We start from the raw sequence: 115,343 nt of genomic DNA on the forward strand, positions 1-115,343 counted from the left end.
TATGAACGCCACATCTGACAGGAGCATGATGATGCAAGAGAGGGCGGCCCGGACGCGACAGAACCTGGTCAGCGCGGCCGCTGGCGAGTTCGACCGCGACGGATACGCGGGGGCGTCCCTGGCGCGGATCGCCAGGTCGGCCGGAATCACCACCGGAGCCCTGACGTTCCACTTCCAGAGCAAGGAGGAGATGGCCGCGGTGGTCAGGACGCAGGGCCACGCCGTGACCCAGGCCGTCGTGGGCCAGGTGACGGCGCGGAGCGAACCCCCGGTCCAGTCGGTCATCTCGCTGACCCTGGCGCTGGCCGATCTGCTGGAGCGGGAGGCCGTGGTGCGCGCCGCGGCCCGGCTCGCCCGGGAGCAACCCGGGGAGCCGGACTGGTCGACGACCTGGGCGCCGGTGATCCACGAGCGCCTACAGGCGACGCACGAAGCCGAGTTGGGCCCGTACGGGGACCGGAGCACCCTCGCCACCCTGGCCGGGTACCTGGTCACCGGAGCGGAGTCCTGCATCCGGCAGCGGGCCTGCCGGAAGGAACCCCTGGACGGGCAGTCCGTGGAGCACATCAGCCGCATCTGGGACCTCCTCAGTTGCGGCGAGCGGTGCCTGACTTGAGCCCACCGGCGAGAGTCACCCCGCCGGGCCCGACCCCCGGCTCCGCCGGCCCCGTCAGACGGCGCTGCAGCCGCCGTCGACGGGGACGGCACCACCGGTGACGAACGAGGCCTGGTCGCTCAGCAGCCAGGCCGCCGCGCGCGCCACCTCGACGGGTTCGGCGAGCCGGGGCTGGATGGATCTGCCCACCGCGACCTGCTCCAACTGCGGGACCTGGCGCATGGCGTCCTCGATCAGCTCGGTGCGGGTGGTCCCGACGACCAGCGCGTTGACCCGGATCCCGCGCGCCCCGTACTCGGCCGCCGCGGCCCGGCTCAGGCCGAGCACGGCGTGCTTGGCCGCGACGTAGGGGGAGACCGCTCCGGTGGCGAACAGGCTCGCGATGCTGGCGGTGTTGACGATCGAGCCGCCCGACTCCTGGCCGAGCATCACCGGCACCTGGTGCTTGAGGCAGTTCCACACACCGCGTACGTTGACGTCCATGATCCGGTCGTAGACCGCGTCGTCCGTCTCGTGCAGCTGTGAGCCGATCGCCCCCCAGCCGGCGTTGTTGAAGGCGCCGTCCAGGCCGCCGAAGGCCGCCACGGCGGTGGCGACGACCCGTTCGACGTCGGCCGTCGCCGTCACGTCCCCCGGGGCCACCTCGGCCCGGCCGCCCGCGGAGCGGATCTCCTCGGCGAGCCGGTCGAGCAGTTCCTTGCGCCGGGCCGTCAGCACCACGGCCGCGCCCTCGGCGGCGAACAGCCGGGCGGCGGCCGCGCCTATCCCGCTGGACGCCCCGGTGATCATGACGGTCCTGCCCTGCAACAGCCCCTGACGGTGCTCCATGTGCTTCGCCCCCCTGCCCGCGGCGCCGACCGGCCCGCGAGCCGGTCTCGGTGTCGTCGAACTCGGATGTCGATCATTGTCCCGGGCCCGCGGGGGGCGGCACCAGTCGGGACGGTCGACCGTCCGGGGAGCGGACCGGCACGGGGCGGTCCCCGGCCGTCGGCGCTACTCGGGCCGGCCGCGGCACTCCGAGAGCTCGATTCGCTTCGCGGTGGCGGGGGTTGCGACGGCCGGCAGCAGCAGCTGCCAGAACTCCACGACGCGCTCCGGGAGATCGGCGCGCCGGGTCTCGATGAACGAGTGCATCTGGGCCCCCGTACACGCGTAGACCACCAGGCGGGAGAGCGCCTGGACGTCGGTGCCGGCCCGCAGTTCCCGCCGGCGCTGGGCGACCAGGAGGTCGTCCATGATGATCTCGGCCCACTGGCGGTGGGAGTTCTCGTCCGGGGAGTTGAACTGCTCCTGCTCCCAGACCAGTCGGGCCCCGGCCTGGAGGATGGGGTTGTCGAGCAGCTGGCAGGCCCAGGTGAGGGACACGTCGACGACGCGCTGCAGCCCCTCCGAGGGGCGGGGGGTCACCACCCACTCGGGCTGGCGGAAGACGATCTCCCGGGCCAGCTCGCTCTTGTTGCGGAAGTGGAAGTACACCGCACCCAGGGTCAGGCCGGCCTCGTCGGCGATCTTGACGACGCTGGTTCCGGAGAAGCCCTGCTCCCCGAAGAGCTTCGCGGCGGCCTGGATCAGGGCGGCCCGCGTCCGCTCGGCCCGCTCCTGTTTCACTGGGCGTCCCACCATACGACTGCACCTCATGTTGCTTGATAAAGAAGAGTATTCTTCATTTTATAGGCTGGGGGGACGATTGCACCGCTCCCGTCCCCCGCCACACTGACTCCGGGGGGAGACGGCTCATCATGGAGTCGCGTCCAACGATCGTTCAGCACACGGCGGCCACGCGCACCCGGCCGACGGTCCCGCCGGAGATGCCGGCCCTGGTCGGCAAGTCCGTGGCGGGCGAAGCGCTCGTCACCGACTGGGGCGACGTCTCCGGCGCCACCCAGTGGGTCACCGTCCACTGGCCGCACGACCACCCCTTCTACACCGAGGGCGGCCGCTACAGCCCCCTGCTGTTCACCGAGAGCGCCCGCCAGGCGCTCACCGTGCTGAGCCACGCCGTCCACGGCGTCCCGCTCGGACACCGCTTCGGCATGGAGCGTATCCGAACCTCCGTCAACTCGGACGAGCTGTACACCACTTCCGGCCCGCCCGAGGTCGACCTGCTGATCACCCACACCTCGGTGACCAGGCGGCGGCTCGGCTCCGCCCACCTGGTCTCCCAGGTCGAGGCCCGGCGCGGGGGGCGCCACCTCGGCACCGCCGAACTCCACTACACCAGCCACCCGCCCGCCCTCTACGACCGCCTGCGCGGCCGCTACGCCGACGCGGCCCAGGCCTTCGCCCGGGCGCTCCCGCTCCCCCCGCCGGCCCCCACCGCCGTGGTCGGCCGCCTGCACGAGCGGGACGTCGTCATCTCACCGGCGGGCGCGCCGGACCACTGGCAGCTCCGTACGGACACCGGCCACCGCGTCCTCTTCGACCACCCGCACGACCACGTCCCCGGCATGGTCCTCCTGGAGGCCGCCGTCCAGGCGACCCGGGCCACCCTGCCCCACCCCGCCGTCCCGGTCGCCTTCGACAGCACCTTCCTGCGCTACGTCGAGTTCGACCAGCCCTGCCTCCTGACCACCACCCCCGCACCCCCCACCCCCGACGGCCACCCCCGCACCCACATCCGAGCCACCCAGTCCGGCACCCCCGTCTTCACCACCACCCTCACCACCGAGCCCCACCCGGCCTGACCCACCTGGCCGGGGCGGCGGGGGAGGGCGGCGGGCGGGCCCGGCTCCGGTGATGTCCGTCACGGGCTGGAGCGGGGGAGGAGGGCGCCGGTCGGTGGCAGCCGTGGTGCGCGAGCTGCTCGCGGCCCACGGCCGGGACGGGTGGACTCCGCGGAAGGTCGCGCACGACCGGCCGCCGTACGAGGGCCTGTTGCCCGCTCCGGCGCGAGGGTTCGATATGGCCATGACGATCACCGGGCTCGGACGAACGAGCGAGGCGTGCCCTTCGAAACCCCGGGCGGGGAAAGTGCTGTTCGGGTGGGTCCGGCTGAGAGGCCAAAATGGCTCAAAGCTAGCATGTGGGCATTCGCCTAGCTCGAAAGATGGACCTGTGACTGTCAACGAAGACGTGTTCACTAACTGGATGAACCGCGAGGAGATCGCGGAGTCGATGATCCCGATCATCGGGAGGCTGCAGCGTGAGCGGGACGTCACCGTTCTGCTGCACAGCCGTTCCCTGGTGAACAAGTCGGTGGTCAGCATTCTGAAGACTCACCGGTTCGCCCGCCAGATAGCCGGGGCGGAGCTCTCGGTCACCGAGACGCTGCCGTTCCTGCACGCGCTCACCGCGCTGGATCTCGGCCCCTCCCAGATCGACATCGGCATGCTCGCCGCGACGTACAAGGCCGATGACCGCGGTCTGTCGGTGGCGGAGTTCACCGCGGAGGCGGTGGCCGGTGCCACGGGTGCCAACAAGCTGGAGCGTCGCGGGTCGCGCGATGTCGTGCTGTACGGGTTCGGCCGGATCGGCCGGCTGCTGGCCCGCCTGCTGATCGAGAAGGCCGGGTCGGGCAACGGCCTGCGGCTGCGTGCCATCGTCGTCCGCAAGGGCGCGGGCGACGACCTGGTGAAGCGCGCCTCGCTGCTGCGGCGCGACTCGATCCACGGCCAGTTCAACGGCACGATCACCGTCGACGAGGCGAACAACAAGATCATCGCCAATGGTCACGAGATCACGGTGATCTACTCCGACGACCCGACCACGGTGGACTACACCGCGTACGGGATCAAGGACGCGATCCTGATCGACAACACCGGCCGGTGGCGGGACCGCGAGGGGCTCTCGAAGCACCTGCGCCCCGGGATCGAGAAGGTCGTCCTGACCGCGCCGGGCAAGGGCGACGTCCCGAACATCGTGCACGGCGTGAACCACGACATGATCAAGCCGGACGAGCAGATCCTGTCCTGCGCCTCCTGCACCACCAACGCGATCGTCCCGCCGCTGAAGGCGATGGCGGACGAGTACGGCGTGCTGCGCGGCCACGTGGAGACCGTCCACTCGTTCACCAACGACCAGAACCTGCTGGACAACTACCACAGCTCGGACCGCCGCGGCCGTTCGGCACCGCTGAACATGGTGATCACCGAGACCGGTGCCGCCTCCGCCGTCGCGAAGGCGCTGCCGGACCTCGACGCGAAGATCACCGGCAGCTCGATCCGGGTGCCGGTGCCGGACGTCTCGATCGCGATCCTCAGCCTGCGGCTCGGTCGCGAGACCACCCGCGAGGAGGTCCTCGACTACCTCCGGGAGGTGTCGCTGACCTCGCCGCTGAAGCGCCAGATCGACTTCGTCACCGCTCCCGACGCGGTGTCCAGCGACTTCATCGGCTCGCGCCACGCCTCGATCGTGGACGCCGGCCCCACCATGGTGGACGGGGACAACGCGATCCTCTACCTGTGGTACGACAACGAGTTCGGCTACTCCTGCCAGGTGATCCGGGTCGTCCAGTACGTCTCAGGCGTGGAGTACCCGACCTTCCCGGCCCCGGCGCTCTGAGCCGGATGCTCTGAGCCGGGTGCTCTGAGCCGGGTGCGCTGACCCCGGCCCGAAGGCCTGACGGCCGGGCGCCCGCCCATGCGGCACGGGGGCCCGCTCCACCACCGGTGGAGCGGGCCCCCGTCGCCGTACCGGGGCCCGGGCGAGGGTCAGGCGCGGCCGGCCGCCTTCTGGGTGCGGCGGGCCAGGGAGTCGACGACCACGGCGGCCAGCAGCACCGCACCGGTGATCATGAACTGGATGGCGTTGCTCAGGCCCTCGATGTTCATGCCGGACTGGATCGAGCCGATCACCAGGGCACCGAGCAGGGCCGACCAGGTCTTGCCGCGGCCGCCGAAGAGGCTGGTGCCGCCGATGACGGCCGCCGCGATGGCGTTCATCAGCAGGTTGCCGCCGCCGGAGGTCTGGCTGGCGGACTGGATCTGGGCGGCCAGGAAGAGACCGCCGATGCCCGCCATGGTGGAGCAGATGATGAAGACGCTGATCCGGATCCACGAGATGTTGATACCGGCGCGGCGCGCGCCCTCGATGTTGCCGCCGAGCGCGAAGATCTGCCGTCCGTAGGTGGTGCGGCGCAGGACGAAGTCCAGCACCACGATGAAGATCAGGAAGATCAGCAGGGCCAGCGGCAGCCCCTTGTACTGGTTCAGGGTGTACGCGGCGAGGAACGAGACGACGGCCAGGGCCACCGTGCGCAGGACCAGGTCGGCCATCGGCCGGTACGGCACGCCGGCCGCCCGGCGCCGTCTCGCGTCGGCCAGCGAGGCGCCGACGAACAGCAGGACGCCGATCGCGGCGGCGCCGTAGGCGGCGAGCTGCTGGCTGTAGATGGTGCTGTAGAGACGGGAGACGATGTCCTTGCCGGAGAGGTTGACGGTGCCGCTGGCGCCGAGGATCTGCAGCATCGCGCCGTTCCAGCCGAGGTTGCCCGCGAGGGTGACGACGAAGGCCGGCACGCCGACCTTGGCGAAGAACACGCCCTGGATCAGGCCGACGACCGCGCCGCCGAGGATGGCGGAGAGCAGTGCCACCCACTGGTTGACGCCGTGGGTGACATTGAGGACGGCGAAGATCGCCGCGCACAGGCCGCTGACCGAGCCCACCGACAGGTCGATCTCGCCGAGCAGCAGCACGAAGACCACACCGATGGCGATCATGCCGGTACCGACGATCTGCTGCGACAGGTTGGAGAGGTTCTGGGCGGAGAGGAAGGTGCTGTCCAGGCTGCCGAAGACGGCCCAGATCACGATCAGTGCCAGGACGACCGGCAGCGAGCCGAGTTCGCCGCTGCTCACCCGCCGGCGGAACTCCCCGAGGTAGCCCTTGATGCCCTCCTGGCGCACGATGAGCCGCGGGTCCACGACCGGAGTCGCCGAGGGCGCCACGGGGACCGGCGCGTTGACGCCGCCCTTGGGCATGCTGTCCTCGGGCAGGTGGTGGCGGCGGCCGTCGTCGCCGCCCGGGATGTGGTCGCTCATGGGGTGCCCTCCGTGCCGCGGGCCTGTCGGCGGGTCACCGCGTTGTCCGTGGCCCCGGTGATGGCCGAGATGATCTGTTCCTGGTTGGTGGAGCGCCGGTCGAAGACGCCGTTGTTGCGGCCGAGCCGCAGGACCGCCACGGTGTCCGCGACCGCCATCACGTCCGCCATGTTGTGGCTGATCAGGATCACACCGAGGCCTCGCTCGCGGAGGCGTTCGACGAGGTCGAGGACCTGGGCGGTCTGCTCGACGCCGAGGGCGGCGGTCGGCTCGTCCAGCATCACGACCCTGGGCGAGCCGATCAGCGCGCGGGCGATCGCGACCACCTGGCGCTGGCCGCCGGAGAGCGAGGCGATCGGGATCCGCACGCTGGGGATGCGGATGGACAGCGTGTCCAGCAGCTCGCGCGAGCGCTTCTCCATCTCGACCTCGTCGAGGACGGCGAAGCGCTTGATCTCGCGGCCCAGGAAGAGGTTCCCGACGACGTCGAGGTTGTCGCAGAGCGCGAGGTCCTGGTAGACGGTGGCCACGCCGAGGTGCTGGGCGTCCTGGGGGCGGTGGATGGAGACCGGACGGCCCTGCCACTCGATGACGCCCTCGTCCGGCTGGTGCACCCCGGCGATCGCCTTGACCAGGGTGGACTTGCCGGCGCCGTTGTCCCCGACCAGCGCCAGTACCTCGCCGGTGTGCACCTCCAGCTCGATGTCGGTGAGCGCCTGTACGGCGCCGAACCGTTTGGAGACCCCGCGCAGGGCCAGTACGGTCTCACCTGCCACAGTGACCAACTCCCTTGCCCCGCCTCCGGGGGGAGGCGGGGCGTCTTCGGCTTCGGGTGCTTCTTCGGGGTGCTGCCGGTCCGGTACTGCCGGTCCGGTGCCGCACGCGACCGGGGCCGGGCCGGGGCCGCTCCGGGGAGCGGAGCCCGGGGCCCGGCGCCGCTACGAGAGGCCGGCCTCGGCGCAGGCGGCGGCGTAGTCGGGCGTGCAGATCTGCGCGACGGTGTAGAGGCCGTCGGCGACCACGGTGGTCTTGATGTTGTCCTTGGTCAGCACCACCGGGGTGATCAGGTCGGCCGGGACCTTGTTGCCGCTGCCGTTGGTCACCGTGGTCGGCACCAGGTCGGGGGCCGGGCTCGAACCCTGGGCGAAGGCCACCGCCATCCGCGCGGCCGCGTCGGTCTCCGGCTTGAACGGCTTGTAGATCGACATGGTCTGGGTGTTGACCAGGATCCGCTGCACCGCGTCCAGCTGGGCGTCCTGGCCGGTCAGCGGCACGCTGAGGTTCGCCGCCTTCAGTGCGGTCGCGATACCGGCGGCCATGCCGTCGTTGGCCGAGTAGACGCCGACGACGTTGGGCGCGCCGATCGCGGTGATCGCGGCGGCGGCCTCCTGGTTGGCGTTGTTCGGGTCCCAGTTCGGCGTGTCGTACTCCTTGCCGATCTTGAGCTTCCCGTCGATCGCGCTGTGCGCGCCGGCCTTGAAGTCGGCCGCGTTGGGGTCGGTCGGCGAGCCGTTGATCATGATGATCGACCCGGCGTTCGCCTTGTCGCCGACGGCCGCCACCAGGGCCTGGCCCTGCAGCTCGCCGACCTTCTTGTTGTCGAAGGACACGTACGCGTCGACCGGACCCTGCGCCAGGCGGTCGTACGCGACGACCTTCACGCCCGCGTCGTGCGCCTTCTGGACGGAGGACTGGATCGACTTGGAGTCCACCGCGTCCAGGATCAGCACCTGGTCGCCCTTGGTCAGCGCGGTGTCCACCTGGGTCTGCTGGGTGGTCGCGTTCTCGTTGGCGTTGTAGTAGTCGATCTGCGCGTTCGGCGCGAGTTCCTTGATCTTCTGCTCGATCAGCGGGCGGTCGAACTGCTCGTACCGGGTCGTCTTGGTCTCCGGCAGCAGCAGCCCGATCTTGATCGCTCCTCCTGCGGTGCCGCTCGCGCTGCCCGAGGACGTGGTGCCGGTCGACTGCTTGGCGCTGCCGCACGACGCCAGGCCCATGCCGACGGTTACCACTGCGGTCACCGCGACGATGCGGCGAAGCCCGATGTACATGAGGATGCCTCTCCGGTTGAGTCCACCCCCGCCTCCGAGTCTGGGAACACCGGGGCGCCGGCACGATCCGGACTGCGCCGAACGAGTGCGACGCACCGCCGTTCGGGGGAGGGGGCGGCCGTCCGACCCGGGGGAGCGAGGGGGTCAGGAGGGGGAGGAGTGGCGCCCGAGGTGACGGGTGGGTGGCCGGCGGGAGGCGATCAGGGGTCGCGACGGGGGCGGCGCGCAGTCACGCAGGCGTCGGGGCGGGGGATCGGCGAGGGCCCGGAGGCGTCCTGGCGGGGAGCGGACGGCTGCGCCCGACGGGACCCCGGGGTGGGCGGGGCGCCGCCGTCACCGCTGTGACCTGCCGTTTTCCTCCGCATCCGGCCGCAGTGGCCGGGTGATCGCGGCCCGGGGCGGGTGCCACCGGCGGGCGTCCCAGCTCTCGGACGGCCGCCCGAATGGTCTATACCAATGAGGTACTGTGACCGCGGAGCTGTCAGAAACGCGGCTGTGGGGGCCTCATGACTGTCCAACACCTTCCTCAACCTCCTTCCGATCAGGAGCTGTACTGGTATTTCGGACCACAACGCCGCTGGGTGCTGGTGCTGACCTCGCTGGCCTTCGTCTTCACCGCGGCGACCATGTTCACCTTCTCGCTGCGGACCCCGGCCCTCTGGGGCTTCCTCGCCGTCCTCGCGCTCAACGTCGTCGCGCTCGGGCTCTCCTCGGTCAACAGCCTCCGCCAGCGGCGGCTGACCAGGCAGTCGCACGAAGTCCTGGTGCACGCCTGGAACCCCGGTGAGCTGCCGACCGTCGACCTCTACCTGCCGACCTGCGGCGAACCGCTCGACGTCCTGGATAACGCCTACCGCGCGGTGCGGCGGCTCGACTGGCCGGGTGCGCTGACCGTCTGGGTGCTCGACGACGCCGACCGCGCCGAGGTCGCCGACCTGGCGGCCGCGCACGGCTACGAGTACGTCGTGCGGCCCGACCGAGGGCACCTCAAGAAGGCGGGCAACCTCAACCACGCGCTCACCCTGAGCCGCGCCGAGTACATCGCCATCCTGGACGCCGACTTCGCGCCCAGGCCGGACTTCCTGCGCCACCTCGTGCCGTACTTCGCGGACGCCCGGATCGGCATCGTGCAGAGCCCGCAGTGCTTCGACACCGACGAGACGATGGACTGGATCCAGCGTGCCGCCGGCTCGGCGCAGGAGTGGTTCTTCCGCTGGATCCAGCCCTCCCGGGACGCCAGCGACGCGGCGATCTGCTGCGGCAGCAACGCGGTCTACCGGCGCACGGCGATCGACGCGGCCGGCGGCTTCGCCCGGCTCGACCACAGCGAGGACCTCTTCACCGGCCTCGGCCTGTACGAGCAGGGGTACCGGACGCTGTACGTCCCGGTGCTGGTCGCCAAGGGCACCTCGCCCGACAACCTCGCCTCCTACGTCAACCAGCAGTACCGCTGGGCGATGGGCAACCTGCACCTGCTCGGCTCGCCCGTGCTCAAGCGGATCCGGGCGCCCTGGCGGATGCGGCTCTGCTTCTACGAGGGCGTCGTCGGCTACCTGGCCGCCGCCGTGAACCTCTTCGTGGCACCGCTGCCGCCGCTGGTGATGATGTTCTGGTACCCGGACCAGATCCGGCCCTGGCACGTCCTGCCGCTGCTCGCGCCGCTCTGGCTCTGGCACGTCCTGCTGCCCCGGATCAGCCGGACCCGCTGGCGGATCGAGGTGATCCGCTCCAACGTGCTGATGAGCGTGGCCGCCGGCGCCGCCTTCTGGCACACCCTGCGCGGCCGCAGCGCGGCCTGGGTGCCCACCGGCGCCGGCCGGGCGAAGCCGGGCGGCCTGGCCCGCCAGGTGGTCCTGGTCTCGCTCGGGTGGCTCTGCGCCTCCGTCGGCGCGGCCGCCGCGGGCCTCTCGCTCGCGGTCGCCCGCAACGGCTGGGAGCCCAACTGGGGCCTCGGCCTCTACCTGGCCGTGCAGTGCCAGATCGGCCTCCCGCTGATCCGCGACCTGGTCGGCGAGCTGCGCCCGGCCGGCGGGCAGCGCGCGGCCGACCCGGACCGCCCCGGCGCCCCGCGCCGGCTGCTGTCCCGGCGCGCGGCCCGGACGGGCATGCTGCCGCGGCGCTGGCCCGAAGCGCTGGCCGCCACCGCCACCCTCGTGCTCACCGCCCTGCTCGCCTCCGGCTGGGTCCGCCCGATGCTGCCCTGGCTGGGTTGAAAGGTCGTCACACCGATGTCACCGACCACACCGATGTCACCGACCCCGACCACACCGACCACCTCAATGTCATCGAACACACCTGTGCCACCGATCGCGGATCCGGAGCTCCTGCCGGGTACCTACACCATCCCCGGGCCGCCGCGCGGCGGCTCCGGCTCCCGGGGCTCCGGCGCGCGGGCGTCCGGCAGCCCGGGACCTGCGCCCCGCCCGGCCGGCTTCCGCCCCGACATCGAGGGCCTGCGCGCGGTCGCGGTCCTCGCGGTGCTCGCCTTCCACGCCTCCGTACCCGGCCTGGCCGGCGGGTTCGTCGGCGTCGACGTCTTCCTCGTCGTCTCCGGCTACCTGATCACCGGACTGCTGGTGCGCGAGGCCGTCACCACCGGCCGGGTCCGGCTGGGGGAGTTCTTCTCCCGCCGGGCGCGCCGGCTGCTGCCCTCGGCCGCCGTGGTGCTCGGCGCGGTCGCGCTGGCGGGCGCCTGGCTGACCGTCCCGCTGCGCCGTGCCGACCTGGAGCACGACGTGCTGGCCGCGGCGCTCTCCGTCGCCAACTGGCGCTTCGTCTCCCAGCAGACCGACTACCTCGCGGCCGGGCGCGACCAGAGCCCGCTGCTGCACTTCTGGTCGCTCGCGGTGGAGGAGCAGTTCTACCTGTTCTGGGCGCCACTGGTCGCGCTGATCGTGTTCCTGGCGGCCCGGGCGGTCCGCCGCGGCCGGGCCGTCCGCACGGTGGCGGCCGCGGTCGCGGGGGCGCTGACACTGGGCTCCTTCGCGCTCTCGCTGCACTGGACGCAGAGCTCGGTCTCGCTCGCCTACCTCGGCACGCCCTCGCGGGTCTGGCAGTTCGGGGTCGGGGCGCTGCTCGCCCTGCTGCCCTGGCACCGGCTGCGCGGACCGCGCCCGCTGCGGCTGCTCACCGGCTGGGCCGGCCTGCTGGCCATCGGCTGGTGCGTCCTCGGCTACGACGCCGGCACCCCCTACCCGGGGTACGCCGCACTGGTCCCGACCCTCGCCACCGCCGCGATCATCCTGGCCGGGACGCCGGACCGGCGGGACGGCGGCGCCGTCGTCGCCACCCGGTACGGCGCGGACCGGCTGCTCGGCCTGCGGGCCCCGCGCGTGATCGGCCGGCTCTCCTACAACCTGTACCTGTGGCACTGGCCGGTCCTGGTGCTCACCGAGGCCCGGTTCGGGACGCTCGGCTGGCCGGTCAAGGTGGCGCTGAGCGCGGCGGCCGCGCTGCCCGCCGTGGCGGTGCTGCGCTGGATCGAACAGCCGCTGCGCCGCAACCGGACCGTGGCCGAACTCCCCAGGCGCGGGCTCTCCTTGGGGCTCACCGCAGTGATCGTCCCGGTGGTGCTGGCGCTGGTCGTCGGCACCGGGACGCTGCGGCTGCTCGGGCCGGCCGGGCCGGTGGACCTGCTCGGCCTGCCGCCCGGCTCGCCCGACGGCACCTCCCTGCTGGTGCGCACCGCCACGCCGCCGAAGACCGCGGCGGTCGTCCCGGCCGCCGCGCAGGCGCGCAAGGACTTCCCGCCGGACGGCGAGTGCGAGGTGGCGCCGAGCGCCGTCACCAGCCCCGCCTGCCTGTTCGGCGACACCACCGGTGCGGACCGGATCGTCCTGCTCGGCGACTCGCACGCCGGCCAGTGGTTCTCCTCGCTGCTCGCCATCGCGGCGGGGCGCCACTGGGCCCTGGAGGAACTGGTCAAGCAGGGCTGCCCGCTGCCCGAACTCGACGTCGTCAACCCGCAGTTGGGGCGGGCCTACTGGGAGTGCGACAGCTGGCGGACGGCCAGCCTGGAGCGGTTGCGCAGCGGGCCGAAGCCCAAGCTGATCGTGGTCTCCGCGCTCAACCGCTACACCGACGACCGACGGCTGCTGCTCGACGGCTGGGAGCGGACACTGGCGCCGCTGCGCGCGCTCGGAGTGCCGATCGTCTACATCCAGGACACCCCGGTCCCCGGGACGGACGTTCCGGCCTGCGTCTCCGGGCACACCGAGGATCCGGCCGCCTGCGAGTTCCCGCGCGCCCGTGCGCAGTGGCCCGACCCGCTCGCCGAGGAGATCGCGGCCGGCCGGGTGCCGGGCGTCCGGTCGGTCGAGCTGAACTCCGTCCTCTGCCCGGGTGCGGGGCGCAGCTGCCCCGCCGTCCTGGAGCGCATCCTGCTCTACCGGGACGACGCGCACCTGACCAACGTCGCGGCCGTCGTCCTGACGCCCCGGCTCGAACGGCTGCTGACCGAGGCCGGGCTGGTGCCCGCCGCCGGCGCTGCCGGGGTTGTCGCCACCGGACCGGGGAAGCCCGGCGCCGACGGCTGGACACCGGTGCTGCGGGACGACTTCGAGGGCCCGGCCGGCAGCCGCCCCTCCGCCGAGCACTGGCAGTACGACCTGGGGACCTGCTACCCGGGCTGCCCGGCTCCGCAGTGGGGCACCGGGGAGATCGAGACGATGACCGACTCGACCGCCAACGTCCGTCTCGACGGCCGGGGCGCGCTGGAGATCGTCCCCACCCTGGAGAACGGCCGGTGGAGTTCGGGCCGGATCGAGTCCCGCCGCTCCGACCTCGCCCCGCCGCCCGGCGGAGTGCTGCGGATCGAGGCCTCGATCGCGCTGCCCGACGTCACCGGACCGGCCGCCGCCGGGTACTGGCCGGCCTTCTGGACGCTCGGCGGTGAGCTGCGCAACGGCTTCACCGGCTGGCCCGCGATCGGTGAGCTCGATGTGATGGAGCAGGTCAACGGCCGCGGCTCGATCTTCGGCACGATGCACTGCGGCACCCTGGAGGGTGGCCCCTGCCAGGAGCCGAAGGGCCTCGGCTCGGGCGACCAGCCGTGCCCGGACTGCCGCACGGGCTTCCACAGCTACGCGGTGGAGGTCGACCTCACACCCGGGGCCGAGCAGGTCCGCTGGTACCTCGACGGGCGCGAGCACCACCGGGTCACGGCCGCGGGGATGGACCGTGCGACCTGGGACCGGGCCGTCGGCCACGGGCTCTTCCTGATCCTGAACGTCGCGGTCGGCGGCAACCTGCCCGCCGCGCTCGGCGGCGGGCCCGGCCCGGCCACCGAGCCCGGGCACCCGATGCGGGTGGACTACGTCGCCGTCTCGACCCGGGGAGGCGCCCGCCCCTGATCCGGACCGGCCGGGGGCCGTCCCCGCCCCGCCGGCGAGGACGGCCCCCGGAGCGTCCCGGGCCCCGGCACGGTCGGCCGGCGGGGCGGTTCGGTCGACCGGCGGCGGTGGCCGCCGCGCCGAGGTGGCAGTCTGGGTACAGGTGGCAGCCGGGTCCGACCCCGCACCGACCGCTTCTCCGGGAGGACGGCCATGACATACGCGCACGCCAGGCCCGCGCGGAGCCTCGACGAGGTCGTCGGGCGGATGCGGGCGGTGGAGGCCCGGCTGGACCCGCGGGACGGTGTGGCCTGCTTCAACCGGATGTACCTGAGGGTCGCCGAACTGATCGGCGGCCACCTGGCCGCCGGCTCCTTCCAGGACGGGGCGTTCACCGAGGGCCTGGAGGTGGTCCTCGCCGGTGCCTACCTCGACGCGGTCGAGGACGCCGAGGCGGGTCGCCCGGTCAACGAGGCCTGGCAGCCGCTGTTCGAGGCCCGGGGAGACCGGTCGGTCCGGCCGATCCAGTTCGCTTTCGCGGGGATGAGCGCGCACCTCAGCCACGACCTCCCGCTGGGCCTGGTGGAGACCTGCATCGAGCGCCGCACCACGCCGGACACGCCGCCCGTGCACGCCGACCACCTCCGGGCCGCCGCACTGCTGGGGCAGGCCGAGGCCGAGGCCCGGGCCTCCTTCGAGGCGCGGCTCGGCGCGCCGGACGCCCAGGCCGCCGAGTCCCTGCAGCACCTCGTCGCCAGCTTCTCCGTCGCCCGCGCGCTGGACGCCGCCTGGGCCACCACCCAGACGCTCTGGCACGAGCGCAACCTGCGCCCCTTCCACGACGCCACGCTGGCCGCCGTCACCGGTGGCGCGATACTGGCCGCCCGGCTGCTGGTCACCCCGGTCCTGCCGCCGGCCGGCCAGCCCACCGACGAGGCCTGACACCGCCGCCGCTCCCGCGCCGGGACGAGCCGCGCTCAGTGCCCGAGGGCGGCTTTGGCGGCCACGATGATCAGGCCCAGGACGAGGTTGACGAACCCCTCCAGCGCCGCCTGCCGCCGGCTCGCACCGGCCCGGACGGCTCCCACGAACGCCCACCCGACCTGCTGGGCGACGGCGACGCCCAGCGCCAGCCAGGCCGTCCCGGCGAGGCCCAGCCCGAGCAGCGGGCTGATCAGCACCGCCACCGCGGGGGCCACCGCCGCCTCCACGATGGGCCGCTCGTGGCGGGCGATCCGGCGGGCCTGCCGCCAGGTGAGCCGCTGTCCGACCTGGCGCTCACCGGCGAGCCGGGCGTACACGTGGGCGCCCCAGAACACCAGGCCGGTGACGATCAGCAGGACGCCGAGCTGGACGCGCGGGTAGTCGCCGACGGCACCCGCGGTCGCCACCACCGAGGCGGCGAGCATGGAGCCGTAGACCGCTCCCGAGTAGTCCGTGCGCTCGGCCGCCGGACGGTCGCTGCGTTGCCCGCCCTCGGGCCGGCTGACTGGGCTGCTCATCCTTCGCACCCTACGAGGGGGTGGGCGGACCGGCCCGGCGGCTACGCCGTGCGGCGGCGGCCGCACGGGCGCCGGGACGACCACGCCGCCTTCACCCGGGCGATCGCCGACGGCGTGCTGCCCGCGGCGCCCCGCTGAGCGGGCCGGGCCCGTTCCCGGACCGGCGTCCGTCCGGCGTCCGCGCGGTCGGCCCAGTCCGACGGGCGGCGGCCCGGCCGTGCGGCTGGACTGGTGGGCGAACGCCTCCTCCGGAAAGGGCCCGCCGATGTCCACCTCGCCCCGCGGCTACGACGACCTGCGCGCGCTGGTCCTCAACTGCACCCTCAAGCGCTCACCCGAGCGCAGCCACACCCAGGGCCTGATCGACCTCAGCACCGGCATCATGCAGCGCCAGGGCGTCCAGGTCGACGTGATCCGGGCGGTCGACCACGACATCGCCACCGGCGTCTGGCCGGACATGACCGAGCACGGCTGGGAGACCGACGACTGGCCGGTGCTCTACAGCCAGGTGATGGCCGCCGACATCCTCGTCCTGGCCGGCCCGGTCTGGCTGGGCGACAACTCCTCCGTGATGAAGCAGGTGATCGAGCGGCTCTACGCCTGCTCGTCGATCCTCAACTCCGAGGGCCAGTACGCCTACTACGGCCGGGTGGGCGGCTGTCTGATCACCGGGAACGAGGACGGCGCGAAGCACTGCGCGATGAACGTGCTCTACAGCCTGCAGCACCTGGGGTACGTGATCCCGCCGCAGGCCGACGCCGGCTGGGTGGGGGAGGCGGGGCCGGGGCCGTCCTACCTCGACCCGGGGTCGGGCGGGCCGGAGAACGACTTCACCAACCGCAACGCCACCTTCATGACCTGGAACCTGCTCCACCTCGCCCGGATGCTCAAGGACGCCGGCGGCGTCCCCGCCCACGGCAACCAGCGCTCCGAGTGGGATGCGGGGTGCCGGTTCGACTTCGAGAACCCCGAGCACCGCTGAACCCAGCAAGCCTTCCACGGCCCGTCGGGCACGGCGGAACGATCACGGAGCGTGAGCGTCCAGGATCGAGAATGCGGACGGTAGGAATCCAAGGAGCAAGACGGCGGATACGGCCTGGCGGAAAAATGCCGGTGCGGTGTTAGAAATGAGCATGGTCGAACACGCCGACCGATCGCGGATCGTATTCAGAAAGCCACTGATCGCGAGAAACCGACGGAGCGTAGCCGCTCAGGTCTTCGCTCTGGAACTCGTGGTCGTGGTGCTCCTCGTGCTCGGGGCGATCCTGGCGCAGGTCCTCGAGTCACGGCGGAGCAGCGATTCCGAGGCGAAGAACAGGTCGGTCGCGGTCGCGGAAACCTTCGCGCATTCCCCTGGTTTGCTCGCCGCGCTCAAGTCGCCCAATCCGTCAGCGATTCTCCAGCCGATCACCGAGGCAACCCGCAAGGTGTCCGGCGTCGACTTCATCGTCGTCATGAACGACCAGGGAATCCGCTACACACACCCGATGCCGGACCGGATCGGCCAGCGGTTCGTCGGCACCATCGGCCCCTCCCTGGCCGGCCAGATCTATACCGAGAGTGTGCACGGTCCGCTCGGCCACGAGGTCCAGGCGATCGTGCCGGTCACCGCTCCGGACGGATCGGTCGCAGGGCTGGTGTCGGCCGGGCTCAAGGTCCAGAACGTCACCGCCGCCGACAACCGGCAACTGCCGCTGATCCTCGGCACCGGGGCAGCCGCCGTCATGGTCGCCACTGCCGGTACCGCGCTGATCGCCCGCCGGGTGAGGCGCCAGACCCGCGGCATGGACCCGGGCGAGCTGGCCCGGATGTACGAGCACCACGACGCCGTCCTGCACGCGGTCCGGGAGGGCGTGGTCATCGTCGGACACGGCGGGCAGCTGCTGCTGGCCAACGACGAGGCGCGCGAACTGCTGGGCCTGCCCGACCACGTCGAGGGTCGGCACCTGGGCGACATCGAAGGCCTCACCCCGGAGACTGCCGACTTGCTGTTGTCAGGCCGGGCGGTTACCGACGAACTGCTCCGCGTCGGGGGCCGGCTCGTCGTGGTCAACCAGCGGCCGACCGACCCGCACAGCCTCGCCATGGGGACGGTCGCGACCATCCGGGACTCCACGGAGCTGCTCGCCCTCTCCGGCAAGGCCGAGATGGCCGGCCGGCGTCTGGCCCTGCTGTACGAGGCCGGCGTCGGCATCGGGACCACGCTCGACGTCGAGCGCACCGCCGAGGAGCTGGCCCGGGTCGCGGTGCCCGGCTTCGCGGACTTCGTCACCGTGGACCTCGCGGACCCGGTGCTGCAGGGCGACGAGCCCACCGGTGGCGCCGTCAACCTGCGCCGGACCGCCGTCCACGGCATCCGCGACGACCACCCGTTCTACCCGTGCGGCCGGCTGACCGCCTTCATCCCGTCCTCCCCGATGGCCCGCGGCTTCGACAGCGGCCGCTCGCAGGTCGTCCCCGATCTGGCGGTCGCGCACGGCTGGCAGGCCCAGGACCCGGAGTGGACCGGGCACATCCTGGACTACGGCGTGCACACGCTGATCACCACCCCGTTGAAGGCCCGCGGCATCATCCTGGGCGTCGTCAACTTCTGGCGGTCGCGGAAGCCCGAGCCGTTCGACGACGACGACCGCTCATTGGCCGAGGAACTGGTCGCGCGGGCCGCCGTCAGCATCGACAACGCCCGCCGTTACACGCGCGAGCACGCCATGGCCGTGACCCTGCAGCGCAGTTTGCTGCCGCGCGTCCTGCCCGGCCAGAGCGCGCTGGAGGTCGCCCACCGTTACCTGCCCGCGCAGTCCGGCGTGAGCGGCGACTGGTTCGACGTGATCCCGCTGCCCGGCAGCCGGGTGGCCATGGTGGTGGGCGACGTGGTCGGCCACGGGCTGCACGCCGCCGCCACCATGGGCCGGCTACGCACCGCCGTGCACAACTTCTCCGCCCTCGACCTGGCGCCCGACGAGTTGCTCGGCCACCTCGACGAGCTGGTCAACCGGATTGACCAGGAGGAGGCCGACGCTGGCACCGGCACCGGCACCGGCACCGGCACCGGCACCGGCACCGGCGTCACCGGTGCCACCTGCCTGTACGCGATCTACGACCCGACTTCCCGGCTCTGCACCATCGCGACCGCTGGCCATCTGCCGCCTGCGCTGGTCGATCCCGACGGCGAGGTCGTCTTCCCGGACCTGCCGACCGGACCGCCGCTCGGCGCGGGCGGGATGCCCTACGAGACCGCCCAGGTGCGGCTGGCCGAGGGCACCCAGATCGTGCTGTACACCGACGGCCTGATCGAGGAGCGCACCCGGGACCTCGACGTCGGCATGGACCTGCTGCGCCTGGCGCTGTCGCAGCGCGACCGGGGGCCGGAGGAGAACTGCCGGGCGGTGCTGGAAGCGCTGCTACCGGAGCACCCGCAGGACGACGTGGCACTGCTGATCGCCAGGACCGGGGTACTCGGCCCGGAGCGGGTCGTCGAGCGCGACGTGCCGTCCGATCCGGCCGCCGTTGCCGACATCCGGGAATGGAGCACGGCGACGCTGGAGGAATGGGGCCTGGGCGAGCTGTCCTTCGCCACCGAGCTCGCCCTGAGCGAGCTGGTCACCAACGCCATCCGCTACGGCTCGGAGCCGGTGCGGGTTCGACTGTTGCGCGACCGCAGCCTGATCCTGGAGGTCTCCGACGGGAGCAACACCTCTCCGCGCCTGACGTACGCGGCGAGCACCGACGAGGGCGGCCGGGGCCTGTTCCTGGTGGCCCAGCTCACCGAGCGCTGGGGTACCCGCTACACGCCTCACGGCAAGATCATCTGGGCCGAACAGGCCTTCCCCGCCTCCGTCCATGCCGTGACCCCGCAACGCCCCGACGAGACCCAGCACGTCGCCTCCAGAGCTTGACGGCGTGGCGGTCACACCCCGATGAACCGGGATCATGGCGTCGCCGGTGCGGGACCCCCGACCGCCTCCCGCGTGCGGTCACCCGCGTGGACGGTACGTCACACCGCCGCGGGTCCGGCTGCCGATCCTCGCTCCGGTTCTTGCTGACGAAAAGTCAGCACGTTCGGTGCAGTGCCTTGACGGTGCACGGACACCGCTCTACAACGTAGTCAGCTCCCCGAATCCCCCACCGACGGGGAGCCACGAAAGTTCACCTTCTCGATTCCCCCTCACCGAGGAAGAGGCTTTCCCATGCGCCTTCACCGTCCTGTCCCGCTCCTCGCCGCCGCCCTCGCCGCCACCGCGGCGTTCGCGCTGGGCGCCGTCCCCGCGTCGGCGGCGCCCGGCTCCGTCACCGCCACCGCGGTGCTGACCGCCGGCGGCGGCGCCGTCGCGGCGGGCGACACGCTCGCCGCGCCGCTCGCCGCGAACACCCGCGCCACCTTCTACTCGACCGCGACCAGCACGATCGGGGTCACCTGTGCCACCTCCCAGCTCGCCGCCAAGGTGCTGAGCAACCCGGCGGCCCCCGGTACGGCGACGGAGTCCCTCACCGGGCTGACCTTCGGCTCCTGCACCAGCAACGTCACCGGGGTCACCTCGGTCCGGAGCCTGACCGTCGGCAACTTCCCGCACGTCATCGCCGTCGACGACGGCCCGGGGCTGCCGATCACCCTCACCTCGGGGACCGCCGGGCCGATCCAGGCCACCGCCGTGCTCAACAGCTGGTTCGGCACCCTCACCTGCAGCTACCAGCTCAGCGGTGCGTTCACCGGCGCCGCGGACAACGCCGGCCACAGCATGGCGTTCCGCACCGAGCACTTCGCCAAGAGCGGCGGCTCCTCGCTCTGCCCGGCCGACGGCTACTTCTCGGCCACCTACGGCCCGGTCACCGACACCAGCCAGGCCGGCAGCCCGGCGGTCGTCGTCAACTGATCCGGCGCGAAGCGAGCGGCCCCGCGGGCGTGCCCGCGAGGCCGCTGCCCTGCCGGTCGGCGTCGTGGCTGGTGGGCGGGGTGAAGCCGCCCTGACGGGAGGTCAGGGGCGTTCCCCCGACCGCTGTCCGCTGGTCGGGAGGGGATTGACACTGGCGGGTAACAACGAGCAATCTGATCAGGCCCACCGGCGTGTGCGGGGGGTCGAGTGCGGTCTGTGCCGTTGCCGGACGCGGCGTGCGCGACGGATCGTGGCGTCGCGCGCTCGGCTCACATGCGGGGGGAATGCCAGTTCCGCGTGCCCGTACACGCTCCTGGGGTGTGCGGTGGGGGCGTGCCGGTGAGGCGCCCCCGTGGGGGAGAGACGCGGGCGGGGGCCGGCGGCTCGACGGCGGTGTGCGGACCGGTCCGGGAGGACGGGCCGCTGCGGCGCGGTGCCCCGACGGCGCACCGACCGCCCGATCCCGTCGCCCAGGAAGGACGCCCGCATGGCCGAATCGCCCGTCGCACCCGTCAAGGGCCCCGCCGTCGTGGCCGGCCCGGCCGCCGGGCCGCCGCTCGGGCCGGTGCTGCTCTGCTGCCTGGGAGCCTTCGTGGCCTTCCTGGACAGCACCATCGTGAACGTGGCGTTCCCCAACATCGCCAAGACCTTCTCCGGCTCCGACCTGCCGACCCTCTCCTGGGTGCTCAACGGCTACAACGTGGTGATCGCGGCCTTCCTGATGCCGGCCGGCCGGGCCGCCGACCGGCTCGGCTGCCGCCGGTCGTTCGCGGTCGGCCTCTCGCTCTTCACCCTGGCCTCGGTGGTCTGCGGGCTCGCCGGGTCGGCGACGGTGCTGATCGCGGCGCGGCTGGTGCAGGCGGTGGGCGCGGCGATCCTGGTGCCGACCTCGCTCGCGCTGCTGATGCCGATGTTCCCGATGGCCCGGCGGCTGATCGCGATCACCATCTGGGGCGCGGCGGCGGCGCTGGCCGCCGGCATCGGCCCCGGTCTCGGCGGGCTGCTGGCCGAGCACTGGTCGTGGCGGGCGGTCTTCCTGGTGAACATCCCGATCGGGGTGGCGGCCGTCTGGGCCTCCCGCTCGCTCACCGAGCAGCGCGAGCGCGGCGGTCCGACCCCGGACGTGCTGGGCGCGGCGCTGCTCGGCGGCGCGCTCGGCCTGCTCGCCCTGGGCCTGGTCAAGGGCCCGGACTGGGAGTGGACGAGCCCCGGCACCCTCGGAGCGCTGGCCGGTGGCGCGCTGCTGGCGGTGGCGGCGGTGCTGCGCAGCGCCCGCCACCCCGCCCCGGTCATCGCGCTGGACCTGCTCCGCTCGCGCAGCGCCATCGGCGGCAACCTCGGCTCGATGCTGTTCTCGGTGACCTTCTACATGGTCATCCTCAACAACATCCTGTTCCTGACCGGACACTGGCACTGGTCGCTGATCACGGCCGGACTCGCCACCACGCCGCCGCCGATCGCCACCGCGCTGGTCGCCCGCCCGGCGAGCCGGTTCGCGGAGCGGTTCGGGGACCGCCCGGTGGTGATCGCCGGTTGCCTGATCTACGCCTGCGGCACGCTGCTGCTGCTCTGGGGCGGCGGCCGGGGGCCCGACTTCCTCACCCACTGGCTGCCCGGGGCGGTGGTGATGGGCACCGGGGCCGGACTGGTCTGGCCGGTGCTGGGCGCGGTCGCGCTGGCCGGGGTCGAACCGGCCCGGCTGGCCACCGCGAGTGCGGCGAACGCGGCCTTCCGTCAGCTCGGCGCCGTCCTCGGGACGGCCCTCGCGGTCTCCGTGGTGACCGCCTCGGCGGCCGACGCGCTCGGCGCCGCGCGTGACACCTGGTACCTGGCGATCGGGTTCGCGCTCGCCGTCGCCCTGCTCGCCGCGGTGACGATCCGCCGGATCCCGGCGGTCGACGCGCCTGCCGATCTACCGGGCCTCCGGTGATTTCGGCCGAATTCCCCGACCAATACCGCGACTCGACCCCCGGTTCCGACCGGGGGTCCAGCGGTGTTTGTGCGAAGTAGATCTGACGATGGATCAACTTTCGTGTAACAGGCATCACTTGGCCTGCACAATCGCCAACTTGTATGATTCTGAGCCATGGTGACGCCCGAAGTTGAGTCCTACATCCGGCAGAAATTCGGCGAGCACGCCGGCCTCGCCGACGAGGAAGTCTTCGCCGACGACGTGACGCTGGCCGATGTGATCGGCCGGAGTCCCAAAATGACCAACAGCATTGACCTGATGGAAGCCTTCGCCCGGACCGCCAACGGTCTCCGCAAGGACTACGGCGTGCGGGTGCGGCTGCCCGCGCTGCCCCTCGACACCGCGACCCCGGTGGTGCTGAAGGTGTTCCTGGAGGAGTTCGAGAAGCAGAAGGCGAAGGAGGCGGCCGCATGAGCGTCATCGAGACGGAGCCGGTGATCCGGAAGGCGGTCGTCCCCGCCGAGCCGCCGGCCATCATCACCGACCTCTGGGACGCGGTGACGGTGCGCGGGATGTCCCTCGTCGACGTGACCTGGGAGCAGCAGCGGCTGCACGAGTCGCGCCGGTGGAGCGTCGTCGAGATGCTGTCCGCCGTCGACCTGGACAGCCTCACCCCGCTCGACCGCAACCTGGTGTGGAACGCCGGCCGGGCCGAGCTGACCACCAAGCCGGGCGCCGACCGCCTGGAGCGGCAGGCCGAGGCCGAGGTGCGCCGCTGGGAGAAGACCAACCCGGCGCTCGCGGCGGTCATGGAGGCGTGCGGCACCTGGAGCCGCTACTGGAACGAGGAGGAGGCCCACCACGAGACGGTCTTCAACCGGCTGGCGGACGTCAGCGGGATGGAGCCGATCGACGACGAGACCTTCCTCGCGTTCCGCAAGGTCTTCCCGGACGACGACATGCTGCGCACCCTGGTGCTGCTCGCGATCTCCGAGATCACCGCCGCCGTCAACTACGGCCAGTGCCAGCACGTGATCCAGGACGAGGGCCTGCGCCGGATCTTCAAGCAGGTCGCGGCCGACGAGATCCAGCACCGCAACTACTTCGTGTCGTTCGCGAAGGCCCTGGTGGACAGCGGCGAGTACCACGCCAAGGACGCCTTCGCGGTGGCCCACCTCTTCCTCCGCGAGGACGGCGAACTCCTGGGCAGCGCCCGGGACCAGAAGGAGGACCGGGGGACCCACGTCAACTGGTGGGACCACCTGGACACCGCCGAGACCGGCTACCGGCCCGAGGCGATGGAGAAGAAGGAGCAGCTGGTCTGCGGCGCTCTGAAGAAGATCACCGGGATCGAGGTGCACTCCCGGGAGGAGGTCGAGGACACCTGGATGGACCTCCTCGACAGCTGACGCCGGGCCCCGCGGCCCCGGCCGGCGCCCCGCGGTGAACGCGCGGGGCGCCGGCCCGGCGGCCGGGCACCCGGGGGCCCGGGCAGGACACCCCGCCCGGGCGACTCCCGGTACCACGGCTCCCGGTACCACGGCTCCCGCTGCTACGGCTCCCGGTACAGCGGCTCCCGGTACACCGGCTCCCGGCTCCTCGGCCGGGGCCCTTCGGCACGATCGAAAACGGACGGTCCGACGTGTTCTTCGGCGAATCACGCCTCATGCTCCCGGTGCGCCCCAACGACCTCGACGCGCTGGGGCACGTCAACAACGCGGTCGCGCTGGAGTACCTGGAGGCCGGGCGGTGGGACTGGCTCGGCCGGCAGGGGCTCGTGCACGGCGACCGGCTGATCGCGGTGGTCGCCCGCACCGAGATCGACTACCTGGCGGAGATCCCGCGCGGCCGGGTCGAGGTGCGGACCGAGCTCGTCTCCCCCTCGGAGGAGGAGTGGGACGAGGAGGGCCTGACCTTCCGGGCCCGGTTCCGGCAGCGGATCCACCTTCCGGAGGCCGACCGGCCGGCGGTGGACGCGCTGGTGACGGTGGCCTTCCTGGACGCGGAGCAGCGCTGCCTGGTCTCCCTCCAGGACTTCCTGGCCGCCTCCACACCGGCCTGACGACCCGTCGGGACACCGCCGCTCCGGAACGCGGCGGCCGAACCATGAACGAGCGGCAACTGAACGAGTAGGAGGGGTCCGGTGCTCGAACACATCCAGCGCAACCAGGAGTGCCCGCCCGAGCGGGGGCTCCACCTGTACGAGAAGTACGGCGATCCGGCGGAGTTCACGCCGTACCGGGACTTCCCCGAGCGGATCGCCGCCAGTGCGGACTTCTTCCGGGAGCAGGGGATCGGACCGGGGACCAGGGTGGTCTTCCCGTTCGAGACCTCCGTTCCGGTGATCTTCGCGTTCCTGGCGCTGATGGAGATCGGCGCGGTGCCGCTCTCCGTCAAGCCCTTCGTGCTGAACACGCCGAGGGAGGGCTACCAGGAGTTCCTGGCCCGGGTCGCGGCGGACTTCGGCGCCGCCCGGATCCTCGGCGTCCCCACGCTGGCCGCCGTCGACCTGCCGGTCGAGGCGCTGCCGCTGCCGCCGGCGGGCCTGCGCCGGGCCGGCGCCCGGCTGCGGACGCCCGGGGACGACGAACTGGCCTTCGTGCAGTTCTCCTCCGGGTCGACCTCCTTCCCCAAGGGCGTCCCGGTGACCCACGGCCGGCTCCGGGCCAACCTGGCCATGATCACCCGGACCGACGGCCGCGAGCCCGAGGAGCGGGTCAGCAGCTGGCTGCCGCTCTACCACGACATGGGACTGGTCGGCGGCATGCTGTCCTGCTTCACCGTCGGCTGCGACCTGCTGCTCGCCGAGCCGGTGACCTTCCTGTTCGACGCGCGCGGCTGGTGGGAGCACATGGGCCGGGAGCGGGCCATCGGCACCGTCATCCCGAACTTCGCCGTCGACTACTCGCTCAAGCTGATGCAGGACCTCGACCCGGAGGAGATCGCCGAACTCGACCTCTCCGGGATGCGGTCGATCTACCTCGGCAGCGAGCCGATCAACCTGCCGAACCTGGAGGCGTTCCTCGACCTGATGGCGCCCGCCGGTCTGCGGCGCGACGTCTTCATGCCCTGCTACGGCATGGCCGAGGCCGTCCTGCTGGTGGCCAGCCGACCGGTGGGCGGCGAGATCCGGGTGGTGACCTCACCGTCCGGCGTCCCGGCGATCTCGGTCGGCCGGCCGATGGCGGAGTTCGCCGTCCGGCTGCGCGGCGAGGACGGGCGGGTCTGCGGCGAGCACGAGCTGGGCGAGATCGAGCTGGCCGGCGGCAGCCTCGCCGAGGCCTACTTCGACCGCCCCGGGTCGATCGAGGGACCGGACGGCTACTACGCCACCGGGGACATCGGCTTCCTGGACGCCGGGGAGCTGTTCATCACCGGCCGGATCAGCGACCGGATCAAGGTGGGCGGGCGCAGCCTGTTCGCCGCCGACTTCGAGCAGGCGGTCGAGCAGCTCCCGTTCGTCCGCGAGGGCCGCACCGCGGTGGCGCAGATCGGCACCGACATCGTGGTCCTGACCGAGGTGGACCGCGAGGCCCGGGACGACGTGCCGGACAGCCGGGCGCGGATCGTCGAGCACCTGGTGCGGGCGATCGGCGTCACCGTGCGGGCGGAGGACGTGCACTACCTGAAGCCCGGACAGCTGCCGCGCACCAGCAGCGGCAAGCTCCAGCGGCGCGCGATCGTGGCCGCGTACGAGCAGGGGCAGCTCGAAGGGCTGACGCTGGCCGGGCCCGGGAGCTGACCGGGCGGCCGGACCGGGTGGCCGCCCGCCGGCGGCCACCCGGTCCGGTGCGGCCGTCGGAGCCCCGCCCGCACCCGCGGGCGGGGACGCCACTACGCGAAGGAGCGACGCATGCCGAAGCTGGAGCAGGACGGCGAGGTCTTCGTCCTGCGGCTCGACCCCGACGACGAGAACCTCTTCCACCCCGACCGACTCTCCGCTCTGGAGGCGGCGTTCGACGAGGTGGAGGGCGCGCAGGGACCGCGCGCGCTGGTCACGGTGGGCAGCGGCAAGTACTGGTCGAACGGTCTGGACCTGGCCTGGCTGCTCGACCACGGCGACCAGTACGCCGGCTACCTGGACCGGGTGCACGCGCTGCTCGCCCGGACGCTGGCCTCGCCGGTGGTCACCGTCGCGGCGCTCAACGGGCACACCTTCGCGGCCGGGGCGATGTGGGCGCTGGCCCACGACGTCCGGGTGATGCGGGCCGACCGGGGGTACTTCTGCCTGCCGGAGGTGGATCTCGACCTGCCCTTCCAGCGCGGCATGTCGGATCTGATCCGGGCCCGGCTGGCGCCGGGGACGGCCCACGAGGCGATGACCACCGGACGCCGCTACGGCGGCGGCGAGGCGCTCGCGGCCGGGATCGTCGACGAGGTCGCGGACCTCGACGCGCTGCTCGGGACCGCGGTCGAGCGGGCCCGCGCGCTGGCCGGCAAGACCCGGCCGGTCCGGGGGCAGATCAAGGAGATGCTGTACTCCGAGACGCTCGCCTCGCTCCGCACGCCGACGGTGGCCTGAGCGCGTGAGCGCGTGACAGGTGGCCGGGCGGCCGGCCCCCGTGTGCGCGGGGTGCCGGTGCCCCGGGCCCGGGCTCGGGGCCGGTCGGCCCGGGGCCCGGGCTCAGCGGTACGTCGGCTGCTCGTGCAGGCCGAGCGCCAGCCAGGAGTCGGCCTCGCAGTGCCGTAGCAGCCAGCCTGCCAACGGGCCCTGTGGATGGGACAGTTCCACGCAGGCAGCGCGCAGCCCGGCCTCGGCGGCCAGCAGGCCGGGGGCCGAGACGAACGCCACCGCGTCCAGGGCTCCCGGCGCCGTCCGGATCCGGGCGTGGTCGAGCCGGGCCGGCTCCCGGAGCACGCGCTCCAGTGCGTCCCGCACGGTCGCCGCCGCCACCGGTCGGACGGGCGGGGGGCCACCCGCCGTCTCCAGCCGGACGCGAATCACGTACATCTACGACAGCGTGACTGATCGACAGTTCCCGTGGTCCGAAGCGCCGGTGGCACACTTCTGACTGGCAGCAACATGTCACCGTCGTACGGCGACAACTCCGTTGCGCCCGTGTTCCGTTGCCGTGGTCGCGCGGCAGGTCGGACCGGCTCCCTTCACCGTTCACGCACCGGACCGCCATGCTCGTCCGCAGGAGCGGGTCCAACTCGTCTCGGACACGCCATTGCCGAGGCGCGGGCCTCCGCGCCCGGCGGCCCGCCGCCCCCGCGGGTCATGGAGCCCGGCCGGGTCGTGGCGCAGCAGCCCCTGGAGCGCGGGACGCGGATGCGCACCGTCGAGCAGGAGCGCGTCCGCACCAACCCGACGACCGTGCAGGACGCGCGCCGGCTGCGCGCACCGTGCCACCGCGCCGGATCGCCGGTCCTCGAACGGTCCCGTCGGCCGGTGCCCGGGCTCCGGGCACCGGCCGGCCCGCCGCGCCCCGCGCGCGATGCTGCGTCCACATACCAGGCAGGGGTATGCCGCCACGGTCGTGACCTGGGCTTCGAGGTCGGCCCGGCGGACGGGATGTCGTCCGCCCGTGATATGTACTGCGTCTGGGGCGGCCAGTGCGCAGCCGTACGAAAGAAGCCGATGCTGTTCGAGGGGGCCACACCATGTCGTTCTTCCGACGCCGTTCCGGCGAGGGCGCTGCCGCGGGCGGGGCCGACGGCCGCCGGGGGTTCGGCTTCGCCCGTCGCCCCGCCGCGCGCCCGGCGGCGGTGCCGGCGCTCGACCCGGCCCACGGTGACGAGGAGTTGCGGCTGATGCTGGCCCAGGCGGCCGCGGGGGACTGGGCGTCGCTGCGCCCGGCGCTGGCCGCCGTCACGGACGGGGCCGAACTCACCTGGCTGCTGGTGGCGCTCTCCGACGTCGCCGGGGTGGAGGAGTGGACGGCCCGGGCCGTCGCCGACCGGCCCGAGGACACGCCGGCGCTGCTGCTCTCCGGCGCCCGGCACGTCTCCTGGGCGTGGGAGGCGCGCACCGGTGCGCGAGCCCAGTACGTCACCGAGGAGCAGTGGCGGCTGTTCCACGAGCGGCTGGACACCGCCGAGGAGCAGCTGTTCGAGGTGGCCGAGCGGGAGCCCCGGTGGCTCGCCCCCTGGTACTTCCTGCAGATCAGCGGCCGCGGCGCCTCGCTCGGCCCGGACGTCGCCCGGTACCGGTTCGAGGCCGCGCTGCGCCGCGACCCCGGCCACCTCGGCTCGCACAAGCAGCGCCTCCAGCAGCTCTGCGCCAAGTGGGGCGGCTCGCACGAGGAGATGCACGCCTTCGCCCGCGCCGCGATGCTGGCCGCTCCCGAGGGCAGTCCGCTGGGTGAACTGGTCGCGCTCGCGCACCTGGAGCACTGGCTGGACCTCCCGGACGGCGAGGACCACGCCTACCTCACCGGGCCCGCCGTCCTGGCCTCGCTCCAGGAGGCGCTGCGGCGGTCCGTGCTGCACGCCGACTACCCGCGCCCGCGCGGCTGGCAGGCCGCCTTCAACACCTTCGCGATGGCCTTCTCGCTGGCCGACCAGCCGAGGACGGCGCACCTCCTGTTCGAGGCGCTCGACGGCGCCGTCACCGAGTCCCCGTGGAACTACCTGTCCGGCGACCCCGCCGAGATCTTCCGCGCCCACCGGGACCGCTGCGCCCGCTAGCCCACCGGCCCGGCCCACCGGTCCGGCCCACCGGTCCGGCCCGACAGCCCGACCCGCCGGTCCGGTCCAGCCGCCCGGCCGGGCCGCGCCCCGGCGCCCCGCCCCTCCCGCCCCACACCCGATGCGATCGAAAGAGCCTGCGGTGTCCCCTTCCGAGAACCCGACGAGCGCGCACACCTTCCAGGTGGACCTGCGCGGCCTGGTGGACCTGCTCTCCCACCACCTCTACTCCAGCCCCCGGGTCTACCTGCGCGAGCTGCTGCAGAACGCGGTCGACGCGATCTCCGCCCGCCAGGCGCTCGACCCGGCCTCGCCGGCCCGGATCACCGTCCACGCCGACCAGGACCTCACCGTCACCGACACGGGGATCGGGCTCACCGAGGCCGACGTCCACACCTTCCTCGCCACCATCGGCCGCAGCTCCAAGCGCGACGCCGACGGCCGCCTCGACGGCGCCGGCCTGGCCCGCGCCCGCGGGGACTTCATCGGCCAGTTCGGCATCGGGCTGCTGGCCTGCTTCGTGGTCGCCGACGAGATCACCGTCGTCACCCGCTCCGCCGCCACCCCGGACGCGCCGGTCATCGAATGGCGCGGCGGCTCCGACGGCCGCTACACCATCCGCACCCTGCCGCCGGAGGCCAAGCCCGAGCCAGGCACCACCGTCCGGCTGGCGCCGCGCGCCGACGCCGCCGAGTGGACCCGCTCCGACCGCGTCCTGGCGCTCGCCCGGGACTTCGGCGGCCTGCTGCGCCACGAGGTGACGGTGGTCGACGGCCGCGGCACCGCCACCCGGGTCAACCGCACCCCGCCGTGGGCCGAGCGGCACGGCTCCCCGCTGGCCCGCCGCGAGGCGCTGGCCACCTACTGCCGCACCACCTTCGACTTCACCCCGCTGGACACCATCGAGCTGGACCTGCCGTTGGTCGGCCTGCGCGGCGTCGCCTACGTCCTGCCGGACGCGGTGCCGCCGTCCCGCCGCTCCGGCCACCGGGTCCACCTCAAGGGCATGCTGCTGTCCGAGCAGGCCGACGAACTCCTGCCCGACTGGGCGTTCTTCGTCCGCTGCGTGGTCGACACCGACAGCCTGCGCCCCACCGCCTCGCGCGAGGGCCTGTACGCGGACGAGACGCTCGCCGCCGTCCGGGACGCCCTCGGCGCGCGCATCCGGGACTGGCTCACCGGGCTCTCCGCCAGCGATCCGGCCCTGCTGCACCGCTTCATCTCGGTGCACCACCTCGCCGTCAAGGAACTCGCGCGCTACGACGACGAGTTGCTGCGGATGCTGCTGCCCTGGCTGCCGTTCGAGACGACCGACGGCAATGTCACCCTGGACGAGTTCGCCCGCGCCCACCCGGTCGTCCTGGTGACGCGCACGGTCGAGGAGTTCCGCCAGGTCGCCCCGATCGCGGCCGCGGCCGGCCTCGGCGTGGTCAACGGCGGCTACACCTACGACCGGGACCTCGTCCACCGGCTGCCCGAGATCCGCCCCGGCACGTCGGTGGCCGACCTCGACCCGGGCACCGTCACCGCCCACCTGGACACCGTCGACCCGGCGGCCGAGCTGGCCGCGGCGGCGTTCCTCACCGTCGCCCGCGAGGTGGTCGGCCGGTTCGACTGCGACGTCGCGCTGCGCAGCTTCCACCCGACCAGCGCGCCCGCGCTGCTGCTGGACAACCGGGAGGCGCGGCACGAGCGCACCCGCGCCCAGCTCGCGGACGAGGCCGACGGCCTGTGGGCCGACATCCTCGGCTCGCTGCGCGCCGAGGCGCCGCGCGCCCAACTGGTGCTGAACCACCTCAACCCGCTGGTGCGCCGGGCCGCCTCGATCGGTGACCGCGAACTGACCGTCACCGCCGTCGAGGCGCTGTACGGGCAGGCCGTGCTGCTCACCCGCCGCCCGCTGAAGTCCAGCGAGAGCGCCCTGCTCAACCGGTCGTTCATCAGCCTGCTCGACCACGCGATGCTCGGCCACGAGTCGGCCGGTCGCGCAGCCGCCGACCGTGACGCCGCCGACCCGCAGAAGGAGTCCTGACCGTGGACGTACTGGACAGCGTCGACGCGGTGATGGCCGCGCTGCGCGAGAACGACGCCCGCCCGTACGGCCGGCTGCGGACCGTGACGGCGGAGGAACTGGTCGACGCCGCCGAGCAGTTCGACGACACCGCGGTCCGGGCGATGGCGCTGCTCGAACTGATGGAGGCCTACGAGTACGACGGCGAGCGGAGCAAGACCCCGGTGGTCTTCGCCCGGGTGCTGAAGCTCTGGGACACCGACCGCGACGGCTTCGGCGAGTGGGCCGGCCAGCAGGTGTTCTGGCGGTTCAAGTGGGTGGCCACCGCGCTGCTCGGCACCCCCGACGTCCCGCTGGACGCGGTGCGCCGCTGGCAGACCGAGATGCGCGACCGCTACCGCGCCGCCGGCCACGGCCTCCAGCCGTACTACGCGCAGCGGTACCACCTGGCCGCGCACACCGGGATCGACACCGAGCAGGCCTTCGAGCTGTGGGCGGCCCGGCCGCGCAGCGAACTGAGCGACTGCCGGGCCTGCGAGATCCGCGCCCAGGCGGGCCACCACGTGCGGTCCGGGGACGACCGGCGGGCGCTGGACGCCTGGCGGCCGGTCTTCGAGGGCGAGAGCACCTGCGCCGAGGAGCCCTACCTCAGCCACGCCTACGCGCTGCTGCCGCTGCTGCGCGAGGGCCGGCTGGACGACGCGCGCTCCAGCCACCTGGTCGGCTACCGGTTCGCCCGCGGCAAGTCCGGGATGGCCCGGGCGGTCGGCCTGCACGTGGAGTTCTGCGCGCTGTCCGGGAACGAGCCGCGCGGCCTGGAGATCCTGGCCGAGAACCGCGACCTGTTCGGCGTCACCGGGGACCAGGCCGGCCGGCTCGACTTCCTGACCGGCGTCGAGGTGCTGATCGCCGGGCTGGCCCGGGGCGGCCACGGCGGGCTCGCCGTCAGCGGACCGCCCGGCGCCGCCTGGACGGTGGACTCGCTCCTCGCCCACCTGCGCACCGAGGCGGACGCGCTGGCAGCCCGCTTCGACGCCCGCAACGGCACCGACGCGGTCGGCGCGCGCCGGCGGGCCCGGCTGGAGCGGCGCCCGCTGCTCGCCGAGCCGCTCGCGCTCGGGGTGCGGGCCGCGAGCGCCCCGGAGCTGTCAGCCGCGCCGGCCACCCCGGCGGCGCCGCCGCGGGCCGCCGAGCCGGAGCCGGCGGACTTCGCCGACCTGGTCGTCCGGGCCCGCGAGCTGCACCTGCTGGGCCACCCGGACGGGGACCGCCTCTGGGAGCGGGTCGCCGAGCGCTTCGGCGCCGCGGACTACCGGCACACCGAGGGCACGGCGGCCGGCAGCGCCGCCCGGCTGCGGGCCGAACTCGCCGAGCAGCGGGCCCATGCCGCGATCGAGCGGGACGACTGGACGGGCGGCCGGGCGGCGCTGCTGGAGGCGGCCGACCTCTTCGAGCGGGCGGGGCTGGCCGGGCGTGCCCTGGTGGTCCGCACCCGGGCCCTGGTGGTCGAACTCGGCGACGTCGAGGGCGCGACCTCCGACTGGCCCGCCCTGGACGCGGCGCTGGCCGAGGCCGAGGCGCTGCTCGCCGCGCCGCCGGCTGCGGACGCGGCAGCCGCCGGGCCGGCCATCACGACCGACGACTACCTGATCGTGCTGCAGTGCCGGGCCTTCGCGGCCCACCACGACCTCGTCCGGGCGCTGCCCGAGCCCCCGGCCGGGACGCTGGAGCGCTTCGAGGACGCCGTCGCCGTGTACCGGCGGGAGAGCACCGAGCGGGGCTCGCTCCGGCGCACGGCCACCGCCCGCCAGTACGGCGCCGATGTGGCCGCCCGGCAGGGCCGGATGGCCGAGGCTGTGGCCGAACTGCGCGGCGCCCTGGAGCAGTTGGACGCAGCCGAACTGCCCTGGCACACGCCGCGGGTGCTCGGTCTGCTCGGCCAGGTGCTGCTGCAGAACGGCGAGCGGGCCGAGGCCGTCGAGGTCTTCCACCGGGCGCTGGCCGAGGCCACCCGCTGGGCGGACGACTCGTACCCGTTCGGGGCGACGTACATGATGCTCGGCCACGCCTGCGCCCACCTCGGGGACAACGGCGCGGCCGTCCGGGCGCTCTCGCAGGCCGCCGCGCGCTTCGACCGCAAGGGTCCGGCGGGCGCCGAGGAGGCCGCCCAGGTGCGGCTCCAGCTCGCCGACCTGCTGCGGGACGCGGGCCGGGCGGCCGACGCGGTCGCCGTTCTGGAGTCGGTGCTGCTCGACCCGGCCGCGCCCGACCTGGACGAGCGGATGCTCGCGCAGGCCCGGCTGGACCTCGCGCGCGGACTGTTCGCGCTGGAGGAGTTCCGCGACTCGGCGGAGGAGTACCTGCGGCTCGCCGACGAGGTGGCCGGCTGGGAGGAGCAGCACACCCACACCGTGGTCGCCGGCGAGGCCGTCCTCGCGCTGGCCGAGGCGGGCCGCTGGGAGGCCGCCCGGACGGCCCGCGAGCGGGCCCTCGCCTCGCACGCGAAGGCGCCGAGGCCGGACCAGATCGCCGGCATGCTCCGGGATCTCGCCCGGATCACCATGCAGCGGCAGGGCCCCGAGGGGCTGGCCGAGGCGCTGGAGCGGCTGGCCGAGGCGGACGCCGTCCGGGAGGCCGCCGAGCGCGACGGCGAGCCGCACACCCCCTGGTACCTGCGCGGCGCCGTCCACTACGAACGGGCCCGGGTGTACGCGGTGGCCGGGCGGCACGAGGAGGCACTGGCCGAGGCCGAGTCGGCGGTCACCGCCTACGAGGCGGGCGGGGAGCCGGCCGAGACGCCGCGCGCCGAGGCCGTCCGGCTGGCCGGGCTGATCGAGGGCACCGACCTTGGCCGGACGGAGCAGGCCCGGGCCCGTCTCGCCGCCGCCGCCGAGCGCTGCCGGGGCTTCGGACTGCACGAGGCGGCGGGCATCCTGACCGGCCTGCGCGAGCGGATCGGCGCGCAGGAGCGGTGAGGTGACGGTGGGCCCGCCACCGCCGGGAGCGGCGGCGGGCCCACCGGGCGGCCCCGCGTCAGCAGGGGCCGTCGTCGGACCAGACGCCCCACTGTCCACTGGCCGACGGGTTCTCGTTCAGCGTCCACCACTTGGCGTGGTACTTGTGGCCGCTGTAGGACACCTTGCTGCCGTTGGTGTACGTCGTGGTGGCGCTCCAGGCCGGGTCGGCGCAGGCCCCCGGCGGGTTGCTGGTCGGGGGCGTGGTCGGGGGCGTGGTCGGCGGCGTCGAGGTCGGCGGGGTGGTGGGCGGCGTGGCGCCGGCGAACCGCACGGTGAACTTGGTGAAGTCCCAGTCGCTCTGCGCCACGCTGGAGCACGACCCGGACAGCCCCGGGTCGACCGTGCCCGGGCACTGGCGGTCGCGGTTGACGGACCAGTAGGTGTACCGGGCCAGCTTGTGGGCGAGGGCGAAGTCCAGCACGGTCTGGAAGTCCGCCTGCCGGAAGTACTCGGCGGCGTCCGTGCGCCCGTTCATCAGCGAGACGCCCTCGTGCGCGTAGGCCTGGGCCTCGGTCCAGCCGAAGGTGGTCCGGAGGATCCCGTTGAAGGCGACCAGGGCGGCGGTCTGGGCGGCCGCGCCGTTGAAGCCGCCGTCGAACGGCATGATCGAGTAGTTGTCGGGGGTGAAGCCCTGCGCCTTCGCCTCGTTGAGCATCTGCTGCCCGAACCACCCGGTGCCCGCCCCGGTCCCGGCGGTGGTGATCGAGATGTAGAGCCCGGGGTTGTTCTGCTGGAGGATCCGGGCCGCGCCGATCTCGTTGTGGATGGCCGCCGTGTTCTCGTACTCCGGCTCCTCCAGGTCGAAGTCGATCGCCTTCAGCTGGTACTTGGTGATCACCTTCTGGTAGCCGGCGGCGGTGGCCTCCGGGGTTCCGCAGCCCTGGCCGAGCTTGTTGCCGCCGTAGCCGCCGACCGAGACCGAGACGTCCCCGCCCTTGGCCCGGATGGTCTGGATCACCGCTGGCATGGTGGTGTCGGTGTCGATCGAGGAGGTGCCGCCCCAGGCCGGGGAACAGCCGCCCTTGTCCAGGATGAACGCCAGCTGGAACGCCTTCTGGCCGGTCGCGTCCATCACCGCCGCGGCGTCCGGCGGGCTGTTGTCCTCGGGCATCAGGTAGGGCGCCGAGGCGTACCAGTTGCTGCCGATCCCGGCGGCCGGGGCGGTGACGTCGGCCGCGGCGGCGCCGCCGCCGGCCAGCGCGGCCGCGGCGCCGGCCACCAGGCCGAGCACCCCGGCCACCGCCACCGCGGCCCGGCGGGCCCGGGGCGTGCGGTGCGAGGGCCGGTCCCGCGGTCCGGTCGGTGGGGTGAACTGCTGTGGGGGAAGAGCGCGTTCCATCGGGAACCTCTCCAGGAAACGGCGGGGGAAGGCCCGCCCGCGTCGACGTGGGGGAGACGCGGTGGGCGCGACAGCCGTGCCACGGGGGGAGCGTGCGGACGGCCTCCACTGGTATAGACCTGCCCGGAAACCGCCGTCAACCAATGGGACGGTCAAGCCTTCGGCCGGCCCCCGGGGGTGCTCTCCGGTCTGTCGGTCACGTTTCCCGACACGAGATCTCGTCCGTAAGCGCGAGGCCGCGCCGTCCGGCAATCGCAGCCTGGAGGAACGAATGCCCGCGGAGCACGCGCACGCGTCCGCGGCCGGCACCACCGTCGTGCCCGGCGGCCAGGTGGTCCTGCTCGGCGACAACCCCGCCTTCAGCACCGACTCCCGCCTCTGGGGCGCCGTCCCGGCCACCAGCATCGTCGGCGTGGTCCTCGACGGCGTCCCCCTGCGCGGCTGACGGGCCCCGGGGCCGTGTCAGGTGGGCGGTTCGGGGGCCCGGGCGGGAGTGTGGGGGCGGAAGGGCAGGTCGGGGCGGGTGCGGGGTGGTCGGTTAGGGTGGCCGGATGGGGGCGGACCGGGGGGTGGCGGAGGGGCGGCAGGCCGTCGCGGTCCTGGCGGCCCTGCGGGCGCGCCCGCTGCGTTTCCCGTTCACCTCCACCCCGTGGCGTTGCTGGGGGCACGTGCTCGGGGGTGCGGTGTTCGGGCCGCTGCTGCTGGCCCTGCTCGCCGCCCTGCTGCTGATCGGCACCGGGCTGTCCGTCGTCGGGGTCGGCCTGGTGGTCCTGCTGGGCGTCGCGCTCGCCGGGATCCCGGTCGGCGCGCTGGAGCGTCGCCGGCTGCGGCTGGTGGAGCCGGCGCCCGTGCCCGACCCGCACCGCGCGCTGCCCGGGGTCGGCCGACGGGCCCGGCTGCGGACCAGGCTGCGTGAGCGCGCCACCTGGCGCGAGCTCGGCTACACCGCCCTGTTCGCCCTGGTCCTGAGCGTCGTCGACCTGGCCTTCACGGCCCTGCTGGTGTTCTGCGGCGCGCTGGTCGTCAGCCCGCTGGTGGTCTGGGCGCTGGCCCCCGAGACCGTGATGCTGATCCCCGGCCGGGCCGTCCCCGGTCCCGCCGCCGCCCTCCCCGCGACCGCCGTCGGACTGGGCGGCCTGCTGCTCTGCGGGTACGCGGGCGCGCTGCTGACCGCCGGCCGGGTCCGGCTGGTCCGGTCCCTGCTCGGCCCCCGGCCGGAGGGCCTCGGTCGGCAGGTCCTCGAACTCACCCGCTCGCGGGCCCGCCTGGTCGACGCCTTCGAGGCCGAACGCCGGCGGATCGAACGCGATCTGCACGACGGCGCCCAGCAACAGCTCGTCGCCCTCAGCATGACCCTCGGGCTGGCCGCGTACGAGCTGCGCGGGCGGGCGGACGACGACCCGGCGCTCGCGCTGGTCGACCGGGCGCGCGGCGAGGCCCGGCAGGCGCTCGAACAGCTGCGGGACCTCGTCCGGGGCATCCACCCGCAGGTGCTCACCGACCACGGGCTGGCCGCCGCCGTCGCCGAGGTCGCGCTGCGCCACCCGGTCCCGGTCGCGGTGGACATCGACCTGCCGGACCGGCTGCCCGGACCGGTCGAGACGACGGCCTACTTCACCGTCACCGAGGCGCTCACCAACGCGGCCAAGCACAGTGGCGCCACCGCGGTCACCGTCCACGGCCGGGTCGACGACGGCCGGTTGGTGCTCCAGGTGACGGACGACGGCCGCGGCGGGGCCGACCCGGCCGCCGGGGCGGGGCTGCAGGGCCTCGCCGACCGGATCGCGATTCTGAGAGGGAGGCTGATGGTGACCAGTCCGATCGGCGGGCCGACGCGGCTCCGGGTGGAGGTGCCGTGCTCCGGATCGTGATCGCCGAGGACGCGGTGCTGCTCCGGGCCGGGCTGGTCGAGCTGCTGGCCCGTGGCGGCCACCAGGTGGTGGCCGCCGTCGGCGACGCGGCCGCGCTGGCCGCCGCCGTGGACGCGGACCGCCCCGACCTCGTGCTCACCGACGTCCGGATGCCGCCGGACTTCCACGACGAGGGCCTGCGGGCCGCCCTGGAGCTGCGCGAACGCCACCCGGGCCTGCCCGTGCTGGTGCTCTCCCAGTACGTGGCCACCCCGTACGCCACCCGGCTGCTCGGCGCCGCGGGCGCGCAGCCCGCCGGGCTCGGCTACCTGCTGAAGGACCGGGTCGGCGAGGTGGCGGACTTCCTGGACGCGCTGCGCCGGGTGGCGGCCGGTCAGACGGTGATCGATCCCGAGGTGGTCCGGGTCCTGCTCCGCCAGCAGGCGGCGGACCGGCCACTGGCCCGGCTGACCCCGCGCGAGCGGGAGGTGCTGGCGCTGATGGCGGAGGGGCTGAACAACCAGACCGTCGCGGGGCGGCTGGGCATCACCGAGGCCTCGGTGGTCAAGCACTGCGGGAACATCTTCATGAAGCTCGACCTCGACCCGGCGGAGGGCAACCGCCGGGTGCTGGCGGTGCTGGCGCACCTGCGGGGGGAGTAGGCCCGGGGCGGGCCCCCCGGAAGCGGGCGCGGACCCGCCCGACCCGGCGGGCGGTGCCGCCTCACCCGCGGCGGACGGACCCCTCCGGGGCGGCGGCGTCCGCGCCCGCCGGGTCGAGCAGCTCCGCGAGGCGGCGGGCGGAGGCCTCCCAGGACCACTGCGCCCGGACCCAGCGCCGTCCCGCCGCCCCCATCCGGGCGCGGTCGGCCGCCGGGGCGCCGAGGATGCGGGTGACCGCGTCCGCGACGGCGGCCGGACTCCGGCCGTCGACGACGGCGCCGGTGACCCCGTCGAGGACGGCGTCGGGCGCGCCGCCGGACCGGCCGGCGACCACCGGCAGCCCGGCGGCCGCCGCCTCCAGGAAGACGATGCCCAGGCCCTCCGCCTCCAGACCGGCCCGCCGGGTGCGGCACGGCATCGCGAAGACGTCCGCCGCCGCGTAGTAGGCGGGTGTCGCCGCGTGCTCCCGGCCGCCGGCGAAGACCACCGAGCCGGGCTCGGTGTGGTGCCGGGCGAGGGCGCGCAGCCGCCGTTCGTCCGGGCCCCGGCCGACCAGGACCAGGACGGCCCCCGGCACCGTCCGCCGGATCAGCGGGAGGGCCCGGATCAGGGCGTCCTGACCCTTGCGGGGGACCAGCCGGGCCACGCAGAGGATCATCGGCGCGCCGGTGTCCGGGGCGCCCGCCGCGCCCGCGCCCGCCGGCCGGAAGCGCTCCGCGTCCACACCCGGCACGAGCCGTTCCAGCCGGGCCCGGGGCCCGAGCGCGGGGGCGATCCGCGCCCGGGTGTACTCGCCGAGGTAGGTGACCACGTCGACGTGGTCACCGATCCGCCGGAGCAGTCGGCGGGCCCCGGGGGTGCGGGCCCACCAGATCTCGTGGCCGTGCGTGGTGGCGACCGTGCGGGCGATCCCGGGGGCCTGCCGCCGGAGCCCGGGCGTCATCGCGGCGAGCGGGGCGGCGGCGCCGAACCAGACCCGGTCGCACCCGTGCGCGCGGGCGATCTCGGCGGCCCGCCGGGTGACCCTGGCGGTCGGCAGCAGCGTCCGGGACCGGTCGCGGATCACCGGGAAGGGGAGGGCCGCGTCGTGAGCGGCGGCGCCGGGCTCGTCCGAGGTGAGGACGACGACCTCGTCGGCGGGCAGACGGGTGGCCAGGGCGTGGACGAAGGTTTCGATGCCGCCCTGCCGGGGCGGGAAGTCATTGGTGACGATGAGTGTGCCGGCCATGGGGTCGGTGCAACCTCGGTTCGGGGATCGGTGAGCGGATCGGTTCGGGGATCGGTTCGGGGATCGGTGAGCGCGTCGGCGAGGGCGCCGGTGCGGGGAGCGGTGCGGGCCTGCGAGCGGGCCCAGAGGGCGAGCAGGAGCGGTAGCGCCAGGTAGCCGAACCGCCCGGCGGGTGCGAGCAGGAAGGCCACGCAGAGCCCGAGGGCGAGCCGGTCGGCGGCGCCGACGGCGTCCCGGGGCGGGCGCAGCACCAGCGAGGCGGCGACGGCCAGCCCGCCGAGCAGCAGCAGCGTCACCGCGGCGTACCAGCCGGCCGGGCCGAGGTCCCCGAGCAGCCGGCCGGGCAGCGGGCTGCCCGCCGGGGTGGGCAGCGGGCCGCGTCCGGTGGGGAAGGCGAACACCTGGTGGAACATCGGGCCGGGCGAGCGCAGCGCCCCCGGCAGGACGAGGACGGCCGTGCCCGCCAGTGCGACCACCGTGGCGCGCAGCGCCGCCCGCCGGCCGGCCGTGGCGGCGAGCAGGGCCGCGACGACCGCGACCGCGGGCCAGGCCGTCCACTTGAGCGCGCAGGCCGCGGCGAGCGCCAGCCCGGCGGCGCCGGGGCGGCCCCGGGCGGCCAGGGCGAGGGCCAGGCAGCAGAGGCCGGTCATCGGCAGGTCCACGCCGCTCACACAGAGCGGCAGCGCGACCAGCGGCGAGGCGGTGAGCGCCGCGAGCGCGGGCCGGTGCCGGCGGCCGGCCGCGAACAGGCAGCCCAGGAACGCGGCGGCGCACCAGAGCCGGGCGTCCCCGAGCAGTCGGGCCGGCCACTCCTGTGCGCCCAGCACCGCGCGGGGCAGCCCGAACAGCGCCATGCCGGGCAGGTACGGCGTGTACTCGGAGACCGTGTGCGGATCGGCCAGGTAGGGGGTGCCGTGCCGGAGCAGCAGTTCCGCGGACCGCTCGATGACGGCGACCTCGCTCTGCCCCTGACCGGTCAGTACCAGCCGCAGCAGCGGCAGGGCCAGGGCCCCGAGCAGGGCCACCGCCACGGACCAGGAGCGGGCCCGCCGCCCCGGCAGCACGAGTACGGCAACGGCCGCCGCCAGATAGCCCGTTGCGGCGATGGCGCCCCAACTGCGGTGCGGCCCGAGCCCGGAGACGAGCGGGAAGGCCGCCGCCCAGCCGGCTGCGGTCAGCCAGCCGGCGCACCACGGTGCCCGCCGGTCGAACCACCCGGCCCGGTAGGTGAGTTGGGCTCTCCTGGGTCGGTGGTGGTCCCGGTCGCGGTGGTCGCGTCTGCCTCGGTGATTCAGCACCCCTTCATTCCAGCGGCGCAGTACGGCCGGGTCATGACGGCCAGGTCGAGACCTGGGGTCGGGTTTCCCCTACCTTCCTCGCCCGCCCACCTTCGCCCTGACGTTCGGTGACGGCGGAAACACGTTCGGTGGCGAAGCTCGCTATCGTGGTCCCGTGGTGAGGTCGTGGGATGCCGCGGTGGAGCGGGCGCAGGAGCGGTTGGCGGCGGTGCCCCGGCTGCGGACGGTGGACGGCGGGGACGGGCGGCGGTTCGAGCTCTGGGACGTGGCGTCCCGCGCCGAGGGCGAGCTGGGCGAGCGGGTGGACCCGGACGCCCTGACCCCGGAGGCCGAGCGCGGGCTGCGCGAGCGGCTCGGCGAGAGCGGCCGGGAGTGGCCCGACGGCGGGCTCTACCGCCGCCGCTACTGGGTGCACGGCCCGGACGGCCGGGACGGTCCGCCGGTCGGCACGGTGGCGGTCGACAACTGGACCAGGGGACCGGGCCAACTGGCCGTCTCCTCGCTCTACCTGCGCCCCGGCGCGCGCGGCCGCGGCCACGCCGCGGCCGTGCTTGACGAGGTGTACCGGGCGGCCGCGGCCGAGGGGATGCCCGGCTTCCGCCTGGACGCACACTGGACCTGGCAGCACGCCGTCCGCTACTACCTGCGGCGCGGACTCTGGGTGGTCTCCTGGAAGCACGCCCTCGGCCTCGCCCGGATGCCGCAGCTGCCGGCCTACCGGGTGCGCGAGGAGGACGACCGGCTGCTCCTGCTGGTCTCCGACGCCCGCCACGGCTGGGTGCCGCTGCTCGCCGCCGGGCGGGAGGGCCGGTGGCTGCGCCTGGACGAGACGGCCGCCTACCGGCAGAGCGACGGGTGGGTGCACGACTTCGCCCGCTCGACGCTCGCCCTGCACCTCGCGCTGGCGGGCCGGCCGCTGGTGCGCGGTCCGCAGTGGTGGGCGGAGGCCTGGCGCTGGTCCGACACCGGCGAGCCGGAGGGCCTCGCGTACAAGATCGAGCACTTCGAGCGGCTCGCGCGGGACGCCGGCCGGCGCGTCGTCTCCCCCTACCGGCCGGAGGGCGCCGGGCCGGAGCGGCCGGTCCTGCGGGAGTCGGACCGGGCCCCGCAGCTGCCCGGCCCGGCCGGCCGGCTGCCGAGCACCGCCCCGCAGGGGCCGTGACGGCGCCGCCACCACCGTTCGCGGACGGCCGCGCACACCCGCGGCCGGACGGCTGGGAGACTCGGGGGATGGCTGAGATCGAGATCGACGGCGCGCCTGCCGACCCCGGGCAGCTCGCCGCCCTGGGGCTGCTGAACTACGGGCACTTCACCACCCTGCGGGTGGAGTCCGGCCGGGTGCGCGGACTGGCCCTGCACCTGGACCGCCTGGTCCGGGACTGCCGGACGGTGTTCGGCGCCGAGCTGGACCGGGAGCTGGTCCGGCAGCGGATCCGCCGGGTGCTCCCGGCGGACGGCGCTCCGGTGATCGTCCGGGTCACCGTGTTCGATCCGGCGCTCGGGCTGGAGCGCCCGGCCGCGCCCGCCCTGCCCCGGCTGCTGGTGACCACCCGCCCGGCCCCGGCCGCGGCGCCCGGGCCGCTGCGGGTGCGCACCGCCGCGTACCGGCGCGAGCTGCCCGAGGTGAAGCACGTCGGCCTGTTCGGTCTGGTCGGGCTGCGCCGGCAGGCCCAACTCGACGGCTACGACGATGCCTTGCTGACCGGGGAGGACGGCCGGATCACCGAGGGGGCCACCTGGAACGTCGGCTTCCACGACGGCCGGCAGGTGGTCTGGCCGGAGGGCCCCGCGCTGCCCGGTGTCACCGCCGCGCTGCTCGCCGCCGCGCACCCCGGCCCGCAGCGGCGCGAGCGCGTCGACCCGGCCGGCCTGGACCGGTTCGTGGCGGCCTTCGCGGTCAACGCGGGTGTCGGCGTCCGGCCGATCGCCGCGATCGACGGGACGGCGTTCGACCCCGCCCACCCCGTCCTCGCGCCGCTGTGCGCGGCGTACTGGCGGATCGAGGGCGACCTGCTCTGAGCCGGGCCCCACCGGTCCGGTCCGCAGCGCTCCTCCGGTCCCGAGAGCCCCGAAAGAACTCCGGGGCTCCGGGCCGGGGGGCAAGGCGGGGGGAACGGGGTGGGGATAACCCCCCGGTCCGTCCGCCAGCGGCCTCCATGGTTCGGAGCACCCGCCCTTCCTAGGCTGGAACACGTCGACGACCAGCGACGATTCCCGAAGGAAGGCCCCTCCATGGCACGCCGCCAGCACCCCCAGACCGAGCCGTACGGCCGCCCCGGCGCCCACGCAGCGATCGAGCTGCGGGCGGTACGGCGCAGCTACGGCCGCGGCGGCGACGTCGTGCACGCCCTGCGCGGGATCGACCTGTCGCTGGACCGGGGCAGCTTCACCGCGGTGATGGGGCCGTCCGGCTCCGGCAAGAGCACCTTCCTGCAGTGCGCGGCCGGCCTGGACCGCCCGGACGGCGGCGAGGTCTACCTCGGCGGCGAGGAGATCACCCGGCTGAGCGAGAACCGGCTCACCAAGCTGCGCCGCAGCCGGATCGGCTTCATCTTCCAGTCCTTCAACCTGCTGCCCTCGCTGACGGTCCAGCAGAACGTGCTGCTCCCGCAGCGCCTCGCCGGTGAGCGCCAGGACCGTGCCCGGGCGCGGGAGTTGCTCGCCCAGGTCGGTCTCGGCGAGCACGCCGGCCGGCGTCCCGGCCAGCTCTCCGGCGGCCAGCAGCAGCGGGTGGCGATCGCCCGCGCGCTGATCACCGACCCGGACGTGGTCTTCGCCGACGAGCCGACCGGCGCGCTGGACACCCGCACCGCGCACGAGGTGCTCGGCCTGCTGCGCCGCGCCGTGGACACCATGGGCGCGACCGTGGTCATGGTCACCCACGACCCGGTGGCGGCCTCCTTCGCGGACCGCGCCGTGTTCCTCGCCGACGGCGCGTTCGCCGGCGAGCTGTACCACCCGGACCCGAACGCCGTCGCCGACCGCATGGTCACGCTGGCGGCGCGCCCGGTCGGAGCGGCGGCATGAGCAACGGACTCGCGCGCGCCTCGGTGCGCTTCCGGCCGGCCTCCTTCGTCGGCACCTTCCTGGCCCTGCTGCTCGGCGCGGCCATCGTGACGGCCTGCGGCACGCTGCTGCAGACCGGCCTCACCGCGAGCGTGCCGCCGAGCCGCTACGCCGCCGCCCCGGTGCTGGTCGCGCCGGACGCGGCCGTCGAGATCACCGTCAAGACCGGCGGGGACGAGGACGTCGAGAGCCTGCCCGTCCCCGAGCGGGCCCGGGTCGACGCGGCGCTGGCCGGGCGGATCGCGGCCCAGCCCGGTGTCGCGGCCGCCCGGCCGGACACCGCCTTCCCGATCCCGGCCGGCTCCGCCCCCGGCGTGCCCGGTCTGACCGGCCGGGGCATCGCCGCCCTCGGCATCGCCGGAGCGGGCGAGAAGCTGGTCGAGGGCCGTGCGCCCGGCGCGGGCGAGGTCGTGCTGGACGTCGACACCGCGCACGCCGCCCACCTCGCGCCGGGCGCCACCCTCGCGCTGACCGGGCCCGGTGGCGCCGGCACCTACCGGATCTCCGGCCTCGCCGCCTCCCCGGGGGCGGGCCCGCAGCAGCCGGCCGCCACCGCGTGGTTCGCCGACCAGGTCGCCGACCGGATCTCCGGCCACCCGGGCCGGGTCGACGCGATCGCCGTCGTCCCCCGCGACGGCGTCACCGCCAAGACCCTCGCCGCCCAGGTCCGCCAGGCCGTCGGCGGCGACGCCGAGGTGCTCACCGGCGACGCCCGCGGCGCCGTCGAGCAGCCGCTGCTCGCCGAGAGCCGGACCATGCTCACCGCCCTCGGCGGTTCCTTCGGCGGCATCGCCACCATGACCGCGGTGTTCGTCGTGATGAGCACCGTCGCCCTGGCGACCGGCCAGCGGGCCCGGGAGTTCGCCCTGCTGCGCGCCATCGGCGCCACCCCGCGCCAGATCCGCCGCACCATCGCCACCGAGGCGGTGCTGGTGGCACCGATCGCCGGCGCCCTCGGCATCCTCCCCGGCCTCGCGCTGGCCCGCTGGTGGTTCGGCGAGCTGGCCGACCGCGGCGCCGTCCCGGCGGCCGTGTCGCTGGACGTCGGCCCGATCCCGATGCTCGCCGCCGTGGCGACCTGCACGATCGCCGCGCTGACCGCCGGCTTCTTCGCCTCCCGCCGCCCGTCCCGGCTGCGGCCCAGCCAGGCCCTCGGCGCGGCGGCGGTCGAGGCCGGCCGCCCCGGCACGGTCCGGACCGTGGTCGGGCTGCTCTTCGCCGCCGGGGGTGTCTCGCTCGCCGCCGTCGCGGCCGGCCTGGACGGCTCGAAGGCCGCCAACACCGCCCTGGGCGTGGTGATGTGCTTCCTGATGGCCGTCGCCCTGCTCGGTCCCTGGGTGGCCGGGGTCGCCGCCGGGGTGTTCGGTCTCCCGCTGCGGGCCGGGGCCGGCGCGCCCGGTTCGCTCGCCGTCGACAACACCCGGGCCAACGCCCGCCGGCTGGCCTCCGCGATCACGCCGATCGTCATGGTCACCGCCTTCTGCGGCACCCTGCTCTTCATGCAGAGCACCATCACCCACGTCACCGGTGAGCAGGTGCGCACCGGCATCACCGCCGACCACGTGGTCGGCTCGACCGGCCCCGGCCTGCCCGCCGGCAGCGCCGACCGCGCCGCCAAGGTGCCCGGCGTGGACGCCGCCGTCGGTGTGCTGCGCACCAGCACGGTGTACCGCGACGGCAGCATGCTCGGCACCGCCAACACGCTCGGCATCAGCGGCGACCCGGCGAAGCTCCCCGCGGTGCTCGACCTCGGGGTGAAGAGCGGCTCGCTGGCCGAGCTCGCCCGTTCGGCCGACACCGTCGCCCTGGACGCCGGTCTGGCCGACGCCCTCGGCGTCACGGTCGGCGACCGCGCCCCGCTCTGGCTCGGTGACGGCACCCCGGTCAAGCCCACCGTGGTCGCCACCTACGAGCGCGGCCTCGGCTTCGGCCAGGTGCTGATGCCCCGGGCGGCCGTCGCGGAGCACGTCACCGCCGGCTACGACAGCCAGCTGCTGGTCGCGGACGCCTCCGGTGCCGACCGGGCCGCCGTCGCCGCCGCGCTGGGCAACCTCTCCGGCGCCGGTGCGACCACCGTCGCCGACCGGGCCGGCTTCGTCGCCCAGGCCGACAAGGCCCAGGAGATCGGTGCCTGGGCGAACGCCGTGATGGCCGGTGTGCTGGGCGGCTTCGCCGCCGTCACCGCCGCCAACACCCTGGCGATGACGGTGCTGGACCGCCGTCGGGAGGTGGCGCTGCTCCGCCTGGCCGGGACGACCCGCCGTCAGGTGCGCGGCATGATGCGCTGGGAGGCGCTGCTGGTCGCCGCGACCGGGCTGGCGGTCGGTGCGGTGATCGCCTGGGTCACCCTGCTGCCGATCACCCGGGGCATCACCGGCTCGGCGCCGCACATCCCGGTCGGCCTCGCGCTGCCGCTGGCCGCCGGAGCGGTGCTGCTCTGCCTCGGCTCGACCGGCCTGCCGGCCCGACTCCTGCTGCGGGCCCACCCGGTGGCGGCGGGTGGGGGCCGACAGTAGCGCGGACCCCTGGGGGATCCTGACGGCGGGACGGGCGGTGCGCGAGGGTGGCGCACCGCCCGTTCGGGTGGGCCGGGGAGTGGGGGTGTGGGCCTCGGGGCGGCCTCGGGGTGGCCTCGGGGTGGCGGGACGGGCGGTGCGCGCGGGTGGCGTACCGCCCGTTCGGGTGAGGGCTCCGGCCCAGGCGGGCGCAACGGGGTGGTGATCGACCTGCCCCCGGTTCGGCGCCACGGATCCGGGAGCCCGGTCGGTTACGGTGTCGGCCGCGCCGTCCGGGGCCGAGCCGCCTCCGGGGGCGTTTCCCGTTCCCCCCTCCGCCAGGCCCGCCGGGCCGCTTCCCGTACCCGTTCCGCACCGGTTCCGCAGCCGTTCCCTCCGTCGTTCCGCAGCCCCTTCGCATCCTTCCGCACCGGTTCCCGCCTCACGGCCGAGCAGAGAGAAGCCCACCCATGAGCAGTCCTCCCGTGGCCCCCGCGCCCCGTCGGCCGCTGATCCTGCTGCGGGCGAGCGCCACCGCGCTGGCCGCGCTGGCCGTCCTGCAGACCGTGCTGGCCGGCAGCTACCTCAACGGCCACTACGAGTCGCTCGCGCTGCACGAGGCCGCCGCGCGGGCGGTGCTCGTCGCGGCGTGCTGCCAGCTCGTGGCCGGGGCGCTGGTCCGGCGGCCCGGCCGTGACCGGCGCGGCCCGCGCGGGCCGTTGTGGCTCTCGGTGCTCCTGGTGGCGACGGTGACCCTGCAGACCGCCGTCGGCTACAACCGCGCGATCGGGGTGCACGTGGTGCTCGGTGTGCTGCTGGTCGGCGGCATCCTGGCCGGCCTGGTCGGTGCCTGGCGGCTGCCGCTGCCGGCCCGCACCGGCGCCGCCGCGGCCGACCCCGAGGGCGCCGGCCGGCTGCCCCGCCCGGGCGGACCGGTGGAGGTCGCCCAGTGAACCGCCGCCGCTTCCTGGGCATCGGCGCGGCCGTGGTCGGCACCGGCGGGATCGGGGCCTTCGCCCTCCCCTCGGCCACCCGACTGCTGGCCGAGGCCCGGCCGGGCCGGCTGCTGCTCAGCGCGATGGAGCCGCCCGCCCCGTTCCAGGTGCCGCTCCCGGTGCCGCCCGTGCTGCAACCGGTCCGTACCGACGGCACCACCGACTACTACGAGATCACCCAGCGGAGCGCGCGGCTGGAGATCCTGCCCGGCCTGCGGACCGAGGCCTGGACGTACGGCGGCAGCTTCCCCGGCCCGACCTTCGCCGTGCGGGCCGGGCGGCAGAGCGTGGTCCGCCACCGCAACGAGCTGCCGGTGCCCTCGGTGGTCCACCTGCACGGCGGCCACACCCCGGCGGACAGCGACGGCTACCCGACCGACCTGCTGCTGCCGGTCGGGGGCGGCGGTGCCCGGGGCGCCCAGGACATGGCCGGGATGGCGGGTATGCCGGGGATGGAGCACCACCCGGCCGACCCGGCCGCCGCCCGGACCGCCGACGGCGAGCGCACCTACACCTATCCGAACCACCAGCGCGCGGCCACGCTCTGGTACCACGACCACCGGATGGGCTTCACCGGCCCCGCCGTCTGGCGCGGCCTGGCCGGCTTCCACCTCGTCCACGACGACGAGGAGGACGCGCTGCCGCTGCCGCGCGGCGAACGCGACGTCCCGCTGATGCTCGCCGACCGCTCCTTCGCCGAGGACGGCTCCTTCCAGTACCCGGCCACCGATGCCGCGCTGGCCGTCCCCGGCGTCACCGACGACTACATGAACGGCGTCCTCGGCGACGTCATCCTGGTCAACGGCGCCCCCTGGCCCCGGCTCGCGGTGGACCGCGCCCGCTACCGGCTGCGCGTGCTGAACGCCTCCAACGCCCGCCTCTACCGCCTCGAACTCGATCCGCAGCCCTCCGGCGGCGACGCGCTGGTGCAGATCGGCGGCGACGGCGGCCTGCTGGAGGCCCCGCTGGCGCACGACGCGCTGGAGATCGCCCCGGCCGAACGCTTCGACCTGGTGGTCGACTTCGCCCGCTACCCGCCGGGGACGTCGGTCCGCCTGATGAACCGGTTCGGCACCGACCGGGACGCCGAGGTGATGGTGTTCGACGTGTCCTCGCGGACCGTCACCGACGACTCGGCCGTGCCCGAGCGGCTCTGCACCCTCGAACGGCTCGATCCGGCCGCCGCCGTGACCACCCGGACCTTCGGCTTCCGCCGCAGCCGCAACGACGGCTGGACGATCAACAACCAGCCCTACCAGCCGGGCCGTTCGCTGGCCCGGCCCGCCCTCGGCACCGTCGAGAAGTGGCGCTTCTTCACCGACGTCCACCACCCCGTCCACCTGCACCTGGACCCCTTCCAGGTGCTCTCGCGCAACGGCGCCGAACCCGGCCGCTACGACGCGGGCTGGAAGGACACCGTGGACCTGCGGCCGGCCGAGTCGGTGGAGATCCTGGTCCGCTTCACGGACTACCCGGGGACGTACATGCTGCACTGCCACAACCTGGAGCACGAGGACATGGCGATGATGGCGGACTTCGTCGTGGAGTAGCGCGCCGGCCGGGCCGGTGGCCACCGCTCCGTCCCCTCACCCGTTCGGCCGCGCGCCGGCGGGCGGTCGCCCCGCCCGCCGGCGCCTCGACGTGCCGGGCCCCCGCGGTTGACCTAGCGTCGCGGGAGGGGCACCGGCCCTGTCGTCCGACCGAGGAGCGCGCGCATGACCAGTCCTGCCGAACGCCGCCGGCGCGGCCGGGCCGCCCGCGAACGGGTCTCGCGCTCGGCCCACGGCCGCTGGATCCCCGCGGCCGACCGGCCCGACCCGATCGCCGTGCTGGAGCGGCAGGGGGCGGACCGGGTCGCCGAGCTGCTGCCGATCCGCTACGGCCGGATGGCCGATTCGGCCTTCGCCTTCCTGCGCGGCGCGGCCGCCGTGCTGGCCGCCGACCTCGCGGCCGTCCCCGACACCGGCATCACCGTCCAGCTCTGCGGTGACGCCCACCTGGCGAACTTCGGCATGTACGCCTCGCCGGAGCGGGCGCTGCTCTTCGGCCTGAACGACTTCGACGAGACCTACCCCGGCCCGTTCGAGTGGGACGTCAAACGGCTCGCCGCGAGCGCCGCCGTCGCGGCCCGCGACAACGGCAACGACGAGGCGCACGTCCGCCGCGCCGCGCTGACCGCCGCGCTCGGCTACGCCACCGCGATGCGGCGGCTGGCGGCGATGGGCGAACTCGACGTCTGGTACGCCCGGATCGACACCGAGGACCTCCTCCCGCTGATCAGCAGGTCCAAGCGCCGCAAGCGGGTCGAGGCCGGTATGGCGCACGCCCGGCGCCGCACCAGCCTGCAGGCCTTCGGCAAGCTCACCGAGGAACGGGACGGCCAGCGCCACATCATCAGCGAGCCGCCGCTGATCCAGCCGCTGACGAAGAACGAGTTCGGTGCCGTCGGGCAGATCTTCAGCGACTACCGGGCCACCCTCAGCGAGGACCGCCGCGTCCTGCTCGACCGGTTCCAGTTCGTCGACGCGGCGCGCAAGGTGGTCGGCGTCGGCAGTGTCGGGACCCGCTGCTACATCATCCTGCTGGAGGGGCGCGACGCCCGGGACCCGCTCTTCCTCCAGGTCAAGGAGGCCACCCGGTCGGTCCTGGAGGACCACCTGCCCGCCGGCAGCCGGGTCGACGCCGAGGTGACCGGTACCCACGGCGGCCGCCGGGTGGTGGTCGGCCAGCACCTGATGCAGGCCGTCAGCGACATCTTCCTCGGCTGGACCACCGGCCCGGCCGGCCGCCACTACTACGGGCGCCAACTGCGGGACATGAAGGGTTCGGTGGAGATCGCCGACATGACGAGGTCCGGTCTGCGGGACTACGCGGACCTCTGCGGCCGCGCGCTGGCCCGCGCCCACGCCCGCTCCGGCGACCGGCTCGCCATCGCCGGCTACCTGGGCTCGTCGGACACCTTCGCGGAGGCGATCGCCGACTTCGCCGTCAGTTACGCCGACCGGACCGAGGCCGACCACGCCGCCCTGCTGTCCGCGATCGACGACCGGGTGATCACGGCGAAGCGGGGGATCTGACCCGGGCCGCCCCGTCCTCCAGGCAGGACTGTCACGCCAGTTCGGGCAGCGGTGCGGCGAGCCGTCGCAGTTGGTCGCGCTGGTCGGCGAGGTCGACCGCGCCCGGGCGGACGACGACGACATGGCGGGCACCCGCGTCCCGGTACCGGGCGAGGCCGGCCACGACGTCCTCCGGCGTGCCGGTCACGAGCGCCTGGGTCCGCTCCAACTCCTCCAGCGGCAGGCCGGTCGGCCCGTGCGTAGGCGTCGGGCGCCAGGCGGCCGGCGGCCACGTCCTCGTCCACGCGGACCGAGACGAAGAGGGCGGGGGTGATCGCGTCCGGGTCACGGCCCGCCCCGGCCGCCGCCTTCCGCACGTCCAGCAGCCCGGACCGGTAGTCGGCGGGGTCCGGCGGGTACGGCAGCCGGCCGTCGTAGCACCGCCCGGTGCGGGCGAGGGCCGCCGCAGTGGGCGCAGGCGGCCGGGCGACGGGGTCGGGCGCCACCCGGTCGGCGGGGGTGCGGACCCCGCCGGTCGACGGGTTGGCGGGGGACTGAGGCCCGTCGAAGGTCGGGGTCGGCGCGTCCCTGTGGCATCAACTCGCCTCTCCAGTTGGTGAGTTGAGGGTCCGTCCTGGTGTCGGTGGGGCATGTGCATGACTTCGACAAGATGATTCCTCGTCAGTAACATGACCGGCGCGGCCGTGCGAGCCGCCTCCCTGCCTCCACTGATCACGGGCGGTCGTGTCCTCGTCCGCCGCTCCGAAAGAGTCCTGTTGAAGAGTTCCCTCGGCATGGCGGTCCGCCCTGCCCTCGTCTCACTGGTGCTGCTCGGTGTCGCCGCGTGCGGGCCGACCTCGGGCGACCAGCCGGGCTCCCCGACGGCCGACGCGACCGGCGGTGCCCCGGTCGCCGCCTCGGCCTCCGGTGCCGGCCACCCGGTCGCCGCCGTCACCCCGACCGGTTCGCCGCAGGCCCGGGCCGCCACCCCGGCCGGCGCGCCCACCGCCTCCGGGCGTCCCGCCGCCGCCACCCTGCCGGTGGCGGCGGCGCAGCCGGGCGCGCAGCAGGCCGCCGTCGGCGTGCCCGGTGCGGACGGCACGGCCGTCTCCCCGGCGGCCCGGAACCTCCAGCTCACCGCGTACGACCCGGCCGCCGGTACGGCGGTCCTGGCGGCCGCGGGGCCGTCGGCACCCTCGGCGGGTCCGTCGGCGAGCCCGTCCGCCGGTTCGTCCGCGGGCCCCTCCGCGAGCCCGTCCGCGAGCCCGTTCGCGAGCCCCTCGCCGGGGTCGACGGCCGCGGTCGAGGCCGTCCGGCCCGGTCAGCTGATCGCCAGCCCGCCGACGGCCGCCGCGCCGCAGGGCGCCCTGGTCGCCGTCACGGCCGTCCGTTCGGCGAGCGGCGGGTCGGTCTCCCTGGCGACCCGGCCCGCGACACTGACCGAACTGCTCGGCGGGGCCGAGGCGGACGGCAAGGTGGCCGTCGACCCCCAGGCGATCAAGGTGACGCCCCTGGTCAAGGACGTCAAGGCGACCGCCAGCCGGGAGAACGGCGCCACCACGGCCGACGCGTCCGGCACGCTGGAGGTCGACGTCAAGGCGCCGATCCCGCTCCCGGAGGGGCTGAGCGCCGACGCCTCCGGCTCCCTCCAGCTCCACCCCGCCGTGCACTTCGCCTACCACGGTGCCGGCGTGGGCAGTCCGCGCACCGCGTCGATCGGCTTCGACCTGGGCGCCCACGCCCAGTGGAAGGTCACCGGTGACTTCGCCCGAGACACCGGCGCCGCACCGATCCGGGTGCCCTTCGCCAAGCTCCAGGCCAGCCCGGTCATCACGGTGGCCGGCCTGCCGGTCGTGGTGAACCTCGGGCTCACCTGCTACCTGGAGGTCAGCGCCGACGGCCAGGTCCACCTGGAGGCCGAACAGGAGGTCACCGGTACCTGGGCGGTGCACGCCGACTACGCCGGCGGGCGCGGCTGGACCTCGTCCACCGACGCCGCCGACACCAAGGTCTCCCCGGTCCACGTGCGGCTGACCGGCAAGGCGGCCGCCCGGGCCGCGCTGGGCGCCGAGGTGAGCGTCGGCCTGTACGACACGGTCGGCGTCGAGGCCACCGTGGCCCCGTACCTGCGGGCCCGGGCCGACGGCTCGCTCACCGTGGACGTCCCGGGCGGCGCGCCCCGACTCCAGGGCAGCTGGGCCCTGCTGGGCGGGGTCGACCTGAACGGCGCGCTGCTCGCCCATCTGAAGGTCTTCGGCACCCCGATCATCGAGGGCAAGCTCCCGCTGCCGCCGTTCCACCGCGAGTGGCCGCTGGTGTCCGGTGCGCTCCCCTCGCCGGCCCCGAAGGGCTGAGCCGTCATCCGTACCGCGGACCCTGGGCCGAATCGGCCCGGGGTCCGCGGCGTGCGAGGGGTCAGGCGCCGTCGTCGTCCTCCGTCGCGGCCTCCTTCCCGGCGCCCGCGGGCGCGACGCCGCTGAAGTTGTTGGCGGGCAGGAGGTAGTCGAAGCTGCCCGAGGAGGTGTGCGCACCGCCGGCGGGGCAGACGCCGTTGGTCGGGTTCCCGTTGAACCAGAGGCCGAAGCACTTGCCGCAGTACCGCCAGTTGGACTGTCCGAGGATGGCCACGGAGCTTCCTTTCCGGACGACTTCCCCGGGTCGGAGGAAGAGCGTCCCGTGGGGGGCATGCGTCCATGGTTCGGTGCCCGGAGTCCCGGACACATGAGGCAGGTGTCCCCTGTGCGGCAGGGACCTCCCGGACGACGCGTCAGTGGGCTGTGCGACAGTGGCCCGCATGCTGGCGATCGAGGTGCAGACGGAGAACGGGGAGCGGCACCTTCGGGTGACCGCCGAGGCGCTGGCCGCGCTGGTGCGCCGGATCGGCGGGCCAGGCGACCGCTTCCTGGTGGTGGAGCGGATTGCCGGCCCCGCCGAGGTGTTCGTCCAGGTCTGGCACGAGGCCGGTGGCGACTACACCCTGGAGCACCGCGAGGGCTCGAACGACCGCCATTTCCGGGTGCTGCTCGACGACCCCGGTCCGGTGATCGCCGCGATGACGGGCTGGGCCCGCCGGGCGGACGGCTGGGATACCGGCCTGGCCTGGCGGCGGCTCGACCTGACACCGGCGCCCGAGACGCCGGCGCCGCCGCTGGAGCTGCCCGACGACGACCGCAGGCAGCTGGAGGACCGCCTCCGTCAGAGCCTGGCCGGCGGTTACGCGACCCGGGCCGAACTCGCCGAACTGGCGGAGGACTACCTGGTCAAGGGTGACCGGCGACCGGTCTCGCCCGCGCAGGCCCGGGCCCTGGTCGACCGGATGTGGCGCGAGCGGGCCGAGGAGCAGGCCGGCTGGGAGGGCGAGACGGACGCCGACCGGCTCACCCGTGCCTTCGCGGCACTGGAGGCGGCCGGCATCACGGCCCGCGAGAACTTCACCTGCTGCCACTCCTGCGGGCAGGCCGAGATCGCCGGCGCGGGCTCGCCGGACGCCCGGGGCTTCGTCTACTTCCACTCCCAGAGCACCGACGCGGCCGCCGCCGGCCACGGGCTGTCGCTGTACTACGGGGGCTTCGACGACTCGGCCGAGACCACCGCCGCCGTCGGCCGTGAGGTGGTGGCCGCCCTGGCGGTGGCCGGCCTGCCGGCGGACTGGGACGGCGACCCCGCCAGTGCCGTCGAGGTGCGACCGCTGGACTGGCGCCGGCGGCTCGTCGGCTGACCGCGCGCACCCGTTCCTCGGGACCGGCCGGATGACGCCCGTTCCCGGGCCCGGCACGTGGACATCCGGGCGAGGTGACGGGAGGATCGGCGCATGACAGCTGACGGACCGTTGACCGAGGGAGACCTCAGCGCAATGGAACGACGCGCCGCCGCGGCGGCGCCGGGCCCGTGGACCGCCTGGCTGGAGGGTCGCCACGGCGTCGGCGGCGACAGCTTCATCCAGGTCCGCCCCGAGGCGGAGCCGGACGACGAGATCCACGTCAGCCGCTTCGTCGAGGGCGCCCGACTGCCCGGACAGGACCCGAGGCTCGACGCGGACATCGACTTCATCGCGGCCGCCCGCCAGGACGTCCCCCGCCTGATCGCCGAGGTGAGGCGGCTGCGGGCGGCAGCGGCGGACCGGTCCCGCGGCTGGTGACTTCCGGGAGGTAGGGCCCCGGAGGCCCCGGCCCCCTCCGCCCGGCACCTCCGCACAGGAAGTCGGCCGGTCCGACATCCTGCGCGGGGGCCGGGGACGCTCGGCTCGTCGCCCCGGACGTCGCGGCGAGTCCCGCCGAAGCAGGGGCGTTCGTTGCCCGGAAGAGGGGTGGGACAGCCCGGGCCGGACCTCAGGCCGGTTTCAGGGCGGTCTCAGGCCGGATTTCAGGCCGGATTTCAGGCCGGGGTGAGCAGGTGCAGGGCGCCGGGGACGGCCTCGACGTCGACCGGCAGGGCGGCCATGAACTCGCCGTCGGCGTAGGCGGTGATGCCGGGGGAGTCGATCCGCAGCGAGGGCGTGCGGTGGGTGGTGACCTCCGGGTGATCGACGTGGGTGCCCTTGAAGAGGGTGGGGAAGAAGCGGGCGATGCGGTGGCGGGGCATGGCGTCGACGAGGGTGATGTCGAGCAGGCCGTCGGTGGGGTCGGCGGTGGGGCAGATGAGCATGCCGCCGCCGTAGCTGCTGGTGTTGCCGACGGCCGCGAGGGTGAGGTCGCGCGCGATGACGGTGCCGTCGGCGAGGGTGAGGCGGAAGGGGAGCGGGCGGAGGTTGGCGAACTCGACCAGGATGGCGAGGTTGTAGCGCATCCTGCCGTGCGGCCAGCGCAGCCGGTTGGTGCGGTCGCTGACCAGCGAGTCGAAGCCGCTGGCGAGGACGGAGCCGAACCAGCGCCGCGTGCCGTCCGCCGAGGTGATCCGGCCGAGGTCCACCGTGCGGGTGCGGCCGGCGGCGATGACGTCGGCCGCCGCCTCCGGCTCGCCGCGCGGCAGCCCGTACGCGCGGGCGTGGTCGTTGCCGGTGCCCGCCGGGACGACGCCCAGGGGGACGTCCGTCCCCGCGGCGGCCTGGAGGCCGAGGTTGATCATGCCGTCGCCGCCGACGACCACCAGGGCGTCGCAGGAGCCGGCGGAGACGGCCGCGCGGGCCAGGTCGAGCGACTCCTGGGCCGACGAGCCCGCCCGGGCGTCGACCTCGACGCCCAGGGCGCGCAGCCGGTCGGTGGCGCGGCGGGCCGCCGGCTCGGCGTGGCCGGCGGCCGCGGCCGGATTGGTGAGGAGAACGACCCGCGTGATGGTTCTCCGGTCGGTCATGGGATCAGCTTGCCGGGGTTGAGGATGCCCGCCGGGTCCAGCTCGGCCTTGACCGCGCGCAGGATGCGGACGCCCAGCTCGCCGATCTCCTCGGCCATCCAGGGCCGGTGGTCGGCGCCGACGGCGTGGTGGTGGGTGATGGTGCCGCCGTTGGCGAGGATGGCGTCCCCGGCGGCGCGCTTGGCGACGGCCCAGCGGGCGAGCGGCTCCTCGCCGAGCGCGGCGACGACGGTGAAGTAGAGCGAGGCGCCGGTCGGGTAGACGTGCGAGATGTGGCAGAGCACGAGGGCGCCGGGCAGGGCGCCGGTCAGCGCGGTGGTGACCGCCAGGCGGAGGTCGGCGAGCCGTCGCCAGTCGGTCGCGGTCTCCAGGGTCTCGCAGAGCGCCCCCGCGCTCAGCAGCGAGTCCCGCAGGTACGGCGCGTTGAACCGGCCGTGCTCCCAGGCCCGGGCCGGTGCCTCGCCGAGCGAGGTGGCGCCGGCGGCGAGCAGGACGTCCCGGGTGAGCCGGTGACGGGTCGCGACCTGGTCGGCGGAGCCCTCGAAGACGGTGACCGCAAGGCAGCCGGTGACGGCGGGCTCGCCGCCGATCTTCTCCGTCATCGCGAGGTTGACCATGGTTTCGGCCTCGTCGGAGAGCCGGATCACCGTCGGACCGGTGTCCTGCTGCTCGACCGCGCGCAGTGCGGCCGCGCCGGTGGCGAAGTCCGGGAAGGACCACGCCTCGTAGGCCTTCACGGCGGGCACCGGGTGGATCCGGACGCGGACGGCGGTGATCACGCCCAGCGTGCCCTCCGAGCCGAGGAAGAGCTCACGCAGGTCGGGGCCGGCGGCGGAGGCGGGGGCGCGGCCGAGGTCCAGCACACCCGCCGGGGTGACGACCCGCAGGCCGCGCACCATCTCGTCGAAGCGCCCGTACCCGGCGGAGTCCTGGCCGGAGGAGCGGGTGGCCGCGAAGCCGCCGATGGTGGCGAAGCGGAAGCTCTGCGGGTAGTGGCCGAGTTCGAAGCCGTGCTCGGCGAGCAGCGCCTCGGCCGCCGGGCCGGTCAGGCCCGCGCCCAGGACGGCCTCGCCGGAGGTGGCGTCCAGGTCGAGCAGCCCGTCGAGGCGGCGCAGGTCGAGCGAGACGACGGCGGTGAGGCCGCCGCGCTCCGGGTCGAGCCCGCCGACCACGCTGGTGCCGCCGCCGAACGGGACCACGGCGATCCGGCGCTCGGCGCAGAGCGCGAGCAGGGCGGCGATCTCGTCCTCGCCGCCCGGCAGTACGACGGCGTCCGGCGCGTCCTGCGGCTCGCGGCTGCGGCGGCGCAGCAGGTCGGGGGTGGACTTGCCGCCCGCGCGGGGGAGGCGGTCCGCGGGGGCCGCGCTGACGTGGGTCTCGCCGACCACGGCGGCCAGCGCCTTCAGGTCCGCCTCGGTCAGCCGCGAGGGCTGCAGGGTGACCTCCTCGGCGGCTGGCCCGGGGGCTGCGTCGCCGGTGACGCCGAGGGCGGCGGCCAGCAGGGCTTTGATGTCGGCCGACAGCTCCTTGGCGAGGGCCGGGTCGCCCCAGGCGTCCCACTTCATCGGGGGGAGCGGCAGCGCGGCGTGGGCCGGTCCCGCTTGCGTCTCAGGTGCCATGCGTTACAGTTTCACACATCATGTCAAGTAGTAACGATGATCACGACGGCCGCCCGGTCGGCCCCCGGGTGGGCACCGAGTCCCATGGCGCGGAGGCCTGCGGCGCGGAGGCCCGCGGCGCGGAGTCCCACGGCGCGGAGTCGCGCGGCCCTGCGCAGCGTGGAGCCGAGCCGCGTGCGGCCGAGCCGCGCAGTACCGATGACGCCATTCTCGACGCCGCCGCCGAGCTGATCGTCCACCTCGGCGTGCGCCGGACGCAGTTGGCCGAGATCGCCCGGCGCGCCGGGGTCAGCCGGCCGACCGTCTACCGGCGCTGGCCGGACGTCCGGGCGGTGATCGGGGCCCTGCTCACCCGGGAGATCCTGGCGACCCAGGCCACCGTCCCGCTGGTGGGCGAGGACCGCGCCGCCTTCGTCGAGGGCGTCGTCGAGGTCGCCGTCCGGCTGCGCGACCACCCGGTGCTCGCCGCCCTGCTGCGCTCGGCCGACTCCGACGCGCTCTTCGAGTACGTCGTCGAGCGGCTCGGCACCAGCCAGCTCGGGCTGCTGGAGGCGTTGCGCAGGGGCATCGAGCAAGGCCAGGCGCACGGCTCGGTCCGCGCCGGCGAGCCCGTCGAGCTGGCCGCGATGGTGCTGCTGATCGCCCAGTCCACCGTCCAGTCGCACCGCATGGTGGCGCAGCTGCTGCCGGAGGCGGCCTGGCGGCGCGAGCTGGCCCGGGCGCTGAACGGATACCTCGCGCCGTGACCGCTCGCGGGGTTCGGGCCTGGGCGGTGGCCCGTCGCGCGGCCGCCTGCCTCGCGGCTGCCCGCCCCGCAGTCGAACGCCCCCTGACCGCTCGCGACATACCCTGCACGCCGTGACGAACGGATACCTCGCGCCATGACGATCAACGCCGGGCCTTTCGCCGGAACCACCCGACTCAGCTCCCGCCGGCGGGAGGTGGAGCTGGACGCACTCGCCGCCACCCCGGCCGTCGACCTGCTGGTCGTCGGCGGCGGGGTGACCGGCGTCGGGGTCGCGCTGGACGCGGCCGCGCGCGGGCTCCGCGTCGTCCTCGTCGAGGCCCGCGACCTGGCCTTCGGCACCAGCCGGTGGAGTTCCAAGCTGGTCCACGGCGGTCTGCGCTACCTCGCCTCCGGGCGGATCGGCGTGGCCCGGGAGAGCGCCGTCGAGCGCGGCGTGCTGATGACCCGCACCGCCCCGCACCTGGTCCGCCCGCTGCCGCAACTCGTCCCGCTGCTCCCGGGGTTGCTGCGCCCCGGGCAGGCGTCGCTGGTCCGGGCCGGTTTCCTCGCGGGCGACGCGCTGCGGGTGAGCGCGCGCACGCCCGGGGCGGTGCTGCCCCGGATGCGCCGGGTGGACGCCGCCCGGGCCCGCCAACTGGTTCCCGGCGTACGGTCGGTGGGCCTGGCGGGTGCGCTGGTCGCGCACGACGGTCAACTGGTCGACGACGCAAGGCTGGTGGTGGCACTGGCCCGGACGGCCGCGCAGTACGGCGCCACCGTGCTGACCCGGGTCCGGGCGGAGGAGGTCACCGGCAGCTCGGTCCGGCTGGTCGACAGCCTGACCGGGCAGTCCCTGGTCGTCACCGCCGGCGCGGTCGTCAACGCCACCGGCGTCTGGGCGGGCGAGGTCGACCCGTCGATCCGGCTGCGGCCCAGCCGGGGCACCCATCTGCTGGTCGACGCGGCCGCGCTCGGCCACCCCGTCGCCGCGCTCACCGTGCCGGTGCCGGGCTCGACCAGCCGGTTCGTCTTCGCGCTGCCGCAGCAGCTCGGCCGGGTGGCGATCGGGCTGACCGACGAGGACGCGCCGGGACCGGTCCCGGACGAGCCGCAGCCGACCGAGGCCGAGCTCGACTTCCTCCTCGACACCGTCAACGCGGCCCTGGCCACCGAGTTGACCAGGGCGGACGTGCGCGGCGCCTACGCCGGGCTGCGGCCGCTGATCGACACCGGCGGCGGCAGCACGGCGGACATCTCCCGCCGGCACGCGGTGCTGGAGTCCCCGTCCGGGGTGATCACGGTGGTCGGCGGCAAGCTCACCACCTACCGGCGGATGGCCGAGGACGCGGTGGACACCGCCGTCCGCCTGCGCGGCCTGCCGGCCCGCGACTGCTGGACGGCCCGGCTGCCCCTGGTCGGCGCGCCCGGGCACCGGGACAGCCGGCCGGTGCCGGAGGGCGGCGTGCCCGCATCGCTGCTCGCCCGGCACGGCGGCGCGGCCCGTGAGGTCCTGGCGGCGGGCGGCGCCGAGCCGATCGCCGAGGGCATCGACGTGACCCGTGCCGAGATCGCCTACGCGGTGACGCACGAGGGCGCCCTGGACGCCGGGGACGTGCTCGACCGGCGGACCCGGATCGGCCTGGTCGCGGCGGACGCCGCCCGGGCCCGCGCGGCGGTGGAGGAGATCGTGGAGCGGTCCCTCGCGGGGTAGCGGCCGGCCACGGGCCCCCATCGCCGGGCCCCCGCGGCCGGGCGCCGGAACGCCCGCCCTCACACCCCGGCCCTCGCCGCCGGGCGCCGGAACGCCCGACCCTCACCGCCGGGCTCTCGCCGCCCGGCCTTCAACGCCCGGTGCCGGAACGCCTCACTGCTCGACGCGTTCCGGCACCGGGTGGACGGTGCCGTCCAGGTCGACCGTGCAGGTGAGCGGGTGCTCCGCCGAGCCGGTCCGTTCCAGCCGGACCGAGACCGGCAGCGGGGGATCTTCGGGCAGCCGGACGGCCAGGGTGAGCGGGTAGAGGCCGTGGCCGTGGACGCGGTGGAAGGCACACTCCCGGCCGTCCACCAGCAGTTCGGTCTCGGTGATCCAGCCCGAGCGGACGTTCACGGTGACGGACCGGCCCGCCCGGTCGAGGTGGAAGCTGTACCGGCGGCGCATGGCACCTCCCGCGCGGGGGTCCTGGCCCGCACGGCCAGTCTAGGCCGGACCTCGCGGCGTGGCCGGAGCGCGTGCTCCGCCACCTGGGCGGGGCACCGGGCCCCGCCCACGGCCGTCGCGGTCAGACCAGGCGGCCGCCGCCGTCGACGTGCAGGACCGTTCCGGTGACGAACGGGCTGGCCATCGAGAAGAGGACGGCGCGGACCAGGTCGTCCGGGCTGCCGACCCGGCGGGCGGGGTTGCGCTCGGCGACCGCGCGCAGGAACGGCTCCTTGTCGGTGCCCATCCGGTCCCAGGCGCCGCTGTCCACGATGCCGGGGGAGACGGCGTTGACCCGGACCGGGGCGATCTCGACCGCGAGGGCCTGCACCAGGAAGGCCAGCGCGCCGTTGGTGGCGGCCATCACCGTGCGGGCGGGCGCCGGGCGCCAGGCGGCGACGCCGGAGAAGAAGGTGAACGAGGCGCCGTCCGGCCCGTCGGTCGCGGCCTGGCCGGCCAGGTGCTTCGCGAGCAGCAGCGGGCCGACCACCTTGGCCGCGAACGCGCGCTGGACGTCGGCGAGTTCGAGTGCGGCGAGCGGGCCGTTGGCGGGCATCGCGGCGGTCGAGACCAGGTGGTCGAACCGGCCGGTCGCGGCGGCGAGGGCGGCGATCGACGCCTCGTCGGTGAGGTCCACGGGGACGACCCGGGACGGGCCGGACAGCTCGCCGGCGGTCCACTCCAGCTTGCGCGGGTCGGGGCCGGCCAGGACCAGTTCGGCGCCGGCCGCGGAGGCGGTGCGGGCGAGCGCGCGACCGGTGTTCGAGCCGGCGCCGACGACCACGACGCGGCGCCCTTCGAGGGCGGCGGGGGCGAGGGCGGGCGCGGTGGCAGGGGAGGTGGCGGTCATGATCGATACTCCGGGAGAAGGGGGCGGTTTCGTGTTCCACCCTGCGCCGAGCTGCACCGATGCGTCCAAGGCTTGTCTTTTCGCCGAGCCATAAACTCTGTGCATGGCCACTCTCCGACAGCTCGAATACCTGGTGACCGTCGTCGACACCGGTTCGTTCACCCGGGCCGCCGAGCTGCTGCACGTCACCCAGCCCGCGCTCTCGCACCAGGTACGGGCACTGGAGCGGGCCGTCGGCGGGACGCTGCTGGAGCGCCTGCCGCGTGCCGTCCGGTTGACGCCGATGGGCCGGGCGGTGCTCCCGCACGCCCGCGCCGCGCTCGCCGACGCCGAGCGCCTGCGCACCGCGGCCCGTCTCGCGGCCGGTCTGGACGGTGGCGAGCTCGAACTCGCCACCGTCTACTCGATCAGCCTCGGCATCCTGCCGCCGGTGCTGCGGGCCTGGCACCGGCTCCACCCGAAGGCGCGGATCCGGCTGCGCGAGTACGCCCACAACGACGAGCTGCGCGCGGCGATGGCAGCCGGTCAGGCCGACGTCGCGGTCGGTACGCCGCCGCCGGACTGGGAGGGGCCGATCCGGGAGCTGGGCGTCGAGGAGTTCGTGCTGGCGCTGCCGGCCGAACCGGACGCGGTGCCGGCGGGCCGGGTGGTCCGGCTGGCGGACCTGTCCGGGCGCGACTGGGTGCACTACGCGCCGGGCAACGGCCTCGCCGACCTGCTCGACGGGGCGTGCGCGGAGGCCGGGTTCCGGCCGAGGGCCGCGGTGCGGACCGAGCAGACGGCCGCCGCGCCGCTGCTGGCCGCGGCCGGGCTGGGGCCGGCCCTGGTGCCCGCCAACCTCGTCCCGTCGGGCTTCGACGGCCTGGTCCGCCTGCCCGAGCCGCCCGTGCGGCGCCCGCTCGCGGCGTACACCCGGACCCGGCCGGATCCGCTGACGGCGGCCTTCGTCGATCTGCTGGCGCGGCAGGCCTGCCTGCTGCCGCCGCACGTCGCCGAGGTGCTCGCGGGGGCGGCGGCGGAGCCCGGTGAGTAGCGGTGGAGCGGGCTGGCGAAGGGTCGGAGCACGTCGGGCGGCCGGGGCGCGCGCGGGTGGGTGCCGCCGGGGGCGCACGATGGGGGCGCATCAGGTCGGATGGATTCTCGTGATCTCTACAGTGTTGTAGATTCTTTCGGAGGGAGAGCAATCGAGGAGGGCATCGTGGGAGTTTCGCTGGCCAAGGGTGGCAATGTCTCGCTGACCAAGGAGGCGCCGGGCCTGACCGCCGTCATCGTCGGTCTGGGCTGGGACGTGCGGACCACCACCGGGGCCGACTACGACCTGGACGCGAGCGCGCTGCTCTGCAACGCGCTCGGCAAGGTGGTCTCGGACCAGCACTTCGTCTTCTTCAACAACCTGCGCAGCCCCGAGGGTTCGGTCGAGCACAGCGGCGACAACCTGACCGGTGGCGGCGACGGCGACGACGAGCAGATCAGGGTCGACCTCGACGCGGTGCCGGCCGGGGTGGCCAAGGTGGTCTTCCCCGTGTCGATCTACGACGCCGACGCCCGCTTGCAGAGCTTCGGCCAGGTCCGCAACGCGTTCATCCGGATCGTCAACCAGGCCAACGGCCAGGAGATCGCCCGGTACGACCTCTCCGAGGACGCCTCGACCGAGACCGCGATGGTCTTCGGCGAGCTGTACCGCAACGGCGCCGAGTGGAAGTTCCGCGCCATCGGCCAGGGGTACGCCTCCGGCCTGCGCGGCATCGCCACCGACTACGGCGTCAACGTCTGAGACGCCAGCGCCACCCCCGGACCGTCGGCGCGCCGGTCCGGGGGTGAAACACGGTGACATTCAGGGGTTCTGACGCCCCGTCGGTGGACGACCGAGCGCGTGTCCGCCGAACCCGCCGGTACCGGCGACCTGTTGGCGCCACCACGCGGTCATCGCGTCCTCGTCCATGGCCGCCCAGTCGGGCGCCCCGGTCACCTGGGCCCGCCCGAGCCGCCGGCCGACCTCGACCATCTCCCGCCCCACCGTGCCGCGTTCGCGGTCGTACGCGGGCAGCAGCTCCGCCCAGGAGTCCGCCGCCCGCCAGGCGTCCTCGAAGGCGCAGGCGTCCTGCACGGCCTTGACCGCGCCGCTGGTGTTGTGCGGGCGGACGACGGTGGCCGCGTCCCCGGCCAGCAGTAGGCGCCCGGCGGTCCGGCGCGGCGCCGCGAGGTCGTAGATCGGCTGGATGAAGGTCCGCTCGCGGGGGGAGAGCGCGACGACCCCCGCCCAGTAGGACGGCAGGTGCCGCTCGGCCAGCTCGGCCAGTTCCTCGAACTGCCCGCCGGTGAGCGCGCCGGCCGGGACGCTGGTCGGGTCGCCCGGCCGCAGCCAGGCCGGGGTCGGCGCGTAGAAGACGAAGTTGACCTGGGTGGAGCCCGGGGTCAGGCCGGGTATGCGGTAGAGCATCACCTGGCCGCCGGGGTAGCAGACCGTGATCACCTCGTGCTCCGGCCAGAGTGCCGCGCCGCCGGGCAGCCCGTCCAGCAGCCGGGCGTCGAAGCTGCCGCGCCAGCAGACGTAGCCCGCGTACTCGGGCCGGGCCTCGGGGCAGACGGCCTCGCGGACCACGGAGCGGTACCCGTCGGCGCCGATCACCAGGTCGTACGGCTCGCGCCCGCCGGCCGCGCCGGTCACCCAGGCGTGGTCGGTGCCGGTGCCCGGGGCGCCGGCACCGGAGGTGCCGTTCCCGACGGCGGGGACGGCCTCGCCGAGCCGGAACTCCACACTGTCCGGGGTGCGTTCGCGCAGCGACTGCCAGAGCACGCCCCAGTGGTAGGAGCGGAACGGCATCTCCTGCGCCCAGAGCAGCCGCCCGCGCGGTCCGCCCCCGCCGTCGGGATCGCGCGCCAGCCAGTGCCGTTCGGTCAGCCGGTGCCACCGCATGCCGTCGTCGAGGTGGCCGGCGCTCGCCAGTTCGGCGAAGCGGTCCTCCAGCACGCAGAGGCCGACGCCGCGGTCCTCCAGCCGGCCGGGGCTGCGCTCCAGCACGACCACCCGCTCCGCCCCGCCCCGGGCGGCCGCCCGCGCGAACGCGCACCCCGCGATGCTGCCGCCGACCACGGCTATCGATCCGCCTCGCACAGTCGTCCCCTCCCCGGGGTTCTCCGAACCCCCACCGGTCCCGGGGTTCCTCCGAACCCCCGCCGAGGAGGAACCCTACGCACATCCGGCCCCGAGCTGACGAGTGGTCAGGCAATTTCGGACGCGGCCGGGCGGGGCCGGCCGTCGTCCCCCGGAGGGCGCGTTTATGCAACTAGTTGCATACTCGGCTCCACGTCCCCTACCGTGTGGTAACAACGAGCCGCCGCACGCCGCACAGGAGACGCCGATGAGCACCGACCCCCACCGGGCCCGGAAGCCGTACCCGCACCTGCTGAGCCCGCTCGACCTCGGCTTCACCACCCTCCCCAACCGCGTGATCATGGGATCGATGCACGTCGGCCTGGAAGAGGCGCCGAACGGCTTCGAGCGGATGGCCGCGTTCTACGCCGAGCGCGCCCGCGGCGGCGTCGGCCTGATCGTCACCGGCGGCATCGCCCCCAACGAGGCCGGCCGGCCCTGGGGCGGCGGCGCCATGCTCACCACCGAGGCGGAGGCCGACCGGCACCGCGTCGTCACCGACGCCGTGCACGCCGCCGGCGGCCTCATCGCGATGCAGATCCTGCACTTCGGCCGCTACGCCTACCACCCCGACCTGGTCGCGCCCAGCGCCCTCCAGGCCCCGATCAGCCCGTACGTGCCGAACGCCCTCACCGCCGAGCAGGTCGAGCAGACGATCGAGGACTTCGTCCGCTGCGCCGCCCTCGCGCAGCGGGCCGGCTACGACGGCGTCGAGATCATGGGCTCCGAGGGCTACCTGATCAACGAGTTCACCGCCGCCGCCACCAACCACCGCGAGGACGAGTGGGGCGGCGCCTACGAGAACCGGATGCGCTTCCCGGTCGAGATCGTCCGCCGGGTCCGCGAACGGGTCGGCCCCGACTTCATCCTGGTCTACCGCCTCTCCATGCTCGACCTCGTCCCCGGCGGCTCCACCCTCGCCGAGGTCGTCCGGCTCGCCCAGGCCGTCGAGGCGGCCGGCGCGACCATCATCAACTCCGGCATCGGCTGGCACGAGGCGCGGATCCCCACCATCGCCACCTCCGTCCCGCGCGGCGCCTACGCCTGGGTGACGAAGAAGGTGATGGGCTCGGTCGGCATCCCGCTCGTCACCAGCAACCGCATCAACACCCCCGAGATCGCCGAGCAGTTGCTCGCCGACGGCTGCGCCGACCTCGTCTCGCTGGCCCGCCCGCTGCTCGCCGACCCCGACTTCGTCGCCAAGGCGCGGGGCGACCGCTCCGCCGCCATCAACACCTGCATCGGCTGCAACCAGGCCTGCCTGGACCACACCTTCAGCGGGCAGATCACCTCCTGCCTGGTCAACCCGCGCGCCTGCCGCGAGACCGAACTCGTCCTCGCACCGACCAAGCGGCGCAAGCGGATCGGCGTCGTCGGCGCCGGCCCGGCCGGGCTCGCCTTCGCCGTCTCCGCCGCCGAACGCGGCCACGCCGTCATCCTGTTCGACGCCGCCGACACCGTCGGCGGGCAGCTGAACGTGGCCCGGCGGATCCCCGGCAAGGAGGAGTTCGACGAGACGCTGCGCTACTACCGCACCCGGCTGGCCGAGTTGGCGGTCGAGCTGCGTCTCGGCGCACTGGTCGACGCGGAGCAGCTCGCCGCCGAGGGCTTCGACGAGATCGTCCTCGCCACCGGCGTCACCCCGCGAACCCCGGCCGACCTCCCGGGCATCGACCACCCCAGCGTCGTCGGCTACCTGGACGTGCTGCGCGACGGCGCGCCCGTCGGCGAGCGGGTCGCCGTCCTCGGCGCGGGCGGCATCGGCTTCGACGTCGCCGAGTACCTCACCGACCAGGGCGACGCCGCCAGCCTCAACCCGCCGGTGTTCCACCGCAAGTGGGGCATCGACCCGGAGTACCGCGAGCGCGGCGGCCTCACCCGCCCCGAGCCGCCCCGCCCCCCGCGCAGCGTCCACCTGATGCAGCGCAAGGCCACCAAGGTCGGCGCCGGCCTCGGCAAGACCACCGGCTGGATCCACCGCACCGAGCTCAAGCACCGCGGCGTCACCATGGTCGCCGGCGCGAGCTACGAGCTGATCGACGACGCCGGCCTGCACTTCGTCGTGGACGGCGAACGGCAGCTCCTGCCCGTGGACACCGTCGTCCTCTGCACCGGCCAGGAACCCCGCCGCGACCTGGACGCCGCCCTGCGCGAGCTCGGCATCACCCCCCACCTGATCGGCGGCGCCGACGTGGCCGCCGAACTCGACGCCAAGCGCGCCGTGAAGCAGGGCACCGAACTGGCCGCCACGATCTGACGGGGGCGGGTGCTCCGGTGGGATCTAGGATCGGGGCATGTCCCTGCCGCACGCCATCCTGACCGCCCTGCTGGAGAAGCCGTCCTCGGGGCTGGAGCTGACCCGGCGGTTCGACAGGTCGATCGGGTTCTTCTGGTCCGCCACCCACCAGCAGATCTACCGGGAGCTCGGCCGGCTGGAGACGGCCGGGCTGATCCGGGCGCTCCCGCAGGACGGTCCGGCGCGGGGGCAGAAGAAGGAGTACGACGTCCTGCCCGCCGGCCGCGCCGAGCTCGAACGGTGGACGGCCGGCGGGGACGACCCGAAGGCCGTCCGCGAGCCGCTGTTGCTGCGGCTGCGCGCGGCGGCGGTGGTCGGCACGGCCGGGCTCGACGCCGAGCTGGCCCGCCACCTCGCGCTGCACCGTGCGCAGTTGGCCGACTACCGGGAGATCGAGCGGCGGGACTTCCCGTCGGGCCGGGCGGCGGAGGGTGGCCGGCCCGCCGAGGGCGACGAGCCAGCCGACGGGGACCGGCTGCGGCACGCCGTACTGCGGGCCGGAATCGGGCTGGAGTCCTTCTGGGTGGAGTGGCTCACCGAGACCCGGGCCGCCCTGCCCGCAGACCCGTCCCGTCCTGGCCTCCCTACGGCCTGACCTGCGACGATGCCGCGTGGGCGGGCGCGGCCGCAGGCCCGGTGGGACACTGAGTGCCTGTCCCTGCCCGACTCCCGATCGGGGGCCGTATGTCTCACCCGAGGCCTCTCCTCGCCCTCACCGCCGCAGCCGTGGTCACCGTGCTCACCTTCGGGGCGGCCGGTATCGCCACCGGCTCCGCGGCCCCGTCGGCCGTGACGATCCGGGCGGCCGCGCCGGCCGGCCAGCTCCCCACGGCCGACCAGCTGAAGGCGGCCCTGCTGAGCAACACCGAACTCGGCCCGAACTTCTCCGAAGTCCCGGTCGCCGACAGCCCGACGGCGGCGGGCGGCGCCTCCCCGGTCGCCGGCTGCGACGCGCTCCGGGCCCTGCTGAACGGGAACGAATCCGGGCCGTCCTCTCAACTGCCGCACCAGGAGATCGAGTTCGACGGCCCCGACGGCAACCCGATGCTGACCGAGTCGCTCACCGCCGAGGACGCCACCCAACTCACCAGCGACCTCACCGTGGTGTCCGACGCGTTCACCGAATGCCACAGCCTCACCTTCAACGACGGGACCGACGCCTCCGTGACCTTCACCGTCACCCCCGTCACCCTGGGCGACCGCAAGGACGCCCCCGCCGTCCGTCTCGACGGCACCCTCGCCGGCGTCCCGCTCAGCGGCTACCTCGCGGTCGAACGCTTCGGCACCGTCGCGCTCTCCTACGGCTTCTACCAGCGCGACGACCCCTCCTCCCAACTCGCCTCCCTCTACTACCGCGCCGCCGTCGCCAAGGCCGAACGCACCCTCGGCACCGCCGCCGGCACCGCCACCGCCCCACCCGCCTCCGTCTGACCCCCTCGACAACGCCGAACGGCCCCCTCCCGAGCACCACTCGGGAGGGGGCCGCACGCGTGCGCCTCAGGGCTCAGCGCGTCTGAGCCTCGAAGTACCAGCGCTGGTTCGGAGCGCCGTTGCACTGCCAGACCCCGAGCGCGGCCCCGTTGCCGGTGTTCCACCCCGGCAGTTCGAGGCAGGTGGCGGAGTCCGGGTTGTACAGCGAACCGTCGTACTGCCGCACCCAGGTCTGCGTCGTGGGGTCACCGCAGGGCTGGACCGTGACGTTGCTGCCCCAGTGCGCGGGCTTGTCCTTGGTCCCGAGGCAGCGGTCGGTGCCCGGGACCTTCAGCTGGTTCTTCTCGGTCAGCGTGAAGTGCTGGTTGTCGCCGTTGTAGCAGTCGTGTACGGCGGCGTAGGCACCGAGACCGCCGCCCCAGTTGTCGACGCACTTGCCGGGGCTGTAGGCGCTGTGGATCTGCACACTGGCGGCGGTGGTGGCCAGGGCGTTGACCTGCTGGTCGGTCAGCGCGTACGGGTAGAGCCGGACGTCGCTGATCGCGCCGCTCAGTCGATCGCTGGGGCCGGGGTAGCGGGAGGTGACATCGCCGCCGATGTTCACCGTGCCGTTGGTCTTCCAGACTCCGGGGATGTTCGCGGAACCCGCCGCCCGGCCGTTGACGAAGAGCGTCGCGACACCGGTGCCGGCGTTGTACGTCCCCACCAGGTGGGTCCAGACACCGGTCAGCGGCGACGGCCGAGCTCCGTCGTCCACCACCGCGTAGTAGGTGCCGGTGTGGTAGTTGTCCGATTCCGGGAAGACGAAGGCCCACTTGCCGAACTGGGCCGAGTACTGGAGGTAGAAGGGGCTCCGGTCCTGGCCGGCCAGCGAGACGACGGTCTGGTAGTCGTTGGTGTTGTCGAGCTTCGCCCAGGCGGCCACGGTGTAGCTCTGCGTGGTGTCCAGACCGGGCTTCTCGGTGGTCGGGCCGACCGGAGCGGTCGACCGGTAGACCTTGGTGCCGTCGAAGGCGGTGGCCTTGTTGGCCGCACCGTTGTGATCGGTGGTGCGCGCGATGTTCTCCTTCGGGTACAGCGCGTTGGTGTCACCGGTGTCGCCGCCGCTGCGGCCGTCCAGCGCCCACCAGAGCGGATTCACCCCGGTGTCCCCGATCGTCTCGGGGCCGACCTGCCAGGCGAAGCCGGCGTTGGCGGTGCCAGGGTCGGTCGTCTGTCCCCACCACACGTCGATCCGGCCCTCCGCGGTCTTGCCCCACAGCGTCGGGTGGCCGGATCCGGTGAGGTCACCGTCGGAGCCCAGGACCGGCCAGCCGTCCACCGGCACCGCGCCGATCTTCGCGGTGGTCGCGATCTGGGTCAGCGTCGGCACCGTCAGGGGTGCACCGTTGTCATCGAGGACCGGCTGGCCCTGGTCGTTGGTGGCGACCACCGTACCGGTGGTGAGGGTGTAGGCGAACAGGTCGCCCTGTGCCCCGTCGGCGGCCGTCCGCAGGTTGCGCGCCCACAGGCCGGGGTGGCCCTGCTTCGCCCAGTCGCCGGGGGTGATGAGCTCCTTGTCCTTCCACCCGGAGGCTGCCAGCCGGACCGGCTTGCCGAGGGTGTTTGTCCCGGTGGCGGGGTAGAACCAGAGCGCGGCGTCCGCCCCGTTGTCGGTGCTCTCGACGGTGAGCAGGCCCGTCCTGTTCCTGAACTTCAGGCCGGCGTCGAGGTCGGTGTGCACCGGGTCCCCCAGAGCGGCTATCCGCAGGGTGGTGGACCAGTTCGCGGCGTTGTAGCCGGCCGCCGTGTACCAGGCGCAGGTCTCCGTCGCCGTCACCACGCACTGCGGTTTGGTGAGTTTGGCCTTCGAGTTGATCCGTCCGACGACGTTGTCGTTGTTGGGGTTGCCGTAGACCCAGAGGTTGGTGTCCCCGGGAGCGTGGGCGATGACGTCGTCCACGTTGTGCCCACCGGTCAGGGTGCCCCGGTGGGTGAGCTGGATGTTGTTCCAGCCCTGCCCCGTCGGCGAGTCCGCCGCCGTGGCGGCGACCGCCACGGCCGGACTGGTGGCGTGGGGGTTCCCGGGCGCGTTGTAGGTGCGCAGGTAGCCGGACTGATCCGGGGTGAGGATGTCCGGTGCGCTGTCACCGGTGAGGTCGCCGAAGGCCGGCGGAGGTCCGTCCGGATTCCACGGGACGTAGAAGGCGTACTGGGCGATCGGCGACACGTTGCTCGCGTTGTCCATCACCTGGAGGTAGAGGATGTTGGTCCCCCAGTGCGTCGGAAGGACGCCGATGCCGCCCTGGGGGAACGAGGCGCCGCAGGACCAGCTCGCGCCCGCCAGCTGTGGGTTCCACGACCAGCGGGCACAGACCAGACCGGAGGGGGAACCGCCGTTCGGCGCCGCGTCGGCCGCGGTGAACGGGACGACGCCCCACTCACCGGAGCGCTTCTTGGAGACCTGGCCGTTGCCGGAGGGCGGGAACTGGTTCGCCAGGTCGGCCTCGGACAGCTGGCTGTAGACGTTCGGGACGCTCAGCGTCGGCGGCGTGAGGTCGATGCCGAACCGGCACGTGGGCGTCGACTCGGACTTCGCGTCGATCAGGGTGTCGTAGGACTGGGCGCCCCACCCGTAGACGTGGCCGTCCGTGAGCACGGCGGGCGGCACCGGGAAGCCGGCGACCCCTCCGTTGGGGACCTCCTCCGAGTTGCCGCTCGCCACGTCCGGCGCGCCGGGCAGTGAGTAGTCCCAGATGTGGGTCCAGGACCTGAGCGTGTTCTGTATCGGGCTGTGCACGTTGACGTTCAGCGAGACATTGCCGTTGAACCCGGCCGAGGAGTTCATCCAGCCCAGGGAGGAGCCGTCGCAGCCCTGGTTGGTGGTCCGGGGATCGGCGGTGCTGGGGGCCGGCCAGGCGTTCGGATTGGTGGGGGTCTCGGGGTAGCGGTCGTACTCGACCACGACGACCGGCCGGTAGTCCATCCGCTTGAACGCGAGCTTGTTCTGCTCGTCCCGGGCGAAGAGGCCGAAGGTCAGCGAGTCCCGCGACGGTGCGTAGTTCTGGTAGGCGGAGGTGACGTCGTAGTCGAACTGGAGGTTGTCGTGGCAGCCGTTGCCGCCGGATCCGGCCACGTCGGCGGAGCCGACCCGGTCGCCGACGACCGCCGGGGGGTTGGACCAGGTGGTCCCGTTGTCGATCCCCCCGGTCAGGTACAGGTCCACCGGGTACTTGTTGGTGCAGGAGTGGTCGGCGGACTCGTACTCCCAGACCGACATGGTCGCCCGGTGGATGTAGATGTCGTTGTACCAACGGGTATCGAACTGGAAGTAGGAGCGTTCGACACCCTTGACGGTCTGGTACCCCTGGTAGCCCACGCCGGGGTGGTCGTACGCCTGGCCGGTGGCAGTCGTCTTCAGGTAGTTGGAGTCATAGGGATGGCCCGACTGCGTCCACGTCCAGGCGTTTCCCTCGCGCCGGTCGTACTGCCAGACCGGGTCGATGAACCAAGGGCCCTGGCCCTGGCCGAGGACGGACCGGTCGGGGACCACCTCGATGCCGTCCGCGGTGGCGGTGGTGGCCATGGTGGCGACCTTCGCGTCGACGCCCGGTCCGTCCGCGGTGCTCGTCCGGGGCGACTTTCCAGGTGTGCCGGAATCCGCGCCGTCCACGCCTGCGGCGGCCCGCGCGGACTTGCCGGCCGGGGGAGCGGCCGCGGTGGAGCTGTCCCAGATCCGGGGAGCCGGAGCATGCCAGGCGACGGTTCCGTCCGTCGCGCTCGCGGTGAGGTTGTTGGCCGCGTCGGCCTTCACCGTCACGCCCTTGGTGGTGGTGCCGAAGCGGACCTTCTGGAGCTTCGGGTCGGCCGCCGCCTCGGGGGTCTTGACGATGAGGACGGTGCTGAGACCGCCGGTGGCGGACGCGGTCACTTTCAGGTCGACGCCGGGGGCGACCTCCGGGTAGACGAGGCCGTCGCCGTCCTCGTCCACGGTGGGTGTGGTGAGCGGGAACGGCGACTGGATGGCGAGCGTCTCTCCCGCCGGGCTGCTCAGCGTGCCGAGCGGTCCGGGGCCGCCGCCCGAGAGATGGACGCCGGACGCCGCGACCCTGGGCCGGTACCCGCCCGCCGGGTCGGCGACGAGGGTCGCGTCGAGCTTGGCCCAGGTGCCGTCCGGCTGCTTCGCCCGCTGCTGGTCGGCGTGCTGGCTGCGGGAGAGGTGTCCCTGCGGGGTGGCGACGGTCTCGCTGAACGCATCGGTCAGCTCCGGCACCGGGACGGGCTTTCCGGTCGCCTTGGCGCGGGCGGCCGCTCTGTCGGCGGCAGCGGACACGGTCTTCTCGTCGGCCCGCTTGGCGTCGGCCTCGGCCATGATCGCGGAGAGGCCGGGCGAGGAGCTGGTGGGCGGGGCCGGTGTCGGCGCGGAGGCCGGTGCGGCGAAGGCGACCGGTGCCACTGAGGTCAGGGCGAGGAGAAGGCCGACGGCAGCGGCGACGGACCGCCGGGACGAGTGGTCGGAAGAGCGCGCGCCGGAGCGAGCTCCGGGCGGAGCGGCAGGCATGGTGAGTCCCCCACGGAAGTGTCGGATCAGCTGCGCGTGGAAGATCTGTGAAGCTCACGCGCAGAGGCTGCTAGCAAGCTGTCGCAGAGGGTGACGGTTCGTCAACCGATTATTCGTACGGGTGTCCGATTTGCAGAGTGGCTCCCGATTACTCATCGTGTGAGGTCAGTCACTCAGGTGATAGGTCGACAATTTGCTCGACCGGAGGGCAGTCGAGGGCCTAGCCTCCGCCACAGTCATCCATCCGTACCCGATGCGTGGTGCGGTTGAGCCTGTGGGGGGTCGAGGTGTCAGTTCGTCATGTCCGTTTCTCCTGGCTGATCGGGAGGGGGAGTCCGTCACCGGGGAGGCGGAAATCCCGGGTGGCCCTGGTGAGTTCGCTGGCGATCCTGGGTGCCCTGGTTTCGCCGATGGCGCCGGCACTCGCCGCGCCGTCGGCGGACGGGAACAAGGACCGGATCTGGTCGCCGCCGAACACCCCGCTGCCGAAGACGGCATCGGTGCCCGGCAGGGCCGAGAAGCCCAAGGTGGTGCCGCCGGCCACCGGTTCGCCGAACTGGGTCCCGCCGAAGGCGCCGCCGCCGGCTCCGCACGGTGCCGCACTGGCGACACTGGATACGGCTCCGCCCGCGGGTTCTGTCACGACGCGTACGGATGCGGGCGGTGCCGAGGTCCGCGAGCCCGCCGCCGGCGCGTCCCGGCAGGCGGGCGACCTGCCGGTCTGGCTCGCGCCGCTGGCCCCGGACGTGGCCGCGACGAAGGGCGCGGAGAGCGCTGCCGCCGGTGACACGGCGGCGACCGCGACGTCCGTTCGCGTGGACGTGGCGGAGGCCAAGGCGGCCGACGGGCTCGGCGTGCAGGGCACCCTGCTGGCCCTCTCCCGCAGCGGGCGGGCCGAGGCGGCCAAGGTCCGCGTGGAGCTCGACCTCGGCGGCGTCGGATTCGGCGGTGACTTCGCCGAGCGGGCGCGCCTCGTCGCGCTGCCGGCCTGTGCGCTGACCACACCCGAGGTGCCGAGCTGCCTGGTTCGCACCCCGGTGCCGTCCCACTACGACACGCAGGCCAAGCGGCTGATCGCGGACGTCGAACTGCCGGCAGTGGAGGGATCACTGACGGCGCAGGAGCAGAGTGCGGCGAAGTCCGCCGCACCGGCGACGTCGGCAGCGATGGCACCGACGGTCCTGGCGACCGAGGCCGCACCCTCCAGTGGCACGGGTACCTACAGCGCGACCTCGCTCTCGTCGAGCCAGGCGTGGACGGCCGGAAGCTCCTCGGGCTCGTTCAGCTACAGCTACCCGATCCAGTCGCCGCCGACCCTCGGCGGAGCGGCACCTCAGCTCGCGCTCGGCTACGACTCCGCCTCGGTGGACGGCCGGACGGCCTCCACCAACTCCCAGGCCTCGTGGATCGGTGACGGCTGGGACCTCAGCTCCGGGTTCGTGGAGCGCTCCTACAAGGCGTGTGCCAAGGCCGGGATCGCGGGATCCGGCGACCAGTGCTGGGGCGGCGCCAATCTCACGCTGTCGCTCGGCGGCCACTCCGGTGAACTCGTCCCGCACGACGCCTCGTGCGTGAACACGGACGCCCGGTTCGAGCAGTCCAAGTGCAAATGGCGGCTGAAGAACGACGACGGCACCAAGGTCGAGTTCCTCACCGGCGCCGCCAACGGCACCTGGAACGAGTCGTACCTGAAGGTCACCGACACCTCGGGCACGGTCTACTACTTCGGCCTCAACCAGGTGCCCACCGCAGCGGGCGCGCCGAGCCGGACCGGGCCGGAGAGCAAGTCGGCCTGGACGGTGCCGGTCTACTCGCCGAACGCCGGTGACCCCTGCTACGACTCGGCCAAGGGCAAGGGCTCCTGGTGCCAGATGGCGTGGCGCTGGAACCTCGACTACGTCGTCGACACGCACCACAACCTGACCACCTACACCTACGCACCCGAGACCAACTGGTACGCGCGAGGTGGCGGTCAGAACCCGGGCGCGGGGGTGAACACCCAGTACACCCGTGGCGGCACGCTCGCCTCGATCGGCTACGGCCAGCTGGATGCGGACCAGATCGCCGCCGGCGGCAGTTACCTGCCCGCTTCGAAGATCGAGTTCGAGACGGGGGAGCGGTGCCTCGGCGCTTCCTGCGACCCGTCGCAGCGCACCTCGGCGAACGCCACCAACTGGCCGGACGTCCCGCTGGACAAGCAGTGCGCCCAGTCGGGAGTCTGCTCCAACTCCGGTCCGAGCTACTGGTCTACCAAGTGGCTCAACACGATCACCACCAAGGTCCGTTCCGGCGGTTCGTACCGTCCGGTGGACAGCTACCAGCTCGCCCACAGCTTCATGAAGCCGCAGAACTCGACCGAGGACACCGCGATCCCGTGGCTGGCGTCGGTCCGCCGGGTCGGCAAGGACACGTTCAACAGTCCTGAGGAGAAGGGCCTCCCGGAGGTCACCTTCGCCAGCGCGTTGCTGCCCAACCGCGTCGACGGCCTCGTCCCGGCGCGCCCGCGGTACAACCGTCCGCGCATCGAGGTCATCACCACCGAGACCGGCGGCACCATCTCCGTCAAGTACGCGCTCGACTCGTGCTCGCGCACCGCCGGCCGGATGCCGGCGTCCGCCGACAGCAACACGATGAGCTGCTACAACGTGAAGTGGTACGACACCGGCATCAAGGCGACCGCCGATGACTGGTTCCTGCGCTACCCGGTCGAGACCGTCACCGTGGACCCGAACGGCAACCTCGTCCAGGGCTCGGTCCCGAAGACCACCAGCTACACGTACGGCAAGGCCGCGTGGCACCGCAACGACGGCGCCCTGGTCGACTCCGACTACCGGACGTGGGACCAGTTCCGCGGTTACGCCAGCGTGACCGCCGTGACGGGCTCCGGTACGGACGGCGCCAAGTCGAAGTCCGCCACGTTCTACTACCAGGGCATGGACAACGACCTCAAGGCGAACGGCTCGCCGAAGACCGCGAGTGTGGCCGGTCCGAGGAGCGGTGCCCAGGCCGACAAGGACTGGCTCGCTGGCCGGGTGCTGGAGTCGGACAGCTACACCGACGCCGACGCCGCGGATCCCGTCGGCTACACGGTGAACACCAGCTCCGGAGAGGCCTCGACCGCCACGCACAAGCGCACCGGCCTGCCGGACCTGGAGGCCCGCTACGCGGCCACCACGTCGACCGCCGTCAGTACGGTGAAGACCACCGGTGGCACCCGCACCACCTCCACGGTGACCAAGACCGACAAGGACCACAACAACCGGGTCAAGTCCTCGCTCAGCACGGCCGACGGGACCCCTGACATCTGCACCCGCACCGATTATGCGGTCGCGAGCGACCCGCAGATGACGGGGCTGGTCGCGGAGGTGCTGACCATCTCCGGCGCCGATGCCTGTGCCGCCACGGCGACCGCGGCCAACACGGTCTCCGGTACCCGCGCCTTCTACGACGGCGCTGCCTACAAGGTGGCGGGCGACAAGGGCGAGGCCACCGGCAGCCAGGTGCTCGACCGCTATGACGGCTCGGGTACGGCCCAGTACGTGACCAGTGGTGCCAGCACCTACGACGCGTACGGCCGCGTGGCCACCGTCACCGACCCGACGGTCTCGGACGGTTCGAACCCCAAGGGCGCGGTGGTGACCACCTCCTACAGCTCCGCCAATCCGGGCGAGCTGCCGAACCGTACGGTGACCGGGACCCCGGCGCCGGCCGGCGCTCCGGACGCCGGCGGCCGGCGTGAGACCACGGTGACGGTGAACCCGGCCCGAGGGCTGCCGATCACCACGACCGATCCCAACGGCCGCAAGGTCACCCAGTCCTATGACGCACTGGGCCGCCTCAAGGCCGTCTGGACGCCCGGCCGGGACACGACCCTGAGTGCCAACTTCACCTACGACTACGCGGTCAACGGCACCACCGCACCGTCCACGATCAGCAGTAAAACGCTGCGATCCAGTGGCCAGTACGGCACCGCGACGCAGATCATCGACGGCCTCGGCCGGGTGATCCAGACGCAGAACCCTCCGGCAATCTCCGCCTACCACGGGCGTCTGATCACCGACACCTTCTACGACTCGCAGGGCCGTGCCAACCAGGCCTACAACACCTACTACGAGGACACCAACGGGCCCGGCACGGTCCGGTGGGCCCCGGACGGTGCGATGGTGCCGAACCGGACCGCCACGCAGTTCGACGGCATGGGCCGCCCGGTCAGTACCCAGTTCATCGCCCTCGGTGTTCTGCAGTCGACCACCACCACCGCCTACCCGGGCGCCGACCGGGTCGACGTGAGCCCTCCCGCCGGGGCCACCGCGACCAGCACCGTCACCGACGGTCGTGGCCGTACGTCCCAGCTGTGGCAGTACCGGACGCCGGGCGCGACCGGCAACCCGGCCGACGCGGACGTCACCACCTACACCTACACGCCGAGCGGCTCGGCCGCGACGCGGGTGGATTCGGCGGGAAACACCTGGAGCTACGGCTACGACCAGCGCGGCCGCCTGGTCCGCGCCGACGACCCGGACACGGGTGTGTCCACCCGCAGTTACGACAGCGCGGGCCGGCTCGCGTCCACGACCGACGCGCGCAACCAGACCGTCGCGCTCACCTACGACCTGCTCGGCCGCAAGACCGGTACCTACAACGGCACGGTCGCCCCAGCCAACCAGTTGACCGGCTACACCTACGACACCGTGGCGAAGGGCCAGGCGGCATCGTCGACCCGGTACGTGGGCGGTGCGAGCGGTGCGGCGTACACCAAGAGCGTCACCGGGCTGGACGTGGCCTACCGGCCGACCGCGACCACGGTCACGCTTCCCGGTAGTGAGGTCGGCAGGACCGGTCAGGCGACCTTCGGCTACCAGGCGGTCTACGACGAGATCACCGGTGCGCTGATCTCGGAGAGCCGCGCCGCAGCCGGAACCCTGGCCGACGAATGGATCACCTACCACTACGAGGACTACGGGCTGCTGCACGATATGGGCGGTGCCGGGACGACCTACCTCCGCCAGTCCGACTGGGACGCCTACGGGCGTAACATCCGTTCCACGATGAACCCGTGGGGCACCCAGATCGTCGCCACCAACACCTACGACGAGCCGACCGGCCGCCTGCTGAACCAGTACGTCGACAAGCAGACGGCAGGGACCGGCTCCGTACAGAACACCGCCTACGCCTACAACCAGGCCGGCCAGATCACCGCGATCAGGGCGATCCCGAACAACACCCCGGCCGCGACCGACCTGCAGTGCTTCAGCTACGACTACCTGGGCCGCCTCACCACCGCGTGGAGTGACACCGGGCAGCTCAACCAGCCGACTCCGTCGCTCGGCGGACAGGGGTCCTGCGCCAACTCGACGCCCACCAGCGGTGCCACCGCGCCCGCGAAGACCACCGTGGGAGGCAGTGCCGCTTACTGGCAGGAGTACGGCTACGACCTGGCCGGCAACCGGACCAAGCTGGTCAATCACGACCCGGCCGGCGACCCGGCCAAGGACCTGAAGGTCGATCAGACCTTCCCGGCCCCGGGCACCCGGAACACGCCCACCGGTGCCGCCGGCACGGGTGGCGGCACCGGTGGTCCGCACGCGCTCGCAACCGGTAAGTCCACCTTCGGCGTCGCAGTCGGTGTGCAGGGAACGGACGAGTACGACGCGGCCGGCAACACCACGAAGATCAACAACCCGGGCGGCAGCAAGGACCTCAAGGCGGGGTTCGTGCTCAACTCCGGTGAGTCGGTGCGCTCCAACAGCGTCCAGCTCGCCATGCAGCCGGACGGCAACCTCGTCCTCAGCTCGCTGCGCACCGGGAAGGCGATCTGGTCCACCAACACCCAGGACCACCCGGGTGCCTGGGCGACCATGCAGGACGACGGCAACTTCGTCGTCTACGACCCGCAGCGCGTCCCACTCTGGTCCTCCAAGACCTGGGTCGGCAACAACAGCGGCTACTTCGCCAAGGTGCAGGACGACGGCAACTTCATCGTCTTCACGCCGAGCTGGCAGGCCAAGTGGAGCAGCTCCACCTGGAACGCCGTCGATGCCGCCAACGCCACCACACTGACCTGGGACGTCGAGGGCAAGCTCGCCTCACTCACCCAGGGCTCGGCCACCACGTCGTACCTCTACGACGCGGACGGCAACCAGCTCGTGCGCCGCAACCCGGGCAAGGTGACGGTCAACCTCGGCGGCGGCGACGAACTCTCGTACGACACCAGCACCGGGACCAGCACCGGTGCGCGCTACTACAGCATCCCCGGCGGAATCACCCTGGTCCGCGAGGGCCCGGGCAAGCTGGCCTACCAGTTCTCCGACCACCACGGCACCAGCTCCCTGTCCATCGAGTCCGCGACCACCAACGAGACCCGCCGCACCTTCGACCCCTTCGGCGCCACCCGCGGCCCCGGCTCCCTCGCCACCCCCTGGTCCGGCGACAAGGGCTACGTCGGCGGCCTCAAGGACGACGCCACCGGCTTCACCAACCTCGGCGCAAGGCAGTACCAGCCCGGCACGGGTCGCTTCCTCAGCTCCGACCCCATCCTCGACGCGGGTGACCCACTCCAGTGGAACGCCTACGCCTACAGCAACAACAACCCGGTCAACCGCTCCGACCCCAACGGCCTCAAGTCCGAGGAGTGCGGCACGCTGTATGACTGCGGATCGGCCGGCACCATCACGATGAAGAACGCGGCGGAGACAACGGCGAATTACGTTCCCGCGGCAGCGATCTCGCGAAACGAAGAAGCATCACGGCAGGTCTTCGACGTTCCTGTGCCATCGAGGAGAGGAGGGCGCCCGGCTCGAGGGGACTCCTCCAACACCAAGTCCGAGCCTACGTGCAGTTCCTATCTTGCGCTGAATGGCGGGTGTTCTGTCGGCCGAAATCTCTCCGATGAGCCGGGAGTTCCAGGGTTTCTCGACGGATTCCGGAGTGAGATCCGAAATGCAGCTGCCGAATTCGGTATCAGCAAGACGGTTCTTACTGCCTTGATTATGCAGGAAGGGCGGGGAAGGCAAGCCCTCGCAGGTGCTCCGATCATCGGTGATCTGTTTAGGGAAGTAGAAACTACATCCATCAGCGGTGACACGATTGGGATTGGCCAGATGCGCCCAGATCTAGCCGCTTCACTGCTGAAGTCCTACTATGGCCGAACGGTGACCGAGGCCCAGGCTAGGTCTATTCTTGCGCGCGATGACAAGATGGCAATCAGGCTGGCGGCGGCTAATTTGCGGGATTTGAAGAACAAGTACTCGCTGTCTGACTCGGCTGCATATGTGGGATATTCGATGAATGGTGCGGGGATTTCAGAATGGAAGGCCGGGAAGAAGGATTCGGTACCGATGGGGTTCGAAAGGGAGTATGGATTTGCTCACAAATTTGATCTTGCAGAGAAGTTTTGGGGCTGATTGATGCGAATGTCTAAGAAGCGAGCTCTAGCTGGCCTCCTTGCTGCCCTGGCGGTAGTGACTGCCGTCATTGTCGCCCTGGTTGCCACTTCTGGCGATGCGCTAACGGTCCCCTCGGTCGACCGCAGGGCCGTTGTGGATGGGCGTGTAGAAATAGCTCATTCGAACACGACGAATCCGGCAGGGGCGGAAGAGTTCGAAATATCGTACCTCCTGCTCCCTTCGGCTGGGATGCCGGCCGACGCGGTCGCGCTCGAGGTGTCCCGCCTGAAGGACAAGGGCTGGAAGGTCTCCCGGGAGATGGGCGAAAGTGCATCGCTCCTGAGTCCGACTGGAAAGACTCTGGCGACAATCGTACGTGCAGAGGTCTTCCTTCGTAATCCAGCTGATGACAGAACGATTGAGCCTGTTCTGCAGAAGATGGGCGATAAGCTCCGAGAGAATCCCGGCGCCGTCGTAATTGCGCTTGAGCGAGTATCGCGCTAGCCTATTTGCCTTGGGTGCACACGTTGCTCGCCCTTCGTAAAGGTTGACAGCGAGGGCGGGTGAAGATTCACAGCCATTGTTCCATGGTGATCTCGGCGGTGCCACTCTTGTCAGGCCAGCTGGACCGCCTGGTGCGGACTTGTTGACCAATCGGTTGAGGCCTGTGACGAGTACTTATAATGCTCGTCACAGGCCAAATCTGCAGGGCCAGTTAGGTCTGGGGGCCTCTGGCTCCTCTCGTCCCCCGGATTTGCGATGAAGGCTTGAGAATTCAGGGACATCCGGCGAGCTCGGGCGGTAGCAGTGGCGTTATGCTCGGCCCCGGCCGGCGATGCTTCCGGGGGACAGGCTCCGGTGGGGATCGGCGGGGTCGTGAGGGCCGAGCTGGCGTGGAGTGCGTGGGAGCGCTGATGGTGCTTCGGGTGTGCCGATCGTTCGGGTGGCTGGCGCTGTTCTGGCCTTTCGGCTCTGGTTGATCCGGGTGCCGTCTGGCTGCGCAGTGACGGCTTCGACCGCACCGTCACGCGCGGCCAGTACTTCGGCAGTTTCTTCGAGACGGGCTTTGAAGAAGTTTAGCCTGCCGCGCTTCAGGGGAAGCGTCCAAAGAAAAGTACTGACCTCGACGAGGTTGCCTTCTTTCGGGCCGAATCGTACATGTTTGGCGAAATGAAGAAGAATAAATGATCCGATTGTGAAATCAATCAATCTGATCCTATTCTGGCTGGAGAGGATGATGCGGGGGATCATGCAACCATGCGGCTAGGTATAGGCCTCTATGACTGATATGCCCCTGCGGTGACGCAGGGGCAATTTCATGAGGCGACTATCGCGAGCTTCTCGAGTGGTGACATGCAAGACACGTGGTACCAAGTAGGTGATCCGTTCGGTGTTCAAGTCTCGTCTCGGGCGAGTGGTTTCGGTAGCAGCTGCCGTGGTGGTCGTCATGGGGATCTGCCTATGGAATATTCCCCTGATGGGGCAGTGGCGGGCGGACAGACCGGTTACGGGCTTTCTTCTTGAATCCCCTGTCTCTGAAGGGCCGTGGCAGCGGCAGACGGATCGGGATCCCGGTGCTCCCTATATGCGGGGGCTGGACGAGCGGCAGGAACGTTCCTTCGTGCGAGATGCTTCGGATCCATCGAAGGGGAGGGTGAGCCAGACGGTCATGCGGTTCGGTTCGCCGACGTGGGCGTGGCTGGTGTTCCGGTCCGGTGACCTCAAGAGCCGGTACTCGCGCTACGGTCAGGTTGAATCGATCTCGGTGTCCGGCAGCCGGAGTGCCGATGATCAAGAATACGCCTGCCTCCTGTCGGAGGGTGCCGAATGCCAGAAGTGGGGTATTTGGCTGAGGTATGGACAGTATCTTGTCGAGGTCGTGGGTGTTGAGTAGTCATCGATTGACGGGGCCGCCGAGAGCATGCGACAGCTGGCGGGAAAGGTCGATCTAGAAATGCGCGACTGACGTCGATACGTGTCGAATATCGGTCGGGTTCCTTCGTTGACCGCCCGCCCCCAAGAGGGAGCGGGCGGTCACTGGCGTGTTTCGCGGATGGTCCTGGGCCGGGCGACTGCCGTGCCGGAGGGTCGTCGATGACGTACTGTCGGCGGCCGTCCGGGGCTCGGTGGGCGACGTCAGTGCCCGGTGTGTCGTGAGGAAGAGAAATCGGCGGCCCCGTGGGTCACAGGCCTTTCATCATTGCGGATCACGGTGCTGGATCGACTTGGTTGGGGGAGTCATATGAAGAGGCGGCGGCTCGTTCGGATCGGAGTTACCTGTGGAGCGCTCGCTGTTCTCGTCGGCAGTTTGGTGGCTTGGATATCGCTCCAGCCATTGGCCTATGCAGACATGGCCGAGCCGGCCGGTCGGTGGAATGGTGGAACGGCGACCTTTGAGTTCCTCCCTGGGGGGGAGATCGGGATGTCCCAAGCTCCCGCCTATGTGTGCGACAGTACGGCGGCTGACTCGGCACGGCTGGTAGAGCTGGTAGGAAGCTGGAAGAAATCGTTCCTCGATGACGCGGGTCCGGGCGTCTATGTGGAGGCGACCAGAAAGGAAGGCGAAGGCCAATGTTCGATCTGGCTGACGGCCACCAATGGAGGGAAGGATCTCTGGCTCCTCTCATCCCCTGGGTTCGTGATGAAGAAGGCTTGAGGTGTCGGGGCTTCGCCGCGGCCGGTGCCGGGGCGAGGTAGGGGTGATCAACGGTGGCGTGTTCTGACGTGGAGTGCAGGGGGCATGGGGTGTTTCGGGTGTGCCGATCCGGTTCCTCGTCGAGTAGGGGCCGGTCCGGGCGGGATGAAGGAGACCCTACGATCAGCGCCATGGATGAAGGGGCAGGTCGTCTCGGGGTGCTGAGTGGATTAGGGCGCACGGCCGGTTGGTTCGGGCGGGCGGTGGTGAGGTATGCGGCAGTGTGTGTGGTGCCGGTGTATGTGCCCCTGCTGCTGTTCGCCGCGTTTGCGCCCAATGGCCTTGATGTCGACGGGTTCTCGCAGAACGGGTCGGTCGGGTACTACACGGTTCTGCTGATGATCCTGATGTGCGTGACCGTTCCGGGGCTGATCCTGCTCCTCGTGGTGGCGTTCGCTGCGGCTAGGGGGCGGGGTCTTCGGGGTGTCGTCGCCCTCCTGCTGGCCGCGCCTCCGTTGCTCTTCCTGCTGGCGGGTGCCTGGCCGTTCCTGGTGCTGCCGCTTCTGGGCGTCGTCTACGCGGGGCTGGTGATGCCTGCGCCGGTCGGCCCGTCAGTGGCCGGCGGCCGTTGAGGGTGTGCCACCCCCGTGCTTCGCGAGGCGGGCGGCTACGGCTTCCAGGAGGAGGTCGAGGGCGAAGGGGTAGCCGCTGCGGTCCATGTCGGTGATGAGGAGGGGGGCGGTGGCGGCGATGTTGGGGTGGGTGGCGGGGGTGAGGCGGCCGTAGCGGACGCGCCAGACGGCGAGGTCGGCGGCGCGGGCCGGGGGTGGGAGGGCGAGGGCGGCGGCGTCCTGGGCGGCGAAGGCGAGGGCCTGGTCGATGAAGGCGTGGTAGATCGGGACGGCCTCGTGGTCGGGGAAGCCGGCTGAGCGGAGCACGCCGAGGATGGTCTCGACGGCCCGGGTCTCGTGGTCGCGCCCGGTGGTGCGGTGGGCGGCGAGCTGGGCGGCCTGGGGGTGGGCCAGGTAGGCGGCGTGGACGCGCATGCCGATCGCGTGGAGGTCGGTGCGCCAGTCGCCGGTGAGGGCGAGGCCGTGCTGGGCGCGGCCGATGAGTTCGTCGGCGACGGCCAGCAGCAGGTCGTCGGTGTTGTGGAAGTACCGGTAGACCGCGCTCGGGTCGGCGCCGAGTGCGGCGCCGAGGCGGCGGACGGTGAGGGCGGCCGCGCCGTGCTGGCCGATCAGCCGCAGGGCGGTGGCCACGATGACCTGTTCGGACAGCACCGTGCCCTGCTTGGTCGGTTTCCGGCGCCGCCGTTGCGGTTCGGGGACCACGCGTTCCGTCATGGCGGGGAGCCTAGGGCATCGCGCCTTATGACAACAGCATTGACGTGTGACCGGGGCGAGGCTTTCATGGCCGCCACGGCCAGGACAGCTACCGGCCGCCACCCCTTCCCCCCCACGATCAAGGCGGTGATCCGTTGGCAACGACGGTCAAGGACTCCGGCGACACCCCGAGAGCCGGCGCGCCCACCCCCGAGGGCCCTCTGCCCAAGTCCGTCGGCGTGGTCGGCGGCATCGTCCTCGCCGCCTCCAGCACCGCGGCGACCAGCAGCATCGGCATCGGGCTCGGCCTGATGGCGGGCGTCGTCGGCCTGCACCTGCCGGCGATCATGCTGCTGGCCTTCCTTCCGGTGCTCGGCATCGCCGGCGCGTACGGGCGGCTCAACCGCGTCGACCCGGACTCTGGCAGCAGCTACACCTGGGTCGGCCGGGTGCTCAACCCCTGGCTCGGTTTCCTCACGGGCTGGGTGAACACCGTCGGTACCGTGGTGTTCATGGCCTACACCACGACGGTGACCGGGTCGGCGCTGATCCAGCTGCTCGGCCAGGCGCGGGTCCGCTCGGTCGTCGGCCTGCGGCTGGACGCGGACTCCACCCTCCAGGCCACCCTGCTGGGCATGGTCGTCCTGGTGGCCGCCGCGCTGGTCGCGGTGCGCGGCCTGGAGCTCGCCGCCCGGCTGCAGAAGTACCTGCTGGTCTTCGAGTACGTCGTGCTGCTGGCCTTCTGCGGCTACGGCCTGTTCGCCGGCGACCAGCCGTTCTCGCTCGACTGGTACAACCCCTTCGCGATCCCGTCGGTGGACGCCCTCGCGCAGGGCATGGTGCTGGCGGTGTTCTGCTACTGGGGCTTCGAGTCGGTGTTCAGCATCGGCGAGGAGGTCCGCGAACCGGGTGACGCCTCCCGCGGCGGCTTCATCGCGCTGGCGGTGATGCTGCTGCTCTTCCTGCTCGCCGGGACGGCCTTCCAACGGGTGCTGCCGATGGAGGAGTTGGCGGACAACGGCGCGCACGGGCTGACGTACCTCGGCGAGAAGCTGGCCCGCCAGCCGCTGGCCGCGCTGCCGCTGATCGCGCTCACCTTCTCCGCCGTGGCCTCGCTGCAGGCCTCCGTCATCCCCACCGCCCGGGGCATGTACGCGATGGGCCGGGACGGCACGCTCGGCCCGGTCTGGACCCGGATCCACCCCCGCTACGGCACCCCCGCCGCCGGCACCCTGCTGATCTCGGGCGCCGCCATCCTGCTCGCGGTGCTCTCGCTGGTCATCCCGACCGTGAACGACCTGATCTCGGCGACGGTCAACGCGATCGGCATCGTGGTGGCGCTCTACTACGCGCTGACCGCGGTGGCGGCGGCGGTCCGGTTCCGGCACCTGCTGCGCACCTCACCGCTGGAGGGCCTGCGCGCGGTCGTCGCCCCACTGCTCGGCGCGGCGGTGCTGCTGGCGGTGGGCGGGTATCTCTGCTGGATGCTGTACGACTCCGCGGACCACTTCGAACTCTCGGCCGACAACGGCTGGTTCGGCCTGTCCGTACCGGTGCTGATGATCGGCTCCGGGCTGGTGGCCGCCGCGTGGTCCCGCTTCCACCGCAAGTCCGCCTACTTCGACCGGCAGGAACCGGCCGACCCGGCGGCCGTCGACCCGAAGGCCGCCCCCGCAGCCTGACCCCCGACTACTGGCCCGACCCCGGCCGCGCCCCGGCCGCCGAACTCCCAGGAGCACCAACGATGTCCAAGGCCGACCTGGTCTTCACCAACGGTCCCGTCCACACCGGCGACCCGGCCCGCACCCGCGCCACCTCGCTCGCCGTCACCGGCGAGCGGATCAGCGCCGTCGGCCACGACGAGGTCCGCGAGCTGATCGGCCCCGGCACCGAAGTCGTCGACCTCGAAGGCCGGTTGCTGATCCCCGGCTTCCAGGACTCGCACATCCACGCCGTCTTCGGCGGCACCGAACTGGCCGAGTGCGACCTCACCGGGACGGTCGGCGCCGACGAGTACCTGCGCCGCGTCGCCGCGTTCGCCGCCGCCCACCCCGACCGGACGTGGATCACCGGCGGCGGCTGGTCGATGGAGAGCTTCGCGGGCGGACTTCCCACCCGTCAACTGCTCGACTCCGTCGTGCCCGACCGCCCGGTCTACCTGGTCAACCGCGACCACCACGGCGCCTGGGCCAACACCCGGGCGCTGGAGCTCGCCGGGCTCACCCGGGACACCCCCGACCCGGCCGACGGCCGGATCGAGCGCGAGCCGGACGGCACCCCGAGCGGGATGCTCCAGGAGGGCGCCACCGGCCTGGTCGCCCGGCTCGTCCCGCCGACCGACGCGGCGGGGCGGCTGGCCGGACTGCACCGGGCGCAGGAACTCCTGCACTCGCTCGGCATCACCGGCTGGCAGGACGCCCTGCTCGGCATCTTCAACGGGCAGCCGGACCCGTCCGACGCCTACGCCGCCGCCGCCGAGGCCGGCACGCTGACCGCGCGGGTCACCGGCGCACTCTGGTGGGACCGCAACCGGGGCGCCGACCAGATCCCCGAACTGGTCGCCCGTCGCGAGCAGTTGACCGGAGGCCGGTTCCGGGCCGGCTCGGTGAAGATCATGCAGGACGGCATCGCCGAGAACTTCACGGCCGCGCTCTCCACCCCCTACCTGGACGGCTGCGGCTGCGCCACCGCCAACTCCGGCCTCAGCTTCGTCGACCCCGCCGCCCTGTGCGGCTACGTCACCGCCCTGGACGCGCTCGACTTCCAGGTGCACTTCCACGCCCTCGGCGACCGCGCGGTCCGCGAGGCGCTCGACGCCATCGAGGTCGCCCGCGCCGCCAACGGCCGGCGCGGCACCCGGCACCACCTCGCCCACCTCCAGGTGGTCCACCCGAGCGACCTCCCGCGCTTCGCCGCTCTCGGCGCGATCGCGAACATCCAGCCGCTCTGGGCCGCCCACGAGCCCCAGATGGACGAGCTCACCATCCCGTTCCTCGGCCCCGAACGGGCCGCCTGGCAGTACCCGTTCGGCGGACTGCTGCGGGCCGGTGCCACCCTCGCCGCCGGCAGCGACTGGCCGGTCAGCAGCCCGGACCCGATCGCCGGCATCCACGTCGCCGTCAACCGGATGGAACCCGACGCGACCGACGGCCGGGTCTTCCTCCCCGAGCAGCGGCTGGACCTCGCCACCGCCCTCGCCGCCTACACGGCCGGATCCGCCCATGTGAACGGCCACGACGACGCGGGCAGCCTGCGGACCGGCCACCTCGCGGACCTGGTGGTGCTCGACCGCGACTTCTTCGCCGCCCCGCCCGAGGAGATCGCCGCCACCCGGGTGGAGCGGACGTACGTGGGCGGCCAGTTGGTCTACGCGAAGGGCTGATGAGACGCGCGAATCGGTGTTGCACAGAAAGTCGGCCGGTCCGACTTCCTGCGCAGCACCGGTTTCAGGGGCGGGCAGCGGTCGGGGCGCTCGGGGCCGGGCGCGGCGGCTGGGCCGGTTGATGGTGCCGCGCGGTGAGGGGGAGCGCCCAGACGAGGAGGGCGAGCAGCAGGGCGAGGGGGAGCACGGTCAGGACCGTGGCCTGGGTGGTGCCGGGGCGTTCAGGCGGCACGGCGGAGGTCGAGTTCGGCCCAGACGGTCTTGGCGTTGGGGTGGCGGGGGATGCTGCCCCACCGGTCGGCGAGCGCGCCGACGAGGGTGAGCCCGCGCCCGGACTGCGCGTGGGCGGCGCAGGCGGCGGGGACGGTGGGGTGACGGTCCCCCCGGCAGTCGGACACCTCGATGCGGAGGGTGGCGCCGCCCGGGGGCTTGTCGACGAGGCGGAGCGCGAGCTCGAACCCGCGGCCCGGCACACGTCCGTGGGTGCTGGCGTTGGCCGCCAGCTCGGCGATCACCAGCAGCGCGGAGTGGAAGGTCTCGGTGGCGATGGAGTTGAGCCCCCAGGCCGTGAGTTGTTGTCTCGCGATCCGCCGCCCGATCGAGGCTCCCTTGGGGGAGGCGGTGAGCTGCGCGGTGTGGGCGCGGGGGGTCGCTGTGTCGAGGGGAATTTCGGACTTCATGTGACAAAGCCTGGTCCCTCGGAAGTACCCTGACCATGGATCGGGCGAGTACGGAGAGTGCTTGTCCGGGTGCGGAGTGTCGGCTTGTCGGTTGGCTGAGGATTAACCGATCGAAACGACGGGGTGGTTGCTGTGGGCGGCGATGAGCGCGTGGTGTTCGAGGACGGCGAACTGCCGGAGGGTTCCGAGGGGGTCGCGGAGTTCTTCAGCGCGGTGGGGAAGTTGGTGAAGCTGTTCCGTGAGCGGGCTGGCCTTACCCAGCGCGAGATGGCCGAAAGGATCGGCTACGGCGAGGACATGGTGGGCGCGGTTGAACGGGGGCGGCGGACTCCCAGGGTCGAGTACCTGACTGCCGCTGACGAACTCCTCGGTGCTGGAGGAGCGCTGAAGGCGGTCGCGGCAGACGTCATGAAGGCCAAGATCAGGGTGAGCACGCGGCACCCTGCGTGGTCCAAGGCCTTCACCACGGAGGAAGCGCAAGCCGTGGAAATCCATGACTACAGCACGCTCGATATCCCGGGCCTGCTGCAGACGGAGATGCACGCCCGGGCGCTCTACGAGATGCGGAAGCCGGTGCTTCCCGACGAGATGGTCGAGAAGTGGGTGGCAGCACGGATGGCGCGACAGGAGATCCTTACCCGCGCGCCGCTGCCGATGATGAGTTGGGTGATCGACGAGAGCGTGCTTCGTCGTCCCATGGGCGGGAGGGACGTGCATGAGGAGCAGCTTCGGCACCTGCTCAAGGTCGGCCAGATGCGCGGGCTTGAGCTTCAAGTGATGCCGCTGGAGCGAACCGAGCATGCCGGTATGGGTGGCTCGTTCATTCTGTTGACACCGAAGGGGAGGGCTCAGATTGCCTTCGTGGAGGTGCAGCACGTCAATAGGCTGATCACGGATCCGGAGGAAGTCCGTATCATGGCCGCACGGTACAGCAGCATCAGGGCTCAGGCGCTCAACATGGGGGAGTCCCTGGCTTTGATCGAGAAGATGCTGGGAGAACGGTGAGCATGGCCAAGCTGACGTGGTTCAAGAGCACCTACAGCGGAAATGAAGGCACCGCCTGCGTCGAGGTTGCTGAGACGCCCGAGGTCATCCATGTCCGTGACTCGAAGGACAAGAGCGGCCCGCAGCTGGAGTTCGACCCGGCTGCATGGCAGGCGTTCGTGGTGTTTGCCGCGGCTGCCGAGATCTGATCCCCTCTTGGACGGCCCGCCACTGGTGAGTGGCGGGCCGTTCTGTTGCCTTGAGTCCACCCATCAGTTTCTATCTCCCGTCACAACCCTTCAGGAATGCGCCAATCGGCGGACGGCCGTCTTCTGTACGGGTGGCCTCCCCCTCTTGTACGGGTGCCGCTGGTAGCAACGGAGCCGACAGCCAGGGGGGAACGCAGAGACGAGGTAGCGCAGCCATGTCCCACCACCTCAGCGGTCCCGACCTGCGGTCGCCCCGGGGCGACGCCCGGCTGGACCTCACCGACGTGTTCGCGTTCCCGGCGGCCGACGCCTCGGGGCGGACGGTGCTCATCATGAACGTGAACCCGTACGCGCCGACCCGGGCCAACGCCTTCCACCCGGACGCGGTCTACCGGATCAACATCGACAACGACGGGGACGACCAGGCCGACGTCGCCTACTCCTTCACCTTCTCCGACCCCGAGGCCGGCGCCCAGACCGTCACCGTCCACCGGGCCACCGGTGACGCCGCGCGCCGGCACGAGGCCAACGGCGACGTCCTCTTCGCCGGCGTCCCGGTCGCCTTCGGCGACGCCCCCGACGTGGTCGAGGCCAACGGCTACAAGCTCTCCGTCGGCCTGCGCAGCGACCCCTTCTTCGCCGACCTCGAAGGGATCGTCAACAACTTCACCTGGACCGGCAAGGACGCCATGGCCGAGGCGAACGTCTTCGGCATCGCCCTCGAAGCGCCGGACGCCGAGCTGGGGCCGGAGGCGACGATCGGCGTCTGGGCGCGGGTCAGCCTCCACGAGGACGGCCGGCTGGTCTCCGTCGACCGGGGCGCGCACCCCTCCCTGACCGCCTACTTCAACGCCGAGGACGTGAAGGACGCGTACAACGCGGGCGAACCGGCCGACGACTGGGCGAAGTACCGCGAGCCCTGGACGGCCGTCCTCCAGCACACCGGTGACTACACCACGGACGCGGCCACCGAGACGCTGAAGCTCGTCCTCCCCGACATCCTGCGCTACGACCGCTCGCGCCCGGCGATCTACCCCAACGGGCGGACCCTGGTCGACGACGTGACCTCGGCCCGGCTGTCCATGGTCTCCGGCGGCAAGATCACCGGCGACCACATCCCCCCGCACGTCGACCTGCTCCCCGTCTTCCCCCACCTGGGCCACCCGCACCCGGCCGTCTGACGCCCGGGCCGCCCGCCCGTCCCACCGCTCGCCCGCACGCGTGTCCGACGGTCTGCCGGGCAGACGCCCCGGCAGACCGGGCGCGCACGGCGCCCGCTGCCGAGAGGGGGCCGTCGTGGCCGCAGGAGCGCACGGAAGACCGGCCGGCCGGGGAGTGGCCGCCGACGACACGGCGGACCGCGCGCTGCGCTGGGCCGGACGCGCCGGGTTCACGGCCCGGGGCGTCGTCTACGTCCTGGTCGGCTACCTCGCCCTGCGGATCGCCTTCGGCAAGGGCTCGGACGAGGCCGACCGCCAGGGCGCGCTGCGCACGGTGGCCGACCAGCCGCTGGGCCGGGCGGTGCTCTGGCTGCTGGTGGCCGGCTTCGCGGGCATGGCGCTGTGGCGGGCCGCCTCAGCCGCTTTCGGCCGCGGCAAGGACGGCAAGCCGGGCAAGCGCGCCCTCAACGCCGGCCGCGCGTTCTTCTACGCTGCGGTCTGCTGGGGAACGGCCGCCTTCGCGCTGGGCAGTGGCGGACGGTCGAGCAGCGACGACACCTCCAAGGACTGGACGGCCTCCGCCCTCGACCTGCCGGCCGGGCGGTACCTGGTCGGCGCGGCGGGCCTGGTGCTGGCCGGGGTCGGGGTCGGCACCGCCGTCCGGGCCCTGCGGCGCCGCTTCCTCGAACGGTTGGACACGGCGGCGATGGGGCCGCGCGTCCGTTCGGCCGTCACCGCCTGCGGGGTCGCCGGCAACACCGCGCGCGGCATCGTCTTCGTCGCGGCCGGGGCCTTCGCCGTCACCGCCGCGGTCCGCTTCGACCCGCAGCGGGCCAAGGGGCTCGACGACACCCTCCGCAGCCTCGCCACCACCCCGGTCGGCCCCTGGCTGCTGGTGCTCACCGCGGTCGGTCTGCTGCTCTTCGGCGCCTTCTCCTTCGCCTCCGCGCGCTGGCGCCGCCTCTCCTGACGGCGCCCGGCGGTGCCACCGGTCGGACCCTACGGTCGGACCGGTGGCTCTTCGAGCCGTGCGGGTCGAGTCCGGCGCCGGGCGGCGTGAGCCGGATCCTGCCCTCAGGCCGGGGGAGAAGCGGGCGGGCAGCCACCGCGAGCCCTGATCGTGTTGGTCAGGTGCCCGGCCCCGTCAGGGCCGGGCACCTCCGCACCCCGCGGTCGCGCGACGTCCGACCGGTCACCCGGAAGGTGCGGGCGCCCGCTGTCTGGCTACCTCGTACGATCGGGTGCTTTCCGATCGTACGAGGAGTCCTTCTTTGGAGATGTTCCGCTTCGACCGCGCCGAGAAGGTCGTCGACCGCTACGACAGCCTCGGTGTCACCGCGACACCGGTCGCCGCAGGCGGGGAAACCGTCCACCTGACCTGCCTGGTCATCGAACCGGGCGGGACCATCGGCGCCCATCCGGCTCCGGTGGGTCAGCTCTTCCTGGTGATCGCGGGCGATGGCTGGGTGGCGGGCGCCGACGGGCAACGGGTGCCGGTGTCGGCCGGTGACGGCGTCCGCTGGGAGCCGGGCGAGGAGCACGCCTCCGGCACGGCCACCGGCCTCACGGCCCTTGCCGTGGAGGGCCCGTCGCTGCTCCTCCTCGCCACTCCCGGCCCGCGCGCGACCTCCTGAGGCGGCTCCGGCTCCGGCCTTCGCCGCGAACGCCCTTCCGCCGCCGGCCCGTAGAGGACGGGCCGGCGGCGGAAGGGCGTTGGTGAAGGTCTGCGGACGGTGCCGGTTCAGGCGCCGTCGTAGTAGCGGCGCTCCTCCACCACCGGGTCGACCCCGCCGACGACCGGTCGGCGGCGGCGCAGGGCGCGGGCGTAGACGACCAGGCCGAGCAGGCCGGCCACCATCAGGACGATGCCGACGACATCGACGTTGACGCCCGAGAGGTGCCAGTCGACGGCGAAGGTGAGGATGGCGCCCAAGGCGAAGACGATGATGCAACCGCCGATACCCATGGCGGTCTCCTTCCCGTTCTCGGAAGGGCCGGCCGGGGCCGGCGGGGCGGGTGTGGGGTCAGGCGAGCAGTCGGTCGAGGACGGCACGGTAGTCGCGCATCGCCAGTCGGAGCTGCTCGGTGCGGGCGCCGGGCTCCTCGTCGGGGGTCCGGCAGCCTTCGCGCAGGTCCTCCAGGCGTCGGCGGGCGGCCTCGGCGACCAGGTCGGCGGTCCGGCTGACCAGGCTGTCGGCGGCGGCCGCCGAACCGGCGGGGTCGTCCACGAAGGCGATCTGGGCGCGTTCCCACTCGGCCCGTGCCTCCTGGACGGCGGTGGTGTCCAGCCAGGGGCCCAGGCCGGCGGCCGGTCGGCCGGGGGCGGCGGGCGCGGTCGGAGCGACCGTCTCGCCGGTGGGCGCGGTCGGGGCGGCCGCGCCCGGCGCCGGCGGTGCGGTCGGGGCGGCGGGGACGGCGTCCGGGGCGGGCGCCGCGTCCGGCTCCGCGGGTCGGACCGCCGGGAACTTCTGGAGCGAGGCGACGTCCGGCCGGTCCTCGGACCGCTCGGCCGTGCCGGCGGTGGCCGGTGCGGGGCCGTGCCCGGCGGCGTGCCGGGGGTGGCCGGACCGGCCGCCGGCGTGGGTGTCGGCGTGGCGCGGGTCGGCGGCGTGGTGGACCCGGCCGTGACCGGTCCGGTCGTCGTTGCCCTGGCCGTTCTCGCTGCGGTGCTGCTCGATGCGGGTCATCGTCTCCTCCTCGGACTGACGTCGTACGGATGCGTCCGGACCGGCCCGGATACGTACGGCGGCCGTACGGGCCGGTGGCGTACGGGCCGGTGGTGTACAGGTCGGCGCTGTACAAGTGCTGTGCGGATACGGATGCGGGTGCGCTGTGCGGGTGGGGTACGGACGGGGCGGGTCAGTGGCGGGCGAGCGCGCCGGTGCGCTCCTCGTGGAGCAGTTCCACGATCAGGTCGCGGACGGCGATCACGGAGCAGCGCAGTTCCTCGCTGTCCGCGCCCGGGTTGTCCAGGGCCCGGCGGGCGTCGCGGTAGGCGGGCAGCCGCGCCGCGTGGTCGACGGAGAGGACCTCCGGACGGCCCTCGCCCGGGTAGCCCATGTCGGTCAGCAGGGAGTCCAGCAGCCGCGCCGTACGGACGGCGGACTGGCGCGGGTCCTCGACGAACAGGGCTTGCAGGCCGCGCAGTTCGGCCAGGTACCGGTCGCGGTCGGCGGCCTCGACCGGGACGGTCTTCACCCGGCGGCGCAGCGCCAGCCGGTCGGTGAGGTCGTGCTCGGCCGCCCGGACGTCGCCCTCGTGGACCAGGACGGTGCGGTCGTACTCCGGCCCGAACCGTGCGCGCAGTCGGTGCGAGCGCAGCCGGGGGGCCAGGACGGCGAAGAGTGCGGCCGCCGCGATGACCGCGACAATGACGATCTGAAGAGGATCCATCTCCGCTCCTTTCGGCGGCGGGCCGCCGGTGCGGCCGCCGGGCCCTCGCTTTGCCCGTCCGGCGCCCGGCAAACCCCCCTGGGTGGTGCGCGGCTGTCCCGCCGGCGCCCGAGCGGCCGTCAGATGCCCGTCCAAGCGCGGTGCCGGTACGGTTCCCGGGTACACGACCGACCGCGCCCCGGCGGCGACCAGAAAGGCCACGAACCCATGCGCTTCCTCGTGGAGGAGATCTCTGACGGCGTCTCGGAACGCCGCTTCACCCACGGCGACGTCCCCGGTGTGCTCTGGACGCCCGCCGGTGCCGTCGGTGGCCGCCCGCTGGTGCTGCTGGGCCACGGCGGTGGCGGGAACAGCCGGACGCCGGTCCTGGCGGCCCGCGCCCGCCGCCTGGTGACGGAGTACGGCTTCGCGGTCGTGGCCGTGGACACGCCCGGCCACGGGGACCGGCCGCGATCCGCGCGGGACGCCTGGTTCGAGGCGGAGATCGGCGCGCTGCTGGCTGCGGGCGAGCCGCTGAGCCGGGGGATCGCCGAGCACACGGCGGCCCTCGCGGAGCGGGCGGTGCCCGAGTGGCGGGCGGTGCTGGACGCGCTGGGCGGGCTCGACGAGGTCGGCGCGGAGCACCCGGTGGGCTACTGGGGCCTGTCGCTGGCCAGCGTGGTCGGCCTCCCGCTGGTGGCGGCGGAACCGCGGATCACCGCCGCCGTCCTGGGCCTGGCCGGCCACGAGTCGCTGACCGGGGCGGCGGCCCGGGTCACCGTCCCGGTCCGGTTCGTGCTGCAGTGGGACGACGAACTGGTCGAGCGCACGGCGGGGTTCGCGCTGTTCGACGCCCTGGGCTCGGCGGAGAAGACCCTGCACGCCAACCCCGGCGGCCACGCGGGTGTGCCCGCGGCGGAGCTGGAGAGCGCGGCGCGGTTCCTCGAGCGGCACCTGCGCGCACCCGTGGCGCCGGGCCTCCCGGCCGGCTCCGTATTCTGAAGCGCCGCCGGGCAGGCCGGAGCCGTACGAGAGGGATGACGATGGAACAGCAGCAGTCCGAGCGCGGGCTCGTCGTGGTGAGCGAGAGCGGCGTCGGCCGCTACGGCCAGCAGGTCCGGGCCGGCCGCCACGAACTGGCGGCCGACGAGCCGGGGCCGGTGGGCGCCGACAGCGGGCCGAACCCCTACGACCTGCTGCTGGCCGCGCTCGGCAGCTGCACCTCGATGACGGTGCGGATGTACGCGGAGCGCAAGGGCTGGCCGCTGGCGAAGGTCACCGTCGCGCTGCGGCACGAGCGGGTGCACGCCGAGGACTGCGCGGAGTGCGAGAGCGGGCACGGGCTGGTCGACCGGATCACTCGGGAGATCCGGCTGGACGGCGCCCTCGACGCCGAGCAGCGCCGGCGGCTGCTGGACATCGCGGAGAAGTGCCCGGTGCACCGGACGCTGACCGCCGGCGTCGTGGTCAGCACCACGGAGGTGCCGCCGGAGGCCGCCGCCCGGGGCTGAGGGCCGTCACGACTGCCGCTGGCCGGCCAGGTCGACCTCGCCCCGGACCAGGGCGCCGGCCTGGTCCGGCGTCAGCGGGCGGGCGAAGAGGTAGCCCTGGCCGAGCGGGCAGCCCATGGCGGCGAGCAGGTCGCGTTGCTCGGTGTTCTCGATGCCCTCGGCGATGACCTGGACGCCCAGCGTGTCGGCGATCCGGGTGATGCCCTCGACCAGCGCGTACTGCTGCTGCGACATCCCGAGCCCGTCGATGAAGGACTTGTCGATCTTCAGGATCGAGATCGGGAACTCCCGCAGGTAGGAGAGCGAGGAGTAGCCGGTGCCGAAGTCGTCGATCGCGATGCCGACGCCCAGCTCCTCGCTCAGCGTGCGCATGTCGGTGTGCACCCGCTCGTCGCGCCGCATCAGCACCGACTCGGTCAGCTCCAGCACCAGCGCCTCGGGGGCGATCCCGGAGGCCCGTACCGCGGCGCGCACGACGTCGACGAAGCCGGCGTCCCGGAACTGCCGGGCGGACACGTTCACGTTGACCCGCAGGGGTGGCCGGCCGGTGGCGCGGCGGCGGTCGGCGGTCAGCCGCTGCCAGCCGGCGGCCTCGTGCGCGGCGCGCTCCAGGACCCAGGCGCCGAGCGGCACGATCTGGCCGCTCTCCTCGGCGAGCGCGATGAACTCGTCGGGCAGGACCATCCCGCGCCGGTCGTGCGGCCAGCGGACCAGTGCCTCGAAGGCGACCAGCTCGCCCGTCGCCAGGTCGACGATCGGCTGGTAGTAGAGCTTGAACGCGGACTCGGCGATCGCGACGTCCAGGTTCTCGTTCAGCTCGTGCCGCTCTACCAGCCCGGCCTGCAGGGCGGGCTGGTAGTGGCACCACTGGCGCTTGCCGGCCGACTTCGCCGAGTACAGCGCCAGGTCGGCGTGGGTGAGCAGCTCCGCCGAGTCCACGCTGTCCTCGGTAGTCGCCACCCCGATGCTCGCCGTCACCCGGACGGCGCCCGCGCTCAGCTTGAACGGTTCGACGAAGGCGGCCAGCACGCTGTCCGCGATCGCGCCGACGTCCGCGGGGCGCACCGCGTCCTCCACCAGCACCGCGAATTCGTCGCCGCCGAGCCGGGCCGCCGTGTCGGAGGTGCGCAGCGCGGTGGAGACCCGCAGCGAGACGGCGACCAGCAACTCGTCGCCGACCGCGTGGCCCTGGGTGTCGTTGACCACCTTGAAGTCGTCCAGGTCGATGAAGAGCACGCCGGTGACCGCCCCGCTGCGCTCGCCCCGGGAGAGCGCGTGGCCGACCCGGTCCTGGAAGAGCACCCGGTTGGCCAGGCCGGTGAGGGAGTCGTGGAAGGCCCGGTGGGTGAGCTCGCGCTCCATCTGCCGCTGCTCGGTGACGTCGCGCAGGGTGAGCACCAGGCCGCCGACGGTCGGATCCCCGCGCAGGTCGTTGCAGCGCACCTCGGCCTCGATCGGGGTGCGGTCCTGGCGCAGCAGGCGCCAGTGCTCGCGCTGCTGCTCGCGGCTGTCGCCGGTGCGGACCCCGCCGTCCGGGCCGCGCATCCGGGCCAGCGCGCTGCCGACGGTGCGGCTGTCCTCGGGCGGGACGAGGTCCGTGATCAGGACGCCGTCCAGGTCGGCGTAGCCGAGGACGCGTTCGGCGGAGGACGAGGCGTAGCGGACGCCGTCGTCGGCGTTGAGGATCAGGATGACGTCGCTGGCGCTCTGCACCAGGGTGCGGAAGTAGGCCTCGCTGTTGCGGCGGGTGATCTCCTGGCTCAGCATGACGCGCTCGACGGCCAGCGCGGCCTGGGCGGCCAGGATCTCCAGCGAACTCCAGAGGCTGGTCAGCTCCTGCTCGGTGCCAGTCACGATGAGGGCGCCGATCAGCGGGTCGCCGGAGGGGCGCTCGGCCAGGGTGAGCGGGCAGAGCAGTGCGCAGGGCATGCCGTCGAAGCGGGCGGCGAGATCGGTGCCGATGTCCTCGACGGGGAGTAAACGGGTCTCCCGGACGGCCGCCAGGGCGAGCACCTCGTCCGAGTCGGAGCCGTCGTGCAGGTGGTGCTGGGCGGGGCCGCGCTCGGCGTGCCGGATGTGCAGGACGCCGGCCTCGCTGACCGCGAGCAGGGCGACGTGGCCGCGCTCGGTGGGCATCAGGGTGGAGGCGGCCCTCTGGACGGCGTCGGCCACCTCCTCGACGGTGACGGCGGCGGTGAGCGAGGCGCCGGCCTCGCGCAGCACGCGCTCCCGGGCGATGGCCTCGCGCCGGGCGCTCACCACGAGCGCGAGGCGCGCCAGCACGAGCAGGAAGAGCAGCGCGGAGAAGGCGCCGATCACCCCGGCGTTGTGGGTGTTGCCGTTGATCGACTCGACGATCAGGATGGTCGGCGCGACCAGCGAGGCGGCGGCGAGCAGGGCGAGCCGGCCCCGCCCGAGATCGACCTGCTGGGTGGGGACCGGTTTGGTGAGCTCGACCATCGAGGGGTGCAGGGCGGCCGCGCCCCAGGCGGTGTAGAAGGCCGCCCAGCCGAGGTCGACCGGGCTTCCGATGCGCCAGTTGCCGTGCAGCACGATGAGCCCGTACAGGATGTCGGAGATCAGCAGGCCGACCGTGCCGATGGTGAGCAGCTGGAGCGCGCGGCTGCCGCCGCCGCGTGGCGCCAGCAGGCGCAGCAGCAGCGCGAGGACCACCACGTCGCCCAGCGGGTAGGCGATCGAGACGGCCTTCTGGAACCAGCCGAGGTCCGGGTTGCGGGCGTACGGGAGGATCAGGTAGATCCAGGCGAGCAGGGCCAGGCCCATGGTCAGGATGAGGGCGTCCAGCAGGCTGGCGCGGTCCTGGTGGGCCGTGCGCCAGCGGATGAAGCCCAGCACGCCGGCCGCGTAGAGCAGGTACTCGGCGAGGTAGAAGCCGTCGGCGACGGAGGGGAAGGGGCTGCCCAGGTGCAGGAACTGCATCTGGATGACCTGGACGACCTCGCCGGCGGTGAAACTGAGGTTGGCGAGGGCGAGCAGGTACCAGAACAGCCGGTGCGCCGGGCGGTTGAGGTGGACACCCACCACGATGGCCGCTACGCCGCCGAGGCCGATGCCGGTCCACCAGATGATCCGCTGGGTCGGGTTGCTGTAGTAGATGCAGGTGAACAGCACCATCCACGACAGGTAACAGACCATCAGGCGTTGTCGCCGACGTGTCAAGGACGCTACCTCCTCCGCGACATCACTGCGCCGGTCCGGCGGTGACTTCGGGCGAGGACGGGATCTGCCGGGGCAGGTCCGGGGGTTGTGCTCGGGGTTGTGCTCGACTTCCTCGAAAGGTGTACTCGGGTACGACCGTAGGCCCTGTCGGGGGAGTCCGCTCGGGGGTGCCCGCGGTTTCCGGGCAGCGGCCCCGTCCGTCCGGTGGCTTTCGGCCGGACGTTCGGAACGGTCCTTCGGTGCGTATAGTCGGAAATGTCGCACCTCCCAGCATTCTGCCGCCACACCACGAGGTCAAGCCGGTGGACGACGCAGTCGACAGCGCACAGGGCGCGCGCCCGGATGTGAATTCCGGGCGCCACGCCGTGGTGCGGAACGAAGACGGTCAGTATGCGATCTGGCCCGGTGACTTCACCGTGCCGGGCGGCTGGCACACGGTGTTCGGGCCGGCCGGCCTCGCGGACTGCCGGGCCCATGTCGAGCGCGAATGGCGCTGGGCCGGGCTCGGGCTCCCCGGGCCCGGCGGCGTCGGCCGGGGCCCGGCCCGGGCCGGGTTCTCGGACACCGTGCACGGACTGTTCAGGGCCCGGGCCGCCCACGACCCGGACGCGGTCGCCCTGCTCACCGAGGACGGCGAGCTGAGCTACCGCGAGCTCGACCTGCGCAGTGACCGGCTGGCCGCCGTCCTGCGGGCCCGGGGCGTCGGGCCGGAGCGGGTGGTGCCGGTCTGCCTGGAGCGCGGGGCGGCCCTGGTCACGGCCTGGCTCGGCGTGCTCAAGGCCGGTGGGGCCTTCCTGCCGCTGGACCCGGCGCACCCGCAGCGGCGGCTCGCGCAGCTCGTGGTGGACTGCCGGGCGGTGGTGGTGGTCGCGGAGCACGGGCGGCACTTCGCCGGGGTCCCGGTGGTCGGCGCCGACGCGGCCGGACCGGACGGCGATCCCGGTCCGGGCACCGCGGAGACGCCCCCGGGCACCGCCGCGGATCCGGCGGAGTACCCGGTCGAGGACGGCGTCCCGGTGCCGGACCCGGCCGTGCCGGACGACCTGGCGTACCTGATCTACACCTCCGGCACCACCGGCACCCCCAAGGGCGTACCCGTCACCCACCGCTCGCTGGTCTTCACGCTCGACCGGGTGATCCGCGCCTACGAGCTCACCGCGCGTGACCGGGTGCTGCAGCTCGCCGCGCTGGGCTTCGACACCTCGCTGGAGCAGGTCTTCGCCGCGCTGCTCAGCGGCGCGACCCTCGTCCTCGGCGGCGCCCGGACCTGGGCGCCCACCGAGCTGGTGCACCGGATGCGCGAGCTCAGGCTGACCGTCGCCGACCTCACCCCCGCCTACTGGCACCACGTGCTCGCGCTGCTCCCCGAGGGCGGCCCGGCCCCCGAGGGCCTGCGGCTCGTCGTGGTCGGCGGGGACACCGTGCACACCGACGACAGCCGCGACTGCCTGGCCCGGCTGCCCGGCGTCCGGCTGGTCAACGCCTACGGGGTGACCGAGGCGGCCGTGACCTCCACGCTCTGCGAGGTCACCCCGGCGGTGCTGGGGCCGGCCGGCGGGGGCGGGCTCGGCGCGGCCCCCGTCCCGATCGGCAGGCCGCTGCCCGGGGTGCGGCTGCACCTGCTGGACGCCCGGCTGAGCCCGGTGCGGCCCGGCGAGAAGGGCGAGATCTACCTGGGCGGCTCCGGCCTGGCCCGCGGCTACTGGCGGGCCCCCGGGCTCACGGCGGAGGCCTTCCTGCCCGACCCCTACGCGCCCGTCCCCGGCGAGCGGATGTACCGCACCGGCGACGCCGGCCGCTGGCGGCCCGACGGTCAGCTGGAGATCCTCGGCCGCTTCGACGACCAGGTGAAGGTCCGCGGCTACCGGGTGGACCCGGCCGAGGTGGAGTCGGTGCTCGCCGCCCACCCGGACGTGCGGCAGGCCCGGGTCGCCGCCGACGGCGCCGCGGACGGCACGCACGTGCTGACCGCCTACTACACGCTCGCCGACCGGGACGGCTCCGGCGCCCGGGCCCGGCGGTCCCAGATCCGCGACTACCTCGCCGAGCGGCTGCCGGACTTCATGGTCCCGGCCGACTTCGTCCTCCTCGACAGCATGCCGCTCACCGCCGCCGGCAAGATCGACCGGCGCCGGCTGCCGCGCACCGCGCCGCAGCTCCAGCGGCGCGCGGGGCGCGACGGCGAGGGCACCGTGGAGGCTCGCGGCGCCGACACCCGGTCCGACGCGCCCGACGGTGCCCGCCGCGCCGCGGGCCCGCTCGCCGACGGCTCCGGGAGCGCGATCGAACCCGCCGTCGCGCACCTCTGGTCCGAGCTGCTCGGCGTCGAGGAGGTCGGGCCCGCCGACGACTTCTTCGCCCTCGGCGGCAACTCGCTGCTCGCCATGGAGATGCTGGCCCGGGCCCGGATCATGTTCGGCATCGACGTCACCAGGATCCGCTTCCTCACCCGCTCGCTGCTGCGCGACGCCACCCTGCGGGCCTTCGCGACCGCCACCCAGTCCGCCCGCGCCGGCGGCAACGGCTTCGGCGAGGCGGCCGTCGACTGGACGGCCGAGGCCGAACTCGGCACCCCCGTACGGCAGTCCTGGCGCCCCGCGCCCTCGCGCGCCGAACCGGCCGAGATCCTGCTCACCGGCGCCACCGGCTTCTGCGGCGCCCACCTGCTCGCCGCCCTGCTGGACACCACCGGGGCACGTGTCCACTGCCTGGTCCGCGCCCCCGACGAGGAGCACGCGCTGGAGCGCATCCGGGCCGCCCAGCAGCGGTACCTGCGCAAGGACGTGCTGGACGGCCGGGTGGTCCCGCTGGTCGGGGACCTCGCCGAACCGCTGCTCGGGCTCTCCCAGCACCGCTTCGAGGCGCTCGCCGACAGCCTGGACGCGATCCACCACCTCGGCGGGCAGGTCAACTTCATCTACCCGTACCACCAGTTGCGCGGCCCCAACGTCGGCGGCACCCGGGAGGTCGTCCGGCTGGCCGGGCACTCGCGGGGCATCCCGGTGCACTACCTCTCCACGCTCGCCGTGCTGGCCGGCTTCGGCCCGGCGGGTGTCGGCGAGGTGACCGAACGGACGCCGCTGGCCCACCCGGACCGGCTCGCGGTCGGCTACGTGGAGAGCAAGTGGGTCGCCGAGCAGCTGCTGCACAACGCGGCGGCGGCCGGGCTGCCGGTCACCGTGCTGCGGACCAACGACGTCACCGGCGACCTCACCACCGGGGTGATGAACACCGGAACGGAGATCTGCGCGCTGATCAAGTACATCGCCGACAGCGGGAGTTGCCCGGACGTCCGGCTGCTGCTCGACTTCGTCCCGGCCGACCGGTTCAGCCGCGCCGTCGCGCACATCGCCCGGCACGCCCCCGCGATCGGCGAGGTCTACCACATCACCTCGCCGCGCCCCGCCGTGCTCGCCGACCTCGCCGAACGGCTGCGGGCGCGCGGCCACCCGGTGGAGCAAGTCCCCTACAAGGCCTGGGTCGAGGACCTCGTCCGGTTCGCCGCCGGGCACCCCACCCACCCGATGACCCCGTTCGTGCCGCTCTTCGTGGACCGCAGCCCGGGTACCGAACTGTCCATCAGCGAGATGTACTTCCGGCCGACATTCCCGCTCTTCGACCGGGCCAACACCGACCAGGCGCTGGTGGGCAGCGGGATCGAGCTCCCGGCGGTGGACGACGCCTTACTCGACCGCTACCTGGAGCAGTTGACCGCGGAGGGCTTCCTGATACCCCCGGCGGGGGTGGTCCGGCGGTGAGCGGGGGCGGCGGCGACGGGGAGTTCGGCGACGGGGCTTTCGGCGACGGGGCTTTCGGCGACGCCGTGTTCGGGGGCCTGGACGTGCGGCGCGCGCCGCGGGACGGGCCGGTGGCGTTCGGGGCGCGGCTCGGGCCGGACGTGCTGCTGGCGGCCTACCGGCACGGGCTCTTCCCGATGCCCGCCGCCGACGACTACGCGAGCGCCTTCAACGAAGTCCGATTCGAGGAGGCGGTGGCGGCGGGGGAGGTGGCGCTGCTGCCCGGCGCCGAGGACGACCCCTACGCGCTCGCCTGGTGGTCGCCCGACCCCCGCCCGGTGCTCGCCCCGGACGCGGTGCACGTCGGGAGCCGGCTCGCCCGGCGGCTGCGGAACGGCCGGCGGTGGTGGACCAGCGCCGACCGGGCCTTCCCGCGCGTGCTCGAAGCCTGCGCGCAGGCACGCCAACCCTCCTGGCTCGTACCGGAGCTGCGTGACGCGCTGGTCGAACTCCAGCGGCGCGGCGCCGCCCACAGCGCCGAGGTCTGGGAGGGCGAGGAGCTGATCGGCGGGGTCTTCGGGGTGGCCGTCGGCCCGGTGCTCAGCCTGGACTCGATGTTCCACCGCCGCTCCGACGCCGGCCGGGTCGCCGTGGCCGACCTCGCCGCGCGGTTCGCCGACGCGGGCGGGCGCCTGCTGGACGCCCAGTGGGACTCGCCCCACGTCCGCGCGCTCGGCGCCGCCGCCGTCCCGCGCGAGCGCTACCTGGCCGAACTGGCCGCACCGGCCGAGGTCGGTCCGCTGGCCACCGCGATGCTCCCGGCGGCCCGGCTGGGCCGGTGACCGCGGCCGCCGGTCCCGCGGTGGAGGCGGCGGAGGCGCCGGTGCGGCCGACGACGCGGCCCCGCCCGGGAGGTTCCCGGCGGGGCCGGCCGGTCGGTGACGTCGGCCGGGCGAACGCCCCGGCGTCAGTACGGCTGGACGAGGACGTGCGCGGCGCCCGGGATGCCGACCTTCAGCAGCTCGTCCTCCTCCGGGGTGGTCGGCGTGCCGGTCTCCTGCTTCAGGACCGCCCGCGAGAGCGCCTGCACCCACATCGCGCGCGGCCGGCGGCGCTCCTCCCAGGCGGCGAGCGCGGCCGCGACGTCCGTGGCCGGGTCCTCGACCGCGTCCAGGCTCTGGGCCAGCACCAGCGCGTCCTCGACCGCCATCGCCGCGCCCTGCGCCAGGTGCGGGGTGCTCGCGTGCGCGGCGTCGCCGGCCAGCACCACCCGGCCGACGTGCCACGGCTCCTCGACACTGACCTGGGAGATCCGCGAGTAGACCACCGCGGCCGGGTCGGTGACCAGCGCCAGCGCCTCGGCGACCGGGCCGCCGAAGCCGGTCAGCCGCTCGGCCAGCTGCTCGTGGGCGCGCTCCTCGTCCGGGCGGAAGTCCGCCGGCTCGGCGAACACCGATCCCAGGTACATCAGCTCGTCGGTGATCGGGGTCAGCAGCGCCTTCGCCCGCTGGTTCCCGGCGGACATCACCACGCCCTGCACCTCGGGCGAACGCGGCAGCGTCACCCGCCAGTTGGCGAATCCGGTGTACTCGGGCAGGTACTTCTCGCCGTACAGCCGGCGGCGCAGCGGCGAACCGATCCCGTCGAAGCCGACCACCAGGTCGTAGCGGCCGTGGTGGCCGTCGGTCAGGGTGACGTCGACGCCCGCGCCGTCGTCGGTCAGTTCGGCGATCGTGGTGCCGAAGCGGAGGGTGGCACCGGCGGCGGTGGCGGCGTCGCCCAGCACCCCGGCCAGGGCGGGGCGCGGTATGCCGTTGTTGGACGGGGCGTCACCCATCCGGGGCTGCGGGATCTTGGCGAGGGTGGCGCCGGACGGGTCGCAGATGGTCAGCACCTCCCACTCGAAGCCGGCCGCCAGGCAGGCCTCCAGCACGCCGATCTCGCGCATCACGTGCAGGGCGTTGGACGGCTGGATGATGCCGACGCCGAGCGCCTCCAGGCCCTCGCGCAGCTCGGCCACGTCGACCCGGTGGCCGCGCCGGGCGAGCGCGGTGGCCAGGGTCAGGCCGCCGATGCCGCCGCCGTGGATCAGTACGCGCAGGGGTGAGCTCATGACGGGGGTCTCCCAAGGGGGTCGGTGCGGGCGGTGCGGTGCGGTGGGGTCGGGTGCGGGGTGGTCGGGTGCGGGGCGGGCCGGGGTCAGCCGACCGGCGCGGGCCGGGCAGCGGAGAGGTCCATCAGGTGGTCGACCAGGGCCAGCAGGAGGTCCCGGCCGAAGCCGCGGTCGCGCACGTCGCCGAGCAGCATCGGGACCTGCGGGTCCAGGTCCAGGGCAGCCCGGATCTCGTCCGGCGTCCGGGTGTTCTGCCCGTGGAAGCAGTTGATCGCCACCACGAAGGGGATGCCCCGGCTCTCGAAGAAGTCGATCGAGGCGAAGCTGGTCTCCAGCCGGCGGGTGTCGGCGATGACGACGCCGCCGAGCGCGCCGTTCACCAGGTCGTTCCACATGAACCAGAAGCGCTCCTGGCCGGGGGTGCCGAACAGGTAGACCACCAGGTCGGGGCTGACCGTGATCCGGCCGAAGTCCAGGGCGACGGTGGTGGTGTCCTTGCTGTCCACGCCGGACAGGTCGTCGACGCCCACGCTGGCACGGGTCAGGTACTCCTCGGTGCGCAGCGGGGCGACCTCGCTGACCGAGCCGACCAGGGTGGTCTTGCCGACGCCGAAGCCGCCCGCGATGAGGATCTTCACGGCGGACGGCGCGGTGGCGCCGGAGGCGGAGGAGGAGGGAAGGGGTGCGGTCGGTGCCATGGTTCAGAGTCTCCGGAGTCCTTCGCGAACGGCCGTCAGCAGGCCGAGGTCCAGGCCCCCGCCGGCCCGGGCCACCGAGAGCGGCGCCCGGGCCAGCAGCAGGCCCTGGGAGATCAGGTCGCCCAGGAGGATCTTGGTGACCGAGATCGGCAGGTCCAGCTCCGCCGCCACCTCGGCGACGGCGGCCGGACGCCGGCAGCGGTCCAGGATCATCCGGTGCTCGGGCTGGAGCCCGCGCGGCCCCGAGCGGGAGGAGCCCCGCGCCAGGACGGTGCGGGCCTCCTCCGACACGGTGGTCAGCACGGTGATCAGGGTGAGGTCGTCGCGCTCGGGCGCGGTGCGGCCGCGGGTGATGGTGTACGGGCGCACCATCGTGCCGGCACCGTCGTCCTCGTCCTCGTCGGGCACCTCGCTCCAGTGCGGGATCACCGGGGCATCAACCCCGGTTCCTGGCCGCGAAGGCGTCGAAGTCGCTGCGCACCGGCGTGCTCAGCTTCTGGCCGACCTGCTGGACCAGGGTGTGCATGGCCACCGACATCACCTCGGCGTCCACCTCCTGGGAGGCGACCACGGCCAGGTGGGTGCCCTGCGCCGCGGCGATGATGAACAGCCAGACCTCGGACAGCTCGACGATCACCTGGTGCACCGGCCCGCCGTCGAACAGCTGGCCGACGCCCCGGGCGAGGCTCTGCTGGCCGGTCGCGACGGCGGCCAGCCGCTCGGCGTCGGCCCGCTCGATGGTGCGGGAGTGGCTGACGACCAGGCCGTCGTCGGAGAGCAGCACGGCGTTTCTGGTCCCGGCCACCGAGTCGACGAGTCCGTCCAGCAGCCAGTCCAGGTCCTGGTGGGTGGCGATCGTGCGGTTCATGACTGGTCATCCGTCCTAGTGGTTCGGGGATCCGCGGCGGGCAGGGCCCAGGGGGCCGGGTCCGGTGCGGGCGCCGGGGAGCCGGCGGATCCGGTGGGGGGCGCCGGGCGGGAGCCGCGGGTGAAGACGTCGGGCCCGGGGAGGTGGACCTCGCCGGAGTCCTGGCCGCGGGCCACCCGGGACTGTCGCTGGAAGGCGCCGATGGCCGCGCCCGAGCGGCGCGGGGGGCGCTGGAACGCGCCGGCCGAGCCGATCGGCGTGCCGAAGGAGCCCGGCATGCCCGGCGCTCCGGTGACGCGCTCGCCGGGCGCCGGGGCCGGCGGCGGGACGCGCAGCTCGGCGGCCAGGCTGGCCTGGCGAACCCGCTGCGGCAGCGGCGCCTGGCCGTCGGCCGGCTCGCTGAGCGGCACCGTCGAGGCGTACTCGCGCCGCTCGGCGAGGCGGTAGTGGTCGGCCGGGCGGTACTGCTCGTCGGCGTAGGGGGCCTCCGCGGGCGTCACCTTGGCGTAGGCGATGTCCGGGTAGGCGGGGGCGTCCTGGGCGGGGGTGTCCCGGGCGGAGGCGTCCTGGAGGGGCGTCTCCTGGGCGGGCGTCCGGGCGAGCGGCTCCTGGGCGGGCGCGGCGTACTCCGGGGTGCCGTCGGCGGGCGCGGCGTACTCCTGGCCCCCGTAGGCGTCCGTGCCGTACCCGTTCGTCCCGTAGCCGTCGGTGCGGTACCCGCCGGTGCCGTACTCGGCGCCGCCGTCGCCGGCCGTGCCGTACCCGCCGGCGCCGTACCCCGCGCTGCCGTAGCCGGCCGAGGCGTCGACCGGGGAGCTGTGCTCGACCGGCTGCTCGGGCGCGGGCGGCTGGATGTACTCGACGTGCGCGAACGCCTCGGCCGAGTTCTCCGCGGCCGCGGTCGCGACCAGGACGGTCTCCGGCGGCTCGATCGCCGGCGGGGCCGTCGCGACCGCCGTCGCCACGGTGGCCTCCCGGTCCGCCGGCCGGGCGTGGGCCGGGGTCCCGGCGAGGGCGTCCGGCGCGGTCCTGCGGGTGCGCCGGGCGAGCGGGATCGGCTCGACCGGGGTGGCGTCCGGCAGCCCGGCGTCACCGTCGATGACCAGCTCGTCGGGGACGAGCACGACCACCCGGGTGCCGCCGAAGGCCGACGGGCGGAACTCGATCCTCAGGTTGGAGTTGGCGGCCAGCCGGGCGACCACGTAGAAGCCGAGGCGGATGTCGTCCGCCCGGGCCAGCACGTCCATCCGGGGCGGACGGCTCATCAGCTCGTTGGCCGCGTCGTACTGCTCCGGGTCCATGCCGAGGCCGCGGTCCTCGATCTCCACCGCGAGTCCGCGGCCGACCATCGCGGCACGGACCTCGACCGGCGTCGGCGGCTTGGAGAAGCTCGCGGCGTTCTCCATCAGCTCGGCGATCACGTGCGCGACCGGGCCGACGGCGCGCTCGGAGAGCCACGGGTGGCCCTCGACGTCCAGCATGATCCGCCGGTAGTCCTGCACCTCGCTCTGGGCGGCCCGCAGCACGTCCAGCAGCGGGACCGGCTTGCGCCAGCGCCGCTGCGGCTGGCCGCCGGCCAGGATGACCAGGTTCTCCTCGTAGCGCCGCAGGCGGGCGGTGAGGTGGTCGAGGTCGAACAGGCCCTCCAGCACCTCCGGGTCCTCGTGCTTGCGCTCCAGCTCGTCCAGCTTGCGCAGCTGCTGACCGATCAGCAGCTGGGTGCGGCGGGCGATGCGCTGCAGCAGCCGCTCGAAGCCGCGGTGCTGGTCGGCCTGCCGGACGGAGGTCTCCAGCGCGGAGGTGCGGGCCAGGTTGAGCGCCTGGCCGAGCTGGGCCAGCTCGTCGGTGCCGTTGCCGTGCGGATCGGCGGTGATGGCGCGGCTCTCGGCCTCGACGTCGACCTGCTCGCCCCGCGAGAGGCGCTCCACGACCTCGGGCAGCGTCCGCTCCAGCTCCTCGGCCTGGGTGTGCAGCGCCTTGATCCGGCGGCGCAGCGAGCGGGTCAGCCGCCAGCTGGTGAGGATCACCGCGACGACCGCGATCAGGCCGATGACGGTGGTCAGCACGAAGGCGGTGAGCAGCGAGAGGAAGGAGCCCTTGCCGACCTCGACGATGCCGTCGGTGCGGGTCTCGATCGCCTTCACCAGCTCCGGGTTGAGCTGGTCGAGCGCCTGGCGCCACTGGTCCTGGGCGGCCGGGAGCTTGACGGCGCCGCTCGGATCGGCCGGGGTGGCCCTGACCAGCGACTGCTCCACGGAGGCCTTGGCCTGCCAGGCGGGGCTGGTCATGACGTCCTGCCAGGCGGCGGCCTCGGCGGCCGGCACGTACGGCACGACCTGCACGGTGAACAGGTGGTCCTGCGCGCCGATCGCCTGCTGGACCTGCTGGTAGTCGCCGGCGGTGAGCTTGCCGGACGGCCAGCCGCGGGCCAGCAGGGCGTCCTCGCGGGCCAGCATCTCCTTGGCCCAGAAGGCGTTCACCAGGGTCTTGGAGATCCAGGTGACCTCGCCGTTGTCGACGTGGCTCAGCGCGGTGAACAGCCGCAGGTCGACGGCGATCAGGTCGGTGTAGTAGGTGAAGGCGGTCTGCTGGTCGACGGCGGCGCGGTCGATCGCCGCCCGCTGCTCGGCCAGCTTGCCCATCGCCTGCCGGGCCTCGGTGACCGCGGTGCGCACCTCGGTGGGCGCGCTGTCGGCGGTCTCGTCGGAGAGCGACTGGAACTGGCGCACCGCGTCGTCGGTGAGCTGTCGCTGGCGGCGCAGCGCGTCGGTGACGCTGCCGGGCCGGGCGAGCGCCTCGGCGCTGAGCCGGCGCTCCTCCTGGAGGTTGTAGTAGACGTGGTTGGACGGCTGCCCGGCCTTCTGGGCCAGCAGGCCCTGGGCCGCCTGGCGCTGGAAGTCGAGGAAGGTCTGGCCGCTGGTGATCGCCCAGAGGGCGGCGAGGGCGAGACTGGGGACGACGGCCAGGACGAGCAGCGCCGTCCGCAGGGACAGGCGCGGACGCCTGCGGGGGGACTTCGGCGTCGGGGGCCGCCGATTCGCACGCGCGCGCAGAGCTGACTCCTTGGGACTGGCGGCCGGCCTGGTGGGGCCGAACCGTCCGGGGGCACGAGCTTTTGACGAAGTGATACTAGTCATACGGTGTGATAGGAGTGAAAACTCGTTCGCTGCCTGGACGGTGTGCGCACACAGTCTTAACACACCGTCATCGGGTCGTTAATGATCGGTGAACGAAGGAGCCTTGCGGGGCGCGGCGCTCCAGGGCTCCGGCGGCCGGCCGCCGATGCGCCGTGATCGTGTGCGGAGCGTGCCTCCCGATTGCCCGCCCGGCCGGGGGGCGGCTGCCCTGCCGGTGCGGCCGCGACTGCCCGAACGGGTGCTCGTGGAGGCGGGCTGACGGGGGATCGGGGCGGGGGCCGGCCCGGCCCGTCGGGCAGCCCCGACGGCTCGGGCGGCTCGGGGGCTCGGGTGGCTCAGGGGCTCGGGCGGCTCGGGCGGCTCGGGGGCTCGGGTGGCTCAGGCGGCGAGCAGGCGGGTCAGGGTCGAGGTCAGTTCGTCCGCCAGGACCTGCCCGGCCGCCTCCGCGTCGCGCCGGCGGACGGCCTCCACCAGCTCCGCGTGGGTCGCGTAGCCGTGGTGCGGATCGCCCTCGCGCAGCCCCAGCAGTCCGACCAGCTCGACCAGGCGCTCCCGGAGTACCGGGACGAACTCGGCGAACAGATCGGAGAGCACCGGATTGTGGGCGGCCGCCACCACCGTCGCGTGCAGGGCGATGTCCGCGTCCACGAAGGCGGCGTCGTCCGCCGCGCCCGCCGCGTGGCGGGCGGTCAGCGCCCGGTCGAGCGCCGCCTCGTCGGCCTCGTCGTGCCGGACGGCGGCCAGCCGGGCCGCCTGGACCTCGATCATCGCCCGCACCTCGTACACGTGCGCCAGCTCGGCCCGGCGCAGCCGCGCCGACCAGTCCTCGCCCGGCCGGTCCGCCGTCACGAACACCCCCGAGCCCTGGCGGCTCTGCACCATGCCGGCGCCCGCCAGTGCGCGCAGCGCCTCCCGGACGGTGGACCGTCCGACGCCCAGCTCCTTGGCCAGGGCCACCTCGCCGGGGAGCTTGCCGCCGACCGGCCACTGCCCGGCCGCGATCTGCTCGGCGATCCGCCGGGTCGCCTGGTCGACCAGGGGGGAGGGGCGCAGTGGGTCGAGCGGAGACATCGCGTTCACCTGTCAGGTTGTCTGAGGACTTGGTTCACGGTTACGGTACCCCGCATGAAGTCGTGGAGTCTCCTTCCCGGCTGCCTTCGCGGTGGCCTTCTTGGTGGCCGCAGCGGGGTCTGACCGGACCGGCACCCCGCTGCGGGGCGCCGTGCTGCCGGTTCGTCCTCCGGTGCAGAACCCGAGACGAAGGACCTCCCATGCCATTCCCCACGCTCCGCACCCCCGCCGGGCCCGTACCGGCCGCCGCCCCCGACTGGAACCCGCAGCGCGGCAGCGCCATGCCGTTCCAGCGCTACCGCCCCGCCCACGAGCGGGTCGAGCTGCCCGCCGGCGACCGGCGGCAGTGGCCCTCCCGGCGGATCGAGCGGGCTCCGCTCTGGGTGCCCGTCGACCTGCGCGACGGCAACCAGGCGCTGGCCGAGCCGATGGACCCGGCGCGCAAGCAGCGGATGTTCGACCTCTTCCTGGCCATGGGCTTCAAGGAGATCGAGGTCGGCTACCCCTCCGCCAGCCGGACCGACTTCGACTTCGTCCGCCGGCTGGCCGACACGCCCGGGGCCGTCCCCGAGGACGTCACCGTGGTGGTCTTCACCGCCGCCCGCGCCGACCTGGTCGAGCGGACCTTCCGCTCCGTCGAGGGGCTGCCCCGGGTGGTCGTGCACCTCTACACCGCCACCGCGCCGATCTGGCGCGACGTGGTGCTCGGCCGCGGCCGGGCGGAGGTGCGCGCCCTGGTCACCGAGGCCGCCGAACTGATGGCCCGGCTGGCCGAGGGCCGCCCCGGCGTCCGCTTCGAGTTCTCGCCGGAGGTGTTCAACCTGACCGAGCCGGACTACGTCCTGGAGGTCTGCAACGGCCTCACCGAGCTGTGGGACGCGAGCCCCGACCGGCCGGTGATCCACAACCTGCCCGCCACCGTCGAGATCGCCACCCCCAATGTCTACGCCGACCAGATCGAGTACGTGCACCGCCACCTGGCCCGGCGGGAGTCGGTGATCCTCTCCGTCCACCCGCACAACGACCGCGGCACCGGGGTCGCCTGCGCCGAACTCGCCCTGCTGGCGGGCGCGCAGCGGGTCGAGGGCTGCCTGTTCGGCAACGGCGAGCGGACCGGCAACGTCGACCTCGTCACGCTGGCGCTCAACCTGCACACCCAGGGCGTCGACCCGATGATCGACTTCTCGGACATCGACGAGATCCGGCGCACCGTCGAACACGTCAACCGGCTGCCCGTGCACGAACGCCACCCCTACGCCGGCGACCTCGTGCACACCGCCTTCTCCGGCACCCACCAGGACGCCATCCGGAAGGGCTTCGCGCACCACGCCAAGGCGGCGGCCGACCTCGGCCTGCCACCGGGCCGGGCCCCGTGGGCCGTTCCCTACCTGCCGATCGACCCGGCCGACCTCGGGCGGGACTACGAGGCGGTGATCCGGGTCAACAGCCAGTCCGGCAAGGGCGGGATCGCCTACCTGCTGCAGACCGGGCACGGGCTGGAGCTGCCCCGGCGGCTCCAGATCGAGTTCGCCCGGGTGGTCCAGGAGTCGGCCGACGACAGCGGCCGCGAGGTCGGGGCCGACGAGCTGTACGCGCTGTTCCGCTCCCACTACCTGGACGCGGCCCCGGCCGTCGACTGGCGCACCGGGGAGGAGGACGGCCGCCACTGGGCCGAGGTCGGCGGGCACCGGGGCGAGGGCAACGGCCCGCTGGACGCCGTCACCGCCGCACTGCGCGCCGCCGGGACGGCCGTCGACATCCTCCGCTTCACCGAGCACGCCGTGCGCACCGGGCCCGACAGCGACGCCGTCGCCTACGTCGAGGCGCGGGTGGCGGGACAGGTGGTCTGGGGCGCCGGCCGGGACTCCTCCGTCCTCGTGGCCGGGGTCCGGGCCGTGCTGAGCACCGTCGGCCGGGCGGCCGCGGGGCACGGGAGGATGCCGGTATGACACCCTCCCTCCCCACCCGGAGCCAGGCGGTCGCCGACGCCCTCGCGGCGGCCGGCCTGCCCGGCGAGATCCGCGTCCTGCCCGACTCCGCGCGCACCGCCGCCGAGGCGGCCGCCGCCCTCGGCTGCGAGGCCGGGGCCATCGCCAACAGCCTGGTGTTCAGCTGCGACGGCGCTCCGCTGCTGGTCATGACCAGCGGGGCGCACCGCGTCGACACGGCCTACCTGGCCGGGCGGCTGGGCACCGGCCCGATCGTCCGGGCGAGCGCCGCCGAGGTCCGCGAGGCCACCGGCCAGGCCATCGGCGGCGTCGCCCCGGTGGGCCACCCGGCGCCGCTGCGCACCGTGGTGGACGAGGCGCTGGCCGGGTACGAGCTGCTCTGGGCGGCCGCCGGACACCCGCACACCGTGGTGCCCATGACCTACGACGAACTGCTCCGGCTCACCGGCGGCACGCCGTCGGCGGTGGTCGCGCCCTAGCCTCCGGTCCCCTGGCGCCGCGCGCGCGTGGCGTCAGGGGGCGGGCGACGGGGTCGATTTCACCTTTGGATCATCCCTTGGTAGTTTCTTCCTCGTCGGCGGGACGAGATCGCGGAAGTGATCGGAAGCCCGGCGGTCAGGCGTCGGTGGTGCAGTGGTAGCACGCCCGCTTTCAGCGGGAAGGGTTCGTTCGATTCGGGCCCGGCGCTCGGACGTGCAGGGCGGGAGTCGTCATCGACTCCCGCCCTCGCTGCTTTCCCGGGGGCCTTCGCTCCGGGGCTCTTCCGTCATCGGCTCCCCGCGTCCGGGCGCTTCGGTCCCGCGCTCTTCGGTCCCGGGGCCGAGGCGCGGGCGACCAGGAGCAGGAACAGCCCGCACAGCGCCACGAGCAGCCAGCCGGGCCGCGACGCGCCGGCCAGGCCGTCCGGGCCGACCCCCACCACCAGGCCGCCCGCGACCGCGATGCCGATCGCCGCGCCGACCTGACGCGCGGTGGAGGTGATCGCCCCGGCCACCCCGGCCCGGGACGGCGGCAGACCGCCGACCGCGCTGTTGGTGATCGGCGCGTTGGCGAAACCGAAGCCGACACCGATGAGCAGGTAGGCCGCCAGGAGCAGCGGGACACCGGTGTCCGGGCCGAGATCCACCAGACAGAGACCGCCCGCGGCGACGAACCCGCCCGCCAGCAGGAGCGGCCGCCTCGGCCCGAACCGCGCCACCAGGGAGCCGGACCACGGCGCGCACACCGTCGCCCCGAGCGCCATCGGCAGGGTCGCCGCCCCGGTGGCCAGCGCCGTCCAGCCCCGGGCGTGCTGGAGGTACAGCGTGTTGAGCAGCAGGCTCACGTTCAGGGCGACGAACAGGGCCACGGCGCCCAGGGCCGCCATGGCGAACGGCATCCGGCGGAAGAGCGCGAGGTCCATCAGCGGCTCGGGCCGGCGCAGCTCGACCCGGGCGAACCCGGCGGTGGCGAGCGCCGCCACCGCGCAACCGGCCACCGCCGCAGGAGAGGTCCAGCCGATCCGGGGGCCCTCGATGAACACGGCCACCGCACTGCCCAGGGCCAGCACCAGCAGCGACTGGCCGGGGAGGTCGAGCCGCCGGGCGCGCTGCCCGTGCGACTCCGGCACGAACACCGCCACCAGGACGAGGGCGGCGAGGATGACCGGCGCGTTGATCCAGAACACCGAGCGCCAGCCGAAGGCCGCGATGAGCGCCCCGCCGGTGACCGGCCCGGCCGCCATGCTGAGCCCGAAGACGGACGCCCAGACGCCGATCGCCCGGGCCCGCTCCCGGGGGTCGGGCATCGTGTTCACCACGATCGCCAGGGCGACCGGGCTGAGCATCGAGGCACCGACCCCCTGGGCGGCCCGGGCCGCGACGAGGAAGCCGAGCGAGGGCGCCACCGCGCAGGCGAGCGAGGCGAGGCCGAAGACGACCAGCCCGGTCCGGAACACGCGCCGGCGGCCGAAGCGGTCCGCGAGGGCGCCGGCCGAGATCAACAGACCGGCCAGGACGACGGTGTAGGCGTCCACGACCCATTCGAGCCCGCTGGTGCCCACCGCCAGCCCGCGCCCGATCTCGGGCAGGCCGACGTTGACGATGGTGGTGTCCAGCCCGACCAGGAACATGCTCAGCGCGCACACGGCGAGCACCGTCCACCGTCGGCGGGTGCTCAGTGCGGGTCGATCAGCCAGGATTGTCGTGGTCACGGGCCCACCTTCGGTTCGGTAACGTCTGCGGCCCCATGCTCGGACCGGGCGGCAGCGCCGGCCCAGCATCTTTGCGAAGACCGCAAAAACGCGCTCCGGCCCGCCCGAGGGGCCGGACGGACCGGAGGCACCCCATGAACGGCGACCGCACCGACCCCGTGAAGTCCGTGAAGCCCGGGGAGCCCGTGACGCCCGTGGAGTCCGGGGAGCCCGTCGCGCCGGTGGCCGGTGGCGACGACGTCGACGAGATCCTCGCCGGCATCGGGCCGCGGCTGCGGGCCCTGCGCCGCGACCGCGGGCTCACCCTGGAGGCCCTCGCGGAGACCACCGGGATCTCGGTGAGCACGCTGTCGCGCCTGGAGTCGGGCAAGCGGCGCCCGACCCTCGAACTGCTCATCCCGCTCGCGCGCACGCACCGGGTCGCCCTGGACCAGCTGGTCGCGGCCCCGGCGACCGGGGATCCGCGCCTGCACCTGAAGCCGCAGCACCGGGAGCGCGGCAACGTCCTGGTGCCGCTGACGCAGTACCCGGGCCGGGTCCAGGTGTTCAAGCAGGTGCTCGCCCACCGCGAGCCCAAGCTGGTGACCCACGCCGGTTACGAATGGCTGTACGTGCTCGCCGGCGGCCTCCGGCTCATTCTCGGCGAGCGCGAATTCACCCTCCGCCCGGGCGAGGTGGCCGAGTTCGACACAGGTGAGCCGCACTGGTTCGGCCCCGTCGACGCGAACGCGGTGGAGATCCTGCACCTGTTCGGCCCACACGGCGACCAGGCCGTCGTACGTACCGGGTCTGCCAGGCAGGCCCCTTGACGGTCCGTCCGTTGGGGCCCGGCCGTCGCGCGGGCGGCCGCGCCACCGCCGGGCGGCGCCATCTTGGCGGCGCCGCCCGGCAGTTCGGGGTGCGGGTCGGCGGCTAGATGCCGAAGGCGTCGGCCCAACGGACCGTCCCGGACGGCAGCGGGTGCCGGTCGTCCAGGCTCAGCGCCATCCACGCCTCGTCGGGCGCGTCGACGGTGAGAACCAGTCCGTGCGCGGAGGCGCGGACGAAGCCGAACCGCGGGTAGTACGACGGGTGTCCGAGCAGCACGACGAAGCGCTCGCCGAGGCCCCGGGCGGCGTCGAGCGCCGCCCGGACCGCGGCCGAACCGGCGCCGGAGCGCTGGTGGTCCGGATGCACGGATACCGGGCCCAGCGCGAGCGCCGGGACATCACCGATGAACGCGCGGCTCAGCACCGCATGGCCGACGGGGGTGCCGGCCGGACCGGTGGCGACGACGGAGAGGCCGTCGATCCAGCCCTCGTCGGTGCGCAGCACGGCGAGCAGGTCGGCCTCTGCGGGCCGGCCGAACGCCGCGAGGGTGAGGGCCTGGACGGCCGGGACATCGGCGTCGGACTCGACGCGGGTCTGCCAGGAGGAAGCGGACGAAGACGGAGAGGACATGGTGGAAACCCTTGGCTGAAGGGCCCGTCGCGGCGGCGCCGCGCACCCGCGGTGCGGGGGCGGAAGCCGTCAGACCAGGGCCCGGGGAGTGTGAACCGTCGCCTGGGCGCTGCGCGGTACGGGCGCAGCCGTCGTCACCGTGGCCACTGGTCCACCTCCTTCGCCGAGCTCGTCGTCCTGTCGTCCGGTCCGGACCAGTCGAAGGTAACACGGACAGCGGAACGGACGCCCCCGGTTTTCCGGCCGGCCGCCGGGCGGCGCGGACGGAGTCCGCGATCGGGCGCGCGTCAATGGCGATCGACCGGC

General features: G+C 73.5%; 89 protein-coding genes and 1 tRNA gene. 57 read left to right on the plus strand and 33 right to left on the minus strand.

The genetic code is table 11. The annotated features are described in order from the left end of the window. The first annotated feature begins 25 nt into the window (after window positions 1-25). Window positions 26-616, plus strand: a complete 591-nt coding sequence (locus OG618_RS27895; RefSeq protein ID WP_329490294.1) for a TetR/AcrR family transcriptional regulator — start codon at window positions 26-28, stop codon at window positions 614-616. Window positions 617-670: 54 nt separating this feature from the next. Here the strand turns inward: OG618_RS27895 and OG618_RS27900 are convergent, their stop codons facing one another. Together OG618_RS27900 and OG618_RS27905 are read right to left on the minus strand one after the other, a co-directional pair. Next, on the minus strand, window positions 671-1,444 hold the full coding sequence (locus OG618_RS27900) for an SDR family NAD(P)-dependent oxidoreductase (protein ID WP_329490295.1): 774 nt from the start codon (window positions 1,442-1,444) through the stop codon (window positions 671-673). 165 nt (window positions 1,445-1,609) lie between these two features. Continuing rightward, a complete protein-coding gene (locus OG618_RS27905; protein WP_329490296.1) occupies window positions 1,610-2,239 on the minus strand; it encodes a ScbR family autoregulator-binding transcription factor in 630 nt (209 codons plus the stop codon). Window positions 2,240-2,355: 116 nt separating this feature from the next. On the opposite strand from OG618_RS27905, the gene OG618_RS27910 reads away from it, so the two are divergent. Then, window positions 2,356-3,300: a ScbA/BarX family gamma-butyrolactone biosynthesis protein gene (locus OG618_RS27910; protein WP_329490297.1), complete on the plus strand. Its 945-nt coding sequence runs from the start codon at window positions 2,356-2,358 to the stop codon at window positions 3,298-3,300. A gap of 370 nt (window positions 3,301-3,670) precedes the next feature. Beyond that, a complete protein-coding gene (locus OG618_RS27915) occupies window positions 3,671-5,116 on the plus strand; it encodes a glyceraldehyde-3-phosphate dehydrogenase (RefSeq protein WP_329490298.1) in 1,446 nt (481 codons plus the stop codon). 149 nt (window positions 5,117-5,265) lie between these two features. On the opposite strand, the gene OG618_RS27920 is transcribed toward OG618_RS27915, so the two are convergent. The 3 genes from OG618_RS27920 to OG618_RS27930 all read right to left on the minus strand — a co-directional run bounded on the left by OG618_RS27920 (window position 5,266) and on the right by OG618_RS27930 (window position 8,645). After that, window positions 5,266-6,534 (minus strand): sugar ABC transporter permease, encoded by a 1,269-nt coding sequence (locus tag OG618_RS27920; RefSeq protein WP_329492313.1) that lies wholly within the window; start codon window positions 6,532-6,534, stop codon window positions 5,266-5,268. A gap of 56 nt (window positions 6,535-6,590) precedes the next feature. Next, window positions 6,591-7,370 (minus strand): ATP-binding cassette domain-containing protein, encoded by a 780-nt coding sequence (locus OG618_RS27925; RefSeq protein ID WP_442906873.1) that lies wholly within the window; start codon window positions 7,368-7,370, stop codon window positions 6,591-6,593. 162 nt (window positions 7,371-7,532) lie between these two features. Next, complete coding sequence (locus OG618_RS27930; protein ID WP_442906874.1) at window positions 7,533-8,645, minus strand: sugar ABC transporter substrate-binding protein; 1,113 nt, start codon at window positions 8,643-8,645, stop codon at window positions 7,533-7,535. Window positions 8,646-9,151: 506 nt separating this feature from the next. Here OG618_RS27930 and OG618_RS27935 point away from each other — a divergent pair. The 3 genes from OG618_RS27935 to OG618_RS27945 all read left to right on the plus strand — a co-directional run bounded on the left by OG618_RS27935 (window position 9,152) and on the right by OG618_RS27945 (window position 14,917). After that, window positions 9,152-10,858 (plus strand): glycosyltransferase family 2 protein, encoded by a 1,707-nt coding sequence (locus OG618_RS27935; RefSeq protein WP_329490300.1) that lies wholly within the window; start codon window positions 9,152-9,154, stop codon window positions 10,856-10,858. A gap of 66 nt (window positions 10,859-10,924) precedes the next feature. Continuing rightward, a complete protein-coding gene (locus OG618_RS27940) occupies window positions 10,925-13,996 on the plus strand; it encodes an acyltransferase family protein (protein WP_442906875.1) in 3,072 nt (1,023 codons plus the stop codon). 192 nt (window positions 13,997-14,188) lie between these two features. After that, on the plus strand, window positions 14,189-14,917 hold the full coding sequence (locus OG618_RS27945) for a DUF5995 family protein (RefSeq protein ID WP_329490302.1): 729 nt from the start codon (window positions 14,189-14,191) through the stop codon (window positions 14,915-14,917). 35 nt (window positions 14,918-14,952) lie between these two features. Here the strand turns inward: OG618_RS27945 and OG618_RS27950 are convergent, their stop codons facing one another. After that, complete coding sequence (locus tag OG618_RS27950) at window positions 14,953-15,477, minus strand: hypothetical protein (protein ID WP_329490303.1); 525 nt, start codon at window positions 15,475-15,477, stop codon at window positions 14,953-14,955. A gap of 265 nt (window positions 15,478-15,742) precedes the next feature. On the opposite strand from OG618_RS27950, the gene OG618_RS27955 reads away from it, so the two are divergent. From OG618_RS27955 to OG618_RS27995, 9 genes are all read left to right on the plus strand, one after another. Next, the gene (locus OG618_RS27955) at window positions 15,743-16,459 is read left to right on the plus strand and encodes a flavodoxin family protein (protein ID WP_329490304.1); all 717 of its coding nucleotides are present in this window, start codon (window positions 15,743-15,745) and stop codon (window positions 16,457-16,459) included. Window positions 16,460-16,610: 151 nt separating this feature from the next. Continuing rightward, window positions 16,611-19,373 (plus strand): SpoIIE family protein phosphatase, encoded by a 2,763-nt coding sequence (locus tag OG618_RS27960; RefSeq protein ID WP_329492316.1) that lies wholly within the window; start codon window positions 16,611-16,613, stop codon window positions 19,371-19,373. Window positions 19,374-19,664: 291 nt separating this feature from the next. Continuing rightward, entirely contained in the window at window positions 19,665-20,348 is a 684-nt protein-coding gene (locus OG618_RS27965) for a Tat pathway signal sequence domain protein (protein WP_329490305.1), read from the plus strand. A 487-nt stretch (window positions 20,349-20,835) separates the two neighbouring features. Then, window positions 20,836-22,278: an MFS transporter gene (locus OG618_RS27970; protein ID WP_329490306.1), complete on the plus strand. Its 1,443-nt coding sequence runs from the start codon at window positions 20,836-20,838 to the stop codon at window positions 22,276-22,278. 156 nt (window positions 22,279-22,434) lie between these two features. Then, window positions 22,435-22,734, plus strand: coding sequence for a hypothetical protein (locus OG618_RS27975; protein WP_329490307.1), 300 nt, complete (start codon window positions 22,435-22,437; stop codon window positions 22,732-22,734). Next, window positions 22,731-23,669 carry an acyl-ACP desaturase gene (locus OG618_RS27980; RefSeq protein WP_329490308.1) on the plus strand — a complete coding sequence of 313 codons (939 nt, stop codon included), beginning with the start codon at window positions 22,731-22,733 and terminating at the stop codon, window positions 23,667-23,669. The genes OG618_RS27975 and OG618_RS27980 overlap by 4 nt, the downstream gene beginning before the upstream one ends. Before the next feature lie 257 nt (window positions 23,670-23,926). Then, entirely contained in the window at window positions 23,927-24,322 is a 396-nt protein-coding gene (locus tag OG618_RS27985) for an acyl-CoA thioesterase (RefSeq protein WP_329490309.1), read from the plus strand. Between the two features lie 81 nt (window positions 24,323-24,403). Beyond that, window positions 24,404-26,002, plus strand: a complete 1,599-nt coding sequence (locus OG618_RS27990; RefSeq protein ID WP_329490310.1) for an AMP-binding protein — start codon at window positions 24,404-24,406, stop codon at window positions 26,000-26,002. Window positions 26,003-26,113: 111 nt separating this feature from the next. After that, window positions 26,114-26,782 carry an enoyl-CoA hydratase/isomerase family protein gene (locus tag OG618_RS27995; RefSeq protein ID WP_329490311.1) on the plus strand — a complete coding sequence of 223 codons (669 nt, stop codon included), beginning with the start codon at window positions 26,114-26,116 and terminating at the stop codon, window positions 26,780-26,782. A gap of 102 nt (window positions 26,783-26,884) precedes the next feature. Here OG618_RS27995 and OG618_RS28000 read toward each other — a convergent pair whose 3' ends face one another. After that, complete coding sequence (locus OG618_RS28000; protein WP_329490312.1) at window positions 26,885-27,211, minus strand: hypothetical protein; 327 nt, start codon at window positions 27,209-27,211, stop codon at window positions 26,885-26,887. Between the two features lie 653 nt (window positions 27,212-27,864). On the opposite strand from OG618_RS28000, the gene OG618_RS28005 reads away from it, so the two are divergent. The 3 genes from OG618_RS28005 to OG618_RS28015 all read left to right on the plus strand — a co-directional run bounded on the left by OG618_RS28005 (window position 27,865) and on the right by OG618_RS28015 (window position 33,876). Next, entirely contained in the window at window positions 27,865-28,890 is a 1,026-nt protein-coding gene (locus OG618_RS28005) for a hypothetical protein (protein ID WP_329490313.1), read from the plus strand. Window positions 28,891-29,011: 121 nt separating this feature from the next. Further along, complete coding sequence (locus tag OG618_RS28010; RefSeq protein ID WP_442906876.1) at window positions 29,012-30,922, plus strand: HSP90 family protein; 1,911 nt, start codon at window positions 29,012-29,014, stop codon at window positions 30,920-30,922. 2 nt (window positions 30,923-30,924) lie between these two features. Then, entirely contained in the window at window positions 30,925-33,876 is a 2,952-nt protein-coding gene (locus OG618_RS28015) for a hypothetical protein (protein WP_329490315.1), read from the plus strand. 58 nt (window positions 33,877-33,934) lie between these two features. On the opposite strand, the gene OG618_RS28020 is transcribed toward OG618_RS28015, so the two are convergent. Next, the gene (locus OG618_RS28020) at window positions 33,935-35,137 is read right to left on the minus strand and encodes a carbohydrate-binding protein (protein WP_442906960.1); all 1,203 of its coding nucleotides are present in this window, start codon (window positions 35,135-35,137) and stop codon (window positions 33,935-33,937) included. Between the two features lie 391 nt (window positions 35,138-35,528). Here OG618_RS28020 and OG618_RS28025 point away from each other — a divergent pair, with 391 nt between their 5' ends. The 3 genes from OG618_RS28025 to OG618_RS28035 all read left to right on the plus strand — a co-directional run bounded on the left by OG618_RS28025 (window position 35,529) and on the right by OG618_RS28035 (window position 37,769). Beyond that, entirely contained in the window at window positions 35,529-35,702 is a 174-nt protein-coding gene (locus OG618_RS28025) for a S26 family signal peptidase (RefSeq protein WP_329490317.1), read from the plus strand. A gap of 106 nt (window positions 35,703-35,808) precedes the next feature. Continuing rightward, complete coding sequence (locus tag OG618_RS28030) at window positions 35,809-37,128, plus strand: sensor histidine kinase (RefSeq protein WP_329490318.1); 1,320 nt, start codon at window positions 35,809-35,811, stop codon at window positions 37,126-37,128. Further along, entirely contained in the window at window positions 37,113-37,769 is a 657-nt protein-coding gene (locus OG618_RS28035) for a response regulator transcription factor (protein WP_329490319.1), read from the plus strand. The genes OG618_RS28030 and OG618_RS28035 overlap by 16 nt, the downstream gene beginning before the upstream one ends. A gap of 61 nt (window positions 37,770-37,830) precedes the next feature. Here the strand turns inward: OG618_RS28035 and OG618_RS28040 are convergent, their stop codons facing one another. Both OG618_RS28040 and OG618_RS28045 read right to left on the minus strand, forming a co-directional pair. Then, complete coding sequence (locus OG618_RS28040; RefSeq protein WP_329492317.1) at window positions 37,831-38,946, minus strand: glycosyltransferase family 4 protein; 1,116 nt, start codon at window positions 38,944-38,946, stop codon at window positions 37,831-37,833. Next, window positions 38,832-40,295 carry a glycosyltransferase 87 family protein gene (locus OG618_RS28045; RefSeq protein WP_329490320.1) on the minus strand — a complete coding sequence of 488 codons (1,464 nt, stop codon included), beginning with the start codon at window positions 40,293-40,295 and terminating at the stop codon, window positions 38,832-38,834. Before OG618_RS28045 ends, OG618_RS28040 begins: the two co-directional genes overlap by 115 nt. Window positions 40,296-40,449: 154 nt before the next feature. Here OG618_RS28045 and OG618_RS28050 point away from each other — a divergent pair, with 154 nt between their 5' ends. From OG618_RS28050 to OG618_RS28080, 7 genes are all read left to right on the plus strand, one after another. After that, a complete protein-coding gene (locus tag OG618_RS28050) occupies window positions 40,450-41,457 on the plus strand; it encodes a GNAT family N-acetyltransferase (RefSeq protein WP_329490321.1) in 1,008 nt (335 codons plus the stop codon). A gap of 68 nt (window positions 41,458-41,525) precedes the next feature. Beyond that, complete coding sequence (locus OG618_RS28055) at window positions 41,526-42,314, plus strand: aminotransferase class IV (RefSeq protein ID WP_329490322.1); 789 nt, start codon at window positions 41,526-41,528, stop codon at window positions 42,312-42,314. 213 nt (window positions 42,315-42,527) lie between these two features. Then, on the plus strand, window positions 42,528-43,322 hold the full coding sequence (locus tag OG618_RS28060) for an ABC transporter ATP-binding protein (RefSeq protein WP_329490323.1): 795 nt from the start codon (window positions 42,528-42,530) through the stop codon (window positions 43,320-43,322). Then, window positions 43,319-45,877: an FtsX-like permease family protein gene (locus tag OG618_RS28065; protein WP_329490324.1), complete on the plus strand. Its 2,559-nt coding sequence runs from the start codon at window positions 43,319-43,321 to the stop codon at window positions 45,875-45,877. Before OG618_RS28060 ends, OG618_RS28065 begins: the two co-directional genes overlap by 4 nt. Before the next feature lie 449 nt (window positions 45,878-46,326). Further along, on the plus strand, window positions 46,327-46,809 hold the full coding sequence (locus OG618_RS28070; protein ID WP_329490325.1) for a hypothetical protein: 483 nt from the start codon (window positions 46,327-46,329) through the stop codon (window positions 46,807-46,809). Continuing rightward, entirely contained in the window at window positions 46,806-48,401 is a 1,596-nt protein-coding gene (locus OG618_RS28075) for a multicopper oxidase family protein (RefSeq protein WP_329490326.1), read from the plus strand. The genes OG618_RS28070 and OG618_RS28075 overlap by 4 nt, the downstream gene beginning before the upstream one ends. A 165-nt stretch (window positions 48,402-48,566) precedes the next feature. Further along, on the plus strand, window positions 48,567-49,928 hold the full coding sequence (locus tag OG618_RS28080; RefSeq protein WP_329490327.1) for a DUF2252 domain-containing protein: 1,362 nt from the start codon (window positions 48,567-48,569) through the stop codon (window positions 49,926-49,928). Window positions 49,929-49,959: 31 nt separating this feature from the next. On the opposite strand, the gene OG618_RS28085 is transcribed toward OG618_RS28080, so the two are convergent. Further along, complete coding sequence (locus tag OG618_RS28085; protein WP_329490328.1) at window positions 49,960-50,115, minus strand: hypothetical protein; 156 nt, start codon at window positions 50,113-50,115, stop codon at window positions 49,960-49,962. 568 nt (window positions 50,116-50,683) lie between these two features. Between OG618_RS28085 and OG618_RS28090 the strand changes: the two genes are divergently transcribed. Beyond that, complete coding sequence (locus OG618_RS28090; RefSeq protein WP_329490329.1) at window positions 50,684-52,261, plus strand: hypothetical protein; 1,578 nt, start codon at window positions 50,684-50,686, stop codon at window positions 52,259-52,261. A gap of 61 nt (window positions 52,262-52,322) precedes the next feature. On the opposite strand, the gene OG618_RS28095 is transcribed toward OG618_RS28090, so the two are convergent. Further along, window positions 52,323-52,535 (minus strand): hypothetical protein, encoded by a 213-nt coding sequence (locus tag OG618_RS28095; RefSeq protein WP_329490330.1) that lies wholly within the window; start codon window positions 52,533-52,535, stop codon window positions 52,323-52,325. Window positions 52,536-52,701: 166 nt separating this feature from the next. Between OG618_RS28095 and OG618_RS28100 the strand changes: the two genes are divergently transcribed. Both OG618_RS28100 and OG618_RS28105 read left to right on the plus strand, forming a co-directional pair. Then, the gene (locus OG618_RS28100; RefSeq protein ID WP_329490331.1) at window positions 52,702-53,625 is read left to right on the plus strand and encodes a DUF6891 domain-containing protein; all 924 of its coding nucleotides are present in this window, start codon (window positions 52,702-52,704) and stop codon (window positions 53,623-53,625) included. A 135-nt stretch (window positions 53,626-53,760) separates the two neighbouring features. Then, window positions 53,761-54,045 (plus strand): hypothetical protein, encoded by a 285-nt coding sequence (locus OG618_RS28105; protein ID WP_329490332.1) that lies wholly within the window; start codon window positions 53,761-53,763, stop codon window positions 54,043-54,045. A gap of 236 nt (window positions 54,046-54,281) precedes the next feature. On the opposite strand, the gene OG618_RS28110 is transcribed toward OG618_RS28105, so the two are convergent. Both OG618_RS28110 and OG618_RS28115 read right to left on the minus strand, forming a co-directional pair. After that, a complete protein-coding gene (locus OG618_RS28110) occupies window positions 54,282-55,196 on the minus strand; it encodes a diacylglycerol kinase (protein ID WP_329490333.1) in 915 nt (304 codons plus the stop codon). Beyond that, window positions 55,193-56,815, minus strand: coding sequence for an FAD-binding oxidoreductase (locus tag OG618_RS28115; protein WP_329490334.1), 1,623 nt, complete (start codon window positions 56,813-56,815; stop codon window positions 55,193-55,195). The genes OG618_RS28110 and OG618_RS28115 overlap by 4 nt, the downstream gene beginning before the upstream one ends. Window positions 56,816-56,835: 20 nt before the next feature. Between OG618_RS28115 and OG618_RS28120 the strand changes: the two genes are divergently transcribed. Together OG618_RS28120 and OG618_RS28125 are read left to right on the plus strand one after the other, a co-directional pair. Further along, window positions 56,836-57,561, plus strand: a complete 726-nt coding sequence (locus OG618_RS28120) for a TetR/AcrR family transcriptional regulator (protein ID WP_329490335.1) — start codon at window positions 56,836-56,838, stop codon at window positions 57,559-57,561. A gap of 135 nt (window positions 57,562-57,696) precedes the next feature. Further along, the gene (locus OG618_RS28125; RefSeq protein ID WP_329490336.1) at window positions 57,697-59,253 is read left to right on the plus strand and encodes a glycerol-3-phosphate dehydrogenase/oxidase; all 1,557 of its coding nucleotides are present in this window, start codon (window positions 57,697-57,699) and stop codon (window positions 59,251-59,253) included. A 153-nt stretch (window positions 59,254-59,406) separates the two neighbouring features. Here the strand turns inward: OG618_RS28125 and OG618_RS28130 are convergent, their stop codons facing one another. Both OG618_RS28130 and OG618_RS28135 read right to left on the minus strand, forming a co-directional pair. Further along, entirely contained in the window at window positions 59,407-59,700 is a 294-nt protein-coding gene (locus tag OG618_RS28130; RefSeq protein ID WP_329490337.1) for a hypothetical protein, read from the minus strand. Between the two features lie 121 nt (window positions 59,701-59,821). Beyond that, a complete protein-coding gene (locus tag OG618_RS28135) occupies window positions 59,822-60,589 on the minus strand; it encodes an SDR family oxidoreductase (protein ID WP_329490338.1) in 768 nt (255 codons plus the stop codon). A gap of 103 nt (window positions 60,590-60,692) precedes the next feature. Here OG618_RS28135 and OG618_RS28140 point away from each other — a divergent pair, with 103 nt between their 5' ends. Next, the gene (locus OG618_RS28140; RefSeq protein WP_329490339.1) at window positions 60,693-61,622 is read left to right on the plus strand and encodes a LysR family transcriptional regulator; all 930 of its coding nucleotides are present in this window, start codon (window positions 60,693-60,695) and stop codon (window positions 61,620-61,622) included. 165 nt (window positions 61,623-61,787) lie between these two features. Next, complete coding sequence (locus OG618_RS28145; protein WP_329490340.1) at window positions 61,788-62,363, plus strand: TerD family protein; 576 nt, start codon at window positions 61,788-61,790, stop codon at window positions 62,361-62,363. Window positions 62,364-62,423: 60 nt separating this feature from the next. Here the strand turns inward: OG618_RS28145 and OG618_RS28150 are convergent, their stop codons facing one another. Beyond that, window positions 62,424-63,704, minus strand: coding sequence for an FAD-dependent monooxygenase (locus OG618_RS28150; protein ID WP_329490341.1), 1,281 nt, complete (start codon window positions 63,702-63,704; stop codon window positions 62,424-62,426). Window positions 63,705-63,951: 247 nt separating this feature from the next. Here OG618_RS28150 and OG618_RS28155 point away from each other — a divergent pair, with 247 nt between their 5' ends. From OG618_RS28155 to OG618_RS28165, 3 genes are all read left to right on the plus strand, one after another. Then, the gene (locus tag OG618_RS28155; RefSeq protein WP_329490342.1) at window positions 63,952-66,000 is read left to right on the plus strand and encodes an NADPH-dependent 2,4-dienoyl-CoA reductase; all 2,049 of its coding nucleotides are present in this window, start codon (window positions 63,952-63,954) and stop codon (window positions 65,998-66,000) included. A 37-nt stretch (window positions 66,001-66,037) separates the two neighbouring features. Further along, window positions 66,038-66,634: a PadR family transcriptional regulator gene (locus tag OG618_RS28160; RefSeq protein WP_329490343.1), complete on the plus strand. Its 597-nt coding sequence runs from the start codon at window positions 66,038-66,040 to the stop codon at window positions 66,632-66,634. An 89-nt stretch (window positions 66,635-66,723) separates the two neighbouring features. After that, entirely contained in the window at window positions 66,724-67,470 is a 747-nt protein-coding gene (locus OG618_RS28165; protein ID WP_329490344.1) for a hypothetical protein, read from the plus strand. A gap of 73 nt (window positions 67,471-67,543) precedes the next feature. On the opposite strand, the gene OG618_RS28170 is transcribed toward OG618_RS28165, so the two are convergent. Next, a complete protein-coding gene (locus OG618_RS28170) occupies window positions 67,544-71,905 on the minus strand; it encodes a LamG-like jellyroll fold domain-containing protein (protein WP_329490345.1) in 4,362 nt (1,453 codons plus the stop codon). Window positions 71,906-72,372: 467 nt separating this feature from the next. Here OG618_RS28170 and OG618_RS28175 point away from each other — a divergent pair, with 467 nt between their 5' ends. The 4 genes from OG618_RS28175 to OG618_RS28190 all read left to right on the plus strand — a co-directional run bounded on the left by OG618_RS28175 (window position 72,373) and on the right by OG618_RS28190 (window position 82,662). After that, window positions 72,373-79,413 (plus strand): RHS repeat domain-containing protein, encoded by a 7,041-nt coding sequence (locus tag OG618_RS28175; RefSeq protein ID WP_329490346.1) that lies wholly within the window; start codon window positions 72,373-72,375, stop codon window positions 79,411-79,413. A gap of 9 nt (window positions 79,414-79,422) precedes the next feature. Further along, window positions 79,423-79,899 carry a hypothetical protein gene (locus OG618_RS28180; RefSeq protein WP_329490348.1) on the plus strand — a complete coding sequence of 159 codons (477 nt, stop codon included), beginning with the start codon at window positions 79,423-79,425 and terminating at the stop codon, window positions 79,897-79,899. A 1,918-nt stretch (window positions 79,900-81,817) separates the two neighbouring features. Next, entirely contained in the window at window positions 81,818-82,051 is a 234-nt protein-coding gene (locus OG618_RS28185; protein WP_329490349.1) for a hypothetical protein, read from the plus strand. 170 nt (window positions 82,052-82,221) lie between these two features. Then, complete coding sequence (locus OG618_RS28190; RefSeq protein ID WP_329490350.1) at window positions 82,222-82,662, plus strand: hypothetical protein; 441 nt, start codon at window positions 82,222-82,224, stop codon at window positions 82,660-82,662. Here OG618_RS28190 and OG618_RS28195 read toward each other — a convergent pair. After that, complete coding sequence (locus OG618_RS28195; RefSeq protein WP_329490351.1) at window positions 82,642-83,376, minus strand: TetR/AcrR family transcriptional regulator; 735 nt, start codon at window positions 83,374-83,376, stop codon at window positions 82,642-82,644. The genes OG618_RS28190 and OG618_RS28195 overlap by 21 nt on opposite strands. A gap of 134 nt (window positions 83,377-83,510) precedes the next feature. Here OG618_RS28195 and OG618_RS28200 point away from each other — a divergent pair, with 134 nt between their 5' ends. Both OG618_RS28200 and OG618_RS28205 read left to right on the plus strand, forming a co-directional pair. Continuing rightward, entirely contained in the window at window positions 83,511-85,037 is a 1,527-nt protein-coding gene (locus tag OG618_RS28200) for an APC family permease (RefSeq protein WP_329490352.1), read from the plus strand. A 62-nt stretch (window positions 85,038-85,099) separates the two neighbouring features. Beyond that, window positions 85,100-86,737: an amidohydrolase gene (locus OG618_RS28205; protein ID WP_329490353.1), complete on the plus strand. Its 1,638-nt coding sequence runs from the start codon at window positions 85,100-85,102 to the stop codon at window positions 86,735-86,737. 64 nt (window positions 86,738-86,801) lie between these two features. Here OG618_RS28205 and OG618_RS28210 read toward each other — a convergent pair whose 3' ends face one another. Next, window positions 86,802-86,969 carry a hypothetical protein gene (locus tag OG618_RS28210; RefSeq protein WP_329490354.1) on the minus strand — a complete coding sequence of 56 codons (168 nt, stop codon included), beginning with the start codon at window positions 86,967-86,969 and terminating at the stop codon, window positions 86,802-86,804. Continuing rightward, window positions 86,959-87,417: an ATP-binding protein gene (locus tag OG618_RS28215; RefSeq protein WP_329490355.1), complete on the minus strand. Its 459-nt coding sequence runs from the start codon at window positions 87,415-87,417 to the stop codon at window positions 86,959-86,961. The genes OG618_RS28210 and OG618_RS28215 overlap by 11 nt, the downstream gene beginning before the upstream one ends. Window positions 87,418-87,549: 132 nt before the next feature. On the opposite strand from OG618_RS28215, the gene OG618_RS28220 reads away from it, so the two are divergent. The 5 genes from OG618_RS28220 to OG618_RS28240 all read left to right on the plus strand — a co-directional run bounded on the left by OG618_RS28220 (window position 87,550) and on the right by OG618_RS28240 (window position 91,404). Continuing rightward, a complete protein-coding gene (locus tag OG618_RS28220) occupies window positions 87,550-88,422 on the plus strand; it encodes a helix-turn-helix domain-containing protein (protein ID WP_329490356.1) in 873 nt (290 codons plus the stop codon). A gap of 2 nt (window positions 88,423-88,424) precedes the next feature. Beyond that, entirely contained in the window at window positions 88,425-88,610 is a 186-nt protein-coding gene (locus OG618_RS28225; protein WP_329490357.1) for a DUF397 domain-containing protein, read from the plus strand. A 215-nt stretch (window positions 88,611-88,825) separates the two neighbouring features. After that, a complete protein-coding gene (locus OG618_RS28230; RefSeq protein WP_329490358.1) occupies window positions 88,826-89,791 on the plus strand; it encodes a DUF4331 family protein in 966 nt (321 codons plus the stop codon). Window positions 89,792-89,906: 115 nt separating this feature from the next. Then, window positions 89,907-90,740 carry a DUF1206 domain-containing protein gene (locus tag OG618_RS28235; protein ID WP_329490360.1) on the plus strand — a complete coding sequence of 278 codons (834 nt, stop codon included), beginning with the start codon at window positions 89,907-89,909 and terminating at the stop codon, window positions 90,738-90,740. A 307-nt stretch (window positions 90,741-91,047) separates the two neighbouring features. Beyond that, on the plus strand, window positions 91,048-91,404 hold the full coding sequence (locus OG618_RS28240; RefSeq protein WP_329490361.1) for a cupin domain-containing protein: 357 nt from the start codon (window positions 91,048-91,050) through the stop codon (window positions 91,402-91,404). Between the two features lie 107 nt (window positions 91,405-91,511). On the opposite strand, the gene OG618_RS28245 is transcribed toward OG618_RS28240, so the two are convergent. The 3 genes from OG618_RS28245 to OG618_RS28255 form a co-directional block, all read right to left on the minus strand. Then, window positions 91,512-91,736, minus strand: a complete 225-nt coding sequence (locus OG618_RS28245) for a DUF6458 family protein (protein WP_329490362.1) — start codon at window positions 91,734-91,736, stop codon at window positions 91,512-91,514. A gap of 58 nt (window positions 91,737-91,794) precedes the next feature. After that, window positions 91,795-92,457 carry a hypothetical protein gene (locus tag OG618_RS28250; protein ID WP_329490363.1) on the minus strand — a complete coding sequence of 221 codons (663 nt, stop codon included), beginning with the start codon at window positions 92,455-92,457 and terminating at the stop codon, window positions 91,795-91,797. Between the two features lie 172 nt (window positions 92,458-92,629). Then, a complete protein-coding gene (locus OG618_RS28255; protein ID WP_329490364.1) occupies window positions 92,630-93,163 on the minus strand; it encodes a hypothetical protein in 534 nt (177 codons plus the stop codon). Between the two features lie 207 nt (window positions 93,164-93,370). Between OG618_RS28255 and OG618_RS28260 the strand changes: the two genes are divergently transcribed. Together OG618_RS28260 and OG618_RS28265 are read left to right on the plus strand one after the other, a co-directional pair. Beyond that, a complete protein-coding gene (locus tag OG618_RS28260; protein WP_329490365.1) occupies window positions 93,371-94,144 on the plus strand; it encodes an alpha/beta hydrolase in 774 nt (257 codons plus the stop codon). Window positions 94,145-94,185: 41 nt separating this feature from the next. Further along, the gene (locus tag OG618_RS28265; protein WP_329490366.1) at window positions 94,186-94,653 is read left to right on the plus strand and encodes an OsmC family protein; all 468 of its coding nucleotides are present in this window, start codon (window positions 94,186-94,188) and stop codon (window positions 94,651-94,653) included. Between the two features lie 6 nt (window positions 94,654-94,659). Here OG618_RS28265 and OG618_RS28270 read toward each other — a convergent pair whose 3' ends face one another. Then, entirely contained in the window at window positions 94,660-97,833 is a 3,174-nt protein-coding gene (locus OG618_RS28270; RefSeq protein WP_329490367.1) for a putative bifunctional diguanylate cyclase/phosphodiesterase, read from the minus strand. Between the two features lie 344 nt (window positions 97,834-98,177). On the opposite strand from OG618_RS28270, the gene OG618_RS28275 reads away from it, so the two are divergent. Both OG618_RS28275 and OG618_RS28280 read left to right on the plus strand, forming a co-directional pair. Beyond that, a complete protein-coding gene (locus OG618_RS28275) occupies window positions 98,178-101,591 on the plus strand; it encodes an amino acid adenylation domain-containing protein (protein ID WP_329492318.1) in 3,414 nt (1,137 codons plus the stop codon). After that, complete coding sequence (locus tag OG618_RS28280) at window positions 101,588-102,412, plus strand: leucyl/phenylalanyl-tRNA--protein transferase (protein ID WP_329490368.1); 825 nt, start codon at window positions 101,588-101,590, stop codon at window positions 102,410-102,412. Before OG618_RS28275 ends, OG618_RS28280 begins: the two co-directional genes overlap by 4 nt. Before the next feature lie 125 nt (window positions 102,413-102,537). On the opposite strand, the gene OG618_RS28285 is transcribed toward OG618_RS28280, so the two are convergent. The 6 genes from OG618_RS28285 to OG618_RS28310 form a co-directional block, all read right to left on the minus strand. Next, window positions 102,538-103,683, minus strand: a complete 1,146-nt coding sequence (locus OG618_RS28285) for an FAD-dependent monooxygenase (protein WP_329490369.1) — start codon at window positions 103,681-103,683, stop codon at window positions 102,538-102,540. Window positions 103,684-103,769: 86 nt separating this feature from the next. Further along, window positions 103,770-104,381, minus strand: a complete 612-nt coding sequence (locus OG618_RS28290; RefSeq protein ID WP_329490370.1) for a GTP-binding protein — start codon at window positions 104,379-104,381, stop codon at window positions 103,770-103,772. 3 nt (window positions 104,382-104,384) lie between these two features. Further along, window positions 104,385-104,810 carry a DUF742 domain-containing protein gene (locus OG618_RS28295; RefSeq protein WP_380386868.1) on the minus strand — a complete coding sequence of 142 codons (426 nt, stop codon included), beginning with the start codon at window positions 104,808-104,810 and terminating at the stop codon, window positions 104,385-104,387. A 7-nt stretch (window positions 104,811-104,817) separates the two neighbouring features. Next, a complete protein-coding gene (locus tag OG618_RS28300; protein WP_329490371.1) occupies window positions 104,818-105,249 on the minus strand; it encodes a roadblock/LC7 domain-containing protein in 432 nt (143 codons plus the stop codon). Next, window positions 105,246-108,386, minus strand: a complete 3,141-nt coding sequence (locus tag OG618_RS28305) for a nitrate- and nitrite sensing domain-containing protein (RefSeq protein WP_329490372.1) — start codon at window positions 108,384-108,386, stop codon at window positions 105,246-105,248. Before OG618_RS28305 ends, OG618_RS28300 begins: the two co-directional genes overlap by 4 nt. 378 nt (window positions 108,387-108,764) lie before the next feature. Then, a complete protein-coding gene (locus OG618_RS28310) occupies window positions 108,765-109,457 on the minus strand; it encodes a FadR/GntR family transcriptional regulator (RefSeq protein WP_329490374.1) in 693 nt (230 codons plus the stop codon). A 200-nt stretch (window positions 109,458-109,657) separates the two neighbouring features. On the opposite strand from OG618_RS28310, the gene OG618_RS28315 reads away from it, so the two are divergent. The 3 genes from OG618_RS28315 (at window position 109,658) to OG618_RS28325 (ending at window position 112,094) form a co-directional block, all read left to right on the plus strand. Next, window positions 109,658-111,406 (plus strand): 2-isopropylmalate synthase, encoded by a 1,749-nt coding sequence (locus tag OG618_RS28315; RefSeq protein ID WP_329490375.1) that lies wholly within the window; start codon window positions 109,658-109,660, stop codon window positions 111,404-111,406. Next, window positions 111,403-111,885 carry a YbaK/EbsC family protein gene (locus OG618_RS28320; protein ID WP_329490376.1) on the plus strand — a complete coding sequence of 161 codons (483 nt, stop codon included), beginning with the start codon at window positions 111,403-111,405 and terminating at the stop codon, window positions 111,883-111,885. Before OG618_RS28315 ends, OG618_RS28320 begins: the two co-directional genes overlap by 4 nt. A gap of 140 nt (window positions 111,886-112,025) precedes the next feature. Continuing rightward, window positions 112,026-112,094, plus strand: a tRNA-Glu gene (locus tag OG618_RS28325). A 78-nt stretch (window positions 112,095-112,172) separates the two neighbouring features. Here the strand turns inward: OG618_RS28325 and OG618_RS28330 are convergent. After that, window positions 112,173-113,597: an MFS transporter gene (locus OG618_RS28330; RefSeq protein ID WP_329490377.1), complete on the minus strand. Its 1,425-nt coding sequence runs from the start codon at window positions 113,595-113,597 to the stop codon at window positions 112,173-112,175. A 134-nt stretch (window positions 113,598-113,731) separates the two neighbouring features. Between OG618_RS28330 and OG618_RS28335 the strand changes: the two genes are divergently transcribed. After that, the gene (locus OG618_RS28335) at window positions 113,732-114,406 is read left to right on the plus strand and encodes a helix-turn-helix domain-containing protein (RefSeq protein ID WP_329490378.1); all 675 of its coding nucleotides are present in this window, start codon (window positions 113,732-113,734) and stop codon (window positions 114,404-114,406) included. Window positions 114,407-114,509: 103 nt separating this feature from the next. On the opposite strand, the gene OG618_RS28340 is transcribed toward OG618_RS28335, so the two are convergent. Further along, window positions 114,510-115,037 (minus strand): GNAT family N-acetyltransferase, encoded by a 528-nt coding sequence (locus tag OG618_RS28340; protein WP_329490379.1) that lies wholly within the window; start codon window positions 115,035-115,037, stop codon window positions 114,510-114,512. Between the last annotated feature and the right edge of the window lie 306 nt (window positions 115,038-115,343).

Source organism: Kitasatospora sp. NBC_01246, assembly GCF_036226505.1.
Classification (GTDB): Bacteria; Actinomycetota; Actinomycetes; order Streptomycetales; family Streptomycetaceae; genus Kitasatospora.

What these genes read in the sequence shown, in the direction of transcription:
- OG618_RS28300 (WP_329490371.1), bottom strand. Translation starts at nt 105,249, where the DNA reads ATGAACCGCACGATCGCCACCCACCAGGACCTGGACTGGCTGCTGGAC.
- OG618_RS28030 (WP_329490318.1), top strand. Translation starts at nt 35,809, where the DNA reads ATGGGGGCGGACCGGGGGGTGGCGGAGGGGCGGCAGGCCGTCGCGGTC.
- OG618_RS27975 (WP_329490307.1), top strand. Translation starts at nt 22,435, where the DNA reads ATGGTGACGCCCGAAGTTGAGTCCTACATCCGGCAGAAATTCGGCGAG.
- OG618_RS28160 (WP_329490343.1), top strand. Translation starts at nt 66,038, where the DNA reads ATGTCCCTGCCGCACGCCATCCTGACCGCCCTGCTGGAGAAGCCGTCC.
- OG618_RS28065 (WP_329490324.1), top strand. Translation starts at nt 43,319, where the DNA reads ATGAGCAACGGACTCGCGCGCGCCTCGGTGCGCTTCCGGCCGGCCTCC.
- OG618_RS28110 (WP_329490333.1), bottom strand. Translation starts at nt 55,196, where the DNA reads ATGACCGACCGGAGAACCATCACGCGGGTCGTTCTCCTCACCAATCCG.
- OG618_RS28155 (WP_329490342.1), top strand. Translation starts at nt 63,952, where the DNA reads ATGAGCACCGACCCCCACCGGGCCCGGAAGCCGTACCCGCACCTGCTG.
- OG618_RS28260 (WP_329490365.1), top strand. Translation starts at nt 93,371, where the DNA reads ATGCGCTTCCTCGTGGAGGAGATCTCTGACGGCGTCTCGGAACGCCGC.
- OG618_RS28055 (WP_329490322.1), top strand. Translation starts at nt 41,526, where the DNA reads ATGGCTGAGATCGAGATCGACGGCGCGCCTGCCGACCCCGGGCAGCTC.
- OG618_RS28070 (WP_329490325.1), top strand. Translation starts at nt 46,327, where the DNA reads ATGAGCAGTCCTCCCGTGGCCCCCGCGCCCCGTCGGCCGCTGATCCTG.
- OG618_RS28080 (WP_329490327.1), top strand. Translation starts at nt 48,567, where the DNA reads ATGACCAGTCCTGCCGAACGCCGCCGGCGCGGCCGGGCCGCCCGCGAA.
- OG618_RS27985 (WP_329490309.1), top strand. Translation starts at nt 23,927, where the DNA reads ATGCTCCCGGTGCGCCCCAACGACCTCGACGCGCTGGGGCACGTCAAC.
- OG618_RS27995 (WP_329490311.1), top strand. Translation starts at nt 26,114, where the DNA reads ATGCCGAAGCTGGAGCAGGACGGCGAGGTCTTCGTCCTGCGGCTCGAC.
- OG618_RS27940 (WP_442906875.1), top strand. Translation starts at nt 10,925, where the DNA reads ATGTCATCGAACACACCTGTGCCACCGATCGCGGATCCGGAGCTCCTG.
- OG618_RS27960 (WP_329492316.1), top strand. Translation starts at nt 16,611, where the DNA reads ATGGTCGAACACGCCGACCGATCGCGGATCGTATTCAGAAAGCCACTG.
- OG618_RS27895 (WP_329490294.1), top strand. Translation starts at nt 26, where the DNA reads ATGATGATGCAAGAGAGGGCGGCCCGGACGCGACAGAACCTGGTCAGC.
- OG618_RS28340 (WP_329490379.1), bottom strand. Translation starts at nt 115,037, where the DNA reads ATGTCCTCTCCGTCTTCGTCCGCTTCCTCCTGGCAGACCCGCGTCGAG.
- OG618_RS28195 (WP_329490351.1), bottom strand. Translation starts at nt 83,376, where the DNA reads ATGACGGAACGCGTGGTCCCCGAACCGCAACGGCGGCGCCGGAAACCG.
- OG618_RS27900 (WP_329490295.1), bottom strand. Translation starts at nt 1,444, where the DNA reads ATGGAGCACCGTCAGGGGCTGTTGCAGGGCAGGACCGTCATGATCACC.
- OG618_RS28115 (WP_329490334.1), bottom strand. Translation starts at nt 56,815, where the DNA reads ATGGCACCTGAGACGCAAGCGGGACCGGCCCACGCCGCGCTGCCGCTC.
- OG618_RS28245 (WP_329490362.1), bottom strand. Translation starts at nt 91,736, where the DNA reads ATGGGTATCGGCGGTTGCATCATCGTCTTCGCCTTGGGCGCCATCCTC.
- OG618_RS28285 (WP_329490369.1), bottom strand. Translation starts at nt 103,683, where the DNA reads ATGAGCTCACCCCTGCGCGTACTGATCCACGGCGGCGGCATCGGCGGC.
- OG618_RS27905 (WP_329490296.1), bottom strand. Translation starts at nt 2,239, where the DNA reads ATGGTGGGACGCCCAGTGAAACAGGAGCGGGCCGAGCGGACGCGGGCC.
- OG618_RS28025 (WP_329490317.1), top strand. Translation starts at nt 35,529, where the DNA reads ATGCCCGCGGAGCACGCGCACGCGTCCGCGGCCGGCACCACCGTCGTG.
- OG618_RS28335 (WP_329490378.1), top strand. Translation starts at nt 113,732, where the DNA reads ATGAACGGCGACCGCACCGACCCCGTGAAGTCCGTGAAGCCCGGGGAG.
- OG618_RS28290 (WP_329490370.1), bottom strand. Translation starts at nt 104,381, where the DNA reads ATGGCACCGACCGCACCCCTTCCCTCCTCCTCCGCCTCCGGCGCCACC.
- OG618_RS27910 (WP_329490297.1), top strand. Translation starts at nt 2,356, where the DNA reads ATGGAGTCGCGTCCAACGATCGTTCAGCACACGGCGGCCACGCGCACC.
- OG618_RS27970 (WP_329490306.1), top strand. Translation starts at nt 20,836, where the DNA reads ATGGCCGAATCGCCCGTCGCACCCGTCAAGGGCCCCGCCGTCGTGGCC.
- OG618_RS28100 (WP_329490331.1), top strand. Translation starts at nt 52,702, where the DNA reads ATGCTGGCGATCGAGGTGCAGACGGAGAACGGGGAGCGGCACCTTCGG.
- OG618_RS27945 (WP_329490302.1), top strand. Translation starts at nt 14,189, where the DNA reads ATGACATACGCGCACGCCAGGCCCGCGCGGAGCCTCGACGAGGTCGTC.
- OG618_RS28250 (WP_329490363.1), bottom strand. Translation starts at nt 92,457, where the DNA reads ATGACCCGCATCGAGCAGCACCGCAGCGAGAACGGCCAGGGCAACGAC.
- OG618_RS28180 (WP_329490348.1), top strand. Translation starts at nt 79,423, where the DNA reads ATGTCTAAGAAGCGAGCTCTAGCTGGCCTCCTTGCTGCCCTGGCGGTA.
- OG618_RS28190 (WP_329490350.1), top strand. Translation starts at nt 82,222, where the DNA reads ATGGATGAAGGGGCAGGTCGTCTCGGGGTGCTGAGTGGATTAGGGCGC.
- OG618_RS27930 (WP_442906874.1), bottom strand. Translation starts at nt 8,645, where the DNA reads ATGTACATCGGGCTTCGCCGCATCGTCGCGGTGACCGCAGTGGTAACC.
- OG618_RS27950 (WP_329490303.1), bottom strand. Translation starts at nt 15,477, where the DNA reads ATGAGCAGCCCAGTCAGCCGGCCCGAGGGCGGGCAACGCAGCGACCGT.
- OG618_RS28165 (WP_329490344.1), top strand. Translation starts at nt 66,724, where the DNA reads ATGTCTCACCCGAGGCCTCTCCTCGCCCTCACCGCCGCAGCCGTGGTC.
- OG618_RS28120 (WP_329490335.1), top strand. Translation starts at nt 56,836, where the DNA reads ATGTCAAGTAGTAACGATGATCACGACGGCCGCCCGGTCGGCCCCCGG.
- OG618_RS28060 (WP_329490323.1), top strand. Translation starts at nt 42,528, where the DNA reads ATGGCACGCCGCCAGCACCCCCAGACCGAGCCGTACGGCCGCCCCGGC.
- OG618_RS28315 (WP_329490375.1), top strand. Translation starts at nt 109,658, where the DNA reads ATGCCATTCCCCACGCTCCGCACCCCCGCCGGGCCCGTACCGGCCGCC.
- OG618_RS27935 (WP_329490300.1), top strand. Translation starts at nt 9,152, where the DNA reads ATGACTGTCCAACACCTTCCTCAACCTCCTTCCGATCAGGAGCTGTAC.
- OG618_RS28130 (WP_329490337.1), bottom strand. Translation starts at nt 59,700, where the DNA reads ATGCGCCGCCGGTACAGCTTCCACCTCGACCGGGCGGGCCGGTCCGTC.
- OG618_RS28005 (WP_329490313.1), top strand. Translation starts at nt 27,865, where the DNA reads ATGTCGTTCTTCCGACGCCGTTCCGGCGAGGGCGCTGCCGCGGGCGGG.
- OG618_RS28205 (WP_329490353.1), top strand. Translation starts at nt 85,100, where the DNA reads ATGTCCAAGGCCGACCTGGTCTTCACCAACGGTCCCGTCCACACCGGC.
- OG618_RS28230 (WP_329490358.1), top strand. Translation starts at nt 88,826, where the DNA reads ATGTCCCACCACCTCAGCGGTCCCGACCTGCGGTCGCCCCGGGGCGAC.
- OG618_RS28215 (WP_329490355.1), bottom strand. Translation starts at nt 87,417, where the DNA reads ATGAAGTCCGAAATTCCCCTCGACACAGCGACCCCCCGCGCCCACACC.
- OG618_RS27980 (WP_329490308.1), top strand. Translation starts at nt 22,731, where the DNA reads ATGAGCGTCATCGAGACGGAGCCGGTGATCCGGAAGGCGGTCGTCCCC.
- OG618_RS28185 (WP_329490349.1), top strand. Translation starts at nt 81,818, where the DNA reads ATGTCCCAAGCTCCCGCCTATGTGTGCGACAGTACGGCGGCTGACTCG.
- OG618_RS28010 (WP_442906876.1), top strand. Translation starts at nt 29,012, where the DNA reads ATGCGATCGAAAGAGCCTGCGGTGTCCCCTTCCGAGAACCCGACGAGC.
- OG618_RS28255 (WP_329490364.1), bottom strand. Translation starts at nt 93,163, where the DNA reads ATGGATCCTCTTCAGATCGTCATTGTCGCGGTCATCGCGGCGGCCGCA.
- OG618_RS28240 (WP_329490361.1), top strand. Translation starts at nt 91,048, where the DNA reads ATGTTCCGCTTCGACCGCGCCGAGAAGGTCGTCGACCGCTACGACAGC.
- OG618_RS28305 (WP_329490372.1), bottom strand. Translation starts at nt 108,386, where the DNA reads ATGACTAGTATCACTTCGTCAAAAGCTCGTGCCCCCGGACGGTTCGGC.
- OG618_RS28265 (WP_329490366.1), top strand. Translation starts at nt 94,186, where the DNA reads ATGGAACAGCAGCAGTCCGAGCGCGGGCTCGTCGTGGTGAGCGAGAGC.
- OG618_RS28125 (WP_329490336.1), top strand. Translation starts at nt 57,697, where the DNA reads ATGACGATCAACGCCGGGCCTTTCGCCGGAACCACCCGACTCAGCTCC.
- OG618_RS27955 (WP_329490304.1), top strand. Translation starts at nt 15,743, where the DNA reads ATGTCCACCTCGCCCCGCGGCTACGACGACCTGCGCGCGCTGGTCCTC.
- OG618_RS28320 (WP_329490376.1), top strand. Translation starts at nt 111,403, where the DNA reads ATGACACCCTCCCTCCCCACCCGGAGCCAGGCGGTCGCCGACGCCCTC.
- OG618_RS27965 (WP_329490305.1), top strand. Translation starts at nt 19,665, where the DNA reads ATGCGCCTTCACCGTCCTGTCCCGCTCCTCGCCGCCGCCCTCGCCGCC.
- OG618_RS27920 (WP_329492313.1), bottom strand. Translation starts at nt 6,534, where the DNA reads ATGCCCAAGGGCGGCGTCAACGCGCCGGTCCCCGTGGCGCCCTCGGCG.
- OG618_RS28140 (WP_329490339.1), top strand. Translation starts at nt 60,693, where the DNA reads ATGGCCACTCTCCGACAGCTCGAATACCTGGTGACCGTCGTCGACACC.
- OG618_RS28225 (WP_329490357.1), top strand. Translation starts at nt 88,425, where the DNA reads ATGGCCAAGCTGACGTGGTTCAAGAGCACCTACAGCGGAAATGAAGGC.
- OG618_RS28135 (WP_329490338.1), bottom strand. Translation starts at nt 60,589, where the DNA reads ATGACCGCCACCTCCCCTGCCACCGCGCCCGCCCTCGCCCCCGCCGCC.
- OG618_RS28000 (WP_329490312.1), bottom strand. Translation starts at nt 27,211, where the DNA reads ATGTACGTGATTCGCGTCCGGCTGGAGACGGCGGGTGGCCCCCCGCCC.
- OG618_RS28310 (WP_329490374.1), bottom strand. Translation starts at nt 109,457, where the DNA reads ATGTCTCCGCTCGACCCACTGCGCCCCTCCCCCCTGGTCGACCAGGCG.
- OG618_RS28105 (WP_329490332.1), top strand. Translation starts at nt 53,761, where the DNA reads ATGGAACGACGCGCCGCCGCGGCGGCGCCGGGCCCGTGGACCGCCTGG.